The sequence below is a fragment of the Metabacillus kandeliae genome (assembly GCF_021166585.1).
GTDB lineage: Bacteria > Bacillota > Bacilli > Bacillales > Bacillaceae > Metabacillus_B > Metabacillus_B kandeliae.
Map to the genome: position 1 here is coordinate 230,687 of NZ_JAJOZE010000001.1, position 115,343 is coordinate 346,029.

General features: G+C 42.4%; 99 protein-coding genes, 1 tRNA gene, 1 riboswitch and 5 other annotated features (2 of these 106 running past the window's edge). Of the genes, 85 read left to right on the top strand and 15 right to left on the bottom strand.

The window, feature by feature from the left end:
* The 16 genes from speD to LRR81_RS01200 all read left to right on the top strand — a co-directional run.
* Positions 1-316, top strand: the 3' portion of a protein-coding gene (gene speD, locus LRR81_RS01125; RefSeq protein ID WP_231787459.1) for an adenosylmethionine decarboxylase. 65 nt of this gene lie to the left of the window's left edge; 316 of the gene's 381 nt are visible here — the last part of the coding sequence; its start codon lies off the left edge, out of view; its stop codon occupies positions 314-316.
* A 265-nt stretch (positions 317-581) separates the two neighbouring features.
* Positions 582-983, top strand: coding sequence for a cytosolic protein (locus tag LRR81_RS01130; RefSeq protein WP_231787460.1), 402 nt, complete (start codon positions 582-584; stop codon positions 981-983).
* Between the two features lie 49 nt (positions 984-1,032).
* Positions 1,033-1,491 carry a transcriptional regulator NrdR gene (nrdR, locus tag LRR81_RS01135; protein WP_231787461.1) on the top strand — a complete coding sequence of 153 codons (459 nt, stop codon included), beginning with the start codon at positions 1,033-1,035 and terminating at the stop codon, positions 1,489-1,491.
* Positions 1,492-1,628: 137 nt separating this feature from the next.
* Complete coding sequence (locus tag LRR81_RS01140; RefSeq protein WP_231787462.1) at positions 1,629-3,020, top strand: replication initiation and membrane attachment family protein; 1,392 nt, start codon at positions 1,629-1,631, stop codon at positions 3,018-3,020.
* A 26-nt stretch (positions 3,021-3,046) separates the two neighbouring features.
* The gene (gene dnaI / locus LRR81_RS01145; RefSeq protein ID WP_231787463.1) at positions 3,047-3,982 is read left to right on the top strand and encodes a primosomal protein DnaI; all 936 of its coding nucleotides are present in this window, start codon (positions 3,047-3,049) and stop codon (positions 3,980-3,982) included.
* Positions 3,983-4,501: 519 nt separating this feature from the next.
* Complete coding sequence (gene ytxC / locus LRR81_RS01150) at positions 4,502-5,344, top strand: putative sporulation protein YtxC (protein WP_231787464.1); 843 nt, start codon at positions 4,502-4,504, stop codon at positions 5,342-5,344.
* A gap of 43 nt (positions 5,345-5,387) precedes the next feature.
* Positions 5,388-5,635, top strand: a binding site (T-box leader).
* Positions 5,636-5,681: 46 nt separating this feature from the next.
* A complete protein-coding gene (thrS, locus tag LRR81_RS01155) occupies positions 5,682-7,613 on the top strand; it encodes a threonine--tRNA ligase (RefSeq protein ID WP_231787465.1) in 1,932 nt (643 codons plus the stop codon).
* 410 nt (positions 7,614-8,023) lie between these two features.
* Positions 8,024-9,328, top strand: a complete 1,305-nt coding sequence (locus tag LRR81_RS01160) for an ABC transporter substrate-binding protein (protein ID WP_231787466.1) — start codon at positions 8,024-8,026, stop codon at positions 9,326-9,328.
* A gap of 105 nt (positions 9,329-9,433) precedes the next feature.
* Complete coding sequence (locus tag LRR81_RS01165; protein ID WP_231787467.1) at positions 9,434-10,420, top strand: carbohydrate ABC transporter permease; 987 nt, start codon at positions 9,434-9,436, stop codon at positions 10,418-10,420.
* On the top strand, positions 10,417-11,271 hold the full coding sequence (locus LRR81_RS01170; protein ID WP_231787468.1) for a carbohydrate ABC transporter permease: 855 nt from the start codon (positions 10,417-10,419) through the stop codon (positions 11,269-11,271). The genes LRR81_RS01165 and LRR81_RS01170 overlap by 4 nt, the downstream gene beginning before the upstream one ends.
* Positions 11,272-11,390: 119 nt before the next feature.
* Positions 11,391-11,520: a sequence feature (ribosomal protein L20 leader region), on the top strand.
* 86 nt (positions 11,521-11,606) lie between these two features.
* Positions 11,607-12,128, top strand: a complete 522-nt coding sequence (infC, locus tag LRR81_RS01175) for a translation initiation factor IF-3 (RefSeq protein WP_231788577.1) — start codon at positions 11,607-11,609, stop codon at positions 12,126-12,128.
* A gap of 18 nt (positions 12,129-12,146) precedes the next feature.
* On the top strand, positions 12,147-12,347 hold the full coding sequence (gene rpmI / locus LRR81_RS01180; protein ID WP_101635360.1) for a 50S ribosomal protein L35: 201 nt from the start codon (positions 12,147-12,149) through the stop codon (positions 12,345-12,347).
* A 42-nt stretch (positions 12,348-12,389) separates the two neighbouring features.
* Positions 12,390-12,749, top strand: a complete 360-nt coding sequence (rplT, locus tag LRR81_RS01185) for a 50S ribosomal protein L20 (protein WP_231787469.1) — start codon at positions 12,390-12,392, stop codon at positions 12,747-12,749.
* A gap of 324 nt (positions 12,750-13,073) precedes the next feature.
* On the top strand, positions 13,074-13,373 hold the full coding sequence (locus LRR81_RS01190) for a DUF1294 domain-containing protein (protein WP_231787470.1): 300 nt from the start codon (positions 13,074-13,076) through the stop codon (positions 13,371-13,373).
* Between the two features lie 182 nt (positions 13,374-13,555).
* Complete coding sequence (locus LRR81_RS01195; RefSeq protein WP_231787471.1) at positions 13,556-14,044, top strand: dUTP diphosphatase; 489 nt, start codon at positions 13,556-13,558, stop codon at positions 14,042-14,044.
* Positions 14,045-14,128: 84 nt separating this feature from the next.
* On the top strand, positions 14,129-15,214 hold the full coding sequence (locus LRR81_RS01200; RefSeq protein ID WP_231787472.1) for a M42 family metallopeptidase: 1,086 nt from the start codon (positions 14,129-14,131) through the stop codon (positions 15,212-15,214).
* Between the two features lie 91 nt (positions 15,215-15,305).
* Here the strand turns inward: LRR81_RS01200 and sspI are convergent, their stop codons facing one another.
* Positions 15,306-15,515, bottom strand: a complete 210-nt coding sequence (gene sspI, locus LRR81_RS01205; RefSeq protein WP_231787473.1) for a small acid-soluble spore protein SspI — start codon at positions 15,513-15,515, stop codon at positions 15,306-15,308.
* A gap of 112 nt (positions 15,516-15,627) precedes the next feature.
* Between sspI and LRR81_RS01210 the strand changes: the two genes are divergently transcribed.
* From LRR81_RS01210 to pheT, 3 genes are all read left to right on the top strand, one after another.
* Complete coding sequence (locus LRR81_RS01210; RefSeq protein ID WP_231787474.1) at positions 15,628-16,380, top strand: TrmH family RNA methyltransferase; 753 nt, start codon at positions 15,628-15,630, stop codon at positions 16,378-16,380.
* A 66-nt stretch (positions 16,381-16,446) separates the two neighbouring features.
* Positions 16,447-16,684: a binding site (T-box leader), on the top strand.
* A gap of 113 nt (positions 16,685-16,797) precedes the next feature.
* Positions 16,798-17,832: a phenylalanine--tRNA ligase subunit alpha gene (gene pheS / locus LRR81_RS01215; RefSeq protein WP_231787475.1), complete on the top strand. Its 1,035-nt coding sequence runs from the start codon at positions 16,798-16,800 to the stop codon at positions 17,830-17,832.
* Positions 17,833-17,847: 15 nt separating this feature from the next.
* Positions 17,848-20,262: a phenylalanine--tRNA ligase subunit beta gene (gene pheT, locus LRR81_RS01220; RefSeq protein WP_231787476.1), complete on the top strand. Its 2,415-nt coding sequence runs from the start codon at positions 17,848-17,850 to the stop codon at positions 20,260-20,262.
* A 41-nt stretch (positions 20,263-20,303) separates the two neighbouring features.
* On the opposite strand, the gene rnhC is transcribed toward pheT, so the two are convergent.
* The gene (gene rnhC / locus LRR81_RS01225; protein ID WP_231787477.1) at positions 20,304-21,260 is read right to left on the bottom strand and encodes a ribonuclease HIII; all 957 of its coding nucleotides are present in this window, start codon (positions 21,258-21,260) and stop codon (positions 20,304-20,306) included.
* A gap of 150 nt (positions 21,261-21,410) precedes the next feature.
* Between rnhC and zapA the strand changes: the two genes are divergently transcribed.
* The 12 genes from zapA to LRR81_RS01285 all read left to right on the top strand — a co-directional run bounded on the left by zapA (position 21,411) and on the right by LRR81_RS01285 (position 36,457).
* Positions 21,411-21,668 (top strand): cell division protein ZapA, encoded by a 258-nt coding sequence (gene zapA, locus LRR81_RS01230; protein ID WP_231787478.1) that lies wholly within the window; start codon positions 21,411-21,413, stop codon positions 21,666-21,668.
* 9 nt (positions 21,669-21,677) lie between these two features.
* Positions 21,678-22,235 carry a CvpA family protein gene (locus LRR81_RS01235; protein ID WP_231787479.1) on the top strand — a complete coding sequence of 186 codons (558 nt, stop codon included), beginning with the start codon at positions 21,678-21,680 and terminating at the stop codon, positions 22,233-22,235.
* A gap of 105 nt (positions 22,236-22,340) precedes the next feature.
* Positions 22,341-24,062, top strand: coding sequence for a DNA polymerase/3'-5' exonuclease PolX (polX, locus tag LRR81_RS01240; RefSeq protein WP_231787480.1), 1,722 nt, complete (start codon positions 22,341-22,343; stop codon positions 24,060-24,062).
* 23 nt (positions 24,063-24,085) lie between these two features.
* Positions 24,086-26,446 carry an endonuclease MutS2 gene (locus tag LRR81_RS01245; protein WP_231787481.1) on the top strand — a complete coding sequence of 787 codons (2,361 nt, stop codon included), beginning with the start codon at positions 24,086-24,088 and terminating at the stop codon, positions 26,444-26,446.
* A 363-nt stretch (positions 26,447-26,809) separates the two neighbouring features.
* Positions 26,810-28,498: an AMP-binding protein gene (locus LRR81_RS01250; protein WP_231787482.1), complete on the top strand. Its 1,689-nt coding sequence runs from the start codon at positions 26,810-26,812 to the stop codon at positions 28,496-28,498.
* Positions 28,499-28,621: 123 nt separating this feature from the next.
* Positions 28,622-29,209 (top strand): TetR/AcrR family transcriptional regulator, encoded by a 588-nt coding sequence (locus LRR81_RS01255; protein WP_231787483.1) that lies wholly within the window; start codon positions 28,622-28,624, stop codon positions 29,207-29,209.
* A gap of 60 nt (positions 29,210-29,269) precedes the next feature.
* Positions 29,270-30,043: an enoyl-CoA hydratase gene (locus LRR81_RS01260; protein WP_231787484.1), complete on the top strand. Its 774-nt coding sequence runs from the start codon at positions 29,270-29,272 to the stop codon at positions 30,041-30,043.
* A gap of 221 nt (positions 30,044-30,264) precedes the next feature.
* Entirely contained in the window at positions 30,265-31,038 is a 774-nt protein-coding gene (locus LRR81_RS01265; RefSeq protein ID WP_231787485.1) for an electron transfer flavoprotein subunit beta/FixA family protein, read from the top strand.
* Between the two features lie 48 nt (positions 31,039-31,086).
* Positions 31,087-32,064: an electron transfer flavoprotein subunit alpha/FixB family protein gene (locus LRR81_RS01270; protein WP_231787486.1), complete on the top strand. Its 978-nt coding sequence runs from the start codon at positions 31,087-31,089 to the stop codon at positions 32,062-32,064.
* Between the two features lie 152 nt (positions 32,065-32,216).
* Positions 32,217-32,531 carry a thioredoxin gene (trxA, locus tag LRR81_RS01275; RefSeq protein WP_231787487.1) on the top strand — a complete coding sequence of 105 codons (315 nt, stop codon included), beginning with the start codon at positions 32,217-32,219 and terminating at the stop codon, positions 32,529-32,531.
* A 526-nt stretch (positions 32,532-33,057) separates the two neighbouring features.
* Complete coding sequence (gene uvrC / locus LRR81_RS01280) at positions 33,058-34,827, top strand: excinuclease ABC subunit UvrC (RefSeq protein ID WP_231787488.1); 1,770 nt, start codon at positions 33,058-33,060, stop codon at positions 34,825-34,827.
* Positions 34,828-34,895: 68 nt separating this feature from the next.
* Positions 34,896-35,069: riboswitch (Lysine riboswitch) on the top strand.
* A gap of 155 nt (positions 35,070-35,224) precedes the next feature.
* Complete coding sequence (locus tag LRR81_RS01285) at positions 35,225-36,457, top strand: aspartate kinase (RefSeq protein ID WP_231787489.1); 1,233 nt, start codon at positions 35,225-35,227, stop codon at positions 36,455-36,457.
* Between the two features lie 65 nt (positions 36,458-36,522).
* Here the strand turns inward: LRR81_RS01285 and LRR81_RS01290 are convergent, their stop codons facing one another.
* Entirely contained in the window at positions 36,523-36,981 is a 459-nt protein-coding gene (locus LRR81_RS01290; RefSeq protein ID WP_231787490.1) for a YslB family protein, read from the bottom strand.
* A 521-nt stretch (positions 36,982-37,502) separates the two neighbouring features.
* Between LRR81_RS01290 and LRR81_RS01295 the strand changes: the two genes are divergently transcribed.
* From LRR81_RS01295 to LRR81_RS01345, 11 genes are all read left to right on the top strand, one after another.
* A complete protein-coding gene (locus tag LRR81_RS01295; RefSeq protein WP_231787491.1) occupies positions 37,503-38,111 on the top strand; it encodes a succinate dehydrogenase cytochrome b558 subunit in 609 nt (202 codons plus the stop codon).
* 31 nt (positions 38,112-38,142) lie between these two features.
* The gene (gene sdhA / locus LRR81_RS01300) at positions 38,143-39,906 is read left to right on the top strand and encodes a succinate dehydrogenase flavoprotein subunit (protein ID WP_231787492.1); all 1,764 of its coding nucleotides are present in this window, start codon (positions 38,143-38,145) and stop codon (positions 39,904-39,906) included.
* Complete coding sequence (sdhB, locus tag LRR81_RS01305; protein ID WP_231787493.1) at positions 39,903-40,700, top strand: succinate dehydrogenase iron-sulfur subunit; 798 nt, start codon at positions 39,903-39,905, stop codon at positions 40,698-40,700. Before sdhA ends, sdhB begins: the two co-directional genes overlap by 4 nt.
* A gap of 346 nt (positions 40,701-41,046) precedes the next feature.
* On the top strand, positions 41,047-41,271 hold the full coding sequence (gene gerE / locus LRR81_RS01310; RefSeq protein WP_231787494.1) for a spore germination transcription factor GerE: 225 nt from the start codon (positions 41,047-41,049) through the stop codon (positions 41,269-41,271).
* A 286-nt stretch (positions 41,272-41,557) separates the two neighbouring features.
* Complete coding sequence (locus LRR81_RS01315) at positions 41,558-42,010, top strand: MarR family winged helix-turn-helix transcriptional regulator (protein WP_231787495.1); 453 nt, start codon at positions 41,558-41,560, stop codon at positions 42,008-42,010.
* Positions 42,011-42,019: 9 nt separating this feature from the next.
* The gene (gene racE / locus LRR81_RS01320) at positions 42,020-42,832 is read left to right on the top strand and encodes a glutamate racemase (protein ID WP_231787496.1); all 813 of its coding nucleotides are present in this window, start codon (positions 42,020-42,022) and stop codon (positions 42,830-42,832) included.
* 98 nt (positions 42,833-42,930) lie between these two features.
* Positions 42,931-44,004: a GerMN domain-containing protein gene (locus tag LRR81_RS01325; protein ID WP_231787497.1), complete on the top strand. Its 1,074-nt coding sequence runs from the start codon at positions 42,931-42,933 to the stop codon at positions 44,002-44,004.
* A gap of 218 nt (positions 44,005-44,222) precedes the next feature.
* Positions 44,223-44,822: an XTP/dITP diphosphatase gene (locus LRR81_RS01330; protein ID WP_231787498.1), complete on the top strand. Its 600-nt coding sequence runs from the start codon at positions 44,223-44,225 to the stop codon at positions 44,820-44,822.
* 32 nt (positions 44,823-44,854) lie between these two features.
* Positions 44,855-45,367, top strand: coding sequence for a metallophosphoesterase family protein (locus LRR81_RS01335; RefSeq protein ID WP_231787499.1), 513 nt, complete (start codon positions 44,855-44,857; stop codon positions 45,365-45,367).
* A 135-nt stretch (positions 45,368-45,502) separates the two neighbouring features.
* A tRNA-Arg gene (locus LRR81_RS01340) sits at positions 45,503-45,579 on the top strand.
* Positions 45,580-45,711: 132 nt separating this feature from the next.
* Positions 45,712-46,722, top strand: a complete 1,011-nt coding sequence (locus tag LRR81_RS01345) for a tyrosine-type recombinase/integrase (protein WP_231787500.1) — start codon at positions 45,712-45,714, stop codon at positions 46,720-46,722.
* Positions 46,723-47,061: 339 nt separating this feature from the next.
* Here the strand turns inward: LRR81_RS01345 and LRR81_RS01350 are convergent, their stop codons facing one another.
* Positions 47,062-48,600, bottom strand: coding sequence for an ATP-dependent nuclease (locus LRR81_RS01350; RefSeq protein WP_231787501.1), 1,539 nt, complete (start codon positions 48,598-48,600; stop codon positions 47,062-47,064).
* Positions 48,601-49,177: 577 nt separating this feature from the next.
* Here LRR81_RS01350 and LRR81_RS01355 point away from each other — a divergent pair.
* The 5 genes from LRR81_RS01355 (at position 49,178) to LRR81_RS01375 (ending at position 55,341) form a co-directional block, all read left to right on the top strand.
* Positions 49,178-50,149 (top strand): hypothetical protein, encoded by a 972-nt coding sequence (locus LRR81_RS01355; RefSeq protein WP_231787502.1) that lies wholly within the window; start codon positions 49,178-49,180, stop codon positions 50,147-50,149.
* Between the two features lie 207 nt (positions 50,150-50,356).
* Positions 50,357-51,499 (top strand): hypothetical protein, encoded by a 1,143-nt coding sequence (locus LRR81_RS01360; protein WP_231787503.1) that lies wholly within the window; start codon positions 50,357-50,359, stop codon positions 51,497-51,499.
* 620 nt (positions 51,500-52,119) lie between these two features.
* Entirely contained in the window at positions 52,120-53,205 is a 1,086-nt protein-coding gene (locus LRR81_RS01365; RefSeq protein ID WP_231787504.1) for a tetratricopeptide repeat protein, read from the top strand.
* 19 nt (positions 53,206-53,224) lie between these two features.
* Positions 53,225-53,905, top strand: coding sequence for a hypothetical protein (locus tag LRR81_RS01370; protein WP_231787505.1), 681 nt, complete (start codon positions 53,225-53,227; stop codon positions 53,903-53,905).
* A gap of 311 nt (positions 53,906-54,216) precedes the next feature.
* On the top strand, positions 54,217-55,341 hold the full coding sequence (locus LRR81_RS01375) for a DNA/RNA non-specific endonuclease (protein WP_231787506.1): 1,125 nt from the start codon (positions 54,217-54,219) through the stop codon (positions 55,339-55,341).
* A 198-nt stretch (positions 55,342-55,539) separates the two neighbouring features.
* On the opposite strand, the gene LRR81_RS01380 is transcribed toward LRR81_RS01375, so the two are convergent.
* Complete coding sequence (locus LRR81_RS01380) at positions 55,540-55,809, bottom strand: hypothetical protein (protein ID WP_231787507.1); 270 nt, start codon at positions 55,807-55,809, stop codon at positions 55,540-55,542.
* Between the two features lie 340 nt (positions 55,810-56,149).
* Between LRR81_RS01380 and LRR81_RS01385 the strand changes: the two genes are divergently transcribed.
* The 3 genes from LRR81_RS01385 (at position 56,150) to LRR81_RS01395 (ending at position 58,188) form a co-directional block, all read left to right on the top strand.
* Positions 56,150-56,512 carry a hypothetical protein gene (locus LRR81_RS01385; RefSeq protein ID WP_231787508.1) on the top strand — a complete coding sequence of 121 codons (363 nt, stop codon included), beginning with the start codon at positions 56,150-56,152 and terminating at the stop codon, positions 56,510-56,512.
* A gap of 34 nt (positions 56,513-56,546) precedes the next feature.
* Complete coding sequence (locus LRR81_RS01390) at positions 56,547-56,918, top strand: hypothetical protein (protein ID WP_231787509.1); 372 nt, start codon at positions 56,547-56,549, stop codon at positions 56,916-56,918.
* A gap of 415 nt (positions 56,919-57,333) precedes the next feature.
* Positions 57,334-58,188 carry an FxLYD domain-containing protein gene (locus LRR81_RS01395; RefSeq protein ID WP_231787510.1) on the top strand — a complete coding sequence of 285 codons (855 nt, stop codon included), beginning with the start codon at positions 57,334-57,336 and terminating at the stop codon, positions 58,186-58,188.
* Positions 58,189-58,338: 150 nt separating this feature from the next.
* Here LRR81_RS01395 and LRR81_RS01400 read toward each other — a convergent pair whose 3' ends face one another.
* A complete protein-coding gene (locus LRR81_RS01400; RefSeq protein WP_231787511.1) occupies positions 58,339-58,677 on the bottom strand; it encodes a hypothetical protein in 339 nt (112 codons plus the stop codon).
* A 284-nt stretch (positions 58,678-58,961) separates the two neighbouring features.
* On the opposite strand from LRR81_RS01400, the gene LRR81_RS01405 reads away from it, so the two are divergent.
* Positions 58,962-59,543, top strand: a complete 582-nt coding sequence (locus LRR81_RS01405) for a recombinase family protein (protein ID WP_231787512.1) — start codon at positions 58,962-58,964, stop codon at positions 59,541-59,543.
* 127 nt (positions 59,544-59,670) lie between these two features.
* Here LRR81_RS01405 and LRR81_RS01410 read toward each other — a convergent pair whose 3' ends face one another.
* Positions 59,671-60,186, bottom strand: coding sequence for a hypothetical protein (locus LRR81_RS01410; protein WP_231787513.1), 516 nt, complete (start codon positions 60,184-60,186; stop codon positions 59,671-59,673).
* A gap of 30 nt (positions 60,187-60,216) precedes the next feature.
* Complete coding sequence (locus LRR81_RS01415; protein WP_231787514.1) at positions 60,217-61,152, bottom strand: restriction endonuclease; 936 nt, start codon at positions 61,150-61,152, stop codon at positions 60,217-60,219.
* A gap of 602 nt (positions 61,153-61,754) precedes the next feature.
* Between LRR81_RS01415 and LRR81_RS01420 the strand changes: the two genes are divergently transcribed.
* Positions 61,755-63,140 (top strand): ATP-dependent nuclease, encoded by a 1,386-nt coding sequence (locus LRR81_RS01420; protein WP_231787515.1) that lies wholly within the window; start codon positions 61,755-61,757, stop codon positions 63,138-63,140.
* A gap of 197 nt (positions 63,141-63,337) precedes the next feature.
* Here the strand turns inward: LRR81_RS01420 and LRR81_RS01425 are convergent, their stop codons facing one another.
* Positions 63,338-64,540: a hypothetical protein gene (locus LRR81_RS01425; protein WP_231787516.1), complete on the bottom strand. Its 1,203-nt coding sequence runs from the start codon at positions 64,538-64,540 to the stop codon at positions 63,338-63,340.
* Positions 64,541-65,033: 493 nt separating this feature from the next.
* On the opposite strand from LRR81_RS01425, the gene LRR81_RS01430 reads away from it, so the two are divergent.
* From LRR81_RS01430 to yihA, 15 genes are all read left to right on the top strand, one after another.
* A complete protein-coding gene (locus LRR81_RS01430; protein WP_231787517.1) occupies positions 65,034-65,576 on the top strand; it encodes a DUF4256 domain-containing protein in 543 nt (180 codons plus the stop codon).
* Positions 65,577-66,237: 661 nt separating this feature from the next.
* Entirely contained in the window at positions 66,238-67,143 is a 906-nt protein-coding gene (gene ilvE, locus LRR81_RS01435) for a branched-chain-amino-acid transaminase (RefSeq protein ID WP_231787518.1), read from the top strand.
* Between the two features lie 23 nt (positions 67,144-67,166).
* Positions 67,167-67,419, top strand: a binding site (T-box leader).
* An 89-nt stretch (positions 67,420-67,508) separates the two neighbouring features.
* Complete coding sequence (ilvB, locus tag LRR81_RS01440; RefSeq protein WP_231787519.1) at positions 67,509-69,233, top strand: acetolactate synthase large subunit; 1,725 nt, start codon at positions 67,509-67,511, stop codon at positions 69,231-69,233.
* On the top strand, positions 69,230-69,745 hold the full coding sequence (gene ilvN, locus LRR81_RS01445) for an acetolactate synthase small subunit (protein ID WP_231787520.1): 516 nt from the start codon (positions 69,230-69,232) through the stop codon (positions 69,743-69,745). Before ilvB ends, ilvN begins: the two co-directional genes overlap by 4 nt.
* A gap of 51 nt (positions 69,746-69,796) precedes the next feature.
* Positions 69,797-70,822 (top strand): ketol-acid reductoisomerase, encoded by a 1,026-nt coding sequence (gene ilvC, locus LRR81_RS01450; RefSeq protein WP_231787521.1) that lies wholly within the window; start codon positions 69,797-69,799, stop codon positions 70,820-70,822.
* Complete coding sequence (locus LRR81_RS01455) at positions 70,809-72,353, top strand: 2-isopropylmalate synthase (RefSeq protein ID WP_231787522.1); 1,545 nt, start codon at positions 70,809-70,811, stop codon at positions 72,351-72,353. Before ilvC ends, LRR81_RS01455 begins: the two co-directional genes overlap by 14 nt.
* A 25-nt stretch (positions 72,354-72,378) precedes the next feature.
* Positions 72,379-73,491, top strand: a complete 1,113-nt coding sequence (gene leuB, locus LRR81_RS01460; RefSeq protein WP_231787523.1) for a 3-isopropylmalate dehydrogenase — start codon at positions 72,379-72,381, stop codon at positions 73,489-73,491.
* 30 nt (positions 73,492-73,521) lie between these two features.
* Complete coding sequence (gene leuC, locus LRR81_RS01465) at positions 73,522-74,958, top strand: 3-isopropylmalate dehydratase large subunit (RefSeq protein ID WP_231787524.1); 1,437 nt, start codon at positions 73,522-73,524, stop codon at positions 74,956-74,958.
* Positions 74,936-75,529: a 3-isopropylmalate dehydratase small subunit gene (gene leuD / locus LRR81_RS01470; RefSeq protein ID WP_231787525.1), complete on the top strand. Its 594-nt coding sequence runs from the start codon at positions 74,936-74,938 to the stop codon at positions 75,527-75,529. The genes leuC and leuD overlap by 23 nt, the downstream gene beginning before the upstream one ends.
* A gap of 77 nt (positions 75,530-75,606) precedes the next feature.
* Entirely contained in the window at positions 75,607-76,632 is a 1,026-nt protein-coding gene (locus LRR81_RS01475) for a tetratricopeptide repeat protein (RefSeq protein WP_231787526.1), read from the top strand.
* 209 nt (positions 76,633-76,841) lie between these two features.
* A complete protein-coding gene (gene tig / locus LRR81_RS01480; protein WP_231787527.1) occupies positions 76,842-78,116 on the top strand; it encodes a trigger factor in 1,275 nt (424 codons plus the stop codon).
* Positions 78,117-78,539: 423 nt separating this feature from the next.
* Entirely contained in the window at positions 78,540-79,805 is a 1,266-nt protein-coding gene (gene clpX, locus LRR81_RS01485) for an ATP-dependent protease ATP-binding subunit ClpX (RefSeq protein ID WP_231787528.1), read from the top strand.
* 418 nt (positions 79,806-80,223) lie between these two features.
* Complete coding sequence (lonB, locus tag LRR81_RS01490) at positions 80,224-81,894, top strand: ATP-dependent protease LonB (protein WP_231787529.1); 1,671 nt, start codon at positions 80,224-80,226, stop codon at positions 81,892-81,894.
* Positions 81,895-82,288: 394 nt separating this feature from the next.
* On the top strand, positions 82,289-84,610 hold the full coding sequence (gene lon / locus LRR81_RS01495; RefSeq protein WP_231787530.1) for an endopeptidase La: 2,322 nt from the start codon (positions 82,289-82,291) through the stop codon (positions 84,608-84,610).
* Positions 84,610-85,218, top strand: coding sequence for a ribosome biogenesis GTP-binding protein YihA/YsxC (yihA, locus tag LRR81_RS01500; RefSeq protein ID WP_231787531.1), 609 nt, complete (start codon positions 84,610-84,612; stop codon positions 85,216-85,218). The genes lon and yihA overlap by 1 nt, the downstream gene beginning before the upstream one ends.
* A 250-nt stretch (positions 85,219-85,468) precedes the next feature.
* Here yihA and LRR81_RS01505 read toward each other — a convergent pair whose 3' ends face one another.
* Positions 85,469-85,951: a LiaI-LiaF-like domain-containing protein gene (locus LRR81_RS01505; RefSeq protein ID WP_231787532.1), complete on the bottom strand. Its 483-nt coding sequence runs from the start codon at positions 85,949-85,951 to the stop codon at positions 85,469-85,471.
* Between the two features lie 189 nt (positions 85,952-86,140).
* Between LRR81_RS01505 and hemA the strand changes: the two genes are divergently transcribed.
* From hemA to ysxE, 8 genes are all read left to right on the top strand, one after another.
* Complete coding sequence (hemA, locus tag LRR81_RS01510; RefSeq protein ID WP_231787533.1) at positions 86,141-87,487, top strand: glutamyl-tRNA reductase; 1,347 nt, start codon at positions 86,141-86,143, stop codon at positions 87,485-87,487.
* A gap of 17 nt (positions 87,488-87,504) precedes the next feature.
* The gene (locus LRR81_RS01515; RefSeq protein WP_231787534.1) at positions 87,505-88,335 is read left to right on the top strand and encodes a cytochrome c biogenesis protein; all 831 of its coding nucleotides are present in this window, start codon (positions 87,505-87,507) and stop codon (positions 88,333-88,335) included.
* A gap of 251 nt (positions 88,336-88,586) precedes the next feature.
* Entirely contained in the window at positions 88,587-89,519 is a 933-nt protein-coding gene (gene hemC / locus LRR81_RS01520) for a hydroxymethylbilane synthase (protein ID WP_231787535.1), read from the top strand.
* A complete protein-coding gene (locus LRR81_RS01525; protein WP_231787536.1) occupies positions 89,516-90,313 on the top strand; it encodes a uroporphyrinogen-III synthase in 798 nt (265 codons plus the stop codon). The genes hemC and LRR81_RS01525 overlap by 4 nt, the downstream gene beginning before the upstream one ends.
* Entirely contained in the window at positions 90,304-91,281 is a 978-nt protein-coding gene (gene hemB / locus LRR81_RS01530; protein WP_231787537.1) for a porphobilinogen synthase, read from the top strand. The genes LRR81_RS01525 and hemB overlap by 10 nt, the downstream gene beginning before the upstream one ends.
* A gap of 20 nt (positions 91,282-91,301) precedes the next feature.
* A complete protein-coding gene (hemL, locus tag LRR81_RS01535; RefSeq protein ID WP_231787538.1) occupies positions 91,302-92,588 on the top strand; it encodes a glutamate-1-semialdehyde 2,1-aminomutase in 1,287 nt (428 codons plus the stop codon).
* A 294-nt stretch (positions 92,589-92,882) separates the two neighbouring features.
* Complete coding sequence (spoVID, locus tag LRR81_RS01540; protein WP_231787539.1) at positions 92,883-93,926, top strand: stage VI sporulation protein D; 1,044 nt, start codon at positions 92,883-92,885, stop codon at positions 93,924-93,926.
* A gap of 116 nt (positions 93,927-94,042) precedes the next feature.
* The gene (gene ysxE, locus LRR81_RS01545) at positions 94,043-95,053 is read left to right on the top strand and encodes a spore coat protein YsxE (RefSeq protein WP_231787540.1); all 1,011 of its coding nucleotides are present in this window, start codon (positions 94,043-94,045) and stop codon (positions 95,051-95,053) included.
* A 37-nt stretch (positions 95,054-95,090) separates the two neighbouring features.
* Here the strand turns inward: ysxE and poxB are convergent, their stop codons facing one another.
* Together poxB and LRR81_RS01555 are read right to left on the bottom strand one after the other, a co-directional pair.
* On the bottom strand, positions 95,091-96,809 hold the full coding sequence (gene poxB, locus LRR81_RS01550) for a ubiquinone-dependent pyruvate dehydrogenase (RefSeq protein ID WP_231787541.1): 1,719 nt from the start codon (positions 96,807-96,809) through the stop codon (positions 95,091-95,093).
* Between the two features lie 187 nt (positions 96,810-96,996).
* Positions 96,997-97,188 (bottom strand): hypothetical protein, encoded by a 192-nt coding sequence (locus LRR81_RS01555; RefSeq protein ID WP_231787542.1) that lies wholly within the window; start codon positions 97,186-97,188, stop codon positions 96,997-96,999.
* Between the two features lie 169 nt (positions 97,189-97,357).
* Positions 97,358-97,587 (top strand) — a binding site (T-box leader).
* Positions 97,588-97,638: 51 nt separating this feature from the next.
* Here LRR81_RS01555 and LRR81_RS01560 point away from each other — a divergent pair.
* From LRR81_RS01560 to LRR81_RS01575, 4 genes are all read left to right on the top strand, one after another.
* Positions 97,639-100,287 (top strand): valine--tRNA ligase, encoded by a 2,649-nt coding sequence (locus LRR81_RS01560; RefSeq protein ID WP_231787543.1) that lies wholly within the window; start codon positions 97,639-97,641, stop codon positions 100,285-100,287.
* 85 nt (positions 100,288-100,372) lie between these two features.
* Positions 100,373-101,668, top strand: a complete 1,296-nt coding sequence (locus tag LRR81_RS01565) for a bifunctional folylpolyglutamate synthase/dihydrofolate synthase (protein WP_231787544.1) — start codon at positions 100,373-100,375, stop codon at positions 101,666-101,668.
* A 174-nt stretch (positions 101,669-101,842) separates the two neighbouring features.
* On the top strand, positions 101,843-103,552 hold the full coding sequence (locus tag LRR81_RS01570) for a sensor domain-containing diguanylate cyclase (RefSeq protein ID WP_231787545.1): 1,710 nt from the start codon (positions 101,843-101,845) through the stop codon (positions 103,550-103,552).
* Positions 103,553-103,661: 109 nt separating this feature from the next.
* Positions 103,662-105,386, top strand: a complete 1,725-nt coding sequence (locus LRR81_RS01575) for a VWA domain-containing protein (protein WP_231787546.1) — start codon at positions 103,662-103,664, stop codon at positions 105,384-105,386.
* Positions 105,387-105,449: 63 nt separating this feature from the next.
* Here the strand turns inward: LRR81_RS01575 and LRR81_RS01580 are convergent, their stop codons facing one another.
* From LRR81_RS01580 to LRR81_RS01590, 3 genes are read right to left on the bottom strand one after another with little or no spacing between them, the layout of a single operon-like run.
* Positions 105,450-107,234, bottom strand: a complete 1,785-nt coding sequence (locus tag LRR81_RS01580) for a hypothetical protein (RefSeq protein ID WP_231787547.1) — start codon at positions 107,232-107,234, stop codon at positions 105,450-105,452.
* 18 nt (positions 107,235-107,252) lie between these two features.
* Positions 107,253-107,897, bottom strand: coding sequence for a PilW family protein (locus LRR81_RS01585; protein ID WP_231787548.1), 645 nt, complete (start codon positions 107,895-107,897; stop codon positions 107,253-107,255).
* Entirely contained in the window at positions 107,881-108,408 is a 528-nt protein-coding gene (locus LRR81_RS01590) for a type IV pilus modification PilV family protein (RefSeq protein ID WP_231787549.1), read from the bottom strand. The genes LRR81_RS01585 and LRR81_RS01590 overlap by 17 nt, the downstream gene beginning before the upstream one ends.
* A gap of 252 nt (positions 108,409-108,660) precedes the next feature.
* Here LRR81_RS01590 and LRR81_RS01595 point away from each other — a divergent pair, with 252 nt between their 5' ends.
* The 6 genes in view from LRR81_RS01595 to LRR81_RS01620 are tightly spaced (at most 36 nt apart) and all read left to right on the top strand, a layout consistent with a single transcriptional unit that may run on beyond the window.
* Positions 108,661-109,980 carry a prolipoprotein diacylglyceryl transferase gene (locus LRR81_RS01595; protein ID WP_231787550.1) on the top strand — a complete coding sequence of 440 codons (1,320 nt, stop codon included), beginning with the start codon at positions 108,661-108,663 and terminating at the stop codon, positions 109,978-109,980.
* Positions 109,981-110,016: 36 nt separating this feature from the next.
* Complete coding sequence (locus LRR81_RS01600; RefSeq protein ID WP_231787551.1) at positions 110,017-110,778, top strand: PRC-barrel domain-containing protein; 762 nt, start codon at positions 110,017-110,019, stop codon at positions 110,776-110,778.
* Between the two features lie 20 nt (positions 110,779-110,798).
* Positions 110,799-112,280, top strand: coding sequence for a VanW family protein (locus LRR81_RS01605; protein ID WP_231787552.1), 1,482 nt, complete (start codon positions 110,799-110,801; stop codon positions 112,278-112,280).
* A 14-nt stretch (positions 112,281-112,294) separates the two neighbouring features.
* Positions 112,295-113,956 carry a GspE/PulE family protein gene (locus tag LRR81_RS01610; protein WP_231787553.1) on the top strand — a complete coding sequence of 554 codons (1,662 nt, stop codon included), beginning with the start codon at positions 112,295-112,297 and terminating at the stop codon, positions 113,954-113,956.
* 8 nt (positions 113,957-113,964) lie between these two features.
* The gene (locus LRR81_RS01615) at positions 113,965-115,005 is read left to right on the top strand and encodes a type IV pilus twitching motility protein PilT (protein ID WP_231787554.1); all 1,041 of its coding nucleotides are present in this window, start codon (positions 113,965-113,967) and stop codon (positions 115,003-115,005) included.
* Positions 115,005-115,343, top strand: the 5' end (the start) of a protein-coding gene (locus LRR81_RS01620; RefSeq protein ID WP_231787555.1) for a type II secretion system F family protein. The gene runs 870 nt beyond the window's last position; only the first 339 of its 1,209 coding nucleotides appear in the window; its start codon is at positions 115,005-115,007; its stop codon lies off the right edge, out of view. Before LRR81_RS01615 ends, LRR81_RS01620 begins: the two co-directional genes overlap by 1 nt.

Below are 115,343 nucleotides of genomic sequence, written 5' to 3' on the forward strand. Positions count from 1 at the left end.
CATGGAATATATTGAAAAAACGTTTGTAAATGCAGCACTGAAATCTGGTGCTGAAGTGCGCGAAGTAGCCTTTCATAAATTTGCACCGCAGGGAGTCAGCGGGGTTGTCATTATCTCTGAATCACATTTGACTATTCACAGCTTTCCTGAACATGGTTATGCAAGCATTGATGTTTATACATGCGGAGATTTAAATCCTAACATTGCAGCAGATTATATTGCAGAAGCACTCAATGCGCAGACTCGCGAAAACATTGAAATCCCTCGCGGCATGGGTCCTGTTCAAGTAAAACAGGCTCAAGCAAAAGTACTCTAACTAAGCCGCTTTGACTTTGGTATGATGATCATATTGGATATAAGTTTTGGACGGAGGTGTGAAGATTCTTTCACACCTCTTTTGATTTTGGGAAAAATTCAGTATAATAATATGATAAAAGCCTGACGAAGAACGGAACAAAATAAAATACATATCTTTTATTTGATAAAAAAATAAATCTTTGCTGAACCAGCTGTGATTTAAGGGCGGTACTGATTTTAGTTCAAGCAGTTAGATCAGAAACAAAGGAAAAGGAGCAGCCTACATGAGCGCATTAAAAAGAATTCAGTCGTTTTTTTCAACCCATACCGAGACCTCTGAGGATCATTTGGATGGGAGCCTCAGAAGCCGCTATTATAAAACGACCGTGAAAAAAGCAATGGAAGCGGTGCAGACTGTTGCCAAATCATCTAAAGATGCCGCGGTTACCTCTGTTTCAGAAGAACGCGGTGAGATCAGCATTTCCATTTCAAAGCCCAAAAAAGCGCTCCTGATTGCCACTGTCATATCGGTCAGGCCGTTTGAAACAGCTGTTGATTTTTCAGCATCAACGGATACGCCGCTTCCAACGGATTTTGGCAACAGCCAGCGAGTGATCCGTCAATTTTATCAGCAGCTGGATGCTACGCTTCCTTATGTTGGTTCAGGCCTTTATCCGCGTGCCTGACACACAGGCCGGCTTCTCAAAACTTTCTGAAGGGAGCTAAAACATCCGTATGAAATGTCCAGCATGCCACCACAATGGCACTAGAGTGCTCGATTCCCGGCCTGTCGATGAGGGAAAAGCCATCCGCCGCCGCAGAGAATGCGAAATATGCCAGTACCGGTTCACAACTTTTGAAAAAGTGGAAGAAATACCGCTGATTGTTGTGAAAAAAGAAGGAACCCGTGAAGAATTCAGCAGGGAAAAAGTGCTGAGGGGCTTAATAAAAGCCTGCGAAAAAAGACCTGTTGCCTTAAAGCAGCTGGAGGATATCGCAGGAGATATAGAAAAAGAATTGCGCAACAATGGAGTATCAGAGGTGAAAAGCGAGCTTGTCGGCGAAATGGTGATGGACAGGCTTGCACAGGTTGATGAAGTAGCCTACGTCCGCTTTGCATCAGTGTACAGACAGTTTAAAGATATTAATGTATTTATTGATGAGCTGAAGGAATTGCTGAAAAAGGAACAGTAAAGGGGGAGCTTGCTCACTTTTTCTGCTCCTCCCCTTACTTCCGAAAGTCATGATAAATGCCTTTTATAGCAGCTGGAAAGCTTTATTTCCCGGCTTTCATTGAAGGAACAGATTGATTAGGAAAGGTAAGGAGCAAAATGGATCATCATTGGAAAGAACTTATTCCGCCTGATCGCTATTTAACGAAAAGCAGCGGTGTCCTGACGGATTTTGATAGAAAGCTGGTCACTATGCTTTATCAGCCTCTGATCGGCATAGAAAGCTCTTCGCTTTACATGACGCTGTGGGGAGAGGTTGAGCAGAACCGGCTATGGGGGCAGGAAACGACCCATCACAGCTTAATGGCAGCCACGCAGTGCAGCCTGAAGGAGATTTACAGGCAGCGTCTGAACCTTGAGGGGATTGGACTGCTCAAAACGTTTATCAAAGAAGAAAGCGACTTTAAAGTGCTGATTTATGAACTCCAGCCGCCGCTCCGGCCTGATCAGTTTTTCCAGGACGGGATGCTGAACATTTATTTATATAACAGGCTGGGGAAAAGCCGGTATGTTCAGCTGAAAAAATTCTTCTGCGACAACAGCCTTCCTGAAAATTTAAAAGAAGTAACCAAGTCATTCAATGAAGTGTACCAAACGCTTCAGCCGAGCGAATTAACGGCAAAAATACCTGATAGTGAGTCGGAAGGGAAGCATGAATTTTTGTCAGAGGCGCCCGGAAGGCAGCCTGTGCTGGATGATGCCTCCTTTGATTATGACCTGCTTTTTGCAGGCTTATCAGATGCAGTCATACCAAAATCGGCTGTGAATGCTGAGGTAAAAGAAATTATTAAAAAGCTTTCCTACATTTACGGAATTGATGCCATACAAATGAAAAACATTCTAATGAATGCTATTTTGCCTGATGAAACGATCGATCAGGAGGAGCTGAGAAAGGCTGCAAGAGACTGGTATAAATTTGAGCATGGCGAAAAGCTTCCTCGGCTTGCAGAAAAGGTGCAGCCCCCTATGTACCGGACCATCAATAAGAAAGAGGGTTCCTCACAGGAAGAAGAGCTTGCCTATATGCTCGAACATATCAGTCCTTATCAGTTTTTAAAGGACATTGCTGAAGGGGGAGAGCCGCCCGTCACAGATCTTCAGATTATTGAAGATGTAATGTTTCAGCAGAAGCTTCAGCCTGGCGTCGTAAATGTGCTTATTTATTACGTGATGCTGAAAACCGATATGAAGCTTTCCAAAGGCTATGTTCAGAAAATAGCCGGCCACTGGGCGCGGAAAAACATTAAAACAGTTGACGAAGCGATGACCCTGGCGAAAAAGGAACAGCAGCAATACATGGAGTGGGCGGAAACAAAAAATAAACCTGCTCAAAACCGCAAAACAGTGAGGAAGGAAATGTTGCCTGACTGGCTGAAGGAAAACCAGGCTGCTGAAAATCGTCCCGAAGAGGCAAACACCGAGGATGCATTTGAACTGGAGCGTCAAAAGCTTGCTGAACGGATTAAAAAATACAAAAAAGGCAATATATAGCCTGATAGAAAAGGAGGGGAAACTAAATGGAGCCTATTGGACAAGCAATGAAAAACATGACCGGCAGAAAAGATTTCATGGAAAGACTGCAGGTTCTTAAAAAAGAAGTAACTGTCCACCCTGATATCAAGCCGTTTCTTGAATCACATAAAGATGAAATTGACGAGAAAATGATTGACAGGAGTCTTATCAAGCTGTACGAATTTATCGGCCAAAGCAAAAACTGCGCAAACTGTCCGAGTCTGTCCGAATGCCGGAATATGATTCAAGGCTATCACCCTGAGCTTGTGATCCAAGGAAAAACGATTGACCTGCAATACGATGTGTGCCCATCAAAAGCAGCTTATGACGAACGGAAAAAGCATGAATCACTGATCAAAAGCATGTATATCCCGAAAGATATCCTTGCAGCGCGCCTTGATAACATTGATCTCGATGAAGCCACGCGCCTGAAAGCTGTCTCACTCGCACAGGACTTTATCGAAAGCTACACTACAAAAAAGACTGCGAAAGGCCTTTACATACACGGCCCTTTCGGTGTCGGCAAAACCTACATTCTCGGAGCGATCGCAAACGAGCTGGCTGAAAACCGCATCTCTTCCATGCTTGTTTACCTTCCTGAATTTATGAGAGAGCTCAAAAATTCACTCCATGATCATTCACTTGAACCTAAAATGGATGCTGTCAAAACAGTGCCTGTTCTAATGCTGGATGACCTCGGAGCAGAGTCAATGTCAAGCTGGCTGAGAGATGATATACTCGGCACCATCCTCCAATACCGTATGCTCGAAAATCTGCCGACTTTTTTCTCCTCCAACTTCGACCTGAAACAGCTGAACCACCACCTCTCCTTTACCCAGCGAGGAGAAGAAGAACCGGTCAAAGCTGCAAGAATCATGGAGCGGATCAAGCACTTGGCTACCCCTGTGGCGCTTACAGGAAAAAATCGCAGAGAAGTTTAAAAAAGCAGGCTGGAAATTTCAGCCTGCTTTTTTGTTTGGCGGGGGTGAAGCATAATTTCGCAGAAATAATTTATGGAATCGCCGAAATCTAAGGAAGCGGGAGAACCATTCATGGCTCCCCAGCTCGATTCCGCCGATATAATCCAGAGTTCGCCGATATTTCAGGGGAAGTGCCGATATATGAAGTATCCGCCGTTATCAATGTCAGGTTTAGTTTATTTGCTGCAAAAACAGTCTTAAATCATCAAAACAGCCCTCAATACCTTTCCGGGAAGCTGAAATGCCCGCGCTGCTCCATCAATGGAAGCGAGAACCGCCTCTCTGCATGGCTGTTGCTTTCCGCTAAAGGAAGCACAAGAACCGTCCCCACGCTTCCACGCTTCCACCAAAAGAAGCGCGAGAACCGTCCCTCTGCTTCCCCACGCTGCCCAAAAAGAAAATAACCCCCATCCTGCTTCTAAAACCAAATCCTCCCCCATATAAATAACATCAGATGTTTTGTATTGAGGGGGGACAAACATGCTTGAAATCAGTTTTCAATCAGACCGGGAGGCAGAGGCGTTTTACCGGATGCTTGGCTGCCAGCCGGAAATCAGCTTATTGGCAAGCCTGATGCCGCCGAACCAGGTTCATATAAATGCAGGAAGTTTAACCATTGAGAGTGCCGTCATCCCTGCGCTTATCGGTTTTATTACTGAGCAAATGGAGCACATGCTGATCTTATCCATTATTGAAAACCAATTTTTCTTTAAAGACAGGGATGAACAGCAGCAAATTTTACATATTGCCCAGTCCCTCATGGAGGGGGAGCGGTCTGATATACCGAACATCCGCGGTTTTTTTGACAGAGCTGACTGTATAAAAGAGGCGCTTCACCCGCTGCTGAAGCCTGATTTGTCCTTTTCTTTTCATTCTTTTCTTACGTTCCGGCTTCAAGATTACAAAAAGCGCCTGGCGCAGTATGCGGAAGCTGCAATCGAGGAGTATAAGCTGGAACAGGAATATCAGAATTTTATTCAATTTTTGAGGGAATATGTATTATCAAAGAGTTCTCAGATGGACAAGGTTCATATTTTTTACCGCAAGCGGTTTGTCATATGTGATGAGTATCTGCAGGAAATGCCTGAACAGACATTGCGCAGCTATGTAGACCGTTCGCTTTTATACCATCATCCAATGTATATTGATTCTGCGCTCCTTGCTCCTCTCGTCTGCATAGCGCCAAAATCCCTTTTTCTGTATACGGACGAGCCGGATCATGGAATGGTGCAGACCATTCAGAATATTTTTCAGGAAAGGGTTAGGATCTGTCCTTTAGGAACAGCAGATGCCTTTCAGGAGGATTCTTCCAAGCTGTCTTGATTTTTTTTGGAAAAGCATCTATAATACGTATGAATTGAAGCAGAAAAAAGTTGTGATAAGGACATGAGGATGCTGAACTGCTTACAGAGAGAGAGGGCTTAGGCTGGAACCCTTTCAGCAATAGACAGTATGCTTACCGCCTTTGAACTTCGGCTGTGAATGGCAATTTGCCTTGTAATAGCCGACGGGAAATCCCGTTACAGATCTCTTATAAGCCTTGCCGGCTGCAATAGAGCGGCAGGGGAACTTAGGGTGGAACCACGAATCATGTTAATGAAACTCGTCCCTTCTTTTTAGAAGGGGCGGGTTTTTTATTTTATTTAAAGGAGTGATCAGGATGTCTGAATCAGTAAAAATCAGTTTTCCAGACGGAGCGGTAAAGGAGTTTGCGAAAGGCACGACAACAGAAGACATCGCGGCATCCATCAGCCCGGGACTGAAGAAAAAATCAATTGCCGGAAAGCTTAACGGCGAGCTGGTTGATTTAAAAACACCTATCGAGGGAGACGGCGCGATTGAAATTGTGACACAGGATTCAAGCGATGCACTTGAAATCATGCGCCACAGTACAGCTCACTTAATGGCACAGGCGATCAAAAGGCTTTACCCTGATGTAAAGCTTGGCGTTGGTCCAGTCATTGAAAACGGCTTCTACTATGATGTGGATACAGAAGCAGCCATTTCTTCTGAGGATCTTCCTGCTATCGAAAAAGAAATGCAGAAAATTATAAATGAAAACCTGGAAATCGTCCGTAAAGAAGTGAGCAGGGAAGAAGCGAAAAGCCGTTTTGAAGAAATCGGCGACAACTTGAAGCTGGAACTGCTTGACGCCATTCCTGAAGGAGAAAAGGTGTCAATCTATGAGCAGGGAGAGTTTTTTGACCTTTGCCGCGGCATTCACGTGCCAACTACAGGCAAAATTAAGGAATTTAAGCTGCTGAACGTTGCCGGAGCTTATTGGCGCGGCGACAGCAATAATAAAATGCTGCAGCGGATCTATGGAACGGCTTTCTTCAAAAAAGCTGATCTTGATGAGCACCTTCGTTTGCTGGAGGAAGCAAAAGAGCGGGATCACAGGAAACTGGGCAAAGAGCTGGGCCTTTTCACTACTTCTCAAAAGGTCGGCCAAGGGTTGCCGCTATGGCTTCCAAAAGGGGCTACAATCAGACGCATCATTGAACGCTATATTGTGGACAAGGAAAACCGCCTTGGATACAGCCATGTATATACTCCTGTGCTGGGAAGCGTTGAGCTTTATAAAACATCCGGCCACTGGGAGCACTACCAGGATGATATGTTCCCTGCAATGAGCATGGATAACGAAGACCTTGTGCTTCGTCCGATGAACTGCCCGCATCATATGATGGTTTACAAAAATGATATTCACAGCTACCGCGAGCTGCCGATCCGCATTGCCGAGCTCGGCACAATGCACCGCTATGAAATGTCCGGTGCCCTTTCTGGCCTGCAGCGCGTACGCGGCATGACATTGAATGATGCCCACATTTTTGTCCGTCCTGACCAGATTAAGGATGAATTTATCCGTGTTGTCCGTCTTGTGGAAGAAGTGTATAAAGATTTCGGTCTGGAAAATTATACATTCCGCCTTTCCTACAGAGATCCTGAGGACAAAGAAAAATACTTTGATGATGACGCGATGTGGGAAAAAGCGCAAAGCATGCTGAAGGAAGCGATGGACGAACTGAATGTGGAATATTTTGAAGCAGATGGCGAAGCAGCATTCTACGGACCGAAGCTTGATGTACAGGTTCGGACAGCTTTAGGCAAAGACGAGACGCTTTCAACTGTTCAGCTGGACTTCCTTCTTCCGGAAAGATTTGATCTTACTTATGTCGGGGAAGACGGCAAGCAGCACCGTCCAGTTGTTATTCACCGGGGCGTTGTTTCTACAATGGAGCGCTTTGTAGCCTTCCTGATTGAAGAATACAAAGGAGCTTTCCCTGCCTGGCTTGCACCTGTGCAGGTGGAGGTGATCCCTGTATCTCCTTCCATTCACCTTGACTATGCGAAAAAGGTACAGGAGCGTCTTCAGCTTGAAGGACTTCGGGTGGAGCTGGATACAAGAGATGAAAAAATGGGTTATAAAATCAGGGAAGCACAAATGAAAAAAATTCCTTATATGCTCGTGGTCGGCGATCAGGAATCAGCTGATGAGGCCGTTAACGTACGAAAATATGGAGAACAAAAATCAGAGACTGTTTCTCTGGAAGACTTTACTGAAATGCTGATAAAAGAAACATCAAGGTAAGATAACGAAAGAGAAATGTCAAAAGGCCATTCCTGGTTAGAGGAATGGCCTTTTCTTTTTTATGCAGGCACCTGCTTCTTCTGCATCGGATATGCCTGTTTGGACGAAGTCATAAAGAACTGTATTTAGCTATAAAAAGACGATGTTTTTCTTTTTTCTTGGTTTTGACCGCCAATTCGCCAAAAAAATATAGCTATATATACCTATCTTCTGAGCAAACAGGTTTAGAAGAGAAGCAGAAGGGAATTAAATTTAAGCTTTGATTCATCTTAAAAAAGGTTTTGCCTGTGCCGTTTGTACGAGAGCTGCTGAACGATGTGCTATTTTTTTACCCAATACAGCTTAGCAGAAAACCAGAAAAATCAGAACAGCGCAAAACCTAAAAAAAATGGAACATGGGGGAAATGCAGATGAAAAAGCTTGGAGTGTTATTGGCTGTTTTTGCTTTAGCTCTTAGTGTCCTTGCCGGCTGTTCCAATTCAGGCAATGAGGCAGCTGAAGCCAAAACGAAAGATGGGAAAACAATCATTAATTTTTGGACTTTCTGGGGCTCTGAAACAAGGAGACCTGTTATTGAAAAAATCATTAATGATTACAATAAATCCCAGGACAAGGTGTTTGTAAAACATACGTTTCTTCCGTTCGGTGATATCTGGACGAAAAACCTCGCCGCTGTCGGAGCGGGCAATCCTGCAGATGTAGTGATCAATGATATCAATACAGTGGCCCAGCGCGCAAAAAACGGACAGACAGAAGATTTATCAGCCCTCATCAAAGACGACCCTTCCTTCAAAGACAAGTTTTACCCGCAGCTTTGGAATGCCGTTACATATGAACACAAGCCTTATGGTGTTCCTTTCAATACTGATACTAGGCTTCTCTTTTACAATAAAAAAGCATTTAAAGAAGCAGGCCTGAATCCTGAGGCTCCGCCAGAAACATGGGATGATCTGAAAACCTATGCAGATAAACTGGATGTGAAAAAAGGCAGCTCCTACGATCGGATTGGTTTTTATCCAATGTGGGGCAGTGTCGGTGCAAACAGCTGGATGATGTTTGGCGATAAAGGAAAAGGATACTTTGACGAAAATGGAAAAGTAATGATTAATACTCCTGAAAAGGTGTCTTCGCTCAACTGGGTGATGGATTGGCAGAAACGCTATGGAAAGAAAAATGTTGATGCTTTTAAAGCTGAGTTTGGAAACGAAACAGCGAATCCGTTCATATCAGGAAAAGTAGCCATGTGGGTGGACGTAGCAACCTTCTATACCCAAATTCGCGATTACGGCAAGGATATGGACTTTGGAGTAGCGCCGATTCCTGCAAAGACTGCAAATGATCAGCATTACAGCGAAGGCGGAGGATTTGTGGCAGAAGTGCCAAAAGGTGCAAAGCATCCAAAAGAAGCAATGGATTTCATTAAGTATCTTACAGGTGCTGAAGCACAATCCTACTGGGCTGCCAAGAACTTTGACAATGTAGCTAATAAAGAAGCAACGAAAAAAGCAGCTGATATGCTTTCCGGAAAAGACAAAATGGTCTATGAAGAAGCAGAAAAAAGCCTGCAAAATACTAAAATGTCTCCAATGCCTGTCGATTATCCGGATTATCCAAACGCCGTGAATCCGCAGATTGACCAAGTCATTCTTGGCGCTAAGAAACCTGCAGATGCGTTAAAGGATGCTGAAAAAGCAGTAAAAGCGCTGAAGCAATAAGAAGACTGAAAGGGGAAAGCCTTGCCGGCCGAGCGAGGCTTCCTCTGCATCTTCAAACAGTGCAGTGAATGACCCAGTACAGAATAATTATGAGAGGTGATCGCTATGAGTTTGCCGGAAAAAGTCATCATTGATCAGCACAATCCAAAAAAGATCACCGCAAAGAAAAAGGTAGCTTCCTCCATAGCCGCCCCCGTGAAAAGAAAGAGGGAAAATCTAGCTGGCTATTTGTTTATCAGTCCTTGGCTGATCGGTTTTGTCGGATTGACCCTTGGCCCTCTGCTGTTTTCCCTTTATGCCAGTCTGACGAACTATAACATTACTTCCACGATGGATTTTATCGGCATGAAAAATTATTTGCGCATGTTTACTCAGGACAGCCTGTTTATGACATCGCTTTACAATACCCTTTTCTTTGTGGTTTTTTCTGTTCCATTGACAACAGCGGGAGCTATTTTAATGGCAGTCCTGCTGAATCAGCCTGTTAAAGGAGTAAAAGTATTCCGTACCATCTACTACCTGCCTGCTGTTATGTCGGGAGTAGCCGTTTATTTTCTCTGGATGCAGCTTTTGTCTCCCGCTTCAGGACTTGTGAATCAGATTCTTCACATTTTTGGCATCCAGGGGCCAGCCTGGCTGTTTGATCCAGCTTGGACAAAGCCGGCGCTGATACTAATGAAGATGTGGAGCGTTGGGGGAGGGATGCTCTTATATCTGGCAAGCCTGCAGGGAGTCTCCTCCCAAATGTACGAAGCTGCAGAACTTGATGGAGCTACATCATGGCAGAAATTTTACAAAATTACGCTGCCTATGATCAGCCCGGTCATCTTTTTTGACGTTATTACGAGCACAATCGGCGCTTTTCAGATTTTCCAGGAGGCTTACGTGATGACAGAGAACGGAGACGGCGGACCTGTTAATTCGCTCCTGTTTTACAACCTCCACATGTGGCATAACGCATTTGAGCTTTTCAATATGGGATATGCATCAGCCATGGCCTGGTTCCTTTTCGTCATCGTGCTTGTCCTCACTGTTATTAATATGGTATTCAGCAAGCGCTGGGTTTTCTATGGAGGTGACGAGAACAGATGAAAAAAATGCAGATTGGAATGAAAATGAACCGCAGAATCAAAAACAGCGCCGTCATGATCATCCTGATTCTTGGAAGCCTGCTGATTCTTTCTCCGGTATGGTGGATGGTTTCCACCTCTTTTAAAAGTCCGGCAGAAATCTTATCCTTTCCGCCGTCTTTTCTTCCAAAGCAATTCCTTTGGTCAAATTATGCAGAAGCATGGAAATCAGCAAATTTTACAAGGTGGACGCTCAACACGCTTTTCATTGCGGTCATGTCTGTTATTGGAAACGTACTTGTCAATTCCCTTGTTGCCTATGGCTTTGCAAAAATTAACTTTAAAGGCCGGAATGTTCTCTTTATTGCCGTTTTATCGAGTATGCTGATTCCCGGATTCGTCATGCTTGTTCCGCAGTATATTCTCTTTTCAAAGATTGGATGGCTGAATACGTATCTTCCGCTTATCGTGCCGGCTTTTCTCGGGAGCGCGTTTTTCATTTTTTTGCTCAGGCAGTTTATGCTGACGATTCCGAATGAACTTATTGAAGCAGCGATTATGGATGGGGCAGGGCATTTGCGGATCTGGTGGTACGTCATTATGCCGCTCGTTAAGCCGGCACTCATTGCAGTCGCGATTTTCTCCTTTAATGGAGCGTGGAATGACCTTCTTGGGCCGCTTCTTTATATTAATGATGAGAATCTATACACTCTGCAGATCGGCATGCAAACCTTTAAAGGCACTGTTCAGACGCAATGGCAGTATTTAATGGCCATGTCAGTTCTTGTTCTGCTGCCCGTCGTTGTACTGTTTTTCATCTTCCAGAAGTATTTCATCAAAGGGGCCAATATCAGCTCCGGTATGAAAGGGTAAAAAAACGTTGCCCTTAAGATTTCTATGAGGTATAATCGTTTTTAGATGCTTTTTAAGAGAGATAGTTGACAACACTTTGGCAGCATGGTATGATGTCATAGGTAATTGAATAGCTGTTTGATAGAAAGCAGAAGCACCCGCTTCTCACCTGGCTGACGCATACATGAGCAGTTGGCAGGTTTACGAGATCGAAATTTAACTTTGAATTCGTAGTGTGGGTGTGGTATGCACCCACACTTTTTATTTTGTAGCCTGTACAGTTTACACATCGTTTGCGTCTTCAGGGTGCTTGATGACGCCAGACGCTATTCAGGAAAATTTTTTGGAGGTGGCTCATTATTAGCAAAGACATGTTGGTAAACGAGGGCATTCGCGCTCGTGAAGTGCGTCTAATCGGTCCGAATGGTGATCAGCTCGGGATTAAATCCCGTACGGAAGCTCTGGAAATTGCAGCGCGTTCCAATCTTGATCTAGTTATGGTAGCTCCAAACGCGAAACCTCCGGTATGCCGGATTATGGATTATGGTAAATTCCGCTTCGAACAGCAGAAGAAAGACAAAGAAGCGAGAAAAAACCAAAAAATCATCAGCGTGAAGGAAGTCCGTTTTAGCCCAACAATTGATGAGCATGATTTTAACACCAAGCTACGCAATGCACGCAAATTCCTTGAAAAGGGCGATAAAGTGAAAGCTTCTATCCGCTTTAAAGGACGCGCCATCACGCATAAGGAAATCGGACAGCGTGTTCTTGACCGCTTTTCCAATGCCTGTGAAGATGTCGCAACCGTCGAGTCTGCGCCGCGCATGGACGGCCGCAGCATGTTCCTGGTCTTAGCACCGAAAATTGAAAAGCAATAGAACGAGGAGGAAAAACCTATGCCTAAAATGAAAACTCATCGCGGAGCAGCTAAGCGTTTCAAAAAGACCGGATCTGGAAAACTGAAACGTTCTCACGCATACACAAGTCACTTATTCGCTAACAAATCCACAAAAGCAAAACGCAAACTGCGCAAAGCTTCATTGGTAAGCAAAGGCGATTTCAAACGCATTCGTCACCTACTGGACAACATTAAGTAATTTCGATAGATTTTCAGTCAACACATTTAGGAGGGAATTGACATGCCAAGAGTAAAAGGCGGTACAGTAACACGCAAACGTCGTAAAAAGGTATTAAAACTAGCTAAAGGTTATTACGGTTCCAAACATACATTATACAAAGTTGCTAACCAGCAAGTAATGAAATCCCTAATGTATGCATTCCGCGACCGTCGCCAGAAAAAACGCGACTTCCGCAAACTTTGGATCACTCGCATCAACGCAGCAGCACGCATCAACGGTCTTTCTTACAGCCGTTTAATGCATGGCTTGAAGCTTGCCGGCATCGAAGTGAACCGCAAAATGCTTGCTGATCTTGCTGTTGCTGACGCAAAAGCATTCGCTCAGCTTGCTGATGCTGCAAAATCTAAGCTTAACGACTAATAAAAACACAAAAGGCCATTCTTCCAGCGGACGAGTGGTCTTTTTTGTAGATTCTTTTTAGCGCTGCAAAGATTAACGCGGTTGATTTGGCAGCGACCTTGATATTGATTGAAAATGGTGAAGAGCACGAAAGGCTTCAAATGCTTTTCACTTTACTAAAGGCTTTTTTTGAAAGACTTTTGCTGTTCGCAAATTCTTTAATCACGCATTACCGCGGCCAAGTTCCGTCTTTTTTAAAAAAGACCGGCAGCAGTGAATGATTAAAGATCTGTGCCAGAGCAGCAGAATTTATGAAAAGAGCCTTACGAAAAAGCAGGTGTTAGGATGCAGCAGCTGATTGTTTTCTATATCGTTTTAGCCAATTTGCTAGGTTTATGGCTGATGGGGTCGGATAAGCAGAAAGCCCGCAGGAAGCAATGGAGGATCAGAGAAAAAACTCTTTGGACGATTGCGGCAGCGGGGGGAGCGATCGGCATGACGATTGGAATGTTTCTTTTTCGCCATAAGACAAAGCACATGACATTCCTGTTCGGTTTTCCCCTTCTCGCCTTGCTTTACATTGCACTGATTTATTATTTCAGGGAGGAAATTCTCCCGAAAGAAGCCCTGCTGTTCAATCGATAGCTTTTCTGGCTGTTCGAAAAACCAGCCTTGCTCCCGTTAAGGGAGTTTTTTAATAGGCACCCGCAATCCATAAAAGGTTCTTATTATTTCGTTTTCATCATTCCGATTGAGTGGTAAAGTTTCTAAAAAGGGAATTGAATTTCCTATACATAATAAGAGACAGGACGAAAGGAGACAGTTGAATGAATTTTGAAAAGCTGTTCACTATGCAAAGAGAATTGGACAAGAAAATCCAGGATCAGCATGAACTGGATTCTGAGGATTTAATCGAAAAGAAAATTCTGGCTTTAACTGTTGAAGCAGGGGAACTAGCCAATGAAACCCGCTGTTTCAAGTTTTGGAGCTTAAAGCCCGCATCTGAAAAACCGGTCATCCTTGAGGAATACGTTGACGGCATCCATTTTATCCTTTCGATCGGCCTTGATCTTGGCATTAGCGGAATAAAGGATATGAAAAGGGGCAGAGAGTCACGCACAGCTGTCGGCCAATTTCTGGCTGTCTTCGAAAAACTGTCTGCTTTCCGGAAAAATCAGAGTGAAGACCACTATTTAGAAGTTTTTGGGGCATATTTATATTTGGGCGAACTTCTTGGGCTTTCATCACAAGAAGTGGAAGAAGCTTATGTCAGAAAAAATGAAATCAATCATGAGCGGCAAAATACCGGGTATTAAAGTTGTCGCAATTTTTGTACATAGACGTCTTCCTGCAGTATAATTAACTGTGCACGCTAAAATAAATAAAGGGGGTTCCTTTGCATGACACAGCTTGATGACAGCTTGAAAATGCTGAAAGAACTGACTGATGCCAGAGGTATTGCAGGCAACGAAAGAGAACCAAGAGAAGTAATGAAGAAATACATATCGCCTTACGCAGATGAAGTAGTAACAGACGGGCTTGGCAGCTTGATCGCTAAGAAAACCGGAAAGGCTGACGGCCCGAAAATTATGGTTGCAGGCCATTTGGATGAAGTAGGCTTTATGGTGACAAGCATTGATGACAGAGGATTTGTCCGCTTCCAGACAGTTGGCGGATGGTGGCCGCAGGTTATGCTGGCCCAGCGTGTGACAATCGTGACGCGAAAAGGCGATGTAACAGGAATTATCGGCTCTAAACCGCCGCATATTCTTCCGGCAGATGTCCGCAAAAAATCAGTAGAACTGAAAGATATGTTCATTGATATCGGTGCAGCAAGCAAGGATGAAGCAGTTGAATTCGGCGTACGCCCTGGCGATCAAATTGTGCCTTATTTCGAATTTACTGTTATGAAGAATGAAAAAATGCTCCTTGCAAAGGCTTGGGACAACCGCATTGGCTGTGCCATTGCCATTGATGTTCTAAAAGAGCTGAAAGATGCGGATCATCAGAATATTGTATACGGAGTCGGCACAGTACAGGAGGAAGTTGGCCTGAGAGGGGCAAAAACTTCTGCTCAGATGATCAAGCCTGATATTGCTTTTGGTGTTGACGTTGGCATTGCCGGCGATACTCCGGGAATTTCTGAAAGAGAAGCTCTTGGCAAGATGGGAGACGGGCCTCAGATTATTTTATATGATGCCTCAATGGTTTCACATAAAGGGCTGCGAGACCTTGTTACAGACACAGCTGATGAGCTTGGAATTCCTTATCAGTTTGATTCACTTGCAGGCGGAGGAACAGATTCCGGTGCGATCCATGTCACGCACAATGGTGTGCCGGCTCTATCCATCACAATTGCAACGAGATATATTCATTCTCATGCGGCTATGCTGCACAGAGATGACTACGAAAATGCAGTAAAGCTGATCGCTGAGGTCATCAAGCGCCTTGACAGCGAAACAGTTAAAAAAATTACGTTTGATTGATGAGAAACCCCCGGGAGCTAGAGGCTGCCGGGGGTTTTATTTTCAGGTGCAGCCCTGTCCCATGAGGTTCGGACTGTTTAAGGCTGTTTTCTTACTGCTTCAGGCTTTGCTCAAGGGTTTGCAGCATTTCGCGTTTATCGTTTTCTGCAGAGTGCTGCCAAAGGACTTCAAATAGTACACCAAGACCAGGCAGCATTTTTTCCTCGCCGCTTTGAATGGCATCCACTATCGTATGCTCAAGCTGTTCCTGGTTATTGCCTGAAACATTATGAATAACCGCGTTCCGTAAGTTTAAATCCACTGTAAAACACTCCTTTCCTTATTTTCCATCCTTATGATTCCAAGGATTCTGTTTTATTATGTACAAAGACTGGGATATAATGAGGGCAGCATGAAAAAGGAGCAATGAAAACGTGAAATACATCGAATCAGTGAAAAATCCTAAAGTAAAACAATGGAAAAAACTACATACAAAAAAAGAACGGGATTTGACAGGAACGTTTTTGGCTGAAGGCTATCATCTTGTAGAAGAAGCTCTGAAGGATAAAGACCAGATCGTGGAGCTCATTATCAGCGAAGCTTCAGAAATTCCATCAAGCTGGAATTTGGACGGGATCTCCATTACAATGGCGCCGCCGGAGGTGCTGAAGGCAATCAGCGATACAGAAACTCCTCAAGGGGCTGCAGCTGTATGCCGCAGGCTTGAAGCAAAAGGTTCTGACAGCTGGAGCCGGGTTCTTATGATAGACAGCCTGCAGGACCCCGGAAATCTCGGGACTCTCATTAGAACAGCTGATGCAGCTGGAATTGACGGGATTGTGCTCGGAGAAGGGACGGTCGATCTTTACAATTCAAAAGTGATCCGTTCAAGCCAGGGGTCCATTTTTCATCTTCCTGCTGTTAAAGGAGAGATCGGCGAATGGGCAGGCAAGCTGAAAGAACGAGGTGTTTCCGTTTATGGAACATCGCTTGCGGGCGGTTTTGATTATAAAACTGTGCAGTCTGGAGGAAGCTTTGCCCTCCTGATCGGAAATGAAGGCAGCGGTGTGAGTGAAGAGCTGCTTGGGCTGACAGATCAAAATCTGTATATCCCGATCCACGGGCAGGCAGAATCACTGAACGCGGCGATTGCAGCAGGCATTCTGCTGTACCATCTTCGCGGCTAGTATTGCATCCTGCAGGAACTTTATTTATAATAAATTCATCCATATGCTTTTTAGAAAGCGATATATGAAAAAACGCTGACGGAGAAAAGTAGTTTTCATGCGAAAGCCATTTAGGGAAAAGCTGTCCTGACTGCAAGCAGCTTTATGGCGGAAGAGAACGAATTCACCTCCCGAGTTGGCACCAGGACCAGCTTTATGGCTGTAAAGGTGTACCGGTTTTTGCCGTTATTAAAGCGAAGTGAGCAGCTCTTTTTTTAAAGACTGTTAACAAGGGTGGTACCGCGAATCATACCTCGTCCCTTTTTTAGGGGCGGGGTTTTTTTATTTTTCATGCAATAAGAGCGGCCAGCTGCTGAAATCAAAAGCCAAGTTAGAAAAAAGCCGGTAACAGGCTTTCTATATGAAGGAGGAACAAATATGCAGGAGCAGTTAAAACAGCTTCAGGATGAAGCCTTGCAAAGAATTGCAGAGGCGGAAGACTTGAAAAGCCTGAATGAAGTCAGAGTAGCTTACCTTGGAAAAAAAGGCCCCATCACAGAAGCACTTAGAGGAATGGGCAAGCTTTCAGCTGAAGAGCGTCCTAAAATGGGTGCGCTCGCCAATGAAGTAAGGGAAGCCATCACACAGGGAATTGCCGAAAAACAGACAAAAATGGAAGAAGCGGAAACGGAGAAAAAGCTGGCTCAGGAAACAATTGATGTCACTTTGCCTGGACGGCCTGTCCGCAGGGGAAGCCATCACCCGATTACAGCAGTCGTTGAGGAGATTGAGGACTTGTTCCTCAGCATGGGCTATTCCATAGAAGAAGGGCCTGAAGTGGAGAGCGACTATTACAACTTTGAAGCGCTGAACCTTCCGAAAGGGCACCCTGCCCGCGATATGCAGGACTCCTTTTATATAACAGATGACATTCTTTTAAGAACCCACACCTCTCCTGTACAGGCGAGAACAATGGAAAAGTATAAAGGAAAGGGACCTGTTAAAATTATCTGCCCCGGCAAAGTATACCGCCGAGATGATGATGATGCGACCCACTCCCACCAATTTACACAGATTGAAGGACTTGTTGTGGATGAAAACATCAGCATGAGCGACTTAAAAGGAACTCTTGAAGTGTTTGCGAAAAAGCTTTTTGGAGAAGAGCGCGAAATTCGGCTGCGTCCAAGCTTTTTCCCTTTTACAGAGCCTTCGGTTGAAGTGGATGTTTCCTGTTTTGCCTGCGGCGGCAGAGGCTGCAATGTGTGCAAAAAAACCGGGTGGATTGAAATTCTTGGAGCTGGGATGATTCATCCAAACGTTCTGGAGATGGCCGGATTTGATTCGAAAAAATATCAGGGTTTTGCCTTCGGAATGGGACCTGAACGGATTGCGATGCTGAAATACGGCATTGATGATATCCGCCATTTTTATACAAATGACATGAGATTTTTAAAGCAATTCAATCGAGCGTAACGGAGGGACAGCGAAATGTTGGTTTCATATAAATGGCTGAAAGAATATGTTGACCTGGACGGGTATGAGGCAGATGTGCTGGCTGAAAAAATTACCAGGAGCGGCATCGAAGTAGAATCAGTAGAAGTACGGAATGAAGGCATTACAGGAGTCGTCATCGGACACGTGCTCGAGAGGGAGCAGCATCCTGATGCTGATAAATTAAATAAGTGCCTTGTGGATATAGGAGAAGAAGAGCCTGTGCAGATTATTTGCGGAGCGCCGAATGTGGAGAAGGGCCAAAAGGTTGCGGTAGCCAAAACAGGCGCCGTGCTGCCGGGCAATTTCAAAATCAAGCGTGCGAAGCTTCGCGGAGAAGAATCGAACGGCATGATCTGCTCTCTGCAGGAGCTTGGAATGGAAGGCAAGCTTGTACCGAAGGAATATGCAGAAGGGATTTTTGTTTTTCCCAGTGACGCAGTACCTGGGGAAGATGCTCTTCGTGCATTAAATCTGGATGATCAGGTGCTTGAGCTCGGGCTTACGCCTAACCGTTCTGATTGCCTGAGCATGCTCGGCGTGGCGCATGAAGTGGCAGCGATACTGGACAGAAGCGTCCGTTATCCTGAGCTTTCTTATCATGCTGAAGCTGAGAAAGCTTCTGATGCTGTTTCTATCACGATCGAGGATAAAGAAGCAAACCCGTATTATGCAGCAAAAATCATCCGTAATGTAACCATTGCGCCTTCCCCATTATGGATGCAGACAAGGCTGATGGCAGCGGGAATCCGACCTCACAATAATGTAGTGGATATTACAAACTTTGTCCTTCTTGAATACGGCCAGCCGCTCCATGCTTTTGATCTCGACAAGTTCGGATCAAGTGAAGTGGTGATCCGCAAAGCAAAGGAAGGCGAAAAAATTGTCACGTTGGACGATCAGGAAAGAGAATTGAAAAGCAGCCATCTTGTGATCACAAACGGCAGTGTGCCGCAAGCGATCGCTGGAGTTATGGGCGGCGCTGATTCCGAAGTCCAGTCTGATACGAAAAACATCCTGCTTGAATCAGCTTATTTTGACGGCCAGACAGTGCGCCAGGCTTCCAAAGATCATGGGCTCAGAAGCGAAGCTAGCGCGAGATTTGAAAAAGGCGTTGATCCAAACAGGGTGCTTCCGGCTGCAGAACGTGCTGCACAGCTGATGGCACTTTATGCAGGCGGCGAAGTGCTTGACGGCACTGCTGAAGAAAAGCATAAGGACTGGGAGCCTGCTGTTATATCCATATCAGCCGGCAAAATTGAATCAGTGCTTGGTATGGAGATTTCTGCTGAAGATGTTGGTTCAATTTTCCGCAGGCTCGGCTTCAAAACTGACCGGAATGAAGATGTGTTTACTGTAACCATTCCAACAAGACGTGGAGACATTACCATTGAGGAAGATCTCGTAGAAGAAGCTGCACGGCTTTACGGCTACGATAACATCCCGTCCACTCTCCCTGTAACGGAATCTGTGCCTGGAATGCTGACAGAATATCAGAGCAAGCGCAGAAAGGTACGCCGTTATCTGGAAGGTGCCGGACTGTATCAAGCCATCACCTATTCTCTTACAGGAAAAGATAAAGCAGCCAAATATGCATTGAATGAAACGGAGCTTACAGAGCTTTCTCTTCCGATGAGCGAAGACAGAAGTGTTCTCCGTCTGAGCCTGCTCCCTCATTTGATTGATGTTTTGAGGCATAACCTGGCACGACAGACAGATCAGGCTGCTGTGTATGAAATTGGCTCAGTATACTTGTCAAACGGCAAGGAAAACCGCCCTTCAGAAAGAGAGCATGCTGCGGGCGCCATCACAGGGCTATGGCTTTCACAACCTTGGCAGGGAGAGAAAAAGCCGGCTGATTTTTATGTGTTAAAAGGCATTTTGGAAGGTCTTTTTGATCAGCTTGGACTGGAAGAAAAAATGATTTTCAAGCAGGCGAAAAGAGAGGGCATGCACCCCGGCCGCACGGCAGAAGTTTTCCTGAACGGCGAACTCGCGGGCTTTATCGGCCAGCTCCACCCTTCTGTTCAGAAACAAAACGATCTGACTGACACGTATGTGTTTGAACTGGATTTGACAAAGCTGATGGAAGCCGATTCTGAAGGCGTCTCTTACAGCGTGATCCCGCGCTTCCCAGGTATTACAAGAGATATTGCACTTGTCACAAGCAAGGAAACGGCAGCGGGAGATCTTAGGTCAGCCATAATTGCAGCTGGGGGCAAACTTCTGAAAGAAGTTTCTGTCTTTGATGTGTATGAAGGAGACAGACTGGAAGAAGGGAAAAAATCCATTGCTTTCTCCCTGAAATATATGGACCCTGAAAGAACCCTTACAGATGAAGAAGTTGCAGCATCCTACAGCAAAATAATGAAAGCAGCTGAAGAAAAATTCGGAGCTGTTTTAAGAGGATAAATGGTAAAGAAAACGGAGCTTCCGCTAATGGAAGCTCCGTTTTATTGTCTGTTCTGTTTTTTGGCCAGCAGCAGCTTTGCTTTACCCGTATTGGCAAAGTGAAGCTTGACAAACTGTCCTGCCGTTTGTTCTCCCTGTGCTGCCATGAGCTTTGCCGCAGCTTCATCGACCTTGCTTCCGGCTCCTTTTGGAAGAGGGAAACCGGCTTTTTTGGAGAGCTTATCAAACTCCTTTAAAAAGGCGTATCTGGCAATAATGGAGGCAGCCGCGACAGCAAGATGAACGCCCTCTGCCTTTGTGCTGAAATAGGTTTTTTCTTTTGTAAAAGCTTTTCCGCTTAAATGCCGGAAATAAATATCAGGTACCGCAAATTGGTCAATAAGAACAGCTTCCGGTTCTTCAGGTGAAATTTTTTCCTTCAGCTTTGTAATGGCCTGATTGTGCAGCAGTGCTTTCAATTTTCCTTGTGACATGCCCTTTGCCTGCATCACGTTGTACTTTTCATTAGGAAGAATGAGAAGGCTGTAAGGAATCGTTTTGATCAAATCTTTGGCAATCGCGGTAATCTGTGAGTCTGTTAAATTTTTTGAGTCTTTTACTCCGAGCTCCTTAAGCAGCGGAAGGTTTTTTCTGCTGGCATAGGCTGCTGCAACAGTCATCGGGCCGAAGTAATCCCCTGTTCCGACTTCATCTGATCCGATGACAGACATTTCAGATATGGAAGGGGGCGGACTGAAAACAGCGGGGATTGCCGAACTTTTTTTATTAATGGGCTTGGTGTTCCCTCCGGTGCTGTCAGACTGCCACCTTCCGCTTTCTGTCTGGGCTCCTGCGCCTTGAAAAAGAACCTTGCCGGATTTATATGCCGTAATGGAGCAGTTTGCGGTCTTGGCTGCAAAGAGCGCCCCCTGAGGAAGCTTTTCGATCAGGGAATCCTTATAATGCAGCTTCATTTTCTGGATAGCTGCCGGCGTAGTTTGAATAACAGAATGCGACATATTTTTCTTCCTTTCTAAACGGAACCGCACGCTTCATAAGCAGGTATGACCTGCTTTAAAGGCTTGCAAAGAAGGTTTCCGTCTTCTTTCCATTATGGAAAAGAACATGTTATGATAAAGATTAGGATTTATATGAATGGAGGATACACGTTGTCAAATCGTCCTAAAACTAAAACTACAGTTGATATATATGGACAGCAATATTCGATCATCGGCACAGAAAGCACAAGCCACATCAGGCTGGTCGCTTCCATTGTTGATGACAAGATGCGGGAGATGAGCCAGCACAATCCTGCACTCGATATTAATAAACTCGCTGTATTGACAGCAGTTAATATGGTCCATGAATATTTAAAATTAAAAGATGATTACGAAAAGCTGGAAAAACAACTTCATGAAAAGGATTGAACTGTCAAAATGCTTGATTTCATTCTAATCGTCCTGCTTGTGCTGGGTATTCTTGTCGGCCTCAAAAGAGGACTGATTCTTCAGGTTGTCCATCTGGCAGGCTTTGTGCTTGCATATATTGTAGCATATCACTTTTCTGCGGATCTTGCGCCTAATTTAAAGTGGATTCCCTATCCCAATTTAGGTGAAGGCTCAGGGATGGTTTCCTTCTTCAGCGGAATTCATGCGGAAGATGCCTACTACCGCGCCATTGCGTTTCTTATTCTTTTCTTCGGAACAAAAATACTTGCCAATATGCTGGGCTCCATGCTGAACCTGGCAGCATCTATTCCCGTTCTTAAACAGATCAACAAACTGGCAGGAGGTATTTTCGGATTTGCAGAAGTGTATCTCGTTCTATTTATTCTGCTCTTCGCAGCAGGGCTTCTGCCGATGAACAATGTCCAGTCCGCTTTAAAGGATTCAGCGCTCACTGGAACAATTGTCAACCACACTCCAGTCCTTTCAGATAAAGTCAAAGAGCTATGGCTTCAGTACGGCAGCGGAAAAACGACAACTTCTCTTTAACCCGGAGAAGTTTTTTCCTGTTACAGGCGCTGCGGCTTTTCATTAAATGAAAAAAAATGTATCATCTTTGGTAGAAAATTGTATGAATGGGCAGAGGTGAAGCAGATGACGGTAAATAAAAAAGACGTGGTGAGATTGCTCGAAACAATCGCCATTTATATGGAATTAAAGGGTGAAAATCCATTTAAAATATCAGCTTTCAGAAAAGCAGCCAATGCGCTTGAGCAGGATGACAGAAGCCTTTCAGCCATCGAAGACTTTACGAAGCTTGGCGGCATCGGAAAAGGGACTGCAGCGGTCATACAAGAGTATTTGGATACTGGCCGGTCTGATGCCCTTGAGGCGCTTCAAAAAGAGGTGCCTGAAGGTCTGCTTCCGCTCTTAAAGCTTCCTGGCCTTGGCGGAAAGAAAATAGCCAAGCTTTATAAGGAGCTCGGTGTCGACAGCATGGAAGCGCTGAAGGAAGCCTGTTTGAAGCATCAGATTCAGGGGCTTCAGGGCTTTGGGAAAAAAACAGAAGAAAAAATTCTGGAAGCGATCGATGAATCCGGCACGAGGCCGGATAGGCTGCCTCTGGCCTTCATGCTGCCGATATCAGAAGAGATTGACAGCTTTTTAAAAAATGCGGAAGGAATCACCCGCTTCTCAAAAGCAGGAAGCCTGAGAAGAATGAGGGAAACAATCAAGGATCTGGACTATATTATTTCCTGTGAAAATCCCCAGGCAGTAAGGGAGCAGCTTCTGAAAATGCCGAAGCTGACAGATGTCATTGCAAGCGGGGATACGAAGGTATCTGTTCAGCTCGGCTATGATTTTGAAGTAAATGTTGATTTCAGGCTTGTGCAGGATGCAGAATTTGCCTCTGCCCTTCATCACTTTACAGGCTCTAAAGACCATAACGTCAAAATGCGGCAGCTTGCAAAAGAGCGCGGTGAAAAAATTAGCGAATACGGCATCGAAAACCTGGAAACAGGCGAGGTCAAAACAGTAAGTGACGAAGCAGAGCTGTATGCTCACTTCGGGCTGCCATGGATTCCGCCTGAGCTCCGTGAAGATGGAACAGAAGTAGATAAAGCGGAAATGACGGACACTCTTATAAAATTAGAGGATATAAAAGGCGATCTTCATATGCACTCCACCTGGACTGACGGCGCCTTTACAATAGAAGAAATGGCGGAAGCCTGCAGGGCGAAAGGCTATCGTTATATGGCCATTACAGATCATTCAAAATATTTAAAGGTGGCAGGAGGCCTGACAGAGGAAAGGCTCCGGGCCCAGCGCGAGGAAGTGAACCGCCTGAACAGCAAGTACAGCAATTTTACTATTTTAGCCGGAGTTGAAATGGACATATTGCCAGACGGAACACTTGATTACGATGATCAGATGCTTGAAGAACTGGATTTTGTCATAGCGTCCATCCACTCCAGCTTTTCACAGCCGGAAGACGTGATTATGAGCAGGCTGAAAACAGCTCTTGAGAGCCATCATGTCGATCTGATCGCTCATCCGACAGGCCGCTTGATCGGGAAGAGGAAAGGGTATGAGCCGGATGTCGATCTGCTGATAAAGCTTGCAAAGGAAACGAATACAGCTCTTGAGCTGAATGCCAATCCGAACAGGCTTGATTTAAGTGCGGAAAATATCCGCAAAGCACAGGCAGCTGGAGTAAAGATTATGATTAATACGGATGCTCACAGCCTTGATATGCTTGAACACATGCCGATTGGCGTTTCTGCAGCCAAAAAAGGCTGGATTGAAAAAGAAAATGTAATAAATACATGGGAACTGGATGAACTAAGGCAGTTTTTAAACCGTCACTCTTCATAATATTCCCTTGGGAGGAACCCATATTGCAGCAAAGAGTATTAAACGTTCTGGAGTTTGATAAAGTAAGAGAACATCTGATGAAGCATGCTGCCTCATCCCTTGGCAGGGAGAAAGCAGCAGCGCTTATTCCTTCTGTCTCTCTTGAAGAAGCAAAAAGATGGCAGGATGACACAGATGAAGCAGCGAAAGTGATCAGACTGAAGGGGAACGCCCCATTCGGCGGTTTGACGGATATCAGGACAAGCCTGAAGCGATCCAAAATCGGCGGCATGCTGAGCGCTTCTGAATTGATTGAAATAGCTGGAACCATTTATGCAGGCAGGCAAATCAAGCATTTTATTGAAGATATGATTGAAAACGGCATCGAGCTGCGGAATCTTGGAGAGCGGGCGGAGCAGCTTGTTCCTTTGACAGACCTTGAGAAACGGATTAAGCAATGCATTGATGACAATGGAGAAATCCTGGACCATGCAAGTGATGCACTGCGAGGAATCAGGCAGCAGAAAAGAGCAACAGAAGCAAAAGTGCGCGATAAGCTGGAATCCATGATCAGATCCTCTTCAGCTCAAACCATGCTTTCTGATGCCATCATAACAATTCGAAACGACCGGTTCGTTCTGCCTGTCAAGCAGGAATACCGTTCAGCTTACGGGGGGATAGTGCATGACCAGTCTTCTTCAGGTGCAACTCTTTTTGTTGAACCTCAGGCTGTAGTTGAACTGAACAATGCTGTTCAGCAGGCGAGGGTCAGAGAGAAAATGGAGATTGAGAAAATTCTGCGCGAGCTGTCTGAGCAAACGGCTGAATCAGCTGATGCTATCTTAGCCAATGTTGACATACTGGCAGACTTGGATTTTATTTTTATGAAGGCACGCTATGCGAAGGAAATCAAGGCATCAAGGCCTGAGCTGAATGATGCCGGGGTTATTCGCCTGTTTAAAGCACGGCACCCGCTGCTGCCTGAGGATCAGGTTGTGGCGAATGATATAGCGATTGGCGAGGATTATACAACGATTGTGATTACCGGGCCAAATACCGGCGGTAAAACCGTTACGCTGAAAACAGTCGGAATCTTTACATTGATGGCGCAGGCGGGGCTGCAAATACCAGCCTATGACGGCTCAGAGCTTGCCGTCTTCCAATCCGTTTATGCCGATATAGGTGATGAGCAGTCCATTGAACAGAGCTTGAGTACATTTTCATCCCATATGGTGAACATCGTGGATATTTTGAAAAAAGCCGATGACCAAAGCCTTGTCCTGTTTGACGAGCTTGGTGCGGGAACAGATCCGCAGGAGGGCGCAGCACTGGCCATATCCATCCTGGATGAAGTGTATGGAAGGGGAGCGCGGGTGATCGCCACAACTCATTACCCGGAACTGAAGGCGTACGGCTATAACAGGGATGGCGTGACGAATGCGAGTGTGGAATTTGATATTGAAACTCTCAGCCCGACCTACAGGCTCCTGATCGGCATTCCTGGACGAAGCAATGCATTTGAAATCTCAAAAAGGCTCGGCCTTGCTGATTATGTCATTCGATCTGCGAAAAGCCAGATGACTTCAGAAAGCAATGAAGTGGACAGAATGATTTCAGCTCTTGAAGACAGCAAAAAGCAGGCAGAGGCTGAAAGGGCAGAAGCGGAATCTATTAGAAAAGAAGCAGAGCAGCTTCATAAAGATCTGCAGCAGCAGATCCTCCAGTTTAACGATGAGCGGGATAAGCTGTTCGAAAAAGCGGAAAAGCAGGCGGAAGAAAGATTGGCAGCTGCCAGAGAAGAAGCAGAGGGCGTTATCCGGGAACTTCGGAGAATGAGCAAGGAGCAGCATGCTTCTGTAAAAGAACATGAACTTATTAATGCCAGAAAACGGCTCGAAGAAGCCCAGCCTGTGTTTCAAAAATCCAAAAAAGCTCCAGCTAAAAAGGCGGAGCAGCACGCTCTTCATGCTGGAGATGAAGTAAAGGTCACAAGCTTTAACCAAAAAGGCCATCTTGTGGAAAAAACCGGTGACGGAGAATGGCTTGTGCAGATTGGCATTATGAAAATGAAAGTAAAAGAAAGCGATCTCCAATATACAGGGGCAGCACCAAAAGAAAAAGAACGGAAGCCGCTTGCAACTGTCAAGGGACGGGATTACCACGTTTCTCTTGAGCTTGATCTGCGGGGCGAACGGTATGAAAACGCCTTGATGAAAGTAGAGAAATACCTGGATGATGCGGTATTGGCAGGCTATCCGCGCGTTTCCATTATTCATGGAAAAGGAACCGGGGCTCTGAGAAAAGGCGTCCAGGAATATGTGAAAAATCATCGCAGTGTAAAAAATGCAAGATTTGGCGAAGCAGGAGAAGGCGGATCAGGCATTACCGTTGTTGAATTAAAATAAAGACTTGGCCTGATCTGGCTAAGACGGCAGGGGAGCAAAGGGATGGAAACACTTGCAAAGGTTTTGCTTTGGGTATGCGGAAGTTTTCTTTTAGTGGGTATTATTTACTGGATCTTTTTTTCTTAAAAGTCATCTAGTCTCATAGTCGCGTTATTCAGCAGTAAGCAGCAATGCTTGGAAAAAACGTTATTTAACAATTGATTGAGACAGAAACAGGCTAACATTGCATATGGATATAAAAAGGCTGGCAATTATACGCCAGTCTTTTTTCACACTGTTTAAATTCTAAATATAGGAATATTTCAGAATATATTGTTATAATAAAGGGAGAAAAAGAGACAAAAGCAGACAAGGGGGATTGGGATGACAGTAAAAAGACCTTGGCTATCGCACTATCCAGATGAATTGCCGAAAGATATAGAGATTGACAGAAAAGCGCTGCAGGACTATCTGGAAAGCTCAGCAGAGGAGTTTCCTGAAAAGCATGCAGTGGATTTTTTAGGAAAAAAACTTACGTTTAAGGAGATTTACCGCCAATCGTTAAAGCTTGCCGGCTACCTGCAGGAGCTCGGGCTTGAAAAAGGTGACAGGGCCGCGATCATGCTGCCGAACTGCCCTCAGGCTGTTATAGCCTATTACGGCATTTTGTTTGCGGGAGGAATTGTGGTTCAGACCAATCCTCTTTACACAGAAAGGGAACTGGAATATCAATTGAAGGACAGCGGGTCCTTGTTCATCATAACGCTTGATATGCTGTATCCCCGGGTCTCTAAAGTGAAAGCGCTAACAAGTTTGAAGCATGTGATTGTAACCGGGATAAAGGACTACCTGCCATTTCCAAAAAATATTCTGTATCCGTTTGTTCAGAGAAAAGATAATAAAGTTGTTCTGAAATTGAATCATGGCGGCAATACCCATTTATTCAGCACGATTATGAGAACAGCGAAAGCTGAAGCAAAAAGATATCCGGTCGACCCAGCTGAAGATATTGCGCTGTTGCAATACACAGGCGGAACGACCGGTTTTCCAAAAGGCGTCATGCTCACACATGAAAATCTTGTTTCCAACACTCAAATGTGCAGCTCCTGGATGTACCGCTGCAAAAGGGGTGAAGAAACCGTGCTCGGCGTTCTGCCGTTTTTCCATGTATACGGAATGACAGCCGTGATGAATCTGTCCATTATGCAGGGGTTCAAAATGGTCCTCTTGCCAAGATTTCAGGCACTTGATACGCTGAAAGCCATAGATAAGCTGAAGCCGACTCTTTTCCCAGGTGCGCCAACTATCTACATTGCTCTCTTGAACCATCCCGATTTGAATAAGTATGACATTTCTTCAGTAAAATCGTGCATCAGCGGCTCTGCACCGCTTCCGGCCGAAGTTCAGGAGCAGTTCGAAAGGGCAACAGGAGGGAAGCTTGTAGAGGGCTACGGTCTTTCTGAAGCATCGCCTGTCACCCATGCCAATTTCTTATGGGAAAAGCGGAAAAAAGGAAGCATAGGTGTTCCATGGCCGAACACAGATGCCGCCATCTTTTCAATGGAAACGGGGCAGGAAGCTGAACTGCATGAGCTTGGCGAACTCGCTGTAAAAGGGCCGCAGGTAATGAAAGGCTACTGGAACAGACCGGAGGAAACAGAGGCGGTTCTGAAGGACGGGTGGCTATTCACAGGAGACATAGGCTATATGGATGAAGAAGGCTATTTTTACATCGCTGACCGTAAAAAGGATATGATTATTGCAGGCGGATTTAATATTTATCCGCGTGAAGTAGAAGAAGTCCTTTATGAACATGAAAGTATACAGGAAGCTGTTGTAGCAGGAGTTCCTGATCCATATCGGGGAGAAACGGTCAAAGCTTACATTGTTTTAAAAGAGGGAATGACTGCAGGAGAAGAAGAACTGAATGCCTTTGCCAGAAAGCATCTTGCAGCTTATAAAGTGCCGAGAATATATGAATTTCGTGAAGAGCTGCCGAAAACAGCTGTCGGCAAGATTCTGAGAAGAGCGCTTGTAGAAGAAGAAAAAGAAAGGTTAAAGGATGCCAACTAATCTGTCAGCGCCGTTTACGGGCGGCGCTTTAACACGTTTTTTGCTTGACATGGGAAACGGAACATTTTATGATTAGATTATGAATGATTATTCATTCATTTTTTGTAAGGAGAAGATCAGCCATTGAAACAAAATAAACCGAAGTATAAGCAGATTATTGATGCAGCTGTCATAGTCATCGCAGAAAACGGCTATCATCAGGCACAGGTCTCAAAAATTGCCAAACAGGCAGGAGTGGCTGACGGCACCATCTATCTTTATTTTAAAAACAAAGAAGATATCCTGATCTCTGTGTTCAGAGAGAAAATGGGCGTCCTGATTGAAAAAATTGAAGCAGAGACAGCAGGAAAGCAGACAGCGGCAGAGAAGTTATACGTGCTGGTGGAAAAACATTTCACCCTTCTATCAGAAGATCATCGCCTCGCCATCGTCACACAGCTTGAGCTGCGCCAATCCATAGCTGAATTGCGCCAGCGCATCAATGATGTTTTAAAAGGCTATTTAAATGTATTGGACGAGATTATCAGCATGGGCAGAAGCTCAGGAGAGTTCAGGCCTGATCTGGACCTGCGCCTTGCCAGGCAGATGATTTTCGGAACAATAGATGAAACCGTTACCTCCTGGGTAATGAATGAGCAAAAATATGATTTGCCTTCTTTGGCCGGCAAAGTGCATGAGCTGCTCGTGCACGGCTGCGGAAAAGCTTCATAGCTTTTCCGCTGTCAGCCGCCTGGGATATATAGATAATATACAAGCAAGGGAGAGCTGACGATGGGTGTTCTGACTGTAAAAAAGGAAAACTTTATCGCCGTTGTAACGCTGGAGAATCCTCCTGCCAACGCTTTGGCGAACAAAGTTTTGAAAGAGCTTACAAGCCTTCTTGACGAACTGGAAAATGATAAAGAAACCCGCGTTATTCTTCTTAAGGGAGAAGGCCGGTTCTTTTCAGCAGGAGCCGATATTAAAGAATTTACACAGGTTGAAAATACAGGCGGTTTTTCTGACCTTTCTGTATACGGCCAGAAAGTATTTGAGAGAATGGAAGGCTTTCCTAAACCAGTAATTGCCGCTATCCACGGGGCAGCACTCGGCGGGGGACTGGAGCTTGCGATGAGCTGCCATATCCGCCTCGTAACAGAAACAGCGAAGCTTGGCCTGCCTGAGCTTCAGCTCGGAATTATTCCAGGCTTTGGAGGCTCTCAGCGCCTTCCGGATCTTGTCGGAAAGGCAAAAGCTTTTGAAATGATGGCAACCAGCGAGCCGATCACAGGAAAAGAAGCAGCTGCGCTTGGCTTGGCCAATGCCGCTTACCCTGAGGAGGAACTGTTTGCCAAAGCAGAAGAGCTCGCTGGCAAAATTGCGAAAAAGAGCCCGGCCTCCATCAAGGCTGTAATTGATCTGCTTCAGTTCCGAAAAAACAGAACGTTCCAGGAATCTATTGAGGAAGAAGCGGAGCAGTTCGGCAAAATTTTCGGAACAAACGACGCGAAAGAAGGCATCCAGGCTTTTATCGAAAAGCGGGAGCCTGATTTTAAAGGGGAATAGGTTATTGATTGCCATGGCCAGCTCCACCACTTTTAGGGGCTGAACGAGCCGCTTCCGCTTTTCAGGTTGTCCAGCTCCAGCGGTTAGCCCGATCTGAGTCGCTTCAGAAAATCCCAAAAAGTCAAAACCGGACTTTTCAGGATTTTCCTCCAGCGCTTGTCGGGGCTGAACGAGCGGCCTCCGCATTTCATTAAATGTCTTAACTAAACAGGGGGATAAACATGAATATCTATGTGATTTTGAAGAGAACGTTCGATACAGAAGAGAAAATTTCGGTCCAGAACAACGCAATTCAGGAGGATGGAGCGGAATTTATTATTAATCCTTATGATGAGTATGCTGTTGAAGAAGCCATCCAGGTCAGGGATGCAGAAGGCGGCGAAGTGACTGTTGTCACAGTCGGCGGCGAAGAAAGCGAGAAAGAGCTTCGGACTGCGCTTGCAATGGGTGCTGACAAAGCAGTTTTAATTAATACAGAGGATGACCTGGAGGATGGCGACCAATATTCCACTTCCAGAATCCTTTTTGAATTTTTTAAAGACAAAGAAGCAGATCTGATTCTTGGCGGAAACGTGGCAATTGACGGCGGTTCTGGACAAGTAGGGCCTCGGCTTGCTGAGCTTCTCGGCATCTCTTATGTCACAACCATCACAAAGCTTGAAATCAGCGGGGATACCGCAACGGTTACAAGAGATGTAGAAGGAGATTCAGAAATCATTGAAACGAAGCTTCCTCTTTTGATCACGGCACAGCAGGGATTAAATGAACCGAGATATCCATCATTGCCGGGAATCATGAAAGCGAAAAAGAAACCGCTTGAAGAGCTTGAGCTGGATGATCTTGATCTGGACGAAGACGATGTTGAAGCCAAAACAAAAACGATCGAAATCTATATGCCGCCTAAAAAAGAAGCGGGAAAAGTGCTGCAGGGCGAGCTGCCGGAACAGGTGCAGGAGCTTGTATCGCTTCTTAGAAACGAAGCAAAGGTCATCTAAGTGTTTGCTTAACGCAACAGCTATACTGATTAACAGGGGGAAATAGACATGTCAAGAAAAGTTCTAGTACTGGGAGAAATTCGTGAAGGATCACTGCGGAATGTTTCTTTTGAAGCGATCGCAGCAGGCAAAACGGCAGCGGAAGGCGGCGAAATTGTCGCTGTGCTTGCAGGGGACAGTGTAAAGAATGCTGCTGAAGCAATGATTCATTATGGCGCAGACCGCGTCATTACAATAGAAAATGAGAAGCTGAAGGACTACACGCCTGACGGCTATTCACAAGCACTGCTTGCAGCAATTGAGCAGGAAAATCCTGAAGGGATTATCTTCGGCCACACAGCGCTTGGGAAAGACCTTTCGCCAAAAATTGCGGCAAAGCTTCAAACAGGCCTGATTTCAGATGCAACAGCAGTAGAAGAAGCAGGCGGGAATATCGTCTTTACACGCCCGATTTATTCAGGCAAGGCGTTTGAAAAGAAAATTATCACAGACGGAATTGTATTCGCCACAATCCGTCCGAACAATATTGCACCGCTTGAAAAGGACGAGTCAAGAACAGGCGATGTTTCAGCACTTGATGTGGATATTAAAGACTTGCGCACCATTGTAAAAGAGGTTGTCAGAAAAGCCTCTGAGGGCGTCGATCTGGCAGAAGCAAAAGTCATCGTAGCTGGTGGACGCGGTGTGAAAAGCACTGACGGATTCCAGCCCCTGAAAGAATTGGCGGATGTTTTAGGGGCGGCTGTCGGCGCTTCCCGCGGAGCCTGTGATGCAGACTACTGTGATTATTCCCTGCAAATTGGCCAGACAGGAAAAGTTGTTACGCCTGACCTTTATATCGCCTGCGGTATTTCTGGAGCCATTCAGCATTTAGCCGGTATGTCCAACTCTAAAGTGATCGTTGCGATTAATAAAGATCCGGAAGCGAACATCTTTAAAGTAGCCGATTACGGCATTGTCGGAGATCTGTTTGAAGTTGTGCCGCTGCTGACGGAAGAATTCAAGAAACTTAAGGTTCATTCCTGATAAAAGAGTGCGCGTCCTCCAAAGGGCGCGTTTTTTTCAGCAAAAAGAGGGGCAGAATAGGGCATAAGGCAAAACGTTAGCAAGAAAACCTTGATGGTGCTATACTAAATCCATTCCATGATTTTAGATTTTTTCTAGGAGGTAACAGAATAATGGCTATTACACATGTAACTGACCAAAACTTTGCAGCTGAAACTGGCGAAGGTGTTGTTCTTGTAGATTTCTGGGCACCATGGTGCGGCCCTTGTAAAATGATCGCTCCAGTTCTTGAAGAACTTGACCAGGAAATCGGCGACAAAGTAAAAATTGTAAAATTAGATGTTGATGAAAACCAAGAGACTGCTGGAAAATACGGCGTCATGAGCATTCCGACACTGCTTGTTTTCAAAAATGGCGAAGCTGTTGACAAAACAGTCGGCTTCCAGCCAAAAGAAGCTTTAGCTGAACTGGTTTCCAAACACGCATAATGATAAGCCGGCCTTTTAGGCCGGCTTTTTATATTGGGGTGAGAATGCACGTTTTAGAGGCTGGCGCTCTGAGTCAGAAGATGGCTTTGCACATAAAAAGATAAAGTTGCACATAGGAGGCATAACCCGCATGTAACCAAACTAACCCGCATGATAAGAACCATACTTGCAGATAAAATCTCTAAACCCGCATAAAAAATTCGAAAAGCCGCATATAAAATTGGAAAAGCTGCAAATAAAAAGCTGAAACCCGCATATAAACGCCTTTTCAAAGCTGATTAAACAGGCTAAAAGTGAATGAAGAGCCTATTATAGAGCATATTTGAACGATTTCTATTAAAAAACCTTCATTCCAACTCATTTTTGCTCCAATCCTTCTAAGTTTGGAAAAATTAATGCTGCTGCTCTTTTCCCTGAGAATACAAATCTTGGCTAATCTAACTGAAGTATCGTAAAATAGAATATAGCTGTTTTCAAAGATATAGTCCTAAAAATCAGCGATTTTAAACAGACGGAGTGGGTGCTTATGTTAGAGCAGATTAAAGAAAAGCTTGCCCTCCTTCCGGATCAGCCCGGCTGTTATTTAATGAAAGACAGGCAAGGCACCATTATTTATGTGGGGAAGGCAAAGATATTAAGAAACAGAGTCAGGTCCTATTTTACAGGCTCTCATGACGGCAAGACATTAAGGCTTGTGAATGAAATTACCGATTTCGAATATATTGTGACGTCCTCTAACATTGAGGCGCTGATTCTTGAACTGAACCTGATCAAAAAATACGATCCGAAATACAATGTCATGCTGAAGGATGATAAAACGTATCCTTTTATCAAAATTACAGGCGAGCGGCATCCGCGGCTGATTGTTACGCGCAATGTGAAAAAAGATAAGGGAAAATACTTTGGCCCTTATCCGAATGTGCAGGCGGCGCGCGAGACGAAAAAGCTTCTCGACAGGCTTTATCCGCTCAGAAAGTGCTCGACTCTTCCAGACAGAGTATGTCTGTACTATCACATGGGCCAATGTCTTGCTCCATGTGTATATGAGGTAACAAAGGAAACGAATAAGAAAATGGTTGATGAAATGACCCGGTTCTTAAACGGCGGGCATTCGAAAATTAAAGAGGAGCTTTCAGAGAAAATGCTGAAAGCCTCTGAAGAGATGGATTTTGAGCGGGCGAAGGAATACAGAGACCAGATTGTCCATATTGAAGCCACCATGGAGAAGCAAAAAATGTCCATGTCTGATTTATTGGACAGGGATGTATTCGCTTATGCCTATGATAAAGGCTGGATGTGTGTACAGGTGTTCTTCATCAGGCAGGGCAAGCTGATTGAAAGAGATGTTTCCTTGTTTCCATTTTACAGCGAAGCGGAAGAAGAATTCCTGACGTATCTCGGCCAATTTTATCAGCAGCCAAATCATCTTCTGCCAAAAGAGATTCTTCTGCCGGACAGTGTTGACAGGGAGATGGCTGAGCAGCTCCTGAATGTTTCGGCGCTGCAGCCGAAGCGGGGGCCAAAGAAAGAATTGCTGCTGCTTGCTCATCAGAATGCAAAGATCGCGCTGAAAGAGAAATTTTCTTTGATTGAAAGAGATGAATCCAGAACAATTAAAGCGGTCGAAAATCTGGGGGAAGAGCTGGGAATCGCTGCTCCATTGCGAATCGAAGCCTTTGACAACTCTAATATTCAAGGAACAGACCCCGTTTCAGCGATGGTCGTTTTCATGGACGGCAAGCCGTATAAAAAGGAATACCGCAAATATAAAATTAAAACGGTTGAAGGTCCGAATGATTATGATTCCATGCGGGAAGTCATCAGAAGACGCTACACAAGAGTGCTGAAGGAAAGTCTCCCTCTTCCTGACTTGATCCTCATTGACGGGGGAAAAGGCCAAATCGGGGCTGCCAAGGATGTTCTGGAAAACGAGCTTGGACTCGATGTGCCTGTGGCAGGCCTGGTAAAGGATGATAAACATCGAACTTCCAACTTGCTGATGGGCGATCCGCTTGAACTGATCCAGCTTGACCGCAGCAGCCAGGAATTTTACCTGCTGCAGCGCATACAGGATGAAGTGCATCGCTTTGCGATTACGTTTCATCGCCAGCTTCGGGGAAAGTCAGCCTTTCAATCGTCCCTTGATGATGTTCCGGGACTCGGTGAAAAAAGGAAAAAAGCCCTGCTGAAGCATTTCGGATCGATTAAAAAGATGAAAGAAGCTACAGTAGAAGAGCTGAAAACGGTCATTCCTTCTGCAGCTGCAGAACTGCTTCACAGGAAATTGCAGGAATAGCTGTTGTGTTTTTTCAAAAGGTTTGCTAAAATACAAACAAATTTCAATATTCGATCGTTTAGTTCCTAAATGATGATAGAGGTGCGAACTTCAAGAGTAATTCATGCAAGGCATTTGGCTGCCGATGAACATGAGTGAAAGGGGAGCGTCGCCGAAGCGGAGGAAGGGCCATTCCTTCATCCGCTGGTTTTGCGCTTAACAGGCGCAGGATTGTCAGGGTTTCCTGGAGAGCTATCTCATTGTATGGGCGAAGATATTTTCGTTTATGCAAGCAATGAGACAGCCTATCTGTTTCATTGCTTTTTATTTTGCCAAAAAAGCAGGGTAAAGAGGAGAGGGCTTCATTCATCTCTAAACGACAAAGAAAAATACTCATACTAAGGGAGAGGTTGCGGCAATGGGCCTGATCGTACAGAAATTTGGAGGAACATCAGTTGGTTCCCCGGAAAAAATCATCAGCGCGGCAAAAAGAGCAGCGGAAGAAAAACAAAAAGGAAATCAGGTAGTTGTCGTTGTTTCCGCAATGGGCAAATCAACGGATGAGCTTGTTTCTCTTGCTTCAAGCATCAGTTCAAAACCAAGCAGGAGAGAGATGGATATGCTTTTGACAACAGGCGAACAGGTGACGATCTCTCTTTTTTCCATGGCACTCCATGAACTTGGGCATGACGCGGTTTCCTTTACTGGCTGGCAGGCAGGAATTCAAACAGAATCTGTCCATGGCAATGCCCGCATCACAAATATTGATGCGGAACAGATTCAGGCGCAGCTTGAAAACGATCATATTGTCATCGTAGCCGGTTTTCAAGGAGCAGATGAAAGAGGATCTATCACGACACTTGGCCGCGGCGGGTCTGATACAACAGCAGTAGCCCTCGCCGCAGCTCTGAAAGCAGACAAATGCGACATTTATACAGATGTGACAGGCGTATATACGACAGATCCGCGGTTTGTAAAAGATGCAAGAAAGCTTGAAGCGATTTCTTATGATGAAATGCTGGAGCTTGCGAACCTTGGGGCAGGAGTTCTGCACCCGAGAGCAGTGGAATTTGCGAAAAACTATCAAGTCCCTCTTGAGGTGAGATCAAGCACAGCGAGAGAAAACGGAACATTGATTGAGGAGGAAGCTAGGATGGAAGAGAATTTAATTGTCAGAGGCATTGCGTTTGAAGATCAGGTAACAAGAGTTACATTGAGAGGGCTGCCGAACAAATTATCAAATCTTTCAAATGTGTTTACAGAGCTTGCTAAAAATGGCGTAAACGTTGATATTATTATCCAAAGCCTGACAGAGGGATATACCTCTTCTCTTTCCTTCACGGTCAACACCTCTTACTTGGAGGATGCAATGGATGTGCTGAACAGCCAAAAGAAAAAGCTGGGCTTTGAAAAAATCGAATCCGAGAAAAAGCTTGCAAAAGTTTCAATTGTCGGTTCAGGAATGGTATCAAATCCTGGAGTGGCAGCGGAAATGTTCGAAGTGCTTGCAGAAGAGGGCATACTGATCAAAATGGTCAGTACATCTGAAATTAAAGTTTCTGCGGTCGTATCCCAGGAACATATGGTAAAAGCTGTTGAAGCCCTTCATGAAGCATTTGAACTGTCGAAAAAGGGAGCAGCTGTTTCTTAAAAGCATGAAGAAAGGCGGACTGCATGGTTGTCCGCCTTTTTCTATTCATCTGGTTCCTGCCGCAATCAGTTGGAAAGAGTCATATCCTTTTGGTCCCATTTCACAGTGAAGACAATTTTATTTGTTCTTTTCTTTACTTGCTCATATGTCTCTGTTGTAACGGTGTTCAATTGTTCGAGCTGCTGGGCAATAAATCCTGCTTCAAGCTGAAAAGTTGGTTCTTTGCCTGATGCGAGGCGGAGAGAAACCAGCTCTCCTTCTAATTCGTATTCCATTTCATTTTTGCTCTTATGTATCATCGTAAGTGTACCGAAGCCGGCTTCAATGAAAAAGGCGCTTATTTCGTCCGCTGTTTCAACGGGAAACCTGCGTGCGAGCTTTTTGCCTGCCCAGTAAAGCATGGATTTGTATTCATGGCCAAGAATTTCAGGAATCAGAACCTCCCGGAACAGCTCATACCCAAACGCAGGGGCGGTTATTTCCTTAAACGCATCCAACGATGGCTCTTTCACATTTTTCTTCACTGAACTTCCCCTCTTTCTATGTTCAATATTATATCAGGGATGAGAGGTTTAACATAGTTCATACGTAATTTTTCTCATCTTATCCGGGCGGCGGCATCTTAGGCAGAAGCAATAAAAAGGAAAAGAATAAATAATAGCCGCAATTAATGTTACTTCTCATTTCATTTTTTTGATAAAATAAATTTAAGGAAATTGGCATTTTTCTAAATTTTAATAAATATGTACGCGTTTTCTTGACGCTCTCCAAGCAGGGGAGTAAAATAAATTTGTCACATTTTATCAGTAAAAGGTTTTCACAGGAAGATCATTTCCATGGTTTTATCCAGCTGCATGCCTGGTAATAGGGTTCTACTACAGGGATGCATCCTTTATCGTCATTTTTGCAAACGTTAGTTTGCTATTTTAATAGGATAACTTGGAATCGGACTAGGATATGCAGATCAACTGACGAACCTGATGCTGAAAAAAGCCGAAGAAGAAAACGGAGAAAAATGCATTATTTATTTAGGGGGTAATGAACCATGGCTGGAGAAAGAGAGTTCGCATACCGAAGGCTGCACTCGCTTCTTGGAGTGCTTCCGATAGGATTGTTCCTCATCGAGCATCTTATTGTAAACCATTTCGCAACCCGCGGTGCGGAATCATTCAACAAGGCGGCTGGATTTATGGAAAGCTTGCCGTTTGTATATGTGCTGGAAACGCTTATTATTTTCTTGCCGCTTTTATACCATGCGGTGCTGGGAATCTACATTGCATTCACAGCAAGCAGCAATTTAGGCCGCTACGGCTATTTCAGAAACTGGATGTTTATGCTGCAGCGCGTGACAGGAGTTATAACGTTTATCTACATCGTTTGGCACGTGTTCCAGACAAGATTTCAGGCCGCAATGGGGGCTGAGGTTAATTATGATATGATGGCTAATATTTTATCCAATCCTTGGATGGTCGCCTTTTATATTGTAGGACTCCTTTCAGCAGTATTCCACTTTGCAAATGGATTATGGTCTTTTGCAGTGACATGGGGCATTACAGTTTCCCCTCGTTCACAGGCTATTTCAACTTATGTGACAGGCATACTTTTTGTTGTTCTATCTTATGTAGGCATTAGTGCAATCTTGGCGTTCGTATAAATCGTAATTTGTTAATTGGGGAGTGGACCAAATGAACAACAATCGAATCATCGTGGTCGGCGGCGGTTTAGCCGGCCTCATGGCAACCATAAAAGCAGCTGAAGCCGGAGCAAGCGTTGACCTGTTTTCATTAGTACCGGTTAAACGTTCACACTCCGTTTGTGCACAGGGCGGCATTAACGGTGCGGTTAATACAAAAGGGGAAGGCGATTCTCCTTGGGAGCACTTTGACGATACAGTTTACGGAGGAGATTTCCTCGCAAATCAGCCGCCGGTAAAGGCGATGTGCGAAGCAGCTCCATCCATTATTCACCTTATGGACCGGATGGGTGTTATGTTTAACAGAACACCTGAAGGACTTCTTGATTTCCGCCGTTTCGGAGGAACTCAGCATCATCGTACAGCTTTCGCAGGTGCGACAACAGGCCAGCAGCTGCTTTATGCTCTGGACGAGCAGGTTCGTCGCTATGAAGTGGCAGGACTAGTAACAAAGTATGAAAACTGGGAATTTCTCGGTGTTATCCAGGATGATGAAGGAGTATGCCGCGGTGTTGTGACACAGGATCTGAAGAGCATGGAAATCAAACATTTCCGTTCAGATGCTGTTATTATGGCTACCGGCGGACCTGGCATTATCTTTGGAAAATCAACGAATTCTGTCATCAATACAGGTTCTGCCGCATCCATCGTGTACCAGCAGGGTGTAGCATACGGCAATCCTGAATTTATCCAAATCCATCCTACTGCAATTCCAGGGGATGACAAGCTCAGATTAATGAGTGAATCTGCCCGAGGAGAAGGCGGACGCGTATGGACATATAAAGACGGAAAGCCTTGGTACTTCCTTGAAGAGAAATATCCTGCTTACGGAAACCTTGTTCCGCGTGATATTGCAACACGCGAAATCTTTGATGTATGTGTTGAGCAGAAGCTTGGCATTAATGGAGAAAACATGGTTTACCTTGACCTTTCCCATAAAGATCCGAAAGAGCTTGACATCAAGCTCGGCGGAATCATTGAAATCTATGAAAAGTTCATGGGTGATGATCCGCGCAAAGTACCGATGAAAATTTTCCCTGCTGTTCATTACTCAATGGGCGGGCTATGGGTTGATTATGATCAGATGACGAACATTCCGGGCCTCTTTGCAGCAGGTGAGTGTGATTATTCCATGCATGGCGGCAACCGTCTTGGAGCGAACTCTCTTCTTTCAGCTATCTATGGCGGAATGCTTGCAGGACCAAAAGCTGTTCAGTATATCAGCGGTCTTGAAAAATCAGCAGCCGATCTTTCCTCAAGCATCTTTGACGGCCGTGTGAAAGAGGAACAGGAGAAATGGAATAACATCATGAGCATGAATGGAACGGAAAATGCTTATGTGCTTCACAAGGAGCTTGGAGAGTGGATGACAGCGAATGTAACAGTTGTCCGCTACAATGACAAGCTGCAGGCAACAGATGACAAAATTGTTGAGCTTATGGAACGCTATCAAAATATTAATATCAATGATACGGCAAAATGGAGCAATCAGGGTGCTGCCTTTACACGACAGCTGAAAAACATGCTCATCATGGGCCGTGCCATCACTCTCGGTGCTCTGCAGCGCGATGAAAGCCGCGGAGCGCATTACAAGCCAGACTTCCCTGACCGCAACGATGATGACTTCCTGAAAACCACAATGGCACGCTTTAGAGGAGATCATGCAGCTCCTGAAATTACTTATGATGAAGTAGATGTATCACTGATTAAGCCGCGTAAACGCGACTACTCCAAAGCGAAAGGGGTAAAAGCATGAGTGCGAACACTGCAGTGAGCGAAAAAACTGCCGAACAAGGCAAGAAACTCGTCAGATTTGTTATTACACGGCAAGACCAGCCAAATTCTGAGCCATACACAGAGGAATTTGAGCTGGAATACCGTCCGAATATGAATGTCATTTCCGCTTTGATGGAAATTCGCAGAAACCCGGTAAATGTAAAGGGTGAAAAAACGACTCCTATTACCTGGGAAATGAACTGTCTTGAAGAGGTATGCGGTGCATGCTCGATGGTAATCAACGGCAAACCGCGCCAATCCTGCACGGCGCTTGTTGATAAATTGGAGCAGCCGATCAGGCTTGCACCGATGAGAACATTCCCTGTTGTGCGCGACCTTCAGGTAGACCGCAGCAGAATGTTTGATTCCTTGAAAAAGGTTAAAGCATGGATTCCGATTGATGGAACTTATGATTTGGGCCCTGGTCCAAGAATGCCTGAGAAAAAACGCCAATGGGCATATGAACTGTCTAAATGCATGACTTGCGGCGTTTGCCTTGAAGCATGCCCGAACGTGAACAGCAAATCCAACTTTATTGGTCCTGCTCCGCTTTCACAAGTCCGCTTGTTTAACGCTCACCCAACAGGTGCAATGAACAAGTCAGAGCGTCTTGAAACATTGATGGGAGACGGAGGGCTTGAAGGCTGCGGAAACTCACAGAACTGTGTGCAGTCCTGCCCGAAAGGCATTCCGCTCACAACTTCTATTGCAGCATTGAACAGAGATACAAACCTTCAGGCTTTCCGCAACTTCTTCGGAAGCGACAGGTCCTGATGCTAAAGAGCCTTTCCCGCGCGGGGAAGGCTCTTTTCTTTATTTAAAAGCTATGATAAAGAAGAATATTGATTTTCACGCACCTGTTCACCTGAGTTCCAGGCGGGAGACTCCTGCAGGAGAAGCGGGACAGTTGAGACCCCGCAGAAAGCGGACGCCTGCACCGGAAATCAACAGACATTTTAAGGAGGGCTTCAAAAAAGTCTGGAAGCTGGGCCTGTTCCCCTTTCTTATTAAATATGCATTTGGAAAGCACCGTTGGAATCTTTTGCACATACAATACTTTGACTAATTATATACCCTTCCGGTAGTACAGTTCTCACTTTAGCAAGGAGGGTTACATTTCTTGAAAGAGAAAGAGTTTCAATCAAAGCCATTGCTCACCAAAAGAGAAAGAGAAGTCTTCGAATTGCTTGTACAAGACAAAACAACGAAAGAAATTGCGGGCGAACTTTTTATAAGTGAAAAAACAGTTCGAAACCACATCTCGAATGCGATGCAAAAGCTTGGTGTCAAGGGGCGGTCACAAGCTGTTGTAGAGCTCCTTCGAATGGGTGAACTGCAGCTTTAATCGTTACCGGCCAACCAGATCTATATCAGGTGGCCGGTTTTGTTTTTATTTTAAACGTAAAGGCTCCGTCTCAGAAATTATGACAAAGACAGTCTTCATAAAAGGCGTTGCAGCAGGCATTTTGCCTCTGTAATTCTTCCTTGCAATTCTTCTGCAAAACGAGCACAATATGAGAGATGGCGCTGGTTCTGTTTGAACTGCATGATAGAAAGATCACTCCAATGAACTTACTGCAAGCCATATGAATCCGCCGGGAAGCCGGCTAAAGTCAGCGGGGTACCTGTGTATGGAAGAGTCAAATGTTAAAACAGCTGGAACAGCGGTTGCCGATATTGAAAAAGCACTTAGGCATATTTCAGGAATGATTAAGCAAAAGGGAAGGGAAATACTCGGCGATTATGCGATTACTCCTCCGCAGTTTGTTGCACTTCAATGGCTGCTGGAACAAGGGGATATGACAATCGGTGAGCTTTCAAACCGGATGTTTCTTGCCTGCAGCACAACGACTGATCTGGTCGACAGGATGGAGAAAAAATTGCTTGTACAGCGAGTGAAAGATGAAAGTGACAGAAGGGTTGTCCGGATTCATCTTCTGGACGAAGGAGAGCGGATCATAGCGGATGCCATTGAAAAAAGAAGACATTATTTAAGGGGAATATTGGTGCATTTCAACAGCGAAGAGCTCCAATCACTTGAGATGCTGCTGAATAGACTGCAGCTTGAAATGCATGAAGAATGAGGCGATTTTTTGAACAGACCAATCGGGATTATTGATTCAGGAATAGGCGGGCTTACTGTAGCAAGAGAAGTTATGAGGCAGCTGCCAAAAGAAGAGATCATCTATCTTGGCGATAATGCCAGATGCCCGTACGGCCCCAGGCCGAAAGAAGAGGTTTATCAATTCACATGGGAAATGGCAAGCTACCTGATTTCCCATCACCATATAAAAATGCTTGTTATTGCCTGCAATACGGCGACAGCCATTGCTCTTCATGATATTCAGGAGGCACTGGACATTCCGGTCATCGGAGTGATCCAGCCTGGGGCGAGGACGGCTATCAAAGTAACAAAAACCAATAAAATAGGTGTAATCGGCACGGTTAATACGATTGTCAGCGGAGCGTACGAAACAGCATTAAAGCAGCTGAACAAAGAAGCTGCTGTAGAAAGCCTGGCATGTCCAGAATTTGTTCCTCTTGTAGAAAGCGGCAGCTATTCTGACGAAATGGCGGAAGCGGTTGTTGAGAGGTCGCTTGGACCAATCAAAGATGAGCCGATCGATTCCCTTATTCTTGGCTGCACTCATTACCCGATTCTTAAGCCTTTTATTGAAAAGGCTATGGGTCCAAAGGTAAAAGTGATTTCCTCAGGAGATGAAACAGCAAGGGAAGTCAGCACCATTCTTTCTTTTCACAAAGCACTGAATATAGGGGAAAGCAGAAAAGAACACTTGTTTTTGACGACCGGTTCAACTGCATTATTCAAAAAAATTGCATCAAGCTGGTTCGGTCAGCCTGTAGAAAATGTTGCAACCATTTCACTTGAAAAAGCCCTTTCTTAATTGAAACGGCAAAACTGAATAAAATATTGCATAGCTCGGTCTAAATCCTCCCAAGGCTCGTATACATAGTAGTACAAACAGCCTCAGGGGGGATTTTTATGCCTAAAAAAGGTACGGCCAAGATTGCTGCATCTATATTGATTTCATCCGTGGTCATCTCCACAATGTCCGGTTGCGGTTTATTCGGCGGAGACAAAGCGGCAAAAGAATTGGATCCGCCTCATAATGTGAGTTATACAGAGGGGAAAGACGGGAAGTCAGCTTCTGCTTCGAAAAGCGGTGAAAGTGAAGCCAAAATGGTCTCACAGGAACTGTATTTGATTGATAAAAATGGCTACGTTGTTTCCCAGACCTTAAAAATGCCGAAAACAGAAAGTGTTGCTAAACAATCCCTGGAATACCTTGTGGATGGAGGACCAGTATCCAATATCCTTCCTTCAGGATTCAGGGCTGTGCTGCCGACAGATACAGAAGTATTGGGTGTTTCCATAAAAGACGGCACAGCGACAGCAGACTTTTCAAAAGAATTTGCCAACTATAAAAAAGAAGACGAATTAAAAATTCTGCAAGCTGTCACGTGGACTTTGACACAATTCAACGCTGTGAAAACCGTCAAGATCTGGATCAATGGCCATGAGCTGAAAGAGATGCCTGTCAACCACACTCCAATCAACGCAGGAGCAAGCAGAGCAGACGGCATTAATCTTGATTCCTCAGACGTGGTCGATGTAACCAACTCGCACCCCGTTACGGTCTACTATCTAGCTGAAAATAAAGGCAAAACCTATTATGTTCCAGTTACAAAGCGGGTGGACAATGGTACAGCTAATCCACTGAGGGCAGCTGTGGATGAATTAATCAGCGGACCTTCTAAAACAAGCGGACTTTTGACGGATTTTCAAACAGGTGTCAAGCTGCTTGGCGATCCGGTTGTTAAAGATGGAAAAGTTACACTGAACTTTAACAATGCGATCTACGGAAGCTTTGACAGCAAGAAAAAAATCATCTCACAAGATGTTCTTAATTCAATCGTTCTTTCTCTGACAGAGCAGCCTGGCATTAAGGATGTGGCCATAACTGTTAATGGCAAAGCTGACTTGGTAACAGAAAAAGGAAAGAAGCTATCGCAGTCCGTCACCCGTCCGGAGAAGGTCAATACAGGCAGTTTCTAAATTGATCTGCTTTGATATAATAATAAGAGAATGCTTGAAGAGGCTGTCCAATACATAGCCTCTTTTTGCATTTAATAATTAGCCAAAACGGCCGAATATTAGATTTTGCAGAAACGGGTATACATAAAGTAAGCGCAATAAACAAAGGCACTGTTCAAAAGACTCCTGTACAGCGAAATGCCCAGGAGAAAAAAGTAACAAAAATGGAGTGGTGCAAAATGCCAAAAGAATTAATTGTAGCAACGAAAAACCCCGGAAAAGCAAAAGAATTCCGTGACATGCTGGAGCCCAGAGGCTTTCAAGTATCTTCACTGCTGGATTTGGATTTGATGGAGGAAATTGAAGAAACAGGGCAGTCTTTTGAAGAAAATGCAGTATTAAAGGCAGAAGCTATTAGCCATCGTTTTGGAAAGCCTGTCATAGCAGATGACTCAGGACTTTCAATTGACGCGCTTGGGGGTGAGCCGGGCATTTATTCGGCACGATTTGCAGGCCCTGAAAGAAGTGACGAAAAAAATCTGATCAAGGTTTTGGAACTGATGAAAGACGTCGAATGGGACAATCGGACAGCAAGATTCCGCTGTGCTCTCGCAATAGCGGCACCAGGCCGTGAAACGATGACCGTTGAAGGGTCAGTGGAAGGCTATATTGCTGAAAAGCCTGAGGGGACCGAAGGCTTTGGCTATGATCCGATTTTCTACGTGAAAGACAAAGGTGCTTCAATGGCACAGCTGACAAAAGAAGAAAAAAATAAAATCAGCCACAGAGCAATGGCGCTTAAAAAGCTTGATGAGCTGCTGGATGAATTTTTTCAGTAACCAATAGTTTGCAAACCAAGGGGAAATGATGGATGAAAGTACTGATTATGAGTGACAGCCATGGCCTGACAGATGAAGTGAGAGAAATTGCAGACCGTCACAAAGAGGAAGTATCAGCCGTCATACACTGCGGCGACTCAGAGCTTGCCCTGAATGATGAGCATGTGAGAGGCATGCAAATTGTCAGAGGCAACTGTGATGATGACATGGCGCTGCCGGAAGAATTGGCTGTTGATGTTGAAGGTTATCGGTTTCTTGTTGTACACGGGCACCTTCACAGCATAAAAACCACTTTGATGAATGTAAAATACAGAGCAGAAGAGGAAAATGCCCAAATCATCTGCTTCGGACACTCGCATATCGCAGGGGCGGAGCTTGAGGACGGAAAGCTCTTCATCAACCCTGGAAGCATACGGCTTCCGAGAGTGCGGCCTGTGAAAACCTATGCTATACTGGAAGCAGAAGGAACAAAAGCGAACGTTCTATTTTACGATGAAAAAGGCAATCCTGTAGAAGAACTTTCCCAGTCATTTGAGTGGCAATAAAAAATCAAAAGAGAGGTTTTCTTCTCTTTTGATTTTTCCACTAAAATTCTTTTCAAAATCTGTTGACAAAAGTATATAAAAAAAATATAATAAATCTTGTCGCTGATACTTCTAACGAAGAAAAAGCACTGAAATGTCCCAGTAGCTCAGCCGGATAGAGCATACGCCTTCTAAGCGTACGGTCGGGAGTTCGAATCTCTCCTGGGACGCCAACTTTATACATAATGCGTCTTGATATAGCAACCTCTTATATCGTTTAGTGAAACGGTCAGTATAACGGTCATGTAAGAAATTACACCTGTTTTTTGACTTTATTCTCTAAATGAGTATAGGAGGTTTTTTTCTTGACTAAAAGTAAAAAATTGCTAGAAGTTGACGTGAATGCAGTGCAGTTATTGAAAGATTTACCTGAACTCAATTCTGGGGTACAAATTTTAAATAACTCACCTAAAAAAATACAGGTAGAAGCCTCTATTTCCGTTCTCAGCGCTTTAGAGACTGTTATAAGGCAAATGACCGTGAGTGGAAAAAGAAGTCGTACAATAAGCGACTATAGGCTTTACGTACAAAATTTTATAGACTCAACTGGAGTTATGTTTATAGGTGAAATAACTGCTGAAGTAATTTATTCGTGGTTAGACGGTATGAATGTTAGTAATCAAACAAAATTGACTCGTTTAAAATGTTTAAAAGCTTTTCTATCCAAGTGTTATGACAATAGATGGGTAGAATTTAAATTTTGGAATAAAATAACGATAAAAGTAGATCAGAAAGTTAAAAATGGGGCAACTGAACATGATGTCAACGTCCTCCTCTCATTATTAGATTTCAATAACTTTGTACAACTTAGAGATGCTGCTGCTATATTAATAATGTTTAAAACGGGAATTCGTATAAATACATTAGTTCAACTGGAAGAGCGCCATATTGACCTTGAAAATAATTTACTAAATTTGGACGGAAGTATAATGAAAAATCATCAGAACATCAAGTTGCCTTATGATGATTACTTAAAAAGGTTATTAGAGGTATTGATAAAACATAATGCTGTAATAAAAAAAGAATATGGTAAGGATAACAAATTACTATTTATTACAAAATATGGTGACGTTATATCGAATTCTCCTACACATAATAACATCCAGAAGAGATTAAATATTTATTCCAAATCATATGGCTTAAAAAACATTAATCCTCATGCATTACGAAGGGGATTTGCTAAGTCATTATTGGATAAAGGCGCAAATATAGCTGTAATTTCAAAAGCTCTTGGACATAGTGATTTGTCTGTGACAAGTAAGTATTTGCACTTAGACATGGATGAAATAGTAAAAAACCTTCGATCTTTCTTATGAAGTGTAACAGTGAAGATATAACTTGATTAAAATATCACAAAGCTATAGGGGGCTAGTTTACACTGAATTATTATTTCCTTAAATGTGAAATTGGCATAGTACATCTTCTCTCTGACTATGCCAATTTTAAGAAATCTTACAATTAATTTTAATAAGTTTCTCCCTTATAAAAAAAGATAAACAAAAAAATCACACTCTCTCTCCGAATATTATCTTAGAATTTATCGAAACGAAACCTATTTTATTAAATTAGTTCTGAAACAACTTACTAGCGAAACAATTAATATAAATAAAATATAAAAAACACCATCATGGACGGTGTTTGCAATTATACTAATGCTAATTATTTAATAGTTTTTTAACTTCCTCAAAAAATAAAAATAAATCTGTATCTTTTATATCTGTAATTGACATGTTGCTGGCAATTTTTTTGTTATTCTTTTTGATATTCATTCCAATTTGTTCTTCTATTTTCTTATTTGGATCAATTATTTTTATACTTTCACTTATTTGTCCTTTAAATACCTCTTTTAGTGCATCAATAGTGAAGTAATTTTCTAGCGAGTACCTCTCTAATTTATGTACATGGATACCATATTCTTCACAATTTTTCATAAACTTTTTTCTTATAGAGTGGCTGCCTGGGTCTGAGTCAATAAGCGCAATAATTTTATAACCATCGAATACACTCAAATCAACTTGATTCATAATATCCCCACCAAGTGGCCAGGTTTTGATGATATACTTGTTCAATAGCCCCAATTGATTTAAAAATTCTTCCACAACACCTTTATCAGTCGGTCCCTCAGTTAATATAATTAAATCTGAAGTTAAATTATCAGTTATAGAAAACCCTAAATCATTTAGTATTTCACTTCTACTTGTTGCATCTTTTAAAGTTATTTTAGTGTCGAATGAAACATGAAATATCTTATCAACAAAATTATTATCTAAAAATATATTCGAATGGGTTGTGATGAAATATTGAATATCCGTATTGTCTCCCAACGCTTTCAGTAATCTTCTCTGCATATCAGGATGCAAATGAGATTCTATTTCATCAATTAATAATAATCTATTTCCACAGTTTGCAAAAAATAAAATTACTAATAAATCTTGGAGACCTAAACCACAGTTGTCTGCTCTAAGCCATTTTCCTAGTGGGTTAGTAAAATATAATTCTAGAACATTTTTGTCATCCTTTACAATGTCAAAATCAAAGCCATTAGACACTTCAATAAATAGCTGCTTTATTTTGTTATAATTCAAATAAAGTTCCGATGATGGAAGTTGGGTCTTATAGTGAAAGAGATTATCTAATATGTTTGTTCCAGTATTATCAGCTTCCATAAGGTCAGCTACTTTTTTAGAGAACTCGATTTGTCTATGAACTGGCAAAAGAACTTTTGGACTTTCTCTTAACTTTTTGAAATAGTATGAATGAGCACTATTAAATGTCTCTTGTATAATAGTGACAAAATATTCTCGGTAATTATCTTCACCTATCTCCTTAATTAGTTCTTTCTGCACACTTATAAAAAATTTATGTAAGTCATGTTTGTAAAATACTTTCAAATTATAGTTTTCCACTACCCTTTTTAAAACTAAGAAAAATTTTGGTGTAAGGGTTTCGAAATCCTGTAGTAATGTAGCCGCTGTGCTTTTTATCTCAAGATCTATTTGCATTTTAAATAGTTCATCAAAGTATGCATAATCCATTTCCAAGCCAACAATGTCATCATTTAGAACTTCAATATATTTAAGAACTGTAGATTTTCCTGAATTATTCTTCCCTATAAAAACATTAATTTTTCCTAAATTCGATAATTCCCCTTCATTAATAATATTATGGCTTGTTAAAAGAATGTTCTTTATCATAAGATTCTCCCTTTTTTCGCTAAGAATAATATAGTGTGACTCCACATCTATATTTAAAACAGTTTCTATCAGCACAAATCTGATCCCTTACATGCATAACATTACTTTCTTAATTTCACTTTTTTTATTTGATATAGTTCAATTAAAATTTACTATACTTGGAAATATATAGCTAATATTTTATCAATTACTGTATATTATTATACAAAATTGGATTTTTTTATAGCCAAATTTGTATTAATTTAAACTATGAATAAATCTAAAAGAAGAAATATTAGTAGTTATATATACGCATCTGACTTAGTAAACAAAGAAAAGACTTTTAAAGAGAGAAAACAATATAAACAAACAGTCTCGTTTATTACGCTATCGCTCAGTATCGGGCTACGCCCTCAGTATCGGGCTACGCCCTCAGTATCGGGCTACGCCCTCAGTATCGGGCTACGCCCTCAGTATCGGGCTACGCCCTCAGTATCGGGCTACGCCCTCAGTATCGGGCTACGCCCTCATCTTTAACATCGTCTTTAATAAATAATAAGTGTTACAATTAAAAGAAATATTTGAGTTGGAGACTAATATGAGAGAAATAATAAAAAAATTTCAGTTATATGGAGATAAAGAAGTCATAAATTATATATTCAAATTGTCAGAAGAAGATTTCCTCCCCTATCGATTTGTTCATGGTGACGGGAGAATAACTGCCAATCTTGATGAGCCACTAAAATTTGTAGCATACAGAATTAAATCAATGGAGCAGTTAATGTTGAAAAAAGCACGGTCATTGCAAGCAGGGAATATTGAATATAGAAGAGACCTTCTAGACTTTGCTCAAACACTTAGTGAAGATTCAGAGTGGCTAGGTATTAATTATGATGAAGTGTATAAGGGCGACTTCAGTTCATTTGAAAAAAACTGGATAGAAGTAGCTGAATATTTAGGTGCTGAAGTTGCTAATGATCTTAAGAGATTATTAGAACATTTTACAAATCTACACACTAAAGTAGAAGAAGGAAGGGTAGAAATACGGAACCAAATTCGGCCTATAATGATAGAAGCTTTAGAAAATGCTTTGTTAAAAGTTGATATATGCAAGTCTGATAAAGAAATAGTAAAATATATAAATCGTGTTTGGTTATCAAATTTTATAAATCTTCAGGTCATTTCTAGCGGCTCAGTGAGAGTTCAGAGGAATCAAAAATCTTATTACGTAAAACCCAATTTCAACAATATTGATATAGAATTATTAGTCTTAAAAAAGACATTAAAACACGTTGGAGGGATTAATTCCTTTTCTGAGTTTCTAAATAAAAATCAAATTTCATTTGTGGAAGAAGTTATTAACTTAGTAGAGGAAGAGGTGGAAAATAAAAATTACAGTAGTTTTCATTTTGATACCAAGGGAGCCCTGATATTAAATAAAAGGTACCTAGCCGCAAAAATGGAGATGAGTGAAAGCAATTTTAAACATAAGTTAAATAGAGTTGTGAAAAAAGTAAATGAAAAATTTAATGTAGTTTTTGAAAAAAACTTTAATACTTTCAGTTTTTAAAACGTCACACAAAAGCATATATTTCATTAACGAGTATGAGGTTGTTAATATAACAATTGCTGCTTGTTAATAATTTACCCTGTCCATTCAACATTAGTTGAATGGGTTTTTTAAAAGGAGGGATTCACTTGATCAATACTGGATAAGATGCGATTCAAAACTAATAGAACCAATAGAATATAAATTTCATTAAAAGGAGTAGATAAAATGAAAAATTTTGTGAAAATGCCTATGGCAATGTTAGCATATGGGACGAATTGGTATGCAGAGGATGACGAGGTAGTTCTTTATGCACACTTAGTTTTAGAGAGGCAATACAAGCGTCCTACGTCTATACAAACCAATATTGAATTAATACATAGTATAGTACAATTTGATAAGAGTAATCCGAGTAGAGGAAAAGCTAGAGTAAAAAAAGCTTTAATAGCATTAGCAGAAAAGAGATATATTAATTTGAGTTCTAATAAGGATGAGATTAGTAACAGTTCACTACTAACAATAGACTTCTATCTCACAAAAGATAATTTATCAGTAGTTACTACTGATAATCATAAAACAGTTTTCTCCGGTTATGCAGAATTAAACTACGAAGAATATCTATTGGCAAAATATGCTGGCAGATATATAAAGATTATCATGCATACTAAGTACCGAGAAAATATAAACTATAAAATTACTATTAGTGAATGGGCTAATGTTCTGCAAATATCTGAGAGAACAGTTTTAAGAGACAAAGAAAATTGGAATGCATTTGTAACAGAAACTAAAGGAATAAAAAGTTTTACTGAGGGTGTAGGCTATAGACAGGAGGCAAGTACATATATGAATGGGGCACAAGAGACAAGTAAGACATTTGAAACAACAGAAGAGAGTTTTAAATCCAAAATAATTATGAAGAATAAAATTTCTGAATGTAAAGATAGAAGGTTCTTAAATAACCCTAATTTATTTGAGAATAGGAGTAAACTATCTTACTACGATATATATTTATGGAAAACTACTGATTGTGAGGTAGCAAAAAAAGTAGGAGATCAGCGAATTAAATCAATTTGTAAAAGCGATGGTGGTAAGGCAATGATTTCAGATTTTATTAGGAAAGCTGATGCAAGAATAATGAATGATGAAAAAAGAAAAGAAGAAATTAAAGTACGAGACTCAGTAAATATCGCTCATTTTGAGGAATTTGGTTATCCAACTGATGATAATTATAAATATGTGAGGCGAGAAGATAACGATACTATTATTAGTGAGTTTTTAGAGGATGAAACTCCAACTGTGCCTAAAAGCTGGATAGAGGAAATAATGGAAGAAGCAAGCACTTATGAACATGAAGAGTCTTGGGTAGATTAATTTTTCTAATTATTAAAATGAAAAGAGAGATTTTCTCTTTTCATTTTAATAACTTTAATTAATCTAAATGTGTCTTTAAAATTATTTAATAAAACTTTACTTTTATAATCCCTATCAATACCGGCTTACTATATGGACCCAATATGAAGGACATGGTTTATATGACATTTCCATTACATATGGTAGGAGACCATATTCCACTAGATAACTTTTAACGCTAACCCAACGTAAAAAACTTTGATAGATTTCGAATTGAAACATGATTGTTTTTTTAAAATTGTTTAATTGACCCTTTTTAGTACAGATTCTTTGTCATTACCAGTCTTCATGGTAGGAATTGCATGCCTCCCCGCATATACCTTCCATTCCTCAGCATCCAATTTAAATATCTGAGCAAATACAGGTGTAGAGTTAAAATGCTGTGTAATCTATCCTCTCCATCACTAAAAATCACCTCTCTATTATCCTAATTATATAATCGCATTACTATATACCTATTAATGACCTAAAAATTGTAAATATTGGAATTTGTGTTAAAATTATTTTAAATAGGTGAATATTGAATTACTAATAAATCACTATTTAATAAGAGCTTAAAATATGTCTGATGGGGGATAGTTGTGAGGAATAAAGCTTATATTAGTATGTTGTTAACTTGTTTTGTACTAACCGGTTGTACTGAAGATCAATATGATGAATACATTTTGAAAGGAAAAACTGCATTTTTGAAACAAGACTATCAAGGAGCATTAATTAATTTTAATAAGGCTGCTAATGAAAAATCAGATGAAAAAGTTCAGGAACTTATAAATGAGACTAATTTAAAAATTAAAATACAAGCTAGCATAAAGAGAGGTAAGACAGCCCTGGAGAGCAAAGAATACGTAAGCGCTATAAAAATACTCTCCAATATTGTAAGTAGTTATAATGACAATACAAAGCTAATAGATATGGTAGAAGATGCTCAAATTGAATTAAATAAAGCAAAATTATTAAGAGAAGAATCACTCCTTAAAGTTGCTAATTCTTCAATAGAGGGAGAGGATTATGATTATGCTACTAAAATGTTATCAGAATTGTTAGTTATAAATGAATCAAATGAAAATGCAAAAAAGCTTCTAAAATACATTGAGAATATCAACAACGGGAGTGAAGCTCTGGATAATAAACTTTATGATAAAGCTGTTTCTTATTTTACTATTGCTTTGAATGCTAAACCAAATGATAAAAAAGCAGAGAAATTAAAAGGTGAAGCATTGAATGATAAAGAGATGGAAGAAAATATAGTTAATTCGACTATTCAAGATGAAACAGAAATTAATGAATCTATACAGCAACCTGACACTAATTTTAGCGATGAAGATAATAGGAAAATTCAATTTGTAAAAGACATTCAAGCCTCGATGGAAGATTATTATAGAAGTTTCACCAGCCAATTAAGAGGATCATCAGAAATGATTTCTACAAGTTCTATAAAGTCAGAAGTCCGCCTCATATATAGCCAAGCACTTAGCATTAACGTTCCATATCCTAATTACCAACCTATAAAAGATAATTGGTTACATTGTTTAGAAGAAACAAATAAATACTTGGAAAACTTGGATGAGGTTTCAAACGGTAATCTTTCAGCTTTTGCCAAAAATACAGGTAATAAAATAACGGTATATTATGAAAAGACGCAGAATGGCTTAGACTCTATTAAGTAATAGAAATGGGATGGATATTATGAAAAGAAGATTAGAATATTTGTTCATATTAGTTTTAGTAATGGTTTCAATGATGATCAACAGTGCAACAGCTGGTGCGGCTACTCCTGAAATTAAAAAGAGTCGAGTTATTTATACTTTGAAAGATGTTAATGGGGAAAAATATAAAATCTACATAATAGGTACAAACGAAAAAAACAAAATAGCTACTTGGGATGATGTTTGGGCAGCAGTATCCTATAAAGATGTCTTATATACTGGTAATTATAAAATTTATACACAAAAAGTAGGTTCAAAGAAAATTATAGATACAGGGTTTCAATACAAGGAGTATATGTATAATGTAACGAAAAAAACAATTTACTCTTTGCCATCAAAGTATAAAGGTCAACCAGATATTCTTTCAATTGCTGAGCGGGAAGCTTCTATATATGAATCTACTGATATGTTTATTATTTATAAAGGCAAACTAAAAATGGTTAGACATGATTTTGGATATTATTTAAGACCGATGTCAATTGGTAAGAATAGTTTTCAGACAGCCGACTATGATAACGTCGACCTGCTGTGGACGATAAATAATTTTTCTTATAATTCCTCAAAGGCAACATTAATTAGAACTAAAAGCAAGTCATTTCCATACAACGATAAAGCAGATGTTAATAGATATATAAAGAATTGGAAAAAATCTTGGATGTAATATTTAAAAACATTTCTTTCTTAGCTATCGCCACTTCTTAATAATCTTGTACAAATAAGGGTGAAAACATTAAAACCTCCTATGATACACATAAAAACTTATTTGGGATCATCGATAAAATACCCACTTCTTGAAAGTGGGTTTTTCCTTCTAAATACGAGGAAAAAACTAACTGACTAATCTGTTTTATTAACCTGATTATAGAGTCGCATTCTAGCTCTTGTTTTAAATGAAGTCCTTTCTCACAATAATCAATTAGGTAGTATAATAGTATTGGTAATGTTGCTAAAATATACAAAAAGGGGACGAACATGAAAAAATTTTCATACCTGCTTACAGCGTTCTTGTTAGTTTTTCTGGCAGCTTGTTCATCAAATGAAGTATCAAGCCAAAATGAAAATACCACTACAACTAATTTAGAACAAAAAAAGGAACAACGCGTAGATGACGGTAAAGCTGAGGCCAAAGCTAAAGCTGAGGCGGAAGCTAAAACAAAATTGGATACAGAAGCTACAGCAAAAGCAGAAGCCGCGGCTAGTGCTAAGGCAGAAGCCATGGCCAAAGCTAAAGCAGAGGCTAAAGCTAAAGCAGAAGCTGCTGCAAAGGCTATAGCAGAGGCAACAGCAAAGGCTAAAACTGCAATTGCAGCCAGTGTATCAAAAATAAAAAGCGTTAACGGTGAATTTGACTATAGTAAATATCAACTACTAGTAGTAGACGGCGGAGATATGTCTGGGTACAGAAAACCAAACGTCAAAGTTGATGTAGGGTTTGGAGATAGGGACTATTGGGCTTTTACCAATGAATTCGGACAGTTAATTCGTGTAGAAGCAAAAAAAATCACTCTTCAAAACGATAAAACTGAGCATGTCACGTCATCAGGTAGATATTACCCTGATGAAGCAAATGTTCCGGGAACAGAAAGGCCGGATTTAGACCAGGGCCATGTGATTGCAGACTCACTTGGAGGAGTATCTAATGCCTATAACATTACACCTCAAGATAGCACTCTCAATAGACATGGTGACCAAGCCTACATGGAAAAAGTGATTCGAGATGCAGGAGGTTGTATAGATTTCGTAGCAGTGATTCAATATTCAAATACTCAAACCCAAACTCCTAATCATTATAAATTCACCTATAAAATTCAGGGCAAAACCATTACAGACGAATTTAACAATGTAAACCCAGATGAAGTGAATAAAAAATTAGGCAAAACAACAGCTAAAAAGAGTACACCGTCGAAAACAGAAAAGGTACCAGCAAACAAGGCATATAGTGGTAATGAAGATGTTAGCAAGGTCGATACCAATCACAATGGAAAAGTTACAATTGCCGAAGCTAAGGCTGCTGGATTTAAAATGCCAATTTCACGTGGTTCATGGCTCTATAAATATATGGATGATCGAGATAACGATGGACTCGTAGGAGAGTAAAACAAAAAGGAATATACACTTGCAACATATATAAGAAAATCAAAACAATAAACCTAATTTCTCGTTTGAAGTAAGGAGAAAGTAGACTTTTTAGATCTAATTTTCCCCTTCCTCAAACATAAACTTTGCGAAAAAAACCTACTTTTAAAACAAAAAAAGAGACATTCCTGTCTCTTTTTTTGTTTTGCTTTGCTTTGCTTATTTATGCTTAACTGTATTCCAGTTAACTTTCTTAATAGTTAGAGTGCGAGTACATTTGGTATTGCTATTATATCGCTTAATTAATGATACAATCTGGGTTTTAGTTTTACCTCTTACTGCTGAAGTAGGGTGATGGAACATATAAGTGCAATTAGCTGTTCTAAAATGCCCGCCTAATCGGTCTGTCCTTCCACTATGTGCAGAAGCATCAAGAGAATTGGAAAACATAAATATTAATATAGCTAAAATACCTACCAATTTTTTCATAATTTCACCTCCTGTTGATAAATATACCATAATTTAAGTAATATTTATTAGGAAATTACAAATAAACGGAAAAAGATAGCAGATGGAAAGATGTAGAAAAATCTTGAACATTTCGATATCTTATGGCGATTATCCTTTAGGTTGACTGAACAAGAGGAACGATGTTGTATATTGCAGTAATATTAAAAGAAAACCAATGTCAGCGCATGGAATTTAAAGGGCAGATTATGAGTATAGTTAATTAATCTTGGACATATTACACACCTAGGAAAAATTTAGTATCTACTTCCTGGGTTTTTGTGGTAATATTTAACTGTATTATTTAAGAGGGGGATGGCAAATGGCTTATATATTAAAACTTTTTGGGGTAATTTTTATTGCAATTGGACTGATTTATATTGCTACACAAGTATCGCCATTGAAAAAGCAAAATGAAAATATGGAGTATTGGAAGAAGGCAGCCGATGAGAATAGTGATAATGAACTTATTGAACAAAAGTATCTCTCATTGAACAGTGATTATAAGTCCAGTTTGTCATTAACCATCACTATCGCAATTTACAGTGTAGTCCCTGGTATCTTATTTTTTGCTCTATCTTCAATAATTACTGCTCTAAGGACTATTATGAATAACTCACTTTTGAACATTTCTCAAGCCAAGACGATTAATGATGAAAATTCAAACGTTGAAGCCTCTTTATAATAAGTTTACTTTCTGATTGAAGGAATGTGAAAACATGCTAAGTATTAATTCTATTGTTAATGAATTTAGATATGATAAGCGGTTAAAGAGGTATTCGGAAAAATATTTATTCAATGATCATATAATATATGGTTCTGTTGCAAGTAACGCTGATGTAGATCAACATAGGAATTATATTAAAAATACAATAGAACATTTTCAAGAAGTTTATCCCTTAATGAAAGACGATATAGATGATTTAGGGAGAGGAATGGCAAAGTATGAGATAGCAGTCCGCAAAGTTTTAGCGTGTATTGACTACGGTAATTTTGGATACACACCAGTTGAGTTGAAACAATTAATATTAGATGTTTTTGACTTTCATAAACTAATTGATGATATTCAAATAAGAAAATTGAATCAATAATAGGTAATACCTCCTGAAAAATGTAACATAAGTACATAACTTAGGGGGTGTTTTTATTTCTATTAAACTTCAAAATGTTGATGTATAAACAAAACTCTGGAATACTCTAACCGAAGCAAATATTAAATCCAAATTATATGGCTTATTCAATGATAGGGAAACTATAATATTCGATAGCAGAGGACAGGTGAATTTTGCTTTTAACCATTATCCATTCTTACATAGTTTTACATACTGAAAATACAGCCACATATAAGGCAAATTTCACAATTATTGCTACAGAGCAGGAAATCAAGTTTTTACTTGATAACTCTTAAATAAATAAGTATTTGTAACTACTTATTGCTACATAGTTTTTATAATCGCCTAATCTTTATTTGTTAATATACAACTGTAAAAATTAGGGAGGTGCAAGATGGGTAAGTTGTTTAGTAAGGACAGATTATTTTTCACTTCAACATTGTTGGCGGTTATTGCTGCATTATTCATTATTTGGATTTATATGACTTTTATAGTATTTGACGAATCAAAAATGAATTCTATAGAAGATAGTTTAAGTAAGGATTCTGAACTAATGAAATATTTTAGGCCCCTTACATTTAATAAAGATGATGATAATACTAATTCCTTGTCATTTACATTAGGAGGATTTATTAAACCTGAATTCAACAAACTGAATAATGAAACTAAGGTAAATAAAATAGAATTAGTAGCAGAAAAGTTTAATGAAATTACGAATTCAAACCCTGATATACCTTGTGGATTTAATAAGGAATGCACCTTGAAACAAATTATGATTTTTGATGATTTACAAAAAATTGATTACGACAAAAATGAATTTACTCCTTCATATACTGCAACTTACGACCCCTCTATAACCACTGATCAATATACGGTTTCTTTTATGAATAAAGACGGAAAGATAAATGAAATTGGAGGAACAGAAAATACTACCACTACTACTTCAAATTTCAACAATTATTCTAATGAAATTGAATTAAAAGTTATGGATGTTAATTACACTTCGAGTGAAGGTTACAATTATGTTAGTGGCGCAGTAAAGAATAATGGGGATAACACTTATACGTATGTAAAATTAAAGGTAAGTTATATGGATGAATCAGGGAATGTTCTCGATACTGATTTTACATATGCAGATGACGGTGAAGGAATAATGCCTGATGAGGAAAAATCTTATCAGTTTATGACTAGAAAAAGGGAAGATGTTAAGTACAGCAAATGTACAGTTCGAATAGTGGATTTCAATTAAAAAATCCCCTTCCCAAAAGAGAAGGGTGATGAGCCACACTGTTATCATAAGTGCAGCTAAATGCGAACGTGTGTTTTTTGTTAATGGATAAATTTTAATATATTCAATATTAATAAATTTTTAAAAAAGTGTCCTATGACACTTTTTTTATTAATGATTGAGCAGCAAACGATAATACGACTCAGAATACTCTTTGCTATTTTTTATAACAGCTTTAACAGCTTTTTTAAGCCATGCTCTAGTTAAGTCATCGTTACCCGCTTTATAATGAAAATCGTTTATTAATTCTTTCCCGAAAACACAAATAATTTTAACTGGAGTCCCATCAAATCTCTTGATATCGTCAGGCTGTTTATCACAGGAATAATGACAATAAAGTAGTAGTCCTTGATCGTTAACTAAAATATGTACTTCTGAATCGTCATTCCTTTCGCATGCTTCGACAACTTTATTAATAAATGATTTTTCACCTATTTGCATCAATTGCATAACACCTCCTTTAAATGTAACTTCTTTTAAAATTTTAAAAAACCTGTCGATTATTTGTAAAATTTTTGTAAAATAGGAAATGAACTTAGTTTACGAAAAGATTGAAAGCAAACCTTTAAACAGGGAAAAGAAAAGAGTTAATTGATTCCTAGATGAAGGGGCAAATAAGAGACAAATTTTCAAATTGAATCTTTTGAGTACACCCTATTGATACATTTTTAATTCATTGATACACTTGAGTTAATAATGTCTCATATACATGTATCAAAATAGGGGTGTATTTAATGACAAGATATGGTTATGCAAGAGTCTCATCAACAGGTCAAGATTTAACTGCTCAAATTAATCAACTAACAGAGCATGGTTGTGAAGTGATTTTTAAAGAAAAAGCTTCTGGACGTGAAAAAGATAAAAGAAAAGAGTTTAATCTGCTTGTTGAAAATGTTAGTCAAGGAGATATTATAGTTGTTGCAAAATTAGATAGATTTGCAAGAAGCACCCAAGATGCTCTCAATACAATTGCGCTTCTTAATGATAAAGGGGTTGGGCTGATCGTATTAAACATGGGGGGAGACAAAGTAGATACAACCACTGCTATAGGAAAGCTTATGATTACTGTCCTATCTGGTATTGCGGAATTTGAAGCCGATATGATAAGAGAAAGACAAATAGAGGGAATTGCTTTAGCAAAACAAAGGGGCGTATACAAAGGAAAGCCTAAAAAGTATACCACTAAGCATAAAGGTCTTGAGCACGCACTAGAATTATTCAAAAACAGGAAAACTAATAAGTTGACAGTAAATGAGATTTCAGATATCACCCAAATAAGCAGAGCGACTCTCTACAGAGCGGTAAAAGATATGTGAATTAAAAAAAAGATTATTTATTCTACCTATTGTAAAAACTGCTTTAAAGAAAGGAAAAAGCAATGGGGAACGAAATACCATTGCTTTTTTCTATGCTGTTTAGAATCAATCGTATTATTAATGTCTATTAGTGATCATTGTACCAATCGTTTATTGATCTTTTGGTTTCATAATTACTGAGTCTTATTGCTTCCTTTATTTTTTGCATTAATTCGTTATCATAAATATTCAATACTTGTACAATCTTGTCAATATTAGTATAGGTTGTGAGACTTTCAATGTATTTTTCTATATTGTAATACTTTCGGCTGTAAAAAGAGGATAGGCTATCTGTTTCCACTCCTATTTCTTTCGCTATTTCCCACGCCTTCTTTTTAGTTTTTGCTGCTCCAAAAAAATTAAGCCACTCCTGTAAATAATTTTCAGTAAAATAAGTTTTAATTTCTTTGGCCAATGTATTTAATTGTTCACGCTCTTCCCTAATTTTTGCCTCTTCTGCCCTTTCATTTTCGGCACATATCAGACAGTTCATAACTCGAAATTCTCTTCGTCTATTCCAGTCATCCATTTTACTAACTTCGGTATAAGTGCCTTTCCCACAACTACATGGATACTCACGTCTATACATTTCTTCCCAGCTCATATTTGCCCCCTGCTTTTAGTGTCTGTGAAATTATGAAATATTTTGTTCTTCTTTAGGTGAAGTATAATAGGAATGTAGGTATTCTTCCCAAGTGAATTTAGGCTCAATCTCTCTCATCAATTCTGTTAATTTAATTCTATCCCACAATTCCACTCCAGATAAAACAGCAGCTTGTATAGCGGGTTTCGTATAATAAGAATTTGTGATTACCATAGCCTTTTTGCATTTGTGCAATTTCTTCCCTAAATAAATTTCTTGTATAGCAGTATTTCCTACTTTACTCTTTAACCGTTTGCATTGAATTGCTGTTTTTTCACCCTGAAGATTTTCAGCTAATATATCTACACCTCCATCTCCACTCTTTCTGGTCACCTTTATATTTTGAAATCCTATTTTTTTTATTAAGTCTGCTATGAATACTTCAAACCTATATCCATCCATTAGGTCAACTTCTTCAATTCTAGTGGAACGAATTAAATATTCTTTTTTTAAGCTATCTTTGAACTTTTTGACCTTCTCCAAATTCCTTTCCTTTTCAAGATCAACCATTTTACTAATTTCGTCTATAGTTGGTTCAGAATATTGTGTTTGATGTTTTGGTACAGTAAACAAAGTTTTTAACAAAAGAAACGAGATTATAAGAAAAGCCAAACCAGCATACAAATCTATCACAGTAGAATAGGCGATAAAAAGACACAGAATTGAGCCAACTATATAAGCAGGGAACAATAAAATCAGTAAAAACTTTAAAAAAACTGAAAAAGCATTGAAGATATTTCTGAAATACTCTAATTTTAATTCCCGCCTATGTTGATTTTTGTTCCATTCCTCATTCCTCTTATATTTCATGAGTTCTTCATCGAAGGATTGAACTTTAATACATTCCATACAATAGGGCTGTATCTTATTGTTGACTAACTTCTCTACCATAACTTGATCGTGTTTTATACAAGTGAATTTAGGCATACATTATTGCCACCTTAGTTTTTTGTAAAAAAACTACCAAAATTTATATTATCATAATTTTAGAAGGTATCAATTATTTATAAGGGAATTTCCTCCATTTTAGAAGAAAGTTTTAATTTTTAACCTAATTACCCTTGATTAAAAGATATAATATTCTACTACTAAATGAAGGAACATAAAGGAATTTTAATGAGAAATTTTATAATATAAGAGAGGCAATATCCATTATTAATTACTCAACATATTTGTAAAAAGTAATATATAAATTCCATAAGGGGATTAAGAGTGAATAGTGTATCTATCGCCCAATTGCAGAAAAGATTTACCACACTCAAACACTGTCCAAATTCTCGGAGAGGAATTTGATTATTAGGTATACACTTACTTTGAATATATAAAATAAGGATAGAGGTAAGCAAGACATAAAAAAGTATTTTTGCTGCCTAGTAACTTTTGCTTTCAATAAATAATTTTGAGCTCCCTATTAGGCCTTTGATTTACGTATTAACTGTATTTCAAGCATGGTTTTCCTTTTTTATAAAATATAGATTATTATTAAGTTAATTACTAAATTTTAGTAGAAGTTAAGGGGAGAATATATAATGATAAAAAAGCTTACTATAAATGGATTAAGAGGTTTTGGAGAAGAACAGGAGTTAGACTTATCTTTACCAAATGGAGATATGGGTAGTGGCTTAACAATACTTGTTGGTTCGAATAACTCTGGTAAATCAACTGTAATAGAAGCTCTTAGAGCATTCCCTCAAAGAAGTCATTCACTTCCAAGTTTTACTTTGGGGAGAAGAAATATTTCTGCGGGAGATAAAGTATCCATAAAAGTAATAGATGACTTAGATAATGTAGTAGAGATTAGAAGTATTAGAACTGGAAGTAGCGAGGTAGAATTAGTTAGCAATCAAAATAATATTGGGGACATTTTTATACTCCCCTCTAGGCGTGCATTTAATCCTTTCTTTCAAAAAAATGAATTTGATAGACAGAATTATACAACATACCAAATTGGTTTTCCTCCACAAAGAGCCTCTCAACAAGATAATTTTTCAGGTAGATTATTTAATGCTGAAAAAAACAGAGATAATTTTAATAAGGTTTTAGAAAAAGTTATAAACCCAATACCAGATTGGACAATTGATCAAAATGACAATGGTCACTATTTTCTTAAATTTTCAAAGGGAACTATAAGTCATAGTAGTGAGGGGGTAGGAGAAGGGATAGTTAGTTTATTTTTTATTATTGATGCTCTTTATGATTCAAATCCTAAAGATATAGTAGTAATTGATGAACCAGAATTATCTCTTCATCCCTCACTACAAAAGCGTTTAGCTTCTCTTATTAGCGAATATTCAAAAGAAAGACAAATACTTATCGCAACTCACTCACCTTATTTCATTGATTTAGAAAATCTTGTAAATGGTACCACTATAGCAAGAGTTCATCAAAAAGAAAATAATACAGTCATTTCCCAAATCAGTAATGAATCGGCTAATTTTATTAATAGAAGTTTAAGCAATCTTTATAATCCTCATGTTTTTGGTTTAGATGCCAAGGAAGTTTTTTTTCTAGAGGATAGAATATTGTTAGTTGAAGGTCAGGATGATGTTATCTTTTATAAATTAATATTAGACCAACTCGATATTAAGCTAAATGGACAATTTTTTGGATGGGGTATTGGTGGTGCAGATAATATGCACCAAATAGCTAAATTATTTGATGAACTAGGATTTGAGAAAGTGATAGGTATTTTGGATGCCGATAGAGAGTATCATCTTCCTGGATTAAGGGAGCAATTTGAGAACTATAACTTTTTTGCTATAACTGCAAATGATGTAAGAACGAAACAACCGAGAAAAGCAACTGCCGGGGTAGAAGGAATCTTAAATGAGCAAAGAAATATTCGTATTGAACATTTAGACGCAACTAAATCAATGTTTAGAGAAATAAGAACCTATTTGGGTAATGACAATTAACCGTTAGTTAATAAATAAGTAGTTATAACCCTAATTGAAATAGGATTTTCTTTTTTTTATTAAAGGGAACGAATGTTTATACTAAGATTATTGGTTATTTTTATCTCCTTATAAAGTAAAAAAAAGAAAACCTTGGATAATAAGGTTTCTCAAACATTAAGTTTAAAATATATAGACTTTTCTATTATATAAATCTACTAATATGTCAATTCGAATTGTATTTTTAGATCTTCAAGTACAAATTCTGGTGAATCGGCATAAATTGCCATCTTAATCATTTCAATGATTAATTCATCATCTAATAATAAAATTAAAATATTCCCTTCTTCATATGCTCTTTTTCTAGCCTCTAATAATTTCTTGCTAGGTTTTTTCCGAAGAAAAAGCAATCCAAATCTGCCTATTGTTGGTTTAGAAAGATATATTCTTAACTGGTTTAATTGATCTTTCCCTACATCAGTTGAATAATTTTTAAATTCACAGATAATGTGCCTACTTTTGAATTCGTTACGAACCATTTCCCAGAAACCAGAGTGCTTATTATTAGGAAGAACACCATCACGTCTAGAATCACCAGATTCTGTCCTAGATTGTTCTTTTACCTCTGAAAACGGAGGAACAAATAAAAAGTTTAGTATCTTTATACAGATATCTTCATAATTTTTCCAGTTCTTTTCCCCCGTTTTACAATTGTTAAGTTCACTTATTAACTTTTTTCCTCGTGATAATCTATCTAGCTGATTGAAGTAGTGAGGAGTCATAGAATTTAACATCTGATTTAAAGTATTATCTACTGTCTTAAAATACTCTAAATGTGTATCAATGCTTTTATTTGAAATAAGGTCATCTACAGTTTCCAATTCTATTAAAAAGGTAGCATGAGGAAGTATTTCCGGAAGCATGTTTTGTATATTTAATCTGTTAGAATTTAAGAAATCTATGTATACCTCTAAACTAGATTTTGCTTCATTCAGCATATCAACATAATCTGGATTAGTTTCCAAATCCTCATATGTTAAATCAATAGATAAAGCAGAAGTTTGTTGTTTATTTAAACCGATTAAGATTGTAAGGGAATAGACTAAATTTGCATATTTACCGTACTTGTCCTCCAAAATATTTCCAAAGGTATCGTTTTTAAAGTAATATTTAATATTATTTGTTAGGGAGGAATCATGAGTATGATTTTTAATAGAGTCTAAAAAATCCCTTTCATCATATTTTATTTTTAAAACTTTAAACAAGTATTCTATACCTTCTATATACTCAGACATTACTTGGATGACTTGTGTTTTTTCTTCCTCATCCTCAATATAGGGTTTCCATAAAGCTTTTGATAGATAAACAGAGGTATATATTCCTAATTGAACACATTTTTTAATTATAGTTTCATTATACAATTTAATCCCCTTTCATTACTTTTGTTTAAAGTCAATTTAAGTATATTAGCTTATTACTGGTAAGTCTATCCATTACTCTGAGGGTAATTAATATGGTTTATTTACAATTTTAATGATTTATATATGTAACTGATTACTCTAAAACTATATTGAAACTATCCATCTAAACATATATAATTAAAAGGAGATGTCGGTCTAAGTTCGATAAATGACCGTTATACTTGAACTTAAACAAACAGCGATATAACCAGTAGCTCAGCCGGATAGAGCATACGCCTTCTAAGCGTACGGTCGGGAGTTCGAATCTCTCCTGGGACGCCAACTTTATACATAATAGCCTAAAGATGGGCTTTACGAGATAAGGAATGCAGTCACATGTGAAAACATCGTGAAAGCATTCCTTTTTTTATTGCAGAAATTCATTGTCCTGGGATAATAATATTTAAGAAAAAGTTTTGAAGAAAAGACAAGGATTAAACTAAGGAGGACGAAAATGACAGCAGAGCATACTCAATTACTGGCATTATTAAAAGGCCGCTTCGAAAAAAATATGAGCCGCCATGAAGGGCTGCAGTGGGAAGAGATCCAGTCAAAACTTGAAAATGATCCAGAAAAAGTAAAAACACTATTTGAGATGGAAAGAACCGGCGGCGAACCGGACGTCATTGATTACGATGAAAAGACAGGCGAATACATTTTCTGCGATTGTTCACCAGAAAGCCCCAAAGGCCGCAGAAGTGTCTGCTATGACCTAGAAGCACTGGAGTCTAGGAAAAAACATAAGCCAGAAAACAGCGCTGTTGAGATGGCATCTGCCATCGGCATCGAACTCCTAACGGAAGAACAATACCGCGAACTGCAGAAGCTGGGGAATTTCGACTTGAAAACATCGAGCTGGGTTAAGACACCTGACAGGATCAGACAAAAAGGCGGCGCCCTATTCTGCGACCGCCGCTATGACACGGTCTTCGTATATCATAACGGAGCAGATTCCTATTATGCAGCCAGAGGATTCCGCGGGTCATTCAGGGTTTAACTATGGGGCACTGGAATTAAAATTTGTTCTTAAAACGCTTGCTAAAAGCCAGCTCAGAATGTCATAACAGGAACCGTTATTGTTATAAACATAACGGTTTTTTGTGTTTTATAGACAGAGTTTAGGATCCATATTAATTTTGCACACCTGTAGATTGGAGTGGCAGGCGGGAGACTCCTGCGGGAGTGCAAGTGACGGGAGACCCCGCAGGAGCGAAGCGACGAGGAGGCTCCCGCACTGCCCGCGGAAAGCGGACGCCTGCAACGGAAATCAACAGCCAATTTTAAAAGCTGCTTTTAAAGATATTTTCATTGAACTGCACCACAAATCCCAAAAGCTAAACTCAATAGACCTATTCTTGAAAAGGCTTTCAATACACCTCTGAAAAAACCTTGTGAGAAAAAATACAAAAAAAATTGAAAAAAGGCTTTTCCCATGATAGCGCTGATGTAAGCGGATACAAATTATTTAATTAATCTAAATTATCTGCCAATTCGGAAAAAGGGTGTTGACGCCTGTTCTGAAAGGGCGTAATATAGCCTCAAACCTTAGTTACATGAGATTGTAACTGATTGATACTCATCCATTTCGATGGATTTTTTTTACACAAATTTATTTATCAAACTAAAGCGGTTTTACTTTAAAGGAAAGGTGTGCTCCTATGAGTGATCAATGGATCTTTCTCAACGATGAATTTGTCAGGAAGGAAGATGCCAAGATTTCCGTCTATGATCACGGTTTTTTATACGGCGATGGAATCTTTGAAGGTATCAGGGTATACAACGGGAACATCTTCCGGATGAAGGAGCATATGGACCGGCTGTATCAATCAGCTAAATCCATTCTTCTCAATATGCCTTATGATCAGGAAGAATTGACAGAATTAGTTATCAAATCAGTTGAAAAAAATGGACTCAAGGATGCTTATATCAGGCTCGTTGTGAGCAGGGGCCCTGGAGATCTCGGGCTGGATCCATACAAATGCCACAAAGCCAATACGGTCATCATTGTTGAACCGCTCGCCATCTTTCCTAAGCACCTCTATGAAACTGGAATTGATATCGTAACGGTTCCAACAAGAAGAAACAGACCGGATGTACTCAGTCCAAAAGTGAAATCATTAAATTACCTGAACAACGTTCTGGTAAAAATAGAAGCACATCTCGCGAATGTCACCGAGGCACTGATGCTGAACGATCAGGGTTATGTTGCAGAGGGTTCTGCAGATAATGTGTTTATTTACAAAAATGGCCGGCTGCTGACACCGCCGGGATATATCGGTGCCCTTGAAGGCATTACGCGAAATGCCATTTTAGAAATTGCAAAAGAGCTTGGTTATGATGTCGCAGAAGAGCCGTTCACCCGCCATGATGTATACACGGCAGATGAGGTCTTTCTCACAGGAACAGCTGCAGAAGTGATAGCGGTTGTAAAGGTTGACGGAAGAGTGATTGGTGATGGAACACCTGGAGAGCATACAAACCGAATGCTTGAATCCTTCAGGGAAAGAGTTATTGCTGAAGGCGTGAAAGTAAACATCCCTGAAGACAGCCTTAATGCCGGCTGATTAACGGGAATGCCATCATAATGTGAAAAGCTTAGATGAGGATAATTAGCTGTCTGACATGCTTCCACAGAGAGCCGGGGTTGCTGGAATCCGGTGCTGCATCAGTCAGTGAACTCGCCTCAGAGCTGCCTGCCTGAACAACAGTAGGGTATGGCCGGGTGCACGCACTTTTAGCACCTGTTATCAAAACGAACATGCTCACATGTTCAAGAGATGGCCATATGGCCATGAAAAAGGGTGGTACCGCGTGGAGATAACAGCCTCCTCGCCCCTTTGATCCGCTAGACAATACGGCCGGGTCTGCCAGGGGTTGAGGAGGTTTTTATATGCAAAAAATTCCTGAGAGGAAAAGAGGAGGACTGTAAATGAGTTTGAACGTACAATTGGATGATTCGGCTGCCAAGTGTACATCTGTCAGAATGACCGGCGGAAACATGCTGGTCGAAGCGCTCAGAAGGGAAAAGGTAGAGGCGGTTTTCGGTTATCCCGGAGGAGCTGTTTTGCCGCTGTATGACAAGCTTTATGATTCAGGGCTCAACCATATTCTCACCCGGCATGAACAGGGAGCGATCCATGCTGCAGAAGGATATGCAAGAATTTCAGGGAAACCGGGCGTAGTAATCGCCACTTCAGGGCCTGGAGCAACAAACCTTGTCACAGGGCTTGCAGATGCCATGATCGACTCACTTCCTCTTGTTGTCTTTACAGGACAGGTTGCCACAACGGTTATCGGGACGGATGCCTTTCAGGAAGCAGATGTACTGGGGATCACGATGCCAGTCACAAAGCACAATGTTCAGGCAAGAAACGTGGAAGAGCTGCCGCAGCTCATTAAGGAAGCCTTTCATATTGCCACAACAGGGCGGCCGGGACCGGTCCTGATTGATATTCCGAAAGACATTGCCGTATCGGAAGGAGAGTTTAACTACGATCTTCCGCTGGATCTCCCGGGCTATCAGCCGAACACGGCTCCAAACCATCTCCAGATCAGAAAGCTGGTCGAAGCAGTGAGCAGAGCGAAAAAGCCGGTTATTCTGGCTGGAGCAGGAGTTTTGCACGCTAATGCGTCTGAATATTTAAAAAAATATGCAGAACAGCAGGAAATTCCTGTAGCCCATACGCTTCTCGGTCTTGGAGGATTTCCGGGAGACCATCCTCTCTTTTTAGGGATGGCAGGAATGCATGGCACATATGCCGCAAACATGGCGATTTATGAATGTGATCTGCTTATCAATATTGGAGCAAGATTTGATGACAGGCTCACTGGAAACCTGGACGATTTTGCCAAGTATGCAACTGTCGCTCACATTGACATTGATCCTGCTGAGATTGGAAAGAATGTACCGACAAAAATTCCTGTAGTAGGAGATGCGAAGAAGGTGCTCATGCAGCTCTTACATGAGGACGGCAAAAAAGCTGACGGAAAAGAATGGCTGAAAAAACAGGAGGAAACAAAAGCGAAGTATCCTCTCTGGTATAACCAGTCAGATGATATCATCAAACCGCAGCAGCTGATTCAAATGATTTTTCAGGCTACACAGGGAGACGCAATTGTTACAACAGATGTAGGTCAGCACCAAATGTGGGCAGCACAGTTTTATTCTTTCCAGAAGCCTGACAGCTGGGTAACCTCCGGCGGGCTTGGCACAATGGGATTCGGCCTTCCTTCTGCAATCGGCGCCCAGCTTGCAGATCCAAAAAGGCAGGTTGTGGCAGTAGTCGGGGACGGGGGCTTCCAAATGACCCTGCAGGAGCTTTCCGTTATTTATGAACTGAACCTTCCGATCAAAATTGTGGTTCTGAACAATCAATCCCTCGGCATGGTCAGGCAGTGGCAGGAAATTTTCTATGAGGAACGCTATTCCCATTCAAAATTTGTTTCACAGCCGCATTTTGAAAAACTGGCTGAAGCATACGGCATTAAGGGGTTAACGATTTCCAGTCTTCCTGAAGCAAACGAAAAATTGGAATCAGCTCTTACATCACCTGAGCCGATGCTGATCAATGTGCTCGTTGAGCCGGAAGAAAACGTGTATCCAATGATCGCACCAGGCAAAGGAATTCATCAAATGGCAGGGATCAAACCATGAAGCGCATTCTAACGGTGACCGTTTTAAACAGGCCTGGCGTACTGAACAGAATTACAGGCCTTTTCACAAAAAGACTTTACAACATTGAAAGCATCTCTGTCGGCCATTCGGAAACAGAGGGGGTATCACGGATTACCTTTGTTGTGAATGTACAGGAAGAAAAAGAGGTAGAACAGCTCACCAAGCAGCTTAACAAACAGATTCATGTCCTGAAAGTAACGGATATGACCAACCAATCTGTTGTGGCAAGAGAGCTTGCACTCATAAAAGTAGCATCAGCACCCCAGACAAGAACAGAGCTGAACGGCATTATTGATCCATTCAGAGCCACGATCATAGATGTTGGCGCAGAAAGCGTCGTTGTCCAGGTAACAGGCGAAAGCGAGAAAGTGGAAGCAATGATTGAGCTTCTCAGACCATACGGCATAAAAGAAATTGCCAGAACAGGAACCACAGCATTTGCAAGAAGCGGAAAAAGAGCGGCACAGCCAAAAACATCTTTTATTGTTTAATCCCAATGCTTTCGAAAAAACCAATACTAGAGGAAAAAGGGAGAGATCAGAATGGCAAAAGTTTATTATAACGGTGATGTAAATGAACAGGCATTAAACGGAAAAAAAGTAGCAGTAATCGGGTACGGTTCACAGGGTCATGCCCATGCACTGAACTTGAAAGAAAGCGGTGCTGATGTCACGGTTGGCGTCAGAAAAGGAAAATCCTTTGATCAGGCAGAAAAAGACGGGCACATTGTTCAAACAGTCCGAGAAGCAGCGGAAAGTGCTGACATTGTAATGGTGCTCCTTCCGGATGAACAGCAGAAAAAGGTTTACGAAGAAGAAATCAAAGATGCTTTGGAACCAGGCAATGCGCTTGTTTTCGCCCACGGCTTCAACATCCATTTTTCTCAGATCGAGCCGCCGGAATTTGTTGATGTGTTTCTTGTAGCGCCAAAAGGGCCCGGACATCTTGTCAGAAGAACCTACACAGAAGGCGCTGGAGTACCGGCATTGATCGCAGTCGAACAGGATGTAACAGGGAATGCAAAAGCGACCGCTCTTGCTTATGCCAAAGGCATTGGCGCAACCAGAGCCGGAGTTTTGGAAACAACCTTCCAGGAGGAAACAGAATCAGACCTCTTTGGAGAGCAGGCAGTGCTTTGCGGAGGGCTGACATCGCTTGTAAAAGCCGGATTTGAAACACTTGTTGAAGCAGGGTATCAGCCGGAAGTTGCTTACTTTGAATGTTTGCACGAATTAAAGCTTATTGTTGATCTGATGTATGAAGGGGGCCTTGAAACGATGCGCTATTCTATTTCCGACACAGCGCAGTGGGGTGATTTTGTATCAGGTCCAAGAGTTGTCGGGGAGGATGTCAAGGCATCAATGAAACAGGTGCTGGAGGAAATTCAAAACGGGAAGTTTGCGAAGGAATGGATTGCGGAAAACCAAGCGAACCGCCCGCAGTTCAAGGCAATCAACAAGCGCGAAAATGCTCATCAGTTAGAAACAGTCGGCAGGGAGCTAAGAAAAATGATGCCATTTGTGAAGCCAAAACAGAAAGAGGCGGTGGTCTCTGGTGCGGAAAATTAATTTTTTTGACACAACCTTGCGTGACGGAGAACAATCCGCAGGCGTAAATTTAAACTCTCAGGAAAAAATGGAAATTGCAAAACAGCTGGAAAAATTGGGAGTGGATGTGATGGAAGCTGGTTTTCCAGCCTCCTCCTCCCTTGACTTTCAATCTGTTAAAAATATAGCCAAAGAAATCAGAGGCTGCTCTGTCACAGGGCTTGCAAGAAGTGTGAAGGGGGATATTGATGCGGCATGGGAAGCATTGAAGGACGGCGAAGAGCCACGGCTTCATGTTTTTATTGCCACTTCGCCGATTCACCGTTTACACAAGCTGAAAAAAACACCTGAACAAGTGATTCAAACAGCTGTCGATTCTGTTAAATATGCAGCGAAAACCTTTCCTTTTATTCAATGGTCAGCAGAGGATGCCTGCAGAACTGAGCTTCCTTTCCTTGCTGAAATAGTAGGGGAGGTTATCAAGGCGGGAGCGAAGGTGATTAATCTCCCGGATACTGTCGGCTATAATCATCCAAAAGAATACGGGGAGATTTTCCGTTATATCAGAGAAAACGTTCCTGGAGCTGAAAATGTGATTTTGTCCGCACATTGCCACGATGATCTTGGCATGGCCACATCCAATTCTCTGGCAGCGATCGAGAACGGTGCCGGTCAAATTGAAGGCACCATCAATGGGATTGGCGAAAGAGCCGGCAATGCGGCACTTGAGGAAATAGCTGTCGCGCTCCATACCCGCTCTGACTTCTATAATGCCCGTTCCGGCTTGCAGCTGAATGAAATTAAGAAAACAAGTGAAATGGTGAGCAAGCTAACCGGCATGGTGATTCCAGGAAATAAGGCAGTTGTCGGCAATAATGCGTTTGCCCATGAATCTGGCATCCATCAGGATGGTGTATTGAAGGAAAAAACCACCTATGAAATTATAACACCTGAGCTTGTCGGGGTTGCTTCCAACTCTCTTGTGCTCGGAAAGCACTCCGGAAAGCATGCTTTCAAAAATAAATTAGAATCGCTTGGCTATCTTTTAACAGAAGATGAACTCATCAAAAGCTTCCAATCTTTTAAAAACCTTTCTGAAAAGAAAAAGGAATTTACGGACGAAGATTTAACAGCCATTGTTATGGAAGAAAAGCTTTCAAATGGTGAAGCTGCTTATGACCTTCAGTCCATCCAGGTTCAATATGGAACGAATAACATTACAACAGCAACGGTCAGCATGCTTGATCAAAATAAAAATCTGCTGAACGAAGCAGCAACTGGAGCAGGAAGTGTAGAAGCGATCTACAATACGCTTGAACGCTGCATTGGAGAAGAAATTCATTTAAAAGACTATCGCATACAATCAAACCGGAGCGGAAGAGACGCCTTTGCACAGGTATATGTGAAAATCGATTTTCAAGGAAAGGAAGCAAATGGCAGAGGCCTTGCACAGGACGTGCTGGAGGCTTCAGCGAAAGCCTATGTCAATGCGGTAAACAGGGTGCTTCTATTAAAACAGGAGCAGAAGGAGAAAACCGAAGTGTCAATTTAACTAGACTTGAAATGGGGGATGGAAGATGAAAAAAACGATTGCGATGCTGCCTGGTGATGGAATCGGCAAAGAGGTTATGGATGGAGCAAAGGAAATTTTAAAGGCAATCGGCGAACAGTTTCATCACACCTTTACGTTTCAATATGGAAAAATTGGCGGGGAAGCACTGGACCATCAGAACGACCCGCTTCCTGAAGAAACACTTGCGCTTTGTAAAAACAGCGATGCTGTACTGCTTGGGGCAGTCGGCGGACCGAAATGGGAAAGCAATTCTCCAGAAAAGCGGCCTGAAAAGGGACTGCTCAGACTTCGGAAGGATATGAAACTTCATGCGAATATACGTCCTGTGAAGGCTTATGAGAGCCTTGCCGATCACAGTCCATTTAAGAAAGAATATGTTGAAAACGTTGATATGGTTATTGTCAGGGAACTGACAGGCGGCCTTTATTTCGGAAAACCAAGCGAACGCCAGCATGCGGGAGGCAAAGAGTCTGCTGTGGATACCTTATTCTACAGCAAGGAAGAAGTCGACCGCATTATCCGTACTGCTTTTGAGATGGCAAAAGGGAGGAAAATGAAAGTCACCTCTGTTGATAAAGCAAATGTGCTGGAATCCAGCCGGATGTGGCGTGAAACAGCGGAAGAAATTGCAAAGGAATACCCTGATATAGAGCTTGAGCATATGCTTGTCGACAACGCTGCCATGCAGCTGATTAAAAATCCGGCACGCTTTGATGTGATCGTGACGGAGAATATGTTTGGCGATATTTTGAGCGATGAAGCATCCGTATTAACAGGCTCACTCGGCATGCTGCCATCAGCAAGCCTTTCGGAAGAAGGCCTTCATCTATATGAGCCTGTTCATGGCTCAGCACCTGACATCGCAGGAAAAAATTTGGCCAATCCGCTTGCCATGATTTTATCAGCTGCCATGATGCTGAGACAGTCATTTGGCATGGAGGCGGAAGCAGAAGCTGTGGAAAATGCCGTCAAGCGGGTGCTGGATGGCGGAAAACTGACGCCCGATCTTGCAGTAAAAGGAAAAACCATACTATCCACCGTTGAAATGGTAGAAGAAGTGAAAGCTGTTCTTGCAGAAGAAGATGCGATTTTGTCCATTATGGAAGCTTACGCGTAAAGAAACTATTTTATGAAAGGGGAGAGAAGCATGAGACCGCGCACTATGGCAGAAAAAATTTGGGATCAGCATGTGGTTCATCAAAAAGAGGGCATGCCGGACCTCTTGTATATTGATTTGCAGCTGATCCATGAAGTCACCTCCCCTCAAGCATTTGAGGGTCTCCGGCTGAACAATAGGGCAGTCAGGCGTCCCGATCTTACATTTGCCACAATGGATCATAACATTCCAACCATACATCCGCACATCATTAAAGATGAAATTGCCAAAAAGCAGGTTACAACACTTGAAAAGAACTGCTCGGAATTTGGAGTGCCGCTTGCAGGGCTTGACAGCGAGGATCAGGGCATCGTTCACATTATCGGCCCTGAGCTCGGGCTGACGCTGCCTGGCAAAACCATCGTTTGCGGCGACAGCCACACGTCAACACATGGAGCATTCGGCGCCCTTGCATTTGGCATCGGCACAAGTGAAGTGGAGCACGTGCTGGCCACGCAGACGCTGTGGCAGCAAAGACCGAAAACACTTGAAATCCGCATTGATGGAAAGCTCCAAAAAGGGGTTAAGGCAAAGGATGTAATTTTATATATTATCGGAAAATACGGCATCAAGTTTGGAACAGGCCATGTCATCGAATACAAGGGCGAAGTGATCCGGAATATGTCGATGGATGAAAGAATGACCGTGTGCAACATGTCCATTGAAGCAGGCGCAAAGGCTGGGATGATCGCTCCTGATGAAACAACCTATTCTTATATTAAAGGAAGAAAATATGCTCCAAAGGGCGAAGAATTTGAAAAAGCCTGCCGGGAGTGGGATGAATTAAAAAGTGATGAAGATGCTGTTTACTCCAAATCTTTCAGCATTAGCGGAGAAGAGATCGCACCGATGGTAACTTGGGGAACAAACCCGGGGATGGCCGTTTCGGTGGATGCCACTGTCCCCTCACCAGACATGTTTTCCACAGAGGAAGAAAAGCGGGAAGCAGGCAGCGCGTACCGCTATATGAATCTCTCACCTGGGGAAAAAATGGAGGACATTAAGGTGCAGCATGTGTTCATTGGATCCTGCACAAATGCAAGACTCGATGACTTGCGGGAAGCAGCTGAATTCATCCAGGGCAGGCATGTAGCAGACGGAGTGCGGGCCATTGTTGTACCAGGTTCGCAATCTGTGAAAAGAAAAGCAGAAGAAGAAGGCCTTCATGACATTTTTCTTAAGGCAGGATTTGAATGGAGGCATTCCGGATGCAGCATGTGCCTGAGCATGAATGACGATTTTGTACCGGAAGGCGAACGCTGCGCCTCCACCTCCAACAGAAATTTCGAAGGCAGGCAGGGAAGAGGTGCCAGAACCCATTTGGTCAGCCCTGTAATGGCAGCCGCTGCAGCTGTTTACGGAAGATTTGCGGATATCAGGAAAACCGAAGGAGGGAGAGAGCAGTTTGAAACCTTTTCAAATTCATGAAGGAAAAGCCGCTGTAATGGACAGGGACAATGTGGACACAGACCAAATCATTCCGAAGCAGTTTTTAAAGCGGATTGAAAAAACAGGTTACGGCCGATTTGCCTTTTATGACTGGCGCTTCGGGCCAAATAATGAGCCCAATCCTGACTTTGAACTGAATCAGGAAGCCTATAAAGGGGCAAGCATTCTGCTCGCTGGAGAAAACTTCGGATGCGGATCCTCAAGGGAGCATGCACCTTGGGCGCTGTCTGATTACGGCTTTAGAGTGATTATCGCTGCCTCCTTTGCGGATATTTTTTATCAAAACTGCCTGAAAAACGGAATGCTTCCCATTCAGGTAACAAGAGAAAGACTGCATTATTTAATGAAGGAATCAGAAGGAAAGGAAAAGTTTTTAACAGTGAATTTGGTTGATCAGACGATTTGGGATGCAGGCGGGCTGATCAGTTCCTTTGAGATTGACCCGCATTGGAAGGATATGCTCTTAAATGGAAGAGACGAAATTGCCTACACACTGTTATTTGAAGAATGCATTACAGCATATGAAGGAAAGAGAAAAGCATGGGCCTAAACCGGCCCATGCTTGTTTTCCGTTTAGCCGATTGGTAAACTTGAAGTCAAATATCTCTTTGGAGCTGGTCGACCGTCATGAAGAATGACAAGCACTCAAAAATTATCCCTTTTCCGAATTTAAAAGAGCGCCTCATAGATAAAGGGATGGAGGCGCTGAAAAACAAACACTACCAGGAGGCACTTGAACTGTTTTCAGAAGCCAAGCATATGGACGAGGACAAGGCGGAAATTCACCTCGGCATAGCGCTGTGCCTGATGGAAATGGGCGAGCTTCAGGAAGCCAAAAGGGTCTGCAAGCAAATGCTGAATGAAGATATCGGCCATTATTTTACCGTTCTTCAAGTCTATTTGACGATTCTCATTCAATTGAAGGAATACGAAGAAGTCCAGTTGACGATTGAGGCAGTGCTTCAGGAAAACCAGGTGCCGGCAGAAAACGCCGAGCAATTTTATAAGCTTCTGGAATTCAGCCGGAAGATGAATGAGTCGAACGGCGAAGATATTGAACTTGAAGAAGAAGTCCCGGAGCTTGAAAATTGGATGAATACCAGCCTTTTTATGGAAGATCCCAATCAGCAGATGCAATATATCCAATCGCTGAAAGACCGGAACCTAGCAAAGCATATGAAGACCATCAAAACACTTTTGGAGGAACCGGAAGTTCATCCAGTCATCAAAACGATGGCACTGCAGCTTTTAATGGAAAATGAGTATGACAAGAAAGTGACCATCACCAAATTCGGTGAAACCCTTTCTCCTGTTCCCTCAAAGCTCAGTGATTTGTCAGATATGCCTTTTGCCAAAAAAGTCCTGAATCTGCTGGACGATGTGCTTGGAAGCGAAAACCCCACATTGTTTGAAGCAGTGAAAGAGCTGTGGATTCGTCATTTATATGTGCTTTTTCCGCTTGTGCCAACACCTCCTGACGCGGCAATTTGGGCTGCAGCACTCCACTCAACTGGATATGGCATGCATGGCATCACACTTGGCACTGGAGAAATTGAAGCACTGTATGAAGTATCGGAATATGGTGTCAGAGAAGCGTCCAGAAAGCTGCTGGAAGTCGAAGAGCTCTCATATTTTTATGAAAGAGAGCAGTAAAGAATAAGCGCAAGCCTTGCCGGAATAAGAAAAAATGGCGGATAGGTTGAAAGAAAAACATTGTATGTTATAATGAAATGGTTTCATATTAGGCTGGAAGTTTATTGTCCGCTTTTACATAAGCAAATCCCTTTTAGGCAATTGGTTAAAAGGAATTTGATACTGAAGGACATTACTACATATTTTATAGATTTTTGGAGGGAATTTTCATGACTGCAAAATGGGAAAAATTAGAAGGTAACCAGGGCAAACTGACAGTAGAAGTTGATTCTGCTGTATTTGAGACAGCTCTAGACGAAGCTTTCAAAAAGGTAGTAAAACAAGTATCCATTCCTGGATTCCGCAAAGGAAAGGTTCCGCGCAGCCTTTTCGAACAGCGCTTTGGCGTAGAATCTTTATACCAGGATGCTGTTGACATTGTTCTTCAGCAGGAATATCCAAAAGCAATCGATGAAGCAGGCATTGAGCCGATCGACCGTCCTGAAATCGACATCGATCAAATCGAAAGAGGCCAGAACCTGATCTTTACTGCGAAGGTAGAAGTGAAGCCAGAAGTTAAACTTGGCGATTACAAAGGCCTTGGCGTAGAAAAAGAAAGTGCGGAAGTAACAGATGAAGATATCGACAGCGAACTGAAAACTCTTCAGGAAAGAAACGCTGAGCTTGTCGTAAAAGAAGACGGCAAAGTAGAAAATGGAGATTCAGTTGTTCTTGACTTTGAAGGCTTCGTAGACGGTGAAGCATTCGAAGGCGGACAAGCAGAAAACTATTCTCTTGAAATCGGTTCTAACACATTCATTCCTGGCTTCGAAGAGCAGCTGGTTGGAGCAGAAACTGGTGCAGAGAAAGAAGTTGAAGTAACATTCCCTGAAGAATATCACGCTGAAGAGCTTGCTGGTAAAAAAGCGGTATTCAAAGTGAAAATCCATGAAATCAAAGCAAAAGAGCTTCCAGAGCTTGACGATGAATTCGCTAAAGATGTAAACGATGAAGTGGAAACTCTTGATGAGCTGAAAGCTAAAACAAGAGAACGCCTTGAAGAAAGCAAGAAAGCTGAAACTGAGAACCAGCTTCGCGACCAGCTTGTAGAAAAAGCAGCTGAAAATGCTGAAGTTGAGATTCCTCAAGCCATGATCAACTCTGAAGTTGACCGCATGATGAAAGAATTCGAACAGCGCCTGCAAATGCAGGGCATGAACCTTGAGCTTTACTTCCAGTTCTCCGGACAGGATGAAGAAGCTTTGAGACAGCAAATGAACGAAGATGCAGCAAAGCGCGTGAAATTCAACCTGACGCTTGAAGCGATCGCAGCTGCTGAAAATCTTGAAGCATCTGACGAAGAAGTAAACAGCGAGCTTTCTAAAATGGCTGAAATGTACAGCATGCCTGTTGAAAGCTTAACACAGGCTCTTGGGTCTACAGACGCTGTGAAAGAAGACCTGAAAATTCGCAAAGCAATTGATTTCCTTGTAGAAAACAATTAAGTTGTTGCATAATATAGTAGAGAGACAAGGCGCGAGATACTCGTGCCTTGTTTTATAAAATTTTTTCCGCATTGCAGCTCTTCCAGAGCGGAAAATATACATAATTTTCGCAGTACACATTCCCTTGTGCATATTCCCATAATCAGGAGCATAGAATGTGTAACTTATGACAAATAATGTTTTTTCTCTTTGGATTTGGGTAGTATAATTAAGAGCCATACATACAAGAAACTCCCGCATCATATAATTAACGTTCACAGTCTATATTATGGTAAAATGCAATACATACCTTCTTTTCAGCTGCTAACTAAGGCTTCTTATTAGCATCGCCCTTAAATGAGACAAAGAGAATCATTATAAGGAAAGAGTATATGCTTTTGATTGGGCTGCACGCTAGGAGATAAAGATATAAGGGGTGAAAACATGTTTAAATTTAATGACGAAAAAGGCCAGTTGAAATGTTCTTTCTGCGGAAAAACTCAGGATCAAGTCCGCAAATTGGTAGCAGGGCCTGGAGTTTATATATGCGATGAGTGCATCGAGCTTTGCACAGAAATCGTTGAAGAAGAGCTTGGAACAGAAGAAGAAGTAGAATTTAAAGATGTTCCGAAGCCGGCTGAGATCCGTGAAATCCTCGATGAATACGTCATTGGACAGGATCAGGCTAAGAAATCCCTTGCTGTAGCTGTTTATAACCACTATAAACGCATCAATTCCAACAGCAAGATTGATGAAGTAGAGCTTTCCAAGAGCAACATCTCAATGATCGGACCGACAGGAAGCGGGAAGACTTTGCTTGCTCAGACGCTTGCCCGCATTCTGAATGTTCCGTTTGCTATTGCTGATGCGACATCACTGACAGAGGCTGGCTATGTTGGGGAAGATGTAGAAAACATCCTTCTCAAATTGATCCAGGCAGCTGATTATGATGTGGAAAAAGCAGAAAAAGGGATTATTTATATCGATGAAATTGATAAAGTAGCCCGGAAATCTGAGAACCCTTCCATTACGCGTGATGTATCAGGCGAGGGTGTACAGCAGGCCCTTCTTAAGATACTGGAAGGAACAGTTGCAAGCGTTCCCCCTCAAGGAGGACGCAAGCATCCGCATCAGGAATTCATTCAAATTGATACAACCAATATTCTTTTCATCTGCGGCGGTGCATTTGATGGCATCGAGCAGATCATCAAGCGCCGTCTCGGCAAAAAAGTCATCGGCTTCGGTTCCGATAACAAACACGAAGAGCTTGATTCCAAAGCGCTTCTTTCAAAAGTCCTTCCTGAGGATCTTCTGAAATTCGGTCTGATTCCTGAATTTATCGGCCGTCTTCCGGTTATTGCAAGCCTTGAGCCGCTTGATGAAAATGCACTTGTGGAAATCTTAACAAAGCCGAAAAATGCGCTTGTTAAGCAATACCAAAAGATGCTTGATCTTGACGGAGTAGAGCTTGAATTTGAAAGTGACGCTCTTATAGAGATTGCCAAAAAAGCTATCGAGCGCAAAACAGGAGCGCGCGGTCTTCGCTCTATCATTGAAGGCATTATGCTTGATGTGATGTTTGAGCTTCCATCCCGCGAGGATATTGACAAATGTGTCATCACAGGCGACACGGTAGCAAACCAAACACCGCCTAAGCTTGTTATGAGTGATGGAACGATTGTTGAAAAAGATAAGAAAACTTCTGCTTAACTAGAAAAGCGGAAGCCGCTCGTTCAGCCCCGACAAGCGCTGGAGGAAAATCCCGAAAAGTCCGCACTTTGACTTTTTGTGATTTTCCGAAGCGACTCGAGGGGCTAGCGGCTGGAGCTGGACAATATAGAAAAGCGGAAGCCGCTCAGACTTTTCACAAGGGTTTCAGCACATACATCCATAAGTTAAGCTTGCATGGCTCAGCCATGCAGGCTTTTTTATTTTTCCTCTGCTGCTGTTTTTTCTTCCAATATTTAATTATCCAACCTCTTCCTGCTGTGTTTAATAGAACTCCCCCTAGGAGATACTAGCAGATACACAACAGCATCATTGCTGCGTGCTCATTTCATCTATATGCCTGATTTGAGCAAACCATAAAAAGCCTACATAGAGGATCACAGTAGCAGGAGGGACCATAATGAGTTGGACTGGAATCGCGCTTTTTGTGCAATTGTTTTTCGGGATTGTGATCGGCCTGTATTTTTGGAATTTGCTTAAAAATCAGCGCTCACAAAAAGTCTCAATTGATAGAGAATCAAAAAAGGAAATGGAACAGCTGCGGAAAATGAGATCCATTAAGCTTTCAGAGCCGCTTGCCGAAAGAGTGAGACCAAAAAGTTTTGCAGATATAGTCGGGCAGGAAGACGGCATTAAGGCGCTGAGGGCAGCACTTTGCGGGCCCAATCCCCAGCATGTGATCGTTTACGGACCGCCTGGAGTAGGGAAAACAGCTGCTGCACGGCTGGTTCTTGAGGAAGCAAAGAAAAATTTCAAGTCGCCTTTTCGAAAAGACGCTGTTTTTGTAGAACTTGATGCAACAACAGCCCGATTTGATGAAAGAGGAATCGCTGATCCTTTAATCGGCTCTGTGCACGACCCGATTTACCAGGGAGCAGGAGCTATGGGACAGGCAGGCATTCCGCAGCCAAAGCAGGGGGCTGTCACACATGCACATGGCGGAGTGCTTTTCATTGATGAAATTGGTGAGCTTCATTCCATCCAGATGAATAAGCTGCTAAAGGTGCTTGAGGACCGGAAAGTGTTTTTGGAGAGTGCTTATTATAATGAAGAAAATACGATCATTCCCTCCCACATTCACGATATTTTTCAAAATGGCCTCCCGGCTGACTTTCGCTTAATCGGGGCCACAACAAGAACGCCGAATGAAATTCCGCCAGCCATCAGATCAAGATGTGTAGAGGTTTTTTTCAGAGAGCTTGAGCAGGAAGAGCTTTCTAGAGTGGCAGAAAAAGCAGTTGCGAAAATGAATATGACAGCAGGCAAGGCAAGTATTGAGCGCCTGACAAGCTATTGCCGGAACGGAAGAGAAGCTGTTAACATGATCCAGATTGCGGCCGGAATTGCCTTAACAGAGGAACGCAGTGAATTAACAGTAGAAGATATTGAGTGGGTTGTCCAGTCAAGCCAGCTGACACCGCGCTATGAAAGGAAAATTTCTCCTCTTCCTGCTGTCGGTCTTGTAAACGGACTTGCTGTTAATGGCCCGAATACAGGCTCACTGCTTGAGATCGAAGTTTCCGTAATTCCATCCAAAAACGGAACTGTTAACATTACCGGAATTGTGGAAGAAGAAAGCATTGGAGACAGAAGCAAGTCTATCCGGAGAAAAAGCATGGCAAAAGGATCTGTTGAAAATGTTATTACTGTTTTGCGGTCTATGGGAATTCATGCAGCTGATTTTGATATTCATGTGAATTTTCCAGGCGGCATTCCAGTTGACGGCCCATCAGCAGGCATTGCGATGGCATGCGGCATATTTTCAGCGATCCATAAGCTGCCGATTGACAACACTGTTGCCATGACTGGCGAAATCGGTATTCATGGCCATGTAAAGCCAATTGGAGGCGTTGTGCCGAAGATTAAAGCGGCAAAGCTTGCCGGTGCTAAAAAGGTCATTGTCCCGGCTGAAAATATGCAGAGCATTCTCTCAGATATTCCAGGCGTTACAATAATACCTGTTGAGCATCTGCAGGAGGTGTTTGATGCGGCATTGGTTGGGGCTCCAACAGAAAATGCGGGTCAGATTCTTCCGAAAGGAACCGTTTTTCCAAAGCAGGAATCGGTTTAACCCTAGAAATGGCTATGTTAAAGAAGAATGTTGATAGGCGGGAGACCTGCGAGAGCAGCGGGACAGGTGAGATTCTAAGCAGGCGCTATGGCACCGGGAAAGCTCACCGTCCTTCACGCGGAAAGCGGACGTCTGAATACTGCAATCAACAAAGAAAAGCCTTGTTTTTGGCGCTATGCCCAAAACGGGGCTTTTTCTCTGGCGTTTGCCATATACATTAACCATATTCCTCTTTTTCTTTCAGCTTCTAAAAGGGTATACTACCTACATAGCCCGCGAAACATTGAAATAGACACTATCTGGAGAATAAGATAGAATTGTACAAGGTATCTTGGAAAAGGCATAACTATAGGTATCAGCAGATTCAACAAGAATGTTTTGGAGGTGTACTGGGATGGCGAATGAGAATCAAATTACCGTTCCCCTCCTACCGTTAAGAGGCTTGTTGGTTTATCCGACAATGGTGCTTCATCTTGATGTAGGACGAGAAAAATCAGTTCAGGCTTTGGAAAAAGCTATGATAAATGATCACACAATTTTTTTGACAACCCAAAAGGAAATTTCCATAGATGAGCCAAAGGAAGAAGACATTTATGCCATTGGCACCTATACAAAAATCAAACAGATGCTGAAGCTTCCAAATGGCACAATCCGTGTTTTGGTGGAGGGACTTCAAAGAGGAAAAATTGAAGCATTTACAGAAGAGGAAGAAGCCTACTCTGTTACCATATCCACCTTTTCGGATGAGCCTGGAAAGGACGCCGAGAATGACGCTCTTATGCGGACGCTGCTTGAATACTTTGAACAATATATTAAGCTGTCAAAGAAAATTTCAGCTGAAACTTATGCCACAGTAGCAGACATAGATGAACCGGGCCGTCTCGCGGATATTATCGCATCGCATCTTCCGCTTAAACTGAAGGAAAAGCAGGATATTTTAGAAACGCTTGATGTGAAAGAGCGCCTGAACAAGGTTATTGATATTATTCATAATGAAAGAGAAGTTCTTCAGCTTGAGAAAAAAATCGGGCAAAGAGTAAAGCGGTCGATGGAACGGACGCAAAAGGAGTATTATCTCCGCGAACAGATGAAAGCGATCCAGAAAGAGCTTGGAGATAAGGAAGGCAAAACGGGCGAGGTTTCAACGCTTGCCGAAAAAATTGAAGAAGCCCAGATGCCTGAGCATGTGAAAGCTGCTGCACTGAAGGAGCTTGACCGGTATGAAAAGGTTCCGGCAAGCTCAGCGGAAAGCGCCGTGATCCGCAACTATATTGATTGGCTGATCGCTCTGCCCTGGGTGAAGGCAACAGAGGACCGGCTTGATCTGAATGTGGCAGAAGACATATTGGAAAAAGAGCATCACGGTCTTGAAAAAGTGAAAGAGCGCGTGCTTGAATACCTTGCCGTGCAAAAGCTCACCAATTCCTTGAAAGGGCCGATCCTATGCCTTGCGGGACCCCCAGGGGTAGGGAAAACCTCTCTTGCCAAATCGATTGCAAAGTCCCTAAACCGGAATTTTGTTCGCGTATCCCTTGGCGGAGTTCGCGATGAATCAGAAATCAGAGGCCACCGCCGCACATATGTCGGTGCTATGCCTGGGCGCATTATTCAAGGACTGAAAAAAGCAGGCAGTGTTAATCCGGTCTTTTTGCTTGATGAAATTGATAAAATGTCCAACGATTTCAGAGGCGACCCTTCCTCAGCATTGCTTGAGGTTTTGGATCCAGAGCAAAACAGCAATTTCAGCGATCACTTTATTGAAGAAACGTATGACCTGTCAAAGGTCATGTTCATCGCTACAGCAAACAATCTGGCAACGATTCCCGGACCGCTCCGGGACAGAATGGAAATTATTACGATAGCTGGCTATACAGAGCTTGAGAAAATTCATATTGCCAAGGATCATCTGCTTCCAAAACAGCTCGAAGCACACGGCCTTAGAAAATCGAACCTGCAGATCAAAGATTCAGCCATACAGAATATCATCCGCTACTATACAAGAGAAGCCGGTGTGAGAGCGCTTGAGCGCCAGCTTGCTGCCATTTGCAGAAAAGCGGCAAAGCTGATTGTCGGCGAAAGCAAAAAGAAAATCATTGTTACCGATAAAAATCTATCCGTTTATCTTGGCAAGGAAGTTTTCCGCTACGGCCAGGCTGAGCTTGAAGATCAGGTCGGCGTCGCAACAGGACTAGCATACACGACAGTCGGAGGAGATACGCTTTCCATCGAAGTGTCCCTGTCACCGGGAAAAGGGAAGCTGATTCTGACAGGAAAGCTCGGCGATGTGATGAAGGAATCTGCACAGGCTGCCTTCAGCTTCATCCGCTCCAAAGCAAAGGAGCTTCACATTGATCCGGATTTTTATGAAAAAAACGATATTCACATCCACGTTCCGGAGGGAGCTGTACCGAAGGATGGTCCTTCAGCAGGCATTACAATGGCCACTGCTTTGATCTCAGCACTGACAGGAAAACCGGTTAGGAAAGAAGTGGGCATGACAGGAGAGATTACGCTTCGAGGCAGAGTGCTTCCGATCGGCGGATTAAAGGAAAAATCCCTCAGCGCCCACAGGGCAGGACTGAAAACCATCATTCTGCCGAAAGACAACGAAAAAGATTTGGAAGATATTCCGCCAAGTGTGAGAGAAGAATTAACGTTCATTCCCGTCTCACATCTAGACGAAGTGCTAAAGCACGCATTGACAGGAGAAGCATAATGAAAGTAACAAGTTCAGAGATTGTGATCAGTGCCGTAAAACCTGAGCAGTATCCGGAGGGAGACCTTCCGGAAATTGCTCTTGCCGGCAGATCAAACGTTGGAAAATCTTCCTTTATCAATAAAATGATTAACAGGAAGAGCCTTGCCAGAACCTCTTCAAAACCAGGGAAAACACAAACGCTGAATTTTTATATTATTAATGAAGCGCTGCATTTTGTGGATGTACCCGGCTATGGATACGCGAAAGTGTCTAAATCAGAAAGAGATGCCTGGGGAAGAATGATTGAAACGTACCTTACAGGGAGAAGACAGCTTGCAGCTGTTGTTCAGCTCGTTGATTTAAGGCATCCGCCTTCCAAAGACGATATTTTGATGTATGGCTTTATTAAACACTATGATTTGCCTGTCATCATTGTCGCCACAAAAGCAGACAAGATTCCAAAAGGAAAATGGCAGAAGCACTTAAAGGTGATTAAAGAAGACCTTCAAGTAGAAAAAGGCGACAAGCTTGTCCTTTTTTCATCGGAAACAGGTCTTGGGAAAGATGAAGCCTGGAATGAAATTCACATGGCTATAGAGGCACACGGGCAGCAAAGTGAAGCCTAATCTAATATGCATATAAAAAGAACAGCACCGTCTTCTTTACAGAGGACTGGTGCTGTTCTTTTATTTTTGGCTCTGTTAAATTTGACTTTTGATTTACGTTTCAGGCGTCCGCTTTCCGCGGGCAGTGCGGGAGCCTCCTCGTCGCTTCGCTCCTGCGGGGTCTCCCGTCACTTGCACTCCCGCAGGAGTCTCCCGCCTGCCACTGCAATCAACAGGTGCTTATAAATCAACATTCTCCTTTAAGCATAGCCTATTTTTTCCGCCAAAGCCAGAGCGCGCCGGCAATCAGCAGAAGGACAGGCCAGAAATTTTGAACGGTGTCCATCCCTTTTTGAATTTGTCCTGCTGATTTGAAAATCTGGTTCGTAAAATGCAGGAACAGCCCGACAGCTAAAACCAGCAGGCCTTGAAAATAGCCGCTTTTGGTTTTCATTGCATGAATTGTCAGGCTGATGCCAATAATGAGAGTGATAGCTGCTGGATCATCAGGCCAAAAAGAATACTTGTCTGCAAGGTGAAAATGAAGACCGAGCCCGAATAGTATAATGCCGGGAATCCAGTAGGAATCAATTTTCTCAATCGCAGCCTGCAGGAGGAACAGCAGGCCGAACAGGGCGAGAAGCGTCTGCCAGCTGTTCTGCTCAGGAAAAAGCTGTATGTGCATTTTCTGAAGCAGAAAATAAGCGCCGATTCCGAGCAGAAAGTATGCAGGAAAAACACCAGGTTTCTTCATTCTTTCACCTCAAACGTTATGTAATACGATCTGCTTGCACACCTTCGCCCGTTTTTGGTACGCTAAACCTTGGACAAAGGCACGAGAATAAAAGGTTTGTTTGTTGTTCACATTTTTTCAGAAATAAGCCTTTCCTATCATGTTATAATATAAATACTGAATTATGTAAATGGGGGGTACTAGAAGAAAATGCACGTTCTTACAGTTGGTTTAAATCATAAAACGGCCCCTGTCGAAATTCGAGAAAAGCTTAGCTTTAATCCCGATGAGATCGGGGATGCAATGAAAACATTAAAAACGCAGAAAAGCGTTTTAGAAAATATAATTGTCTCCACATGCAACAGAACGGAAATTTATGCTGTGGTTGACCAGCTTCATACAGGCAGATATTATTTAAAAGCCTTTTTGGCAGATTGGTTTCAGCTTCCAATGGAGGAATTTTCGCCGTTTCTTTCTTTCTTTGAAAACGATGGAGCCGTTGAGCATCTGTTCCGGGTGGCATGCGGTCTTGACTCTATGATTCTTGGCGAGACGCAGATCCTCGGACAGGTCCGCACAAGCTTTATGCTTGGACAGGAGCTTGATACAACAGGCACTGTGCTGAATCATTTGATGAAGGAAGCTGTGACCCTTGCGAAAAAAGGCCACAGCGAAACAGACATCGGCTCAAATGCTGTATCTGTCAGCTACGCAGCTGTAGAGCTTGCAAAAAAAATCTTCGGCGATCTTCACGGCCGCAGCGTGCTGATTCTCGGCGCAGGAAAAATGGGCGAGCTTGCTGCAAAAAATCTTCACGGAAGCGGTGCCTGCCGCGTAACGGTTATGAACAGAACATACGAAAAAGCGAACATGCTTGCAGCCAAGTTTTCAGGCGAAGCGAGGCATATGGATGAACTCTCAGCAGCCCTTGCTGAAGCTGATATTGTGATCAGCAGCACAGGTTCAAAGGATTATGTCATTACGAAAAAGATGATGGCGAATATTGAGCGTGAGCGAAAAGGCCGTCCGCTGTTTATGGTTGATATTGCTGTGCCGCGCGACTTGGATCCTGAACTGGAACAGCTTGAGAGCATTTTCCTATATGATATTGACGATCTTGAAGGTATCGTTCAAGCCAACCTGCAGGAGCGCAAAGCAGCAGCTGATGAAATCGGCATTATGGTTGAAGCAGAAATTGTAGCTTTTAATGAGTGGCTCAGAACGCTTGGCGTTGTACCCGTCATTTCCGCTCTCCGCCAAAAAGCTCTTGGCATTCAGGCTCAGACAATGGAAAGCATTGAAAGAAAAATGCCGAACCTGACTGAGCGGGAGAAAAAAGTGCTGAATAAGCATACGAAAAGCATCATTAACCAGCTGCTGAAGGATCCGATCCTGAAAGTGAAAGAGCTTGCTGCTGAGCCGGATGCGGAAGAAACGCTTGCCTTATTTAAAAAGATTTTTGATATTGAAGAAGAAACAGAGCAGCAGAAAAAGCGGGAAGCCCAAGCTTCCATCACAGCTGACGCGGTTAAAGCCCATGTTCCTGTCCAGTCATAAGAGAAGGGAATTATTTTATGATTGAGATGAACTTATCAAGGCTGAACGAGCTGGCCGTCATACTATACGCGGTCAGTGTCCTCTTTTATTTTATAGATTTTCTTCATAACAACCGGAAGGCGAATCGGAGCGCCTTCTGGTTGCTTTCTATTGTTTGGCTGCTGCAAACAATTTTTTTATTTACCGAGATGATTCTTACAGGAAAATTTCCTGTCTTGAACATTGTGGAAGGGCTTTATTTTTACACGTGGGTGCTCATTACCTTTTCTCTTCTGCTGAACAGGTTTTTAAGAGTGGATTTTATTTTGTTTTTCACCAATTTAATTGGATTTTTAATGATGGCGATTCATACGTTCGCTTTGACGCAGAACCAGCCTGGCGCTTTGAGTGATCAGCTTATATCCGAGCTTTCGATCATTCATATTGCGATGGCAATTATCTCGTATGGCGCCTTTTCCATCAGCTTTGTTTTTTCCGTCCTGTACCTGCTTCAGTATGATCTGCTGAAAAAGAAAAAATGGGGCAAGCGGCTGCTCAGGATCGAGGATTTATCAAAGCTTGACCGGAACGCTTACCTGCTGAATGTGATAGCTGTTCCCATGCTTCTTTTAAGTCTCATACTCGGATCGGTTTGGGCGTATACAAAGCTCGATAATTTTCACTGGTATGATGCAAAGGTGCTCGGCTCCTTTGCGGTTCTCATTGTGTACAGCTTTTATTTATATAATAAAATTGTAAAAGATTTGCAGGGCAGATCGATTGCTCTATGGAATGCAGCAGCCTTTTTAGTTCTGCTGATCAACTTTTTCCTGTTTGGCAGTTTATCCAGATTTCACTGGTTTTCATAACAAAGGCTAAGTTAAAGAAAAGTGATGATTAATTTTTACACACCTGTTGATTGGAGTGGCAGGCGGGAAACTCCTGCGGGAGCAGCGGGACAGGTGAGACCCCGGAGGCGCTAAGGCGCCGAGGAGGCTCAGCGCCCGCCCCGCGGAAAGGGGACGCCTGAAACGGAAATCAACAGACAAATTTTACAGAGCCTAACAGTAAGCCAAGATAGAATATAAGCCTGCAAAGGACAGGCGCCGGAGGGTCATTTATGAGAAAAATCACAGTAGGTTCAAGGAGAAGCAAGCTTGCCATTACCCAGACAAAGTGGGTCATCAGCCAATTGAAAAAAGCGGGAGTGCCTTTTGATTTTGAAATAAAAGAAATCGTGACAAAAGGAGATAAGATTCTCGATGTGACGCTTTCAAAGGTCGGCGGAAAAGGGCTTTTTGTGAAAGAAATTGAACAGGCTCTTTTAAATGGCGAAATTGATATGGCAGTACATAGCATGAAGGATATGCCTGCGGCACTGCCAGAGGGTTTAACGATTGGATGTATTCCGGTGAGAGAAGACCACAGGGATGTGCTGATTTCTAAAAGCGGCAAGAAGCTTGATGAGCTCCCGAAAGGCTCTGTTATTGGAACAAGCAGCCTGAGAAGAAGCTCACAGCTTCTAGCTTTAAGACCGGATCTTGAAATCAAGTGGATCAGAGGAAATATTGATACGAGAATTGAAAAGCTGAAAAATGACGAATATGATGCAATTATTCTGGCTGCTGCAGGATTGTCACGTATGGGATGGAGCAAGGAGATAGTGACGGAATTTTTAGATCCGTCCATTTGTCTGCCGGCGGTCGGCCAGGGAGCATTATCAATCGAATGCCGCCGAGAGGACCTTGAACTCCTGGAAGCCCTGAAACGCATTCATGACGATGAAACAGGACGTGCTGTTGAAGCTGAGAGAGTGTATTTAAATAGAATGAACGGAAGCTGCCAGGTGCCGATTGCCGGCTATGCCTTTATTGAGGACGGTACGCTGTCCATGAGCGCACTCGTTGCATCGCCTGACGGCAAAGAAGTGTATAAAGCTGCAACTAGAGGAGACAAGCCTGAAGAGCTTGGAGCATCTCTATCAGCAGAGCTTTCGGCTAAAGGAGCCAAAGCACTGATTGAAAGGGTCAGGGAAGAACTGGATCAATCATGATGCCCGAAAAGCCGCTTTCAGGCAAAACCGTTCTGTTTACGAGAGCACGGGAACAGGCTCTTCCGTTTGCAGAGCAGGCAGAACAAATGGGAGCAGAAACAGCGGTCATTCCACTGCTCGCTTTTTCTCCTTCAGGGAATGCTGCTGAGATTCAGAAGGTGCTTGAAGAGCTTCCAGATTACAAATGGATTGTGTTTACAAGCGCTAACGGAGTAAAGTACTTTTTCTCTCATTTTAAAAAGAGTGATTCCATCCCGCATCATGTGAAGGTTGCTGCCGTTGGCATGAAAACAGCGAAGAAGCTGCAGGAGTACAGCGTTAGAACAGATCTTCTGCCTGAAGAATACACAGCAGAGGGTCTTTCCGAGTCCATGATAAAGGAGCTCAGAAGCGGAGAGAAAGTGCTTATTATCAGAGGCAGCAGGTCCAGAGAAGTGCTGACAGCTGAATTGAAAGCAAAAGGATTTTCTGTAACAGAGTGCATGGTATACAATACAATTGTGAAAAAAGAAGCAAAGCTTGAGCTTTTTGAGACAATCAGCAGAAAGCCTTTTGATTATATTACTCTTGCAAGCCCTTCAGCTGTTGACGGCTTTATGAATGCTGTGAAAGAAAACAGCCAGGAAGAGCAATGCAAAAACACGCATTTTGTCTGCATCGGCCCAATTACCGCAGAAGCTTTGAAGGAATATGGCCTGAACGCCCTCGTGCCTGAGCGCTATACAATGGAAGATATGCTTGAGAAAATGGCAGAACATGCGTCACTTACAGAGGAGGAACAAACATGGAATTAAAATTCAACCGCCACCGCAGATTAAGAGTAAATGAAAGCATGCGCGCCCTTGTAAGAGAAACACATCTGGACGCGGAAGATTTCGTCTATCCGATCTTTGTACTGGAAGGTGAGAAAAAAAGAAATCCCGTCCAGTCGATGCCGGGCGTTTTTCAGGTTTCTCTTGATTACCTGAATGATGAAATGCAGGAGCTGACAGATCTCGGCATTAAATCAGTAATGGTTTTCGGTGTGCCTGATCATAAGGATGCTGTCGGATCTGAAGCTTACCATGACCATGGAATTGTTCAAAAAGCGATATCACAAATTAAAGAAACCTTCCCAGAGCTTGTTGTCATTGCGGATACCTGCCTTTGCCAATACACAGACCATGGCCATTGCGGGATCGTGGAAAACGGCAAAATCCTGAATGACCCGACATTGGATCTTTTGGCAAGAACGGCTGTCAGCCAGGCGAAAGCAGGGGCAGATATTATTGCCCCATCCAACATGATGGACGGGTTTGTTGCAGCGATCCGCCATGGACTTGATGAAAACGGATTTGAAGACGTGCCTGTCATGTCGTATGCTGTAAAATATGCGAGTGCCTTCTACGGCCCATTCAGAGAAGCTGCCCACAGCACTCCGATGTTCGGCGACCGCAAAACCTATCAAATGGATTATGCGAACCGGATGGAAGCGATGAGGGAAGCCCATTCAGATCTTGAAGAAGGAGCAGATTTCCTAATTGTGAAACCCGCGCTATCTTATCTTGATATCATTCGCGATGTAAAAAACAATTTGAATGTCCCGGTCGTTGCCTACAATGTGAGCGGGGAGTACTCCATGATTAAAGCAGCCGCACAAAATGGCTGGATTGATGAAAAGAGCCTTGTGCTTGAAATGTTTATCGGAATGAAGCGTGCTGGAGCAGACATGATAATTACGTACTTTGCGAAAGATGCTGCACGCTGGCTGAAAGAACAATAATCTGCAAAGGGGCGCTTAAGATGCGAAGCTATGAAAAATCAAAACAGGCATTCAAGGAAGCGTTAAAAATGATGCCTGGCGGGGTAAACAGCCCTGTCCGCGCGTTCAAGTCGGTTAATATGGATCCTATCTTTATGGAAAGAGGGAAAGGATCCAAAATTTACGATATCGATGGCAATGAATACATTGACTACGTCCTTTCATGGGGTCCGCTGATTCACGGGCATTCCAATGACCGTGTAGTAGAAGCCGTTAAAAAAGTAGTAGAGTCGGGGACAAGCTTTGGCGCCCCTACTTTAGTTGAAAATAAACTGGCTGAGCTTGTGATTGACAGGGTGCCTTCCATTGAAATTGTCCGCATGGTGAGCTCTGGCACTGAGGCAACGATGAGTGCGCTCCGCCTTGCAAGAGGGTATACGGGACGGAACAAAATTCTGAAGTTTGAAGGCTGCTATCATGGGCATGGAGACTCTCTTCTGATAAAAGCAGGATCAGGGGTAGCGACTCTTGGTTTGCCTGACAGCCCAGGGGTGCCGGAAGGGATTGCCAAGAATACGATCGCAGTGCCTTACAACGATGTGGAAAGCGTTCGTTATGCTTTCCAAGAATTCGGGGATGATATCGCCGGAGTGATCGTTGAGCCTGTTGCAGGAAATATGGGGGTTGTGCCTCCGCAGCCGGGGTTCCTTGAAGAATTGAGAACCTTGACTGAACAATACGGCTCACTCTTAATTTTTGATGAAGTCATGACAGGCTTCCGTGTTGATTACAACTGTGCACAGGGCTATTACGGTGTAACGCCTGATCTTACATGTCTTGGCAAAGTCATCGGCGGCGGTCTGCCCGTCGGAGCTTACGGAGGCAAGGCGGAAATCATGGAGCGCATCGCACCGAGCGGTCCGATTTATCAGGCCGGCACGCTATCAGGCAATCCGCTTGCCATGACAGCAGGCTATGAAACACTTGTTCAGCTGACTCCTGATGATTATGCAGGTTTCCGCAAGAAAGCTGACTTGCTTGAGGAAGGGCTGACTGCAGCCGCAGAGAAGCATGGCATTCCGCACACAGTAAACCGTGCAGGATCTATGATCGGCTTTTTCTTTACTAACGAACAGGTTATCAATTATGATACGGCTAAAACCTCAAATCTTGGGTATTTTGCCGAGTATTATAAAGAGATGGCGAACAATGGCGTCTTTCTGCCGCCTTCTCAATTTGAAGGGCTGTTCCTGTCAACAGCGCACAGTGAGACTGACATTGAAAAGACAATTGAAGCTGCTGAAAAGGCTTTTTCAGTATTAAAATAATGCTATTTTAAGAAGAATATTAATTTTGGAGCACCTGTTGATCTACGTTCCAGGCGGGTGACCCCGCAGGAGTGAAACGACGAGGAGGCTCCAGCACTGCCCGCGGCAAGCGGACGCCTCGTGCTGAAATCAGCAGCCAAATTTAACAGAGCCAAAATAAAAGCAAGCCCGGATAGGGAGACAAGGATTAGTCTCCCTATCCGGTTTTTTTAGTTCTTTTTTCCGGCTTTTCCTCATAAATCTGTAGTGTCAACTGCGATTTTCAGGCTGCGTGGATGAAAGGAGGAAAACCGATTGTTTCAGGATGATGCATTGCGCTTCTCAGTAGAAGAATCAGTCTGGTTCCAAAAAGGACAGGAAGTACAGGAGCTGCTGTCTATTGCGCTTGATCCTGACATTTCCATTCAGGAGCATGATCAGTATGTTTCCATCAAAGGAGCACTGCTGCTGACAGGTGAATATAAAAAATCTGAATCTCCTTCCGAAGAACCGTTTGAATATACCAATGCAAGGTATGTACAGGAAACGGCCGACAGGGAGGACGGTACAACGGAGATGTCCCACAGGTTTCCTGTGGATATAACGATACCGAAAAACCGGATTCCTTCACTTGATGAGGTATTTGTCACGATTGAAACGTTTGACTATGAATTGCCTGAGGCAGACTGTCTGAAGCTTCTGGCTGATTTATCGATTAACGGAGTTTCACGCCAGTCGGCTGATTACATGGCGGAAGAGCCAGCCGAACATCACGGTGCTTACCCGGAGACACCAGAATATGACCCCGCATACGGGGAAGAGGCAGCTTATGAACCTGAACCTGCCATGTTCAGAGGCTATACATTGGAAGCTGAAGCAGATGAAGCCATGAAAGAGCAGGCGTACAATGAGCTGTTCATGGATGATTCCGAGCGGGACAGCGATGAAAGCGAGCTCTATACGCCATTTGAAGTAGAAGTCAGAAAGACCCCTGCTAAAGAAGTAACCTATTTCTCTCACGCCTATGAAGAAGAGCAGGCAGAAGAAAGCAGTTATCAAGCTCAAGCTTCAACCTACAAAGAACGGCACGAGCAAGCAGCCAAAGCGGCATCAGAAGAACCTGTCCGCACAGATGAAAACGCCCTTTACTTAACGAAAATTTTCACAAGAGATGATGAAGAAGAATTTTCAAGAGTGAAAATGTGCATTGTGCAGCAAGGAGAAAGCATCGACAGCATTTGTGAGAAATACGATGTTACCGTCCAGCAGCTCATGCGCGTCAATCGCCTTGGGGCAGATAAAGATATATACGAAGGCCTTATTCTGTATATACCGGATTACGCTGACTTGAAGTCCTGACATAGGTAACAGCTTTGCCGGAAAACGGCTGATTTGATCAGCTGTTTTTTCCTCTTTGAAGGCTGCAATAGCAGGCTTGTGCTTTTCTAATGACAGCAGATAAGTGGTGAGTTTGTATGATGGAAGAGATACCGTATATCCTGCGGCAATATCAAATGAACCTGGAATTTGCAGAACAAATTACCCCTCATTTATATAAAGCCTATACAAATCAAGGTCCTTTTGCGGTTAAACAAATCAAGCAGAACAGGGATTTTCAGTTTCCTGAGCTGCTTGCAGAATTGCAGCAAAAGGGGTATTCGAACGTTGTGCCGATCTATCAGAATCAGTCTGGCAGCTTTATTACGGCAGTAAATCAGCATCATTATTATGTGATGCCATGGCTTCAGGAAGAGCAGGAAGAAGAGCGGGATTCCAAGCATGACTATTTCTTTAAGGAAGCGGCCCAGCTCCATGCGCGGACACTGAAGGAAGTAAAGCTGACCGGCGATGAAGCCGCCAAGCATTACGACCTCCTGCTGAAACGGTGGGAAGAGGAGAACAAAGCATACGAAAAATTCGTTGAGCAATGTGAGAAACAATGGTACCTGTCACCTTTTGAGCTGCAGGCTGTCACCTATTTCATTGAAGTATCAAGAGCAACCGATTTTGCCAAAGAAAAACTTGGTGAATGGAAGGAATCGATGGAGGAAAAGGAAACCGTCAGGATGGCCCTGAACCATGGAAGCCTGTCTATTCATCACTTTATCTACGACCGTAATGAACAGCCTTATTTAACAAACTTCGAAAAAGCAGCCTATTCCAGTCCCATTGACGATATGCTTCAATTTTTCAACAAAACCTTTAAAACCTATCCGATCCGGTGTGATGAATGCATTGACTGGTACTACAGCTACCAGCGCCAATTTCCGTACACTGCAGATGAGTCTCATTTGTTTTTAAGCTACCTATCCTATCCCCATTCCATTCATAGCCTGATTGGGTCCTACAGCAGCCGCAGGGATGGAAGCGAGCTTGACAGCAACAGAAAACTCATGCAGGAATATTGGAAATTTAAGAATGTGGAATATTTTGTCATGCGGGTGAATGATATTGAGACACAAAAAAAGATGGCGCAGCAATCGTAAAAAAGGTGCTCCTGAATTTTCAGGGCACCTTTTTCCATTACCTTAGCAAGTTCGTTTTTGCCAGTTCAATCAGTTCGTTCCCATTGCCGTTGAGCACAGCTTTTACCATCCAAAGAGTAAAGCCGTGCGCCTGCTCAAATTCGATTTTTGGAGGAAGCGAAAGCTCTTGTCTGTTTACAAGGACATCGATCAGAACTGGTCCGCTGTAGGCTAAGGCTTCTTTTAAAGCTCCTTCAAGCTCAGCTGGCTCAGAGACCCTGATGCCTTTAATGCCAACACCCTCGGCAATCGCTGCAAAATTGGTGTTATCAAGGGCTGTTCCGGTTTCAAGATAGCCGGCCGCCTTCATTTCAAGCTCCACAAAGCTTAAGGAGCCGTTATTGAACACAACCATTTTGATTGGAAGACCGTGCTGCTTCACAGTCAGAAGATCGCCCATCAGCATGCTGAGCCCCCCGTCACCGGAAAGGGAGATCACCTGGCTGTCAGGCCGCGCTTTTTGAGCGCCAATCGCCTGCGGAAGCGCATTGGCCATTGTGCCGTGATTAAATGAGCCTAACAGGCGGCGCTTACCGTTCATTTCGAGATAGCGGGCGGCCCACAACGTCGGCGTTCCAACATCACAGGAGAAGACGGCATCTTCACTGGCAAGGTCACTTACAAGCTTTGTTAAATACTGAGGATGAATTGGAGCCCGTCCAGGCTCAGCCAGCCTGTTGAGCGACTTCCGGACACTCTTGTAATCATTGACATGCTTTTCAAGATGCCTGTCGGAATGCTCTTCCCTCAGAAGCGGTAAAAGCGCAGAAACTGTATGTTTAATGTCCCCGACAACCCCGTATGCTAATGGCGCTCTTCTGCCGAGATGCTCTCCTTTAATATCCACTTGAAGAATATCCGCGTCTTTCGGGAAAAACTGGCGGTAAGGAAAATCAGTTCCAAGCATAAGAAGCACATCGCAATCCATCATCGCATGATAGCCGGAAGAATAGCCGATCAGCCCTGTCAGGCCTACGGAATAAGGGTTGTCATATTCTAAAAACTCTTTGCCTCTGAGGGCGATGACCATTGGAGATTTCAGCCTCTCGCAAAGCTCCATTAGTTCGGAATGCGCTCCCTGGCATCCGGCGCCGCATAGCAAGGTAATTTTTTTCCCTTTATTCAAATATTCCGCGAGCTTTTCGAGCTCCCCGTCAGACGGGCGGATAACAGGATTCGGAACATGAATAACGTGCTCTGGAACTGTTTCATTATCAGGCAATGAGGCGACATCTCCAGGCAAAACAAGAACAGAAACCCCTTTTCGCCCGATTGCATGCTGCATCGCAATTGTGACAAGACGGGGCATTTGTTCCTGTCTTGTCACAACTTCAGCGAAATGGCTGCAGTCCTTAAAAAGGTGATCCGGCTTTGTATCCTGAAAATACTCGCCGCCGATTTCATTGCTTGGAATATGGGCGGCAATAGCGAGCACAGGAATTCTGTTGCGGTGGCAATCATACAAGCCATTAATCAAATGAAGATTTCCCGGTCCGCTTGAGCCGGCGCAAACGGCTATGCTGTTGCTGAGAAGAGAATCAGCTCCTGCTGCAAAAGCGGCTACCTCTTCATGCCTGACAGATACCCATTCAATTTTCCCCGATCGCCTGATGGAATCAAGCACTGCATTGAGCGAATCACCGACAATGCCATAAATCCGTTTAACTCCAGCCTGAAGCAATGAGTCAATCAAGAGATCCGCAATCGTTTTTTTCATGCTATTCCTCCAGAGAAATTTTTTTAGCATTCTTCTTTCATCGAGAACATGATGAATGGCTGAAGCATGGCTCCAAGATGATCCAATGCTGCTGCGTGTCCATACACTTCACAAAAAAAGAAGTCCTATCAATAGGACTTCCCTCATTTCCCAGCTTCTAAAGCATCTAATAAAAAAAATCACAGGACTAGATCCATTCAAGGTGAATCGCCAAGGCAAGGATGATCAGTGCAGCAAGAAGAATAACGTCAAACGAAGTTGGGAAAAGAATGGTTCTGATGCCCTGGAACACGGCAAGAGGAATAACGAATTGAATGCCAACCGACCGGAATTCCTTCATCCACGCCGGCATTGTATACCTGTTGAATTTTTTCCGCATGATTGCTCCGCTCCTTCATGCATGCTTATATAGGCAGGATATGACCATTCGCCCTGGTTCGTGCGTATAAAAAGTCAGGAATCCGGGAAGGCTGAAAACCCAAGTATCTAATTATGTTGACGCAAAAAACAGGAATGTAATAAAATAAGAATAGAATATACATATGATGCAAAATGCTTGGACAGGGAAGAGTACAGTAACCGGCGCCTTAAAGAGAGGAAAATCACTTGCTGAAAGATTTTCTAAGGAAGCCATGCTGGAAGGTCGCCCTTGAGCAGCTATCCTGAAAGAGAGTAGGGATGGCCGGCATGAACTGCCGTTATTCCTTTTGAGAGCACGGCCGAATACTGGCCGTGAATGAAGGTGGTACCGCGAAACAGAACTCCGTTCGTCCTTTGGATGAAGGGAGTTTTTATATTTTTACGGATTGTTTATAAGGAGGAGTTATCAATGAACGATACTAATGAATTGTCAATGCCGACAAAATATGATCCCGCAGCCATTGAAAAAGGGCGCTACGATTTCTGGATGGAGGGTAAATTTTTTGAAGCGGCAAATGATCAAAATAAAACACCTTACACGATTGTCATTCCGCCGCCTAACGTAACAGGAAAGCTTCACCTTGGCCATGCCTGGGATACGACGCTTCAGGATATACTGACCCGCATGAAGCGGATGCAGGGCTATGATGTGCTTTGGCTGCCTGGAATGGACCATGCCGGCATCGCCACTCAGGCGAAAGTGGAAGGCAAGCTGCGCGAAGAAGGAAAATCCCGCTATGACCTTGGCAGAGAAGCATTTGTAGAAGAAACGTGGAAGTGGAAAGAAGAATACGCTGCATTCATCCGCACACAGTGGTCAAAGCTTGGTCTTGGCCTTGATTACTCCCGTGAAAGATTCACCCTTGATGAGGGCTTATCAAAAGCGGTTAACGAAGTATTTGTCTCCCTTTATAACAAGGGACTGATTTACCGCGGCGAATATATCATTAACTGGGATCCGGCTACAAAGACGGCCCTATCTGATATTGAAGTAATTTATAAAGATGTTCAGGGCGCTTTCTATCATATGCGCTATCCTCTGAAGGACGGAAGCGGGCATATCGAAATTGCCACAACCCGACCTGAAACGATGCTCGGTGATACAGCTGTTGCCGTTCACCCTGAAGATGAGCGCTATAGGCATTTGATCGGCAAAACGCTGATTCTTCCAATCGTCGGCCGCGAAATTCCAATTGTAGCGGATGATTATGTTGAAATGGATTTTGGTTCAGGAGCAGTGAAAATTACACCTGCGCATGATCCAAATGATTTCGAGCTCGGAAATCGCCACAGCCTTGAGCGCATCCTTGTGATGAACGAAGACGGCACCATGAATGAAAAAGCAGGCAAGTATGAAGGCATGGACCGTTTCGCCTGCAGAAAGCAAATCGTGAAGGATCTTCAGGAAGAGGGCATCCTGTTCAAGATTGAGGATCACCTTCATTCTGTCGGCCATAGTGAACGAAGCGGTGCTGTTGTAGAACCGTATTTGTCTACACAATGGTTTGTGAAAATGCAGCCGCTCGCAGATGAAGCCATCAAGCTGCAATCAAAAGAAGAAAAAGTAAACTTTGTGCCTGACAGATTTGAAAAAACCTATTTGCACTGGATGGAAAATATCCGAGACTGGTGCATTTCCCGCCAGCTTTGGTGGGGACACCGCATTCCAGCCTGGTATCATAACGAAACCGGCGAAGTTCATGTAGGCCACAAGCCGCCGCATGATGTGGAAAACTGGAAGCAGGACGAAGATGTGCTTGACACATGGTTCAGTTCAGCATTATGGCCGTTCTCCACAATGGGCTGGCCTGACGAAGAATCAATCGACTATCAGCGCTATTATCCGACAGATGCCCTTGTAACAGGGTATGACATCATTTTCTTTTGGGTATCCCGGATGATTTTCCAGGGTCTTGAATTTACAGAACAACGCCCATTCAAAGATGTTCTCATTCATGGTCTCGTAAGGGATGCTGAAGGCAGGAAAATGAGCAAATCATTAGGCAATGGTGTGGATCCGATGGAAGTGATTGAAAAGTACGGTGCGGACTCTCTCCGCTACTTCCTGTCAACGGGCAGCTCGCCTGGCCAGGATCTTCGCTTCAGCTATGAAAAAGTGGAGTCCACATGGAACTTTGCCAATAAAATATGGAACGCCTCCCGTTTTGCCCTCATGAACATGAATGGCTTAACATATGAGGAAATTGATTTGTCAGGCGAAAAGTCTGTTGCGGATAAATGGATTTTGACAAGGCTGAACGAAACGATTGAGCAGGTGACAAAGCTTGCAGACAAATACGAATTCGGCGAAGTCGGCCGCCTGCTCTATAACTTTATTTGGGATGACTTCTGCGACTGGTACATCGAAATGGCAAAAATTCCGCTTTACGGGGAAGATGAAGCGGCAAAGCTGACAACGCGCTCGATTTTGGCTTATGTGCTTGATCAGACAATGAGGCTGCTTCATCCGTTCATGCCGTTCCTGACAGAGGAAATTTGGCAGAACCTCCCTCATAAAGGCGAGTCCATAACCATTGCAAAATGGCCTGAAGCAAAACAGGAGCTCAGTGATGAAAAAGCAGCAGAGGACATGAAGCTGCTCGTCGAAATCATCCGTTCTGTCCGGAATATCCGGGCTGAAGTAAACACGCCGATGAGCAAGCAAATCAAGCTGCAAATCAAAACGAAAACAGCTGAAACGGCTCAGCAGCTCGAAGCCAACCGCTCGTATCTCGAACGCTTCTGCAATCCAAGCGCTCTTGAAATCCGTACAGACTTAACAGCAGCTGAAAAGGCTATGACAGCTGTTGTATCAGGTGCAGAGCTGATTCTTCCGCTGGAAGGCCTGCTGAATATTGACGAAGAAATTAAACGCCTGGAAAAAGAGCTTGATAAACTGAACAAAGAAGTAGAGCGCGTTCAGAAGAAGCTTGGCAATGAAGGCTTTGTGAAAAAAGCGCCTGAAAAAGTCATTGAAGAAGAAAAGGCGAAAGAAAAAGACTACTCAGAAAAAAGAGACGCTGTTCTTGCCAGAATGGAAGAGCTGAAAAATCTTTAATATGCAAGAGCAGTGCCTGGTTTTTCTCCATGAAGGAGAAGGCCAGGCATCTTGTTTAGGTTCCAAAGGCTAAGGGGTGAGAAAAATGACAGCAGCATATACAGAAGCGCTGCAATGGATTCATTCAAGGCTTGCGTTCGGCATTAGGCCCGGCTTGAAAAGAATGCAGGCCATGATGGAAGCGCTCGGCCATCCGGAAAGAGACTTGCCGATCATCCACATTGGGGGAACTAACGGCAAAGGTTCCACTGTTTCTTATTTGCTTCATATTTTTAATGAAGCAGGCTATACAGCAGGGACCTTTACCTCCCCGTATCTTGAAAGCTTCAATGAGCGGATCAGCGTGAACGGAATCCCTGTGAGCGATGAAGAAATGGTTCAGCTTGTTCAAGCGGTAAAGCCGGCAGCAGAAGCTTTGGAAGACACAGAGCTTGGATCTCCGACAGAATTTGAAGTCATCACAGCCATGGCCTTTTATTACTTCGGAAGAATTTATCGGCCCGATGTTCTGCTCCTTGAGGTTGGTCTCGGCGGAAAATATGATTCAACGAACATTATTCAGCCGCTGCTCTCCATCATTACAAGTGTCGGCCATGATCATATTAATATTTTAGGCAGCAGCATTGAAGAAATTGCGGGAGAAAAAGCCGGTATTATAAAATGGAAGACTCCGATACTTTCAGGGGCAGAAATACAGGAAGCAAGCGCAGTCATTGAAGCCAAAGCTTTTGAAGAAAAATCAGATTTGCTCAGGCTGAATCAGGAAATTATCCTCTCAGAGATCCAGGCAATAGGAAGCGGAGAGCAATTCAATATAAAGACGCCAGCCCTGCATCTTGAAGAGGCATCCATCTCAATGACAGGCATTCATCAGGTGAAAAATGCCGCTCTTGCCATCGCAGCTTGCGGCTGGCTGAATGAAAACGGCCTGTTTCATCTGGAAGAAGAGAAGATCAGAAAAGGGCTTCAAAAAACAAGATGGAACGGCAGGCTTGAAACCATATCAGAGAATCCAGCCATACTGCTGGACGGCGCCCATAACAGAGAAGGCGTCCAAAGCCTTGTCAGCGCCCTTTCCCGCCATTACTCAGACAGGAAAATTTATCTCGTTTTTGCCGCTTTGAAGGACAAAGAATACGGCGGAATGATCACTGAGCTTGAGCGTGCGGCAGACCGCTTTTATCTATCAAGCTTTGATTTTCCAAGAGCTGCATCAGCTGAAGAGCTTTTTCAAAAGAGCAGTCATACTGACAAGGAAATCCTCCCAGACTGGGAAACCGGAATTGAAAAAATTGCCGGGGAAATGACACCTGACGGCTTGCTTGTTATAACAGGATCTCTTTATTTTATTTCGCAGGTAAGGTCCCATCTCTTAAAATGAAAAGAAGCATATCTGCCATTTAAGCAGATATGCTTCTTTTTCATGTTGTCAATTAGTAGATATGCAAAATAAAAGAAAAAATTTAGGTCTAATAACCTAAAAAAGAAAAGACACTTTTCAGAAATTTTGCTAAAATATAGAAATAGATAAATGGGTCAGAAGGGTGTGAAGTATTTGGAAAGGAAAAGACAGGTGATTTTGTGGACGGGCTGGGCTATTTTATGTCCTGTCATACTCGCTGCAACCTATCATCTTTGGCCGCCTTCATTTGCCGGGAACATGACAGACTTAATTCTGTTTTTCATCCTCATGTGTTTAGTCTGTTTTAAGCCGATTATTGTAAATGACACGCCGATCTTCTTTGTAGAAGGTGTGGCACTGGCTGTTTTTATATACTTTGGCGTTTTTGCAGAAATGCTTATGATGCAAATTTCCACAGTGCTTGTCATGTTAAGTTTGAGAGTGGGACTAAAACAGCACTACCGATACGCCACAAATTCTCTAATGTTTTTACTGGTCTGCCTTTTAGGAGGCGTATTTTACGAGTCAGTCAGCGGGCAGCACGGAAAAGTAGAGTTTTCCTTGGGATTTCTGCTGAATGTAATCGGCTATTCGCTGGTTGTCTGGAGCGTCAATCACTGTCTGCTTCATATGGCGAGACTTTATCTATATCAAAGGAAGGACAGGTTTTTCACAAAGGATTTTTGGTGGGAAATCTTTAGTTCCGTCATGGTTCTGCCGGTCGGAATTATCCTGTATCTTCTCTATGCTCAGCTCGGCATGCCTGCCATTTTATATGTTGGGATTCCAATGGTAACCCTTGGAGTTATTCTTAATCTTTATTACTCAAGCCAAAGAGTGAATGGATACTTGCAGCAGGCAGCTGAAATTGGCAAACAGCTGACAGAAAGACTAGAGGAAGATGAAGTGCTCAATGTTTTCCATGAGAAAATGACGGCCATGTTTCCCGTAGATTATGCTTATATTATTGATATTGTCGACCATTCACGCTTTAAAATTATCCGCACACTTGAAAATGGCGCTGTCAGAGAAAGTGGATTAGAGAGTTTTCCAATTGAGCAGGGAATCAGCGGCTATACGTACCGGACGCAAAAAGGAGTGCTCGTTAAAAAGCGAAGCGGCCGGGAAGAATTCGGTCATTCATTATTGCCTGAATCAGTAGAAAGCGTCATATCCGTACCCATCATACGGAGCCAGGAAGTAACAGGGATTGTGTTGTTCACTTCGAACAAAAAACGAGCCTATGAAAACTATCAGCTGATGATTGTAGAATTGCTCACAGCCCATCTTGGTGTCGCCATAGAAAATGCGAGAAGCCATGCCCATACAAAAGAACAAAGCATTCGCTGTTCATTGACAAAGCTTTATAACTACAGGTATTTAGAAAAATCTCTGCAGGATGAATTCGCTTTGCTGAGAAAGCATCCTGACCGCATCTTGTCCCTTGTTATTTTGGATATTGATCATTTTAAGAGCATCAATGACACATATGGCCATCAGGCCGGAAACGAAGTATTGTCCCAGCTTGCAAGAAGACTTGAAAGGTTTACAGGTGACAGAGGAACAGTCTATCGTTACGGCGGCGAGGAATTTGTCATCCTTCTCCCTGAAATGGAGAAGAATGCCTGCTTTGCTTTTGCAGAAGGCGTGAGAAACGAAATTGCTTCCACTCCATTTTTACTTGAGCAGGATATGAATGAAACAAAATCAAGGGCAGCCGTTCCGATCACGGCAAGCATCGGCATTGCTGCTGCACTGGAGGACGCAGACGACGAGCTCTCGCTGATCCGCCATGCTGACCGCGCGATGTATGTCGGTGCCAAGCAGGCCGGAAGAAATAAGGTTGCTGGGTATGGAAGATAAAAACCTTCAAAAGAACTAGTAAAATACTATCATTTAATTGTGGAATTTTGGTATAATGTGTGCGTAAAGGCACCATTACATATTTTTGGGTGCCAATAGGAGGAGATATATGCGCAGGAAGATAAGAGCATTCTCATTAGTAGCATGTATTTTGATTTTTATTCAAGCATTTTTGCCAAACCATTTTGCAACCGCTGCTGACACAGACATGACTCTTGATGCGGATGTATCCGGTCCGGCACTTCTCAACAGAGAATATCTTAATCTATCTCCAACAGGACAATTCAACATCAGCCTTTTGCCGAAAGGAAAAGCGCCATTAACAGAACGCTCACCGATTGACGTAGTATTTGTTTTTGATAAATCAGGATCGATGAATGATGTTATTAAAGGACATACAAAGCTGTGGTATGCACAGCAGGCAATGAACAGCGCCATTAGTGAGTTTAATGCTAATAATGCTGGTCGAAAGGTGAAGGACCGCTTTGGTTTGGTTGCTTTTGACAGTGATGTTAGTTTAAGTGATTCTCAGTTAACATTGGATTCTAACCTATCAGCTATTTCTGCCAAGGTTACCAAAATGGTAGCCTCAGGTGGAACGAACTATACGCAGTCCCTGGAAAAAGCAAGGCTTTTATTAACACAGAATAGTGATGGGAATAACCGAAAGAAACATATTATATTTCTAACAGATGGAATTCCAACGAATTCTATGCAATATGAAAAGGTTAATGGAACCTTTTATGCTTCCTACACGTTCTATGACATGCTTGGTTATTTTTTTGAAGGCCGATACAGTTTGAGCAATTATTTTTATATGGGCAATGATGTATATTATGTTTCAAAGTATAAAGAGAAAATTGATGGCTATCGAAATGTTTACTATGATACAAATGGTAACCGGAATAATATTGCAATTGATAACAACGGAACGCTCTTTCTTTACGCGGCGAATGACCCAAGAGCAGTAACAGGCATCACTGCCCAAGTAATGAATCAGGCCCAGCTATTAAAGGATAATCAAATCACATTAAACGCGATCGGTTTTGGAAATGCTGCCGATAAGAAACAATTGGATATGGATTTGCTGAAGGATATGGCTGCTTTAAGCAAAGGAACTGCTTCTAATGCGATAGATGAAGATATCGTAACCATCTTCCAAACACTATCAAGAAACCTTTCTTCTAAAGATCCTTTGTTTACAAATGGAACAATCAGCTTTAAGCTTCCTGACAGTGTGAAGCCTTCATCCAAGGATATTAATTTTGACAGCAAAAGCGGCACCTATTACATGGCTATAAAAGATATCAAGTACAAGCCAGACCCGGTTTCAGATCAATTGCAGTATACAATTCCTCTTACATTCAGTGAAGAAGGCAAGTACACAATTACGTTCAATATTTCGTATGGAGATACTTATCAAACTGCCAAAACGGCTGCCATTGAAGTGAAAAACATCGATTTGACAGGAATTGCTTTTCAGCAGTCTGAAATAACGCTAAAAGTAGGGGATAAAATTGAATTAACAGGCATCCCTAACAATGTGATCAAATTCAGCCCTTCTAATGCGGTAAATCAGCGGATTACAAACGTATCCAGCACGAAAAATGATACGGTGCGCATTGTAAAAAGCAATGGAAAGATTTTTATAGAAGCAGTCAGCCAAGGGTATGCAACAGTTACAGCCACTGCAACAGACAAGCAAAAAACGTTTGATGCTTCTCAGGTTATTTATGTAGATGAAAACACCGACAATGGAACAGGCGACACCGGGAATAATGGGGGACCAAACGATGGCTCCAATGGTTCTAAAACCGGCAATTATAAGTGGTAACTTGGAATGAAAGTAAAAAACCTCCGGACCCTTAATCAGGTCCGGAGGTTTTTTATTGATGCTTTAGTTAACCAAGGTGCTCTGCATCACAACCTGATAATAATCTGTTTTTGGCAAGGAAGAAATTTGGTCAAGCAATGCCGATGAATCATAATCTACCTGGAATCTGGAAACCTGGCCAACAGCCTGCTGGCTTCCGGGAGATGCGATGCGGTCTTTCAGATTGCCTGCAGCATCCCTCTGGACATTTTTTTGCCTGATTGCGTTTATTGTTAAATTATTTTTAGCAAACAGTCCGCCTCTAATGTTAAACGCTGATCCTACTCCATAGAGATCTGCATTTTTTTCTGTATATAAAAAGGCTTTTAGCGGTTCACTCTTGCTGGCATCGCTGAATTCGTTGATCCTGTTTACATTCATATCACCTTTTGCCATGAGAACGAGCTGCTTGCCATCCTTGCCTTTTACATTTGTATTAGAGATGGCCGCATTTCCGAGAGCATAGATCGTTGAATTAAATTCGATATTGTCGTCTTCTTCGCCTGTTTCGTCATTACCGTCTTTATCGGAATTGTTTCCGAGGATCCGGACATCACCAAGCACGATGATTTTTCCCTGAATCTGCAAAGGCTTTTCACTTGTTGCTGAGATAACCAAATCCCCATTTACGATCAGGAGATTATCTTCGCCGAGCGTCAGGTTATTTTGAATATAGAGAGGGTTCACAGCATTTTTATCTTTTAGGCTCCCATCCGGATTGACCCCAGTGTAGACAATTGTTTCACGTGGATTCGGCGCTAGATTTTCTATGTCATTATAGTTGGTTTTTTCTTCAATGATCCTTAATGGCTTCCAAGGAGATGCAAGTCCCAGCTGGCAAGTTCCTTTCGTTGTGGTCGTTACTAACCTCCCGTCCACAATTTTAGGAAGGTTATTCACAAGGCTTGGCAGGCAGGGGCCAAGCAGCTTTTTCATCGCATTATCAGAATTTACAACATCTTCAGGAGCAAACAAACCTTTTTTCGTCACACTATTCAATATGCCGCTGACCGTCTCATCAAATTTCACATCAATAAAATCCTCTGTTTCATGTTTAATGAAAACCTGTGAACGGCTGTCAAAAACAGCTTTTAACTTTTCAAACTCAGAAAAGTTTACGATTCCATTCACATCATTTCTGATGGTCGCAGTGCCGTTAATGCTGGGATAAAGAGTATCGCTTTTAGTCAAACCATTAGATGGTGAATTTGAGTCTTTGTAGCTTGCTATATTGCTTGTTTTTAAAGAGTTTGCATAAAGATTTCCTCTGATTTCTGCAAAGCCATTTAAGTTTAAGGTTCCATCCGGACCGCTGCCGACTGCGTAATTCAGAAAGCTTGGGGTAGGGGAGAGAATAACAGTTTTGTTAACGACTTTGCTTAAATTACCGTCCTCTGCTTTATAGGAAAACTGGTATACTCTTGTAAAGTTCTTTTCAGGATCTATCCCGTAGCCCTGCTTTTTTGCTATGCCGTTATCAGGACAGCTGCCCCCGCTATTTGTTAAATCGATAATGCAGAGGCCTCTATTATCGGCTTTTAGATTTGTTACGGCAGTTGATAATAAAGGAGAGATGGCTGAGACTTCTGTCAGCTTATAATTGCTGCTTGTGACAGTGTTCCTGAAAGAAGCAATAATTTCGTTCAGTGTCTTATTGGCATCTGCTGTGAGCGTTATATCATCTACTCTAAGCTGAGTTCTTCCAGCTCCATTTACAGCAGCAGCCAGAATGGAAAGGCCAAGAACAGTGAAAATCAGCGAAATAAGCATAACAGTGAGAAGAGTTTGTCCTTTTTCGTTTTGGAACATGTCTTTGTCTCCTATTTATTAGAATCCGATCCGGCTATTAAATTTCAGAGCGTCAACAGGGATGGCGGTTCCTTCTGTGTAGTGGGAGTTTCCGATTTTAAGATCTATTAGAATGGATCCGGCCAAACACTGATTGTTATTGCCTCTGTAGCATTCAAGTGTGAGGGCAGGCTCTTTATTAACAATAGGATCTATATTTGTATTCGGAAAGGTAAAGGGACTGTCACTGAGCACTGTTTGAGTTTCAGCTGTTTGGCCAGGTTCTTTAATGCTTTTTATAATTTGGCTACTGCGGAAAATAAATTTCACTGTTCTAATCTTGCTATTATCTGTTTCCACTTTTTCCTGAATGATCTGCTGCTTTTCATTTTTTTGCAGCTGTTTATTGCTTGTAATTTTAATGCAAAATGCTTTTTCATCATTCGTACAGTCGCTTACAAGATCAGTGGAAGACTGATATAGCTCACTCAAAATATTAGACACAACGTAATCTGCTTCATCCCGCAGCTGTCCTTCCACACCCGTTTTTTCAAAGGTTTTAACACCCATCATAAAAACATTATAGAAAATAATCATGACAATACTCGAAACGGCTAGTGCTGCCAGGAGCTCAATTAATGTTAATCCCCTTTCATCGCGAAAGGCTTCAGCGGATTTTCTCACTTGTAACATATCCTCCCAGCTCAGCAGTTTGATTGCCCCATGTAACAGCAACCTTTACAGGCAGCAAATACTTCTTCTTTGTTTCATCCCAATTTTTCTTTTTCTCAATGGTGAAATCCACCTTATAAATTTGATTATTTATGTTCATGCTGAACATTCTGGCGCAGTCTGCTGCAGCATTTCTTCCTTCAGCATAGCTGAATACCGGTTCTCCTGTTCCGGGCATTTTATCATTGCAGCGGTCCGCTCCAATTCTAAGAGAATCTCCATCTTTAAGAGGATCCTGATAGCGGGTTTTTAAATTGGAAAAGCTTTGCTTTTCCAAGTAGTTCATCATATTCCGCGCAACGTAGATTCCTAATGTTTGATCTTCGCTTTTTTTCGTATAAGAATATGCATGAGTAAAAAATTGCAGCATGGCAAAAGTGATAATGCTGAAAACAACGATAGAAGCAAGAACTTCTATCAATGTAAATCCACTTTTTTCATTTAGAAGTTTTCTAAAATTCAAGTGAATCCCTTCTTTCCAATTAATCTAGTTTATTATACAATAAGTGATAGTCGATTATTGTCTTTTTTAGGTATTTTTTAACTAATTTTAAAAGAAAAATGGTCTATTTATCATGATCCTTTTGGTGGGGGAGAGAGTTTGAAATATCTTTTTTTTCTGTTTATAGGTTTAATTGTCTGCATCCCTGTGCTTTTATTCCTACCTTTGAAGGTAAGAGGGAGAGGGAAGTGGGCAATGCTTGGGATGTCCTTCTTGGCAGCCTTTTTATTCCTTTTTTCAAAAGAAATTATGCCTGTCTGGCAGGCTGGTCTTTTAGTATTCCTGCTGATACTCTGCACAAGCATGCTGCTTCAAAAAAGAGCTGAAGCTTTGTTTTCAACAGCAGCTGAAGCAGATGATTATGGGTACCAGGAAGAAGCAGAATCAGAGTTTGTCACTATGACAAACACCGAACCCCAGGAATTGACTGTGGAAAGTGCAAGTGCTGAAAAAAGTGTATCTTATGAAACACAGCCTTCTGATGAGAAAGAAATTGAAGCAGCCGATGCTTCTGAAGACTGGTTTGAGGACTGGGAAAGCCAAAATGAAAGTGAGTCTGAAGAGCTGTTGGAGGCTGAAAAAGAGCCGGAAACCTCATCAGCAGAACTGGAATATAGCTTGGAAGAGCTTTTGGAAACTGACGGAATCAGCGAAACGGATGCGAAAGAGGCAGCAGAACCTGCTGATGAAGAGTTGCTGGACTTTCTGGAAGAACGCCACGCTGAAGAAAGTGTGCTGGCTGAAGAAGCAGCAGAACCGGAGTTTAATCTAGAAGAACTTTTAGAAGCTGACCATCAGACGGAGTCATCTGAAGCTGTCAATTCCTCAGAAGACCTTGAAGCACTTCTGGCAGCTGAAAAGCCGGAAGCAGACTCAATGGAAAAACAAGAAGAAGTAAATAGCGAAAGCTGGTTTGAAGAATCAGAGCTTGGAGAACTTTTGGCAAAAGCAGATGAGTTAAATAAAGAAGACTCTCATTCAGATGAGCACTTAGAAACAGAAGATTCCTTTAATCTAGAAAGCTGGTTTGATGAACCTGGAGAGAAGGAATCGCAGGATAGAGAAGAAAGTGAAAAAGAAGATAGCAATAGCCTGCCTGAAGAACCAGAGGCAGAAGCTCCAGCTGGAGCAGAAGATTCCCTTAATCCAGATAGCTGGTTCCATGAACCGGGAGAGAAGGAATCACTGGATAGAGAAGAAAGCCAAAGCGTGCGTAAAGCACAAGAGATGGAAGATCCAATAGTCAGTGAAGATGTTGTAAAACAGTCTCTGCCTGAAGAAATTCTGGAGACTCTTTACTCGCAGCTATCCTATTTAAAACAGAAGAATGAAATAGAAGAGTATGAAAAGGCGCTAACAGACGTAATAGATTCTGCTGTGTCAGAAAGAGACTATTTTGTATTTTTGCCGTTATATCTTAATTTATTAAAAGAAAAAGGCCAGCACGAAGCATTGCAGCATGCATTTTCCGAAGCGGAAAACAGGCTGAAGCCCTATCCATATCTCCTGCAGCAGCTGAATTGGTTTAAATAATCCAGATTACTATAAATTTTTAGGTGTGGTGAAGAAATGAAGAAAAGTGTTGAGATTGTAGGACTTCCAATTATTCTAATTTCTGAGGGGAAAGAAGCGGGCAAGGTCAAGTCTCTTGTGCTGAATCCTGATAAAGGTACAGTCGATTTCCTGACAGTAGAGCATGAGGACTGGCAGGTAAGTGTAAAAGCTATTCCGTTTAAAAAAGTAATCGGGATCGGGGAATATGCCGTGACGATCGAAGCGGACAATGCCATCATTGATTTAAATGAGATACCAATTGCGAATCAGCTTGTAAATAAAAGAATTTCCATCATTGATACAAGAATTATGACAAGAAAAGGTCAGCTGGTCGGGGAAGCAAAAGAGTATTTTATTGATGAAGAAAATGGCAATATTCTTGGCATTTTAGTCGGCATGAAAGAAAAGCAAACCGTCATAAAGTCAGATGATGTGATGACGTATGGAAAAGATATTCTCGTAGTGAATGAGAACGTGACATTCCTTTCAAAAGAACAGGAGCTGGTTCAGTCTGCTGAAGCTGAAGAGGTAAAAGAAAGCGCAGCGCCTGCATCTGAGGTAAATACGGCAGAAGAAATTAGCCGGATGCCGCTTGATGAGATCAGGATGAAACAGCTGCAGCTGCTTGAAGGCAAGCGTGTGCTGAAGGATATACGCGGAAAAGATGGCCTGCTTGTCGCTGAAAAGGATACGTTTCTGACAGAAGAGCAAATCAGCAAAGCGCAGGAACAGGGACCGGGAACAATTGTAGAGTTATCAATGAATATTGAAATGTAAGGGTGAAGGAGCAAAAAAGGGTGAGCTCTAATTACGGGGTCAGAATATTACTAGCATTAACTCTTGGGACAGCTTTTTTAACAGGCTTTTCCTATGCAGGTGAAGCCGTATTCCAATCGTTTATGTACGGAGAGAAATTTTCGGGAAACACCAAAATTGCCTCGATCAGCATAAGCGGTCTCAGAGAGGAAGAAGCAAAGCAGAAGGTGGCTCAGGAAGCACAAAAATGGATGCAGAATGAGCCGATTTCTGTGTCTTTCGCTGGAAAAAAAGCTGTTTTAACCGATGATGTATACCTTTTCAATATTAGCGAAAGCGTCAGAAATGCGGTGTCCGGAAAGCGATCATCTCTTCTTACAGATGTGGACGAAGAGGCATTGAAAAAGGCTGTCAATACTGCGGCAGGGAAACTCGGCTCTAAAATAAAAATAGATGCGCTGAAAAAAGATATTTTAACAAATGCGAGCCAGCTGTCAGGAAACCAAACCCTTTCTTTGGAGGCTTATACAGAAGGAAGCAGTGGAACAGTTATTTACGAAACAACGATACCGAACGCCAAATCCAGCAGCAATTTGGTCAGTGCAGTAAACAATCACCCATCAACCGTTATAAAAGCTCAATCTCAGCTTTCTGTGCTGGAGGCTTTTGGAAAGGATGCCATAGAGGACGAAGAAGCTCTCAGCAAGCTTGCCTCTGCTGTTTACAAAACGATACTGGGCACCAATTTTGATGTAATCGAACGCCACACAGGCCTCACTGTGCCGTCAGCTGAAGATCTCGGATATGAAGCGAAAATTGAACCGGGTTATTTAGATTTTAAAATTTTCAATCCAAATGACACCGACTATAAGCTCACGTTTGACTGGCTGGGTAATACCCTTCATGTGGCTGTGGTTGGAAAACCGCTCATTTATCAATATGACGTGGTGCGCTCCAGTCCTGAAACATTTGGGTTCAAGAAAATAGTACGCTATGATGCCGCGTTTTCTGAGGGTCAGGAGAAAACAGTTCAAACAGGCAAAAACGGTTATTTAATAAAGGTTTACCGCAATAAAGATGGAGATCAATCAAATACAGCACCATTTGCAGAGGATTTCTACCCGCCTGTTCATCAGATTGTAGCAAGGGCTTTAACACCTTCTGAAAAAACCGATACACAAACGGCCACACCGCTGCCTGATCAGCAAACATTAATAAACAGCGCCATTCAGCAGCAAATAGTGGATTACTATATTAAAAATGGCGTTATGCCAGGTACTCAAGGAACACCAGCAACACCAGGCACTTCAGCGCAGGATCCTGCTCAAACCCAGCAGCCAGATGCTGCACAGGAGAACAGTGAAACACAGCCCGCAGACTCTTCTGCTGAAGCTGGCAGACAGCCGGAAAATGCCACTCAGCCAGCTCAAGCTGATCCTTCCTTAAATGGAACCGCTGCAGAGAACGGACAGAAAAACCCTGATCACAATGCTGATGACAAGATTGTTCAAAATGAAAAATAAAGTAGGGAGTTTACATGACAACAGAACGTAAACGACTTGGCGACCTCTTAGTAGATGCTGGACTCATTACAACTGAACAGCTGCAAACCGCATTGAGTGAAAAGCAAAAGGGCCAGCGGATCGGAGATGCTCTCCTTGAAAGAGGCTATATTACAGAGCAGCAGCTGATAGAAGTGCTGGAATTTCAGCTGGGCATCCCGCATGTCAGCTTATACCGCTATCCGTTTGACCAGAAGCTGATGAACATTGTTCCAAAGGATATCGCGAAACGGAATCTGGTTGTTCCTCTGAAAAAAGAGGGAGACAAACTGTTTGTTGCCATGGCAGATCCGATGAACTTTTATGCGATCGATGATTTGAGGCTTGCTACGGGCTTTCAAATCCAGACAGCGATCGCCACAAAGGATGACATCCTGAGAGCTATAACGAAATATTACGATATTGATGACAGCATGACAGATGTAATGAGGGAGCTTCAGGTTGATGATGCGGTAATTGAAGAGACGACAGCTGCAGATGATTCTCCGATTGTCAGGCTTGTGAATCAAATTTTGCAGAATGCCGTTCAGCAAAAAGCCAGCGATATTCATATTGATCCTCATGAAACGAAAATACAAATCCGCTACAGGGTCGATGGTGTTCTTCGGAATGAACGGACTTTGCCGAAACACATGCAAAGCGTCATGACAGCGCGTCTGAAAATCATGGCTAATCTTGATATTACCGAGCATAGAATTCCGCAGGATGGCAGAATTAAAACGAACATTGACCTTCATCCGATTGACCTTCGCGTTTCAACGCTTCCGACGGTTTACGGCGAAAAAATCGTTATGCGGATTCTGGATCTCGGCAGCTCGCTGAATGATGTGGACAAACTCGGATTTAACAGCTTGAATTTAAAGCGGTTTAACGCGCTCATTGAGAAACCGACAGGGATTGTCCTTATAACAGGACCGACGGGCTCAGGGAAATCATCCACTCTTTATGCAGCACTGAACAGGCTGAACAGCGAGCAGGTGAACATCATCACCATTGAGGATCCTGTTGAATACCAGCTTGAAGGCATCAACCAGATTCAGGTGAATGCAAATGTCGGTATGACCTTTGCAAAAGGATTGCGGTCCATTTTGAGACAAGACCCGAACATCATCATGGTCGGGGAGATCCGGGACAAAGAAACTGCAGAAATTGCCGTAAGAGCTTCTCTCACAGGACACTTAGTGCTGAGCACCCTGCATACAAATGATGCATTGGGAACCATCACAAGGCTGATGGATATGGGAGTTGAGCCGTTTCTTGTCGCTTCTTCCCTTGCAGGTGTTGTTTCCCAGCGTCTGGTCAGAAGAGTCTGCAGGGACTGTGCAAGAGAACAGGCAGCAACAAAGCGCGAGATAGAGATTTTTGCGAAAAGAGGATTGTCCATCCAGAAAATTGTCAGAGGAGAAGGATGCGGCATGTGCAACATGACCGGCTATAAAGGAAGACTTGCCATTCATGAGCTGCTTGTGATCAATGAGGAAATGCAGAAGGTCATCATGAACAATGAACCTTACTCAAAGCTCAGAGAATTGGCAGTAAAGAATAAAACCATTTTTCTCTTGGATGACGGCTTATTAAAAGTAAAACAAGGATTGACGACAACGGAGGAAATCCTCCGCATCGCCATCAGCGAATAGGTGACAGGATGAAAACTTTAATTGACAGCATTTTATCTACCGCCCATGAACGACATGCCTCTGATATCCACCTTTCTGTAGGTGTTCCGCCTATTTTAAGAATTAATGGAGATTTAATTAAATTAGGTGAAAAATTTCTCGTTCCGGCCGATACAGAAGGTATGGCAAAAGCCATTATTTCAAAAACAAAATGGCCGCTTTTTGAGGAAAAAGGCGAATTGGATTTTTCCTACGGCATTCCTGGCGTTTCGAGATTCCGGGTCAATGCCTTCCGCCAGCGTTCCTGCATCTCCCTTTCCATCCGGATTGTGCCGAGAGCCATCCCTTCCATTGATTCTCTTGACCTGCCGCCTGTGCTGAAGCAGATAACAGAAAAGCCGCACGGCCTCATTCTTGTGACAGGACCGACTGGCAGCGGCAAGTCTACGACGCTTGCATCTATGATTGACTATATGAACCAGACCAACAAAAAGCATGTGATTACATTAGAGGACCCGATTGAATATCTTCATAAGCATCAGCAATGCGTGATCGAGCAGCGGGAAGTGGGTTTTGATACGCAAAGCTTTGCGTCAGGATTAAAAGCAGCGCTTCGGCAGGATCCGGATGTCATCCTTGTCGGCGAGCTGAGGGACCTAGAAACGATTCATACTGCTATCACGGCGGCAGAAACAGGCCATCTTGTGCTTGGTACGCTTCATACTTCATCTGCTGCTTCCACAATTGACAGAATCATAGATGTGTTTCCTGCCAATCAGCAGCCGCAAATACGCCTGCAGATTGCCTCAGTGTTAATCGGCGTTGTCTCTCAAAGGCTTTTCCCGACAGCAGACCGCACAGGCAGAAAAGCAGTGACAGAGATTCTTTTAAACAACGCGGCAGTCGGTAACTTAATACGAAATGAAAAAACGCATCAAATTCCAAGTGTGATACAAACAAGCAGAGCACAGGGCATGCACTCTTTTCAAAGCAAGCTTGATGAACTCGTCAAAAGCGGTGTTATTTCACAGGACACTGCACTGCCGTATATGCAGGGGAAGGCTGAATAATGGCAAGGTTTGTATATGAAGGCAGAGATAAATCCGGCAAAGTTTCAGGCAAGGTGACAGCGCCATCCAAGCGGGAAGCGGTGATCAAGCTTGGTGAATCAGGCATAAAGGTCATACAGCTGAGCGAGGTTCCGGAATCACTCCTCACAAAAGACATCGCGATCGGAAACCCGGTAAAGCTGCAGGATTTTGTGATTTATTTAAGGCAGTTTTCCACCCTTTTAAAAGCAGGGGTATCTGTTGTTGATTCAACCAACATCCTTGCAAAGCAGACAAGCAGCAAACCGCTGAGAAAAGCATTGGAGCAAATGGAAGAAGATTTAAGAGAAGGAAACGCA

What these genes read in the sequence shown, in the direction of transcription:
- hemB (WP_231787537.1), top strand. Translation starts at nt 90,304, where the DNA reads ATGGAATTAAAATTCAACCGCCACCGCAGATTAAGAGTAAATGAAAGC.
- LRR81_RS01355 (WP_231787502.1), top strand. Translation starts at nt 49,178, where the DNA reads ATGAGAGAAATAATAAAAAAATTTCAGTTATATGGAGATAAAGAAGTC.
- LRR81_RS01285 (WP_231787489.1), top strand. Translation starts at nt 35,225, where the DNA reads ATGGGCCTGATCGTACAGAAATTTGGAGGAACATCAGTTGGTTCCCCG.
- ilvN (WP_231787520.1), top strand. Translation starts at nt 69,230, where the DNA reads ATGAAGCGCATTCTAACGGTGACCGTTTTAAACAGGCCTGGCGTACTG.
- LRR81_RS01370 (WP_231787505.1), top strand. Translation starts at nt 53,225, where the DNA reads ATGAAAAGAAGATTAGAATATTTGTTCATATTAGTTTTAGTAATGGTT.
- hemA (WP_231787533.1), top strand. Translation starts at nt 86,141, where the DNA reads ATGCACGTTCTTACAGTTGGTTTAAATCATAAAACGGCCCCTGTCGAA.
- LRR81_RS01330 (WP_231787498.1), top strand. Translation starts at nt 44,223, where the DNA reads ATGCCAAAAGAATTAATTGTAGCAACGAAAAACCCCGGAAAAGCAAAA.
- LRR81_RS01420 (WP_231787515.1), top strand. Translation starts at nt 61,755, where the DNA reads ATGATAAAAAAGCTTACTATAAATGGATTAAGAGGTTTTGGAGAAGAA.
- LRR81_RS01130 (WP_231787460.1), top strand. Translation starts at nt 582, where the DNA reads ATGAGCGCATTAAAAAGAATTCAGTCGTTTTTTTCAACCCATACCGAG.
- LRR81_RS01395 (WP_231787510.1), top strand. Translation starts at nt 57,334, where the DNA reads ATGGGTAAGTTGTTTAGTAAGGACAGATTATTTTTCACTTCAACATTG.
- leuC (WP_231787524.1), top strand. Translation starts at nt 73,522, where the DNA reads ATGAGACCGCGCACTATGGCAGAAAAAATTTGGGATCAGCATGTGGTT.
- clpX (WP_231787528.1), top strand. Translation starts at nt 78,540, where the DNA reads ATGTTTAAATTTAATGACGAAAAAGGCCAGTTGAAATGTTCTTTCTGC.
- LRR81_RS01430 (WP_231787517.1), top strand. Translation starts at nt 65,034, where the DNA reads ATGACAGCAGAGCATACTCAATTACTGGCATTATTAAAAGGCCGCTTC.
- ilvC (WP_231787521.1), top strand. Translation starts at nt 69,797, where the DNA reads ATGGCAAAAGTTTATTATAACGGTGATGTAAATGAACAGGCATTAAAC.
- LRR81_RS01515 (WP_231787534.1), top strand. Translation starts at nt 87,505, where the DNA reads ATGATTGAGATGAACTTATCAAGGCTGAACGAGCTGGCCGTCATACTA.
- LRR81_RS01575 (WP_231787546.1), top strand. Translation starts at nt 103,662, where the DNA reads ATGCGCAGGAAGATAAGAGCATTCTCATTAGTAGCATGTATTTTGATT.
- LRR81_RS01235 (WP_231787479.1), top strand. Translation starts at nt 21,678, where the DNA reads ATGCTTGATTTCATTCTAATCGTCCTGCTTGTGCTGGGTATTCTTGTC.
- LRR81_RS01360 (WP_231787503.1), top strand. Translation starts at nt 50,357, where the DNA reads ATGAAAAATTTTGTGAAAATGCCTATGGCAATGTTAGCATATGGGACG.
- LRR81_RS01555 (WP_231787542.1), bottom strand. Translation starts at nt 97,188, where the DNA reads ATGCGGAAAAAATTCAACAGGTATACAATGCCGGCGTGGATGAAGGAA.
- LRR81_RS01250 (WP_231787482.1), top strand. Translation starts at nt 26,810, where the DNA reads ATGACAGTAAAAAGACCTTGGCTATCGCACTATCCAGATGAATTGCCG.
- sdhB (WP_231787493.1), top strand. Translation starts at nt 39,903, where the DNA reads ATGAGTGCGAACACTGCAGTGAGCGAAAAAACTGCCGAACAAGGCAAG.
- LRR81_RS01390 (WP_231787509.1), top strand. Translation starts at nt 56,547, where the DNA reads ATGCTAAGTATTAATTCTATTGTTAATGAATTTAGATATGATAAGCGG.
- LRR81_RS01190 (WP_231787470.1), top strand. Translation starts at nt 13,074, where the DNA reads ATGCAGCAGCTGATTGTTTTCTATATCGTTTTAGCCAATTTGCTAGGT.
- LRR81_RS01380 (WP_231787507.1), bottom strand. Translation starts at nt 55,809, where the DNA reads ATGAAAAAATTGGTAGGTATTTTAGCTATATTAATATTTATGTTTTCC.
- LRR81_RS01170 (WP_231787468.1), top strand. Translation starts at nt 10,417, where the DNA reads ATGAAAAAAATGCAGATTGGAATGAAAATGAACCGCAGAATCAAAAAC.
- ilvE (WP_231787518.1), top strand. Translation starts at nt 66,238, where the DNA reads ATGAGTGATCAATGGATCTTTCTCAACGATGAATTTGTCAGGAAGGAA.
- LRR81_RS01415 (WP_231787514.1), bottom strand. Translation starts at nt 61,152, where the DNA reads ATGCCTAAATTCACTTGTATAAAACACGATCAAGTTATGGTAGAGAAG.
- LRR81_RS01400 (WP_231787511.1), bottom strand. Translation starts at nt 58,677, where the DNA reads ATGCAATTGATGCAAATAGGTGAAAAATCATTTATTAATAAAGTTGTC.
- LRR81_RS01165 (WP_231787467.1), top strand. Translation starts at nt 9,434, where the DNA reads ATGAGTTTGCCGGAAAAAGTCATCATTGATCAGCACAATCCAAAAAAG.
- LRR81_RS01260 (WP_231787484.1), top strand. Translation starts at nt 29,270, where the DNA reads ATGGGTGTTCTGACTGTAAAAAAGGAAAACTTTATCGCCGTTGTAACG.
- LRR81_RS01140 (WP_231787462.1), top strand. Translation starts at nt 1,629, where the DNA reads ATGGATCATCATTGGAAAGAACTTATTCCGCCTGATCGCTATTTAACG.
- LRR81_RS01295 (WP_231787491.1), top strand. Translation starts at nt 37,503, where the DNA reads ATGGCTGGAGAAAGAGAGTTCGCATACCGAAGGCTGCACTCGCTTCTT.
- rplT (WP_231787469.1), top strand. Translation starts at nt 12,390, where the DNA reads ATGCCAAGAGTAAAAGGCGGTACAGTAACACGCAAACGTCGTAAAAAG.
- thrS (WP_231787465.1), top strand. Translation starts at nt 5,682, where the DNA reads ATGTCTGAATCAGTAAAAATCAGTTTTCCAGACGGAGCGGTAAAGGAG.
- tig (WP_231787527.1), top strand. Translation starts at nt 76,842, where the DNA reads ATGACTGCAAAATGGGAAAAATTAGAAGGTAACCAGGGCAAACTGACA.
- LRR81_RS01525 (WP_231787536.1), top strand. Translation starts at nt 89,516, where the DNA reads ATGATGCCCGAAAAGCCGCTTTCAGGCAAAACCGTTCTGTTTACGAGA.
- sdhA (WP_231787492.1), top strand. Translation starts at nt 38,143, where the DNA reads ATGAACAACAATCGAATCATCGTGGTCGGCGGCGGTTTAGCCGGCCTC.
- hemC (WP_231787535.1), top strand. Translation starts at nt 88,587, where the DNA reads ATGAGAAAAATCACAGTAGGTTCAAGGAGAAGCAAGCTTGCCATTACC.
- poxB (WP_231787541.1), bottom strand. Translation starts at nt 96,809, where the DNA reads ATGAAAAAAACGATTGCGGATCTCTTGATTGACTCATTGCTTCAGGCT.
- dnaI (WP_231787463.1), top strand. Translation starts at nt 3,047, where the DNA reads ATGGAGCCTATTGGACAAGCAATGAAAAACATGACCGGCAGAAAAGAT.
- rnhC (WP_231787477.1), bottom strand. Translation starts at nt 21,260, where the DNA reads ATGTCGCATTCTGTTATTCAAACTACGCCGGCAGCTATCCAGAAAATG.
- yihA (WP_231787531.1), top strand. Translation starts at nt 84,610, where the DNA reads ATGAAAGTAACAAGTTCAGAGATTGTGATCAGTGCCGTAAAACCTGAG.
- LRR81_RS01335 (WP_231787499.1), top strand. Translation starts at nt 44,855, where the DNA reads ATGAAAGTACTGATTATGAGTGACAGCCATGGCCTGACAGATGAAGTG.
- LRR81_RS01385 (WP_231787508.1), top strand. Translation starts at nt 56,150, where the DNA reads ATGGCTTATATATTAAAACTTTTTGGGGTAATTTTTATTGCAATTGGA.
- LRR81_RS01560 (WP_231787543.1), top strand. Translation starts at nt 97,639, where the DNA reads ATGAACGATACTAATGAATTGTCAATGCCGACAAAATATGATCCCGCA.
- polX (WP_231787480.1), top strand. Translation starts at nt 22,341, where the DNA reads ATGACGGTAAATAAAAAAGACGTGGTGAGATTGCTCGAAACAATCGCC.
- LRR81_RS01580 (WP_231787547.1), bottom strand. Translation starts at nt 107,234, where the DNA reads ATGTTCCAAAACGAAAAAGGACAAACTCTTCTCACTGTTATGCTTATT.
- lon (WP_231787530.1), top strand. Translation starts at nt 82,289, where the DNA reads ATGGCGAATGAGAATCAAATTACCGTTCCCCTCCTACCGTTAAGAGGC.
- LRR81_RS01325 (WP_231787497.1), top strand. Translation starts at nt 42,931, where the DNA reads ATGCCTAAAAAAGGTACGGCCAAGATTGCTGCATCTATATTGATTTCA.
- LRR81_RS01160 (WP_231787466.1), top strand. Translation starts at nt 8,024, where the DNA reads ATGAAAAAGCTTGGAGTGTTATTGGCTGTTTTTGCTTTAGCTCTTAGT.
- LRR81_RS01315 (WP_231787495.1), top strand. Translation starts at nt 41,558, where the DNA reads ATGGAAGAGTCAAATGTTAAAACAGCTGGAACAGCGGTTGCCGATATT.
- LRR81_RS01375 (WP_231787506.1), top strand. Translation starts at nt 54,217, where the DNA reads ATGAAAAAATTTTCATACCTGCTTACAGCGTTCTTGTTAGTTTTTCTG.
- ysxE (WP_231787540.1), top strand. Translation starts at nt 94,043, where the DNA reads ATGATGGAAGAGATACCGTATATCCTGCGGCAATATCAAATGAACCTG.
- LRR81_RS01265 (WP_231787485.1), top strand. Translation starts at nt 30,265, where the DNA reads ATGAATATCTATGTGATTTTGAAGAGAACGTTCGATACAGAAGAGAAA.
- leuB (WP_231787523.1), top strand. Translation starts at nt 72,379, where the DNA reads ATGAAAAAAACGATTGCGATGCTGCCTGGTGATGGAATCGGCAAAGAG.
- LRR81_RS01615 (WP_231787554.1), top strand. Translation starts at nt 113,965, where the DNA reads ATGAAAACTTTAATTGACAGCATTTTATCTACCGCCCATGAACGACAT.
- LRR81_RS01410 (WP_231787513.1), bottom strand. Translation starts at nt 60,186, where the DNA reads ATGAGCTGGGAAGAAATGTATAGACGTGAGTATCCATGTAGTTGTGGG.
- pheS (WP_231787475.1), top strand. Translation starts at nt 16,798, where the DNA reads ATGCAGGAGCAGTTAAAACAGCTTCAGGATGAAGCCTTGCAAAGAATT.
- LRR81_RS01475 (WP_231787526.1), top strand. Translation starts at nt 75,607, where the DNA reads ATGAAGAATGACAAGCACTCAAAAATTATCCCTTTTCCGAATTTAAAA.
- pheT (WP_231787476.1), top strand. Translation starts at nt 17,848, where the DNA reads ATGTTGGTTTCATATAAATGGCTGAAAGAATATGTTGACCTGGACGGG.
- lonB (WP_231787529.1), top strand. Translation starts at nt 80,224, where the DNA reads ATGAGTTGGACTGGAATCGCGCTTTTTGTGCAATTGTTTTTCGGGATT.
- nrdR (WP_231787461.1), top strand. Translation starts at nt 1,033, where the DNA reads ATGAAATGTCCAGCATGCCACCACAATGGCACTAGAGTGCTCGATTCC.
- LRR81_RS01405 (WP_231787512.1), top strand. Translation starts at nt 58,962, where the DNA reads ATGACAAGATATGGTTATGCAAGAGTCTCATCAACAGGTCAAGATTTA.
- trxA (WP_231787487.1), top strand. Translation starts at nt 32,217, where the DNA reads ATGGCTATTACACATGTAACTGACCAAAACTTTGCAGCTGAAACTGGC.
- ilvB (WP_231787519.1), top strand. Translation starts at nt 67,509, where the DNA reads ATGAGTTTGAACGTACAATTGGATGATTCGGCTGCCAAGTGTACATCT.
- uvrC (WP_231787488.1), top strand. Translation starts at nt 33,058, where the DNA reads ATGTTAGAGCAGATTAAAGAAAAGCTTGCCCTCCTTCCGGATCAGCCC.
- LRR81_RS01565 (WP_231787544.1), top strand. Translation starts at nt 100,373, where the DNA reads ATGACAGCAGCATATACAGAAGCGCTGCAATGGATTCATTCAAGGCTT.
- LRR81_RS01350 (WP_231787501.1), bottom strand. Translation starts at nt 48,600, where the DNA reads ATGATAAAGAACATTCTTTTAACAAGCCATAATATTATTAATGAAGGG.
- LRR81_RS01610 (WP_231787553.1), top strand. Translation starts at nt 112,295, where the DNA reads ATGACAACAGAACGTAAACGACTTGGCGACCTCTTAGTAGATGCTGGA.
- LRR81_RS01200 (WP_231787472.1), top strand. Translation starts at nt 14,129, where the DNA reads ATGACACAGCTTGATGACAGCTTGAAAATGCTGAAAGAACTGACTGAT.
- rpmI (WP_101635360.1), top strand. Translation starts at nt 12,147, where the DNA reads ATGCCTAAAATGAAAACTCATCGCGGAGCAGCTAAGCGTTTCAAAAAG.
- LRR81_RS01195 (WP_231787471.1), top strand. Translation starts at nt 13,556, where the DNA reads ATGAATTTTGAAAAGCTGTTCACTATGCAAAGAGAATTGGACAAGAAA.
- LRR81_RS01505 (WP_231787532.1), bottom strand. Translation starts at nt 85,951, where the DNA reads ATGAAGAAACCTGGTGTTTTTCCTGCATACTTTCTGCTCGGAATCGGC.
- hemL (WP_231787538.1), top strand. Translation starts at nt 91,302, where the DNA reads ATGCGAAGCTATGAAAAATCAAAACAGGCATTCAAGGAAGCGTTAAAA.
- LRR81_RS01270 (WP_231787486.1), top strand. Translation starts at nt 31,087, where the DNA reads ATGTCAAGAAAAGTTCTAGTACTGGGAGAAATTCGTGAAGGATCACTG.
- LRR81_RS01600 (WP_231787551.1), top strand. Translation starts at nt 110,017, where the DNA reads ATGAAGAAAAGTGTTGAGATTGTAGGACTTCCAATTATTCTAATTTCT.
- ytxC (WP_231787464.1), top strand. Translation starts at nt 4,502, where the DNA reads ATGCTTGAAATCAGTTTTCAATCAGACCGGGAGGCAGAGGCGTTTTAC.